The sequence below is a fragment of the Shewanella sp. SP1S2-4 genome (assembly GCF_031932075.1).
GTDB classification, from domain to species: domain Bacteria; phylum Pseudomonadota; class Gammaproteobacteria; order Enterobacterales; family Shewanellaceae; genus Shewanella; species Shewanella baltica.
The window spans coordinates 1-85,391 of the sequence record NZ_JAUOET010000019.1 but is presented as its reverse complement, the minus strand read 5'-3'; the positions used below and the strand labels follow the sequence as shown (position 1 = coordinate 85,391).

Annotated in this window: 71 protein-coding genes and 1 rRNA gene; 31 read left to right on the top strand and 41 right to left on the bottom strand. The window is 46.0% G+C overall.

The window, feature by feature from the left end; translation table 11 throughout:
* From Q4Q52_RS16180 to hemC, 5 genes are all read right to left on the bottom strand, one after another.
* The coding region (locus Q4Q52_RS16180; RefSeq protein ID WP_311991097.1) for a retention module-containing protein at window positions 1–2,387 on the bottom strand (2,387 nt) is incomplete at its 3' end.
* Window positions 2,388–2,820: 433 nt separating this feature from the next.
* Window positions 2,821–3,987: a heme biosynthesis HemY N-terminal domain-containing protein gene (locus tag Q4Q52_RS16175; RefSeq protein WP_311991096.1), complete on the bottom strand. Its 1,167-nt coding sequence runs from the start codon at window positions 3,985–3,987 to the stop codon at window positions 2,821–2,823.
* Complete coding sequence (locus tag Q4Q52_RS16170) at window positions 3,984–5,165, bottom strand: uroporphyrinogen-III C-methyltransferase (RefSeq protein ID WP_311991095.1); 1,182 nt, start codon at window positions 5,163–5,165, stop codon at window positions 3,984–3,986. Before Q4Q52_RS16170 ends, Q4Q52_RS16175 begins: the two co-directional genes overlap by 4 nt.
* Before the next feature lie 60 nt (window positions 5,166–5,225).
* Complete coding sequence (locus Q4Q52_RS16165; RefSeq protein ID WP_107946343.1) at window positions 5,226–5,966, bottom strand: uroporphyrinogen-III synthase; 741 nt, start codon at window positions 5,964–5,966, stop codon at window positions 5,226–5,228.
* Between the two features lie 4 nt (window positions 5,967–5,970).
* Window positions 5,971–6,903: a hydroxymethylbilane synthase gene (gene hemC / locus Q4Q52_RS16160; RefSeq protein WP_126492964.1), complete on the bottom strand. Its 933-nt coding sequence runs from the start codon at window positions 6,901–6,903 to the stop codon at window positions 5,971–5,973.
* Window positions 6,904–7,105: 202 nt separating this feature from the next.
* Between hemC and Q4Q52_RS16155 the strand changes: the two genes are divergently transcribed.
* Complete coding sequence (locus Q4Q52_RS16155) at window positions 7,106–9,517, top strand: class I adenylate cyclase (protein WP_311991094.1); 2,412 nt, start codon at window positions 7,106–7,108, stop codon at window positions 9,515–9,517.
* Between the two features lie 89 nt (window positions 9,518–9,606).
* On the opposite strand, the gene cyaY is transcribed toward Q4Q52_RS16155, so the two are convergent.
* Window positions 9,607–9,936, bottom strand: coding sequence for an iron donor protein CyaY (gene cyaY, locus Q4Q52_RS16150; RefSeq protein ID WP_107946345.1), 330 nt, complete (start codon window positions 9,934–9,936; stop codon window positions 9,607–9,609).
* 79 nt (window positions 9,937–10,015) lie between these two features.
* Here cyaY and lptM point away from each other — a divergent pair, with 79 nt between their 5' ends.
* The 7 genes from lptM to Q4Q52_RS16115 all read left to right on the top strand — a co-directional run bounded on the left by lptM (window position 10,016) and on the right by Q4Q52_RS16115 (window position 15,457).
* Window positions 10,016–10,207, top strand: coding sequence for an LPS translocon maturation chaperone LptM (gene lptM, locus Q4Q52_RS16145; RefSeq protein ID WP_311991093.1), 192 nt, complete (start codon window positions 10,016–10,018; stop codon window positions 10,205–10,207).
* A 63-nt stretch (window positions 10,208–10,270) separates the two neighbouring features.
* Entirely contained in the window at window positions 10,271–11,515 is a 1,245-nt protein-coding gene (gene lysA / locus Q4Q52_RS16140; RefSeq protein ID WP_012588731.1) for a diaminopimelate decarboxylase, read from the top strand.
* A 76-nt stretch (window positions 11,516–11,591) separates the two neighbouring features.
* Window positions 11,592–12,419, top strand: a complete 828-nt coding sequence (gene dapF / locus Q4Q52_RS16135) for a diaminopimelate epimerase (RefSeq protein WP_006083422.1) — start codon at window positions 11,592–11,594, stop codon at window positions 12,417–12,419.
* A complete protein-coding gene (locus Q4Q52_RS16130) occupies window positions 12,416–13,045 on the top strand; it encodes a DUF484 family protein (protein WP_311991092.1) in 630 nt (209 codons plus the stop codon). The genes dapF and Q4Q52_RS16130 overlap by 4 nt, the downstream gene beginning before the upstream one ends.
* A 57-nt stretch (window positions 13,046–13,102) precedes the next feature.
* Window positions 13,103–14,023 (top strand): tyrosine recombinase XerC, encoded by a 921-nt coding sequence (gene xerC, locus Q4Q52_RS16125; protein WP_311991091.1) that lies wholly within the window; start codon window positions 13,103–13,105, stop codon window positions 14,021–14,023.
* Window positions 14,023–14,772: an HAD-IA family hydrolase gene (locus Q4Q52_RS16120; RefSeq protein ID WP_311991090.1), complete on the top strand. Its 750-nt coding sequence runs from the start codon at window positions 14,023–14,025 to the stop codon at window positions 14,770–14,772. The genes xerC and Q4Q52_RS16120 overlap by 1 nt, the downstream gene beginning before the upstream one ends.
* 106 nt (window positions 14,773–14,878) lie before the next feature.
* Entirely contained in the window at window positions 14,879–15,457 is a 579-nt protein-coding gene (locus Q4Q52_RS16115) for a HupE/UreJ family protein (protein ID WP_311991089.1), read from the top strand.
* A gap of 17 nt (window positions 15,458–15,474) precedes the next feature.
* On the opposite strand, the gene Q4Q52_RS16110 is transcribed toward Q4Q52_RS16115, so the two are convergent.
* The 3 genes from Q4Q52_RS16110 to Q4Q52_RS16100 all read right to left on the bottom strand — a co-directional run bounded on the left by Q4Q52_RS16110 (window position 15,475) and on the right by Q4Q52_RS16100 (window position 20,140).
* Window positions 15,475–15,978 (bottom strand): helix-turn-helix domain-containing protein, encoded by a 504-nt coding sequence (locus tag Q4Q52_RS16110; protein ID WP_259214657.1) that lies wholly within the window; start codon window positions 15,976–15,978, stop codon window positions 15,475–15,477.
* 133 nt (window positions 15,979–16,111) lie between these two features.
* A complete protein-coding gene (ric, locus tag Q4Q52_RS16105; RefSeq protein ID WP_311991088.1) occupies window positions 16,112–16,921 on the bottom strand; it encodes an iron-sulfur cluster repair di-iron protein in 810 nt (269 codons plus the stop codon).
* Between the two features lie 228 nt (window positions 16,922–17,149).
* Window positions 17,150–20,140 (bottom strand): UvrD-helicase domain-containing protein, encoded by a 2,991-nt coding sequence (locus Q4Q52_RS16100; RefSeq protein ID WP_311991087.1) that lies wholly within the window; start codon window positions 20,138–20,140, stop codon window positions 17,150–17,152.
* 549 nt (window positions 20,141–20,689) lie between these two features.
* On the opposite strand from Q4Q52_RS16100, the gene Q4Q52_RS16095 reads away from it, so the two are divergent.
* The 3 genes from Q4Q52_RS16095 (at window position 20,690) to Q4Q52_RS16085 (ending at window position 22,494) form a co-directional block, all read left to right on the top strand.
* Entirely contained in the window at window positions 20,690–21,910 is a 1,221-nt protein-coding gene (locus Q4Q52_RS16095; RefSeq protein ID WP_107946354.1) for a site-specific integrase, read from the top strand.
* Window positions 21,911–21,948: 38 nt separating this feature from the next.
* Entirely contained in the window at window positions 21,949–22,173 is a 225-nt protein-coding gene (locus tag Q4Q52_RS16090) for a type II toxin-antitoxin system Phd/YefM family antitoxin (RefSeq protein ID WP_107946355.1), read from the top strand.
* A 66-nt stretch (window positions 22,174–22,239) separates the two neighbouring features.
* Window positions 22,240–22,494, top strand: coding sequence for a hypothetical protein (locus Q4Q52_RS16085; protein ID WP_107946356.1), 255 nt, complete (start codon window positions 22,240–22,242; stop codon window positions 22,492–22,494).
* Window positions 22,495–22,998: 504 nt separating this feature from the next.
* Here the strand turns inward: Q4Q52_RS16085 and Q4Q52_RS16080 are convergent.
* The 5 genes from Q4Q52_RS16080 to Q4Q52_RS16060 form a co-directional block, all read right to left on the bottom strand.
* Window positions 22,999–23,346, bottom strand: a complete 348-nt coding sequence (locus Q4Q52_RS16080) for a hypothetical protein (protein ID WP_107946358.1) — start codon at window positions 23,344–23,346, stop codon at window positions 22,999–23,001.
* Window positions 23,347–23,529: 183 nt separating this feature from the next.
* Entirely contained in the window at window positions 23,530–24,762 is a 1,233-nt protein-coding gene (locus Q4Q52_RS16075; protein WP_107946359.1) for a type II toxin-antitoxin system HipA family toxin, read from the bottom strand.
* On the bottom strand, window positions 24,762–25,019 hold the full coding sequence (locus Q4Q52_RS16070) for a helix-turn-helix domain-containing protein (RefSeq protein WP_107946360.1): 258 nt from the start codon (window positions 25,017–25,019) through the stop codon (window positions 24,762–24,764). The genes Q4Q52_RS16075 and Q4Q52_RS16070 overlap by 1 nt, the downstream gene beginning before the upstream one ends.
* A 131-nt stretch (window positions 25,020–25,150) precedes the next feature.
* Window positions 25,151–25,858 (bottom strand): SprT family zinc-dependent metalloprotease, encoded by a 708-nt coding sequence (locus tag Q4Q52_RS16065; protein ID WP_311891917.1) that lies wholly within the window; start codon window positions 25,856–25,858, stop codon window positions 25,151–25,153.
* 8 nt (window positions 25,859–25,866) lie between these two features.
* On the bottom strand, window positions 25,867–28,968 hold the full coding sequence (locus tag Q4Q52_RS16060) for an HsdR family type I site-specific deoxyribonuclease (protein WP_311991086.1): 3,102 nt from the start codon (window positions 28,966–28,968) through the stop codon (window positions 25,867–25,869).
* Between the two features lie 261 nt (window positions 28,969–29,229).
* Here Q4Q52_RS16060 and Q4Q52_RS16055 point away from each other — a divergent pair, with 261 nt between their 5' ends.
* Together Q4Q52_RS16055 and Q4Q52_RS16050 are read left to right on the top strand one after the other, a co-directional pair.
* A complete protein-coding gene (locus Q4Q52_RS16055; RefSeq protein ID WP_107946363.1) occupies window positions 29,230–29,388 on the top strand; it encodes a hypothetical protein in 159 nt (52 codons plus the stop codon).
* Window positions 29,389–29,390: 2 nt separating this feature from the next.
* Window positions 29,391–29,513 carry a hypothetical protein gene (locus tag Q4Q52_RS16050; RefSeq protein ID WP_311991085.1) on the top strand — a complete coding sequence of 41 codons (123 nt, stop codon included), beginning with the start codon at window positions 29,391–29,393 and terminating at the stop codon, window positions 29,511–29,513.
* A 116-nt stretch (window positions 29,514–29,629) separates the two neighbouring features.
* On the opposite strand, the gene Q4Q52_RS16045 is transcribed toward Q4Q52_RS16050, so the two are convergent.
* The 10 genes from Q4Q52_RS16045 to prmA form a co-directional block, all read right to left on the bottom strand.
* Complete coding sequence (locus tag Q4Q52_RS16045; RefSeq protein WP_311991084.1) at window positions 29,630–30,853, bottom strand: hypothetical protein; 1,224 nt, start codon at window positions 30,851–30,853, stop codon at window positions 29,630–29,632.
* A gap of 399 nt (window positions 30,854–31,252) precedes the next feature.
* On the bottom strand, window positions 31,253–32,542 hold the full coding sequence (locus Q4Q52_RS16040) for a restriction endonuclease subunit S (RefSeq protein WP_311991083.1): 1,290 nt from the start codon (window positions 32,540–32,542) through the stop codon (window positions 31,253–31,255).
* Complete coding sequence (locus tag Q4Q52_RS16035) at window positions 32,535–34,271, bottom strand: type I restriction-modification system subunit M (protein WP_311991082.1); 1,737 nt, start codon at window positions 34,269–34,271, stop codon at window positions 32,535–32,537. Before Q4Q52_RS16035 ends, Q4Q52_RS16040 begins: the two co-directional genes overlap by 8 nt.
* Window positions 34,272–34,701: 430 nt before the next feature.
* On the bottom strand, window positions 34,702–35,397 hold the full coding sequence (locus tag Q4Q52_RS16030; protein ID WP_311991081.1) for an inovirus-type Gp2 protein: 696 nt from the start codon (window positions 35,395–35,397) through the stop codon (window positions 34,702–34,704).
* A gap of 83 nt (window positions 35,398–35,480) precedes the next feature.
* Window positions 35,481–35,651: a helix-turn-helix transcriptional regulator gene (locus Q4Q52_RS22240; RefSeq protein WP_409373432.1), complete on the bottom strand. Its 171-nt coding sequence runs from the start codon at window positions 35,649–35,651 to the stop codon at window positions 35,481–35,483.
* 40 nt (window positions 35,652–35,691) lie between these two features.
* The gene (locus Q4Q52_RS16025; RefSeq protein ID WP_311991080.1) at window positions 35,692–35,937 is read right to left on the bottom strand and encodes an AlpA family transcriptional regulator; all 246 of its coding nucleotides are present in this window, start codon (window positions 35,935–35,937) and stop codon (window positions 35,692–35,694) included.
* 107 nt (window positions 35,938–36,044) lie between these two features.
* Entirely contained in the window at window positions 36,045–36,869 is an 825-nt protein-coding gene (locus tag Q4Q52_RS16020) for a DUF6387 family protein (protein WP_311991079.1), read from the bottom strand.
* 116 nt (window positions 36,870–36,985) lie between these two features.
* Window positions 36,986–37,291, bottom strand: a complete 306-nt coding sequence (gene fis / locus Q4Q52_RS16015; RefSeq protein ID WP_006083371.1) for a DNA-binding transcriptional regulator Fis — start codon at window positions 37,289–37,291, stop codon at window positions 36,986–36,988.
* Window positions 37,292–37,307: 16 nt separating this feature from the next.
* The gene (gene dusB, locus Q4Q52_RS16010) at window positions 37,308–38,276 is read right to left on the bottom strand and encodes a tRNA dihydrouridine synthase DusB (RefSeq protein ID WP_106649201.1); all 969 of its coding nucleotides are present in this window, start codon (window positions 38,274–38,276) and stop codon (window positions 37,308–37,310) included.
* Window positions 38,277–38,450: 174 nt separating this feature from the next.
* Window positions 38,451–39,332 (bottom strand): 50S ribosomal protein L11 methyltransferase, encoded by an 882-nt coding sequence (gene prmA, locus Q4Q52_RS16005; RefSeq protein ID WP_311991078.1) that lies wholly within the window; start codon window positions 39,330–39,332, stop codon window positions 38,451–38,453.
* A gap of 384 nt (window positions 39,333–39,716) precedes the next feature.
* On the opposite strand from prmA, the gene Q4Q52_RS16000 reads away from it, so the two are divergent.
* The 4 genes from Q4Q52_RS16000 (at window position 39,717) to Q4Q52_RS15985 (ending at window position 44,129) form a co-directional block, all read left to right on the top strand.
* A complete protein-coding gene (locus tag Q4Q52_RS16000; RefSeq protein ID WP_220591303.1) occupies window positions 39,717–40,439 on the top strand; it encodes a fumarate reductase cytochrome b subunit in 723 nt (240 codons plus the stop codon).
* Window positions 40,440–40,611: 172 nt separating this feature from the next.
* Window positions 40,612–41,283: a fumarate reductase cytochrome b subunit gene (locus Q4Q52_RS15995; protein WP_311906480.1), complete on the top strand. Its 672-nt coding sequence runs from the start codon at window positions 40,612–40,614 to the stop codon at window positions 41,281–41,283.
* 108 nt (window positions 41,284–41,391) lie between these two features.
* Window positions 41,392–43,398, top strand: a complete 2,007-nt coding sequence (locus Q4Q52_RS15990; protein ID WP_311991077.1) for a fumarate reductase flavoprotein subunit — start codon at window positions 41,392–41,394, stop codon at window positions 43,396–43,398.
* Window positions 43,398–44,129, top strand: coding sequence for a fumarate reductase iron-sulfur subunit (locus tag Q4Q52_RS15985; RefSeq protein ID WP_311991076.1), 732 nt, complete (start codon window positions 43,398–43,400; stop codon window positions 44,127–44,129). Before Q4Q52_RS15990 ends, Q4Q52_RS15985 begins: the two co-directional genes overlap by 1 nt.
* Before the next feature lie 48 nt (window positions 44,130–44,177).
* Here Q4Q52_RS15985 and Q4Q52_RS15980 read toward each other — a convergent pair whose 3' ends face one another.
* Window positions 44,178–44,462 carry a putative quinol monooxygenase gene (locus Q4Q52_RS15980; RefSeq protein WP_006084381.1) on the bottom strand — a complete coding sequence of 95 codons (285 nt, stop codon included), beginning with the start codon at window positions 44,460–44,462 and terminating at the stop codon, window positions 44,178–44,180.
* Window positions 44,459–45,481: a zinc-binding alcohol dehydrogenase family protein gene (locus tag Q4Q52_RS15975; protein WP_311991075.1), complete on the bottom strand. Its 1,023-nt coding sequence runs from the start codon at window positions 45,479–45,481 to the stop codon at window positions 44,459–44,461. Before Q4Q52_RS15975 ends, Q4Q52_RS15980 begins: the two co-directional genes overlap by 4 nt.
* Window positions 45,482–45,615: 134 nt before the next feature.
* On the opposite strand from Q4Q52_RS15975, the gene Q4Q52_RS15970 reads away from it, so the two are divergent.
* Window positions 45,616–46,542: a LysR family transcriptional regulator gene (locus tag Q4Q52_RS15970; RefSeq protein ID WP_311991074.1), complete on the top strand. Its 927-nt coding sequence runs from the start codon at window positions 45,616–45,618 to the stop codon at window positions 46,540–46,542.
* 54 nt (window positions 46,543–46,596) lie between these two features.
* Here Q4Q52_RS15970 and rho read toward each other — a convergent pair whose 3' ends face one another.
* Together rho and trxA are read right to left on the bottom strand one after the other, a co-directional pair.
* Entirely contained in the window at window positions 46,597–47,862 is a 1,266-nt protein-coding gene (rho, locus tag Q4Q52_RS15965; protein WP_006083361.1) for a transcription termination factor Rho, read from the bottom strand.
* 209 nt (window positions 47,863–48,071) lie between these two features.
* Window positions 48,072–48,398 (bottom strand): thioredoxin TrxA, encoded by a 327-nt coding sequence (trxA, locus tag Q4Q52_RS15960; protein ID WP_006083360.1) that lies wholly within the window; start codon window positions 48,396–48,398, stop codon window positions 48,072–48,074.
* Between the two features lie 152 nt (window positions 48,399–48,550).
* Between trxA and rhlB the strand changes: the two genes are divergently transcribed.
* Together rhlB and Q4Q52_RS15950 are read left to right on the top strand one after the other, a co-directional pair.
* The gene (gene rhlB / locus Q4Q52_RS15955; RefSeq protein ID WP_006084377.1) at window positions 48,551–49,867 is read left to right on the top strand and encodes an ATP-dependent RNA helicase RhlB; all 1,317 of its coding nucleotides are present in this window, start codon (window positions 48,551–48,553) and stop codon (window positions 49,865–49,867) included.
* Entirely contained in the window at window positions 49,868–50,794 is a 927-nt protein-coding gene (locus Q4Q52_RS15950; RefSeq protein ID WP_311991073.1) for an exopolyphosphatase, read from the top strand.
* Between the two features lie 39 nt (window positions 50,795–50,833).
* Here the strand turns inward: Q4Q52_RS15950 and Q4Q52_RS15945 are convergent.
* From Q4Q52_RS15945 to nadC, 11 genes are all read right to left on the bottom strand, one after another.
* Window positions 50,834–52,062 (bottom strand): IS3-like element ISShes2 family transposase gene (locus tag Q4Q52_RS15945; RefSeq protein ID WP_311991072.1). Its coding sequence is split into 2 segments (ribosomal slippage): window positions 50,834–51,711 and window positions 51,711–52,062, totalling 1,230 coding nucleotides; the frame shifts between segments, so codons are not numbered across the junction.
* 98 nt (window positions 52,063–52,160) lie between these two features.
* Window positions 52,161–52,697, bottom strand: a complete 537-nt coding sequence (locus Q4Q52_RS15940) for a thioredoxin family protein (protein ID WP_006084374.1) — start codon at window positions 52,695–52,697, stop codon at window positions 52,161–52,163.
* 230 nt (window positions 52,698–52,927) lie between these two features.
* A complete protein-coding gene (gene mutT / locus Q4Q52_RS15935; protein ID WP_311991071.1) occupies window positions 52,928–53,320 on the bottom strand; it encodes an 8-oxo-dGTP diphosphatase MutT in 393 nt (130 codons plus the stop codon).
* Window positions 53,321–53,396: 76 nt separating this feature from the next.
* Window positions 53,397–53,606, bottom strand: coding sequence for a DNA gyrase inhibitor YacG (yacG, locus tag Q4Q52_RS15930; protein WP_006083355.1), 210 nt, complete (start codon window positions 53,604–53,606; stop codon window positions 53,397–53,399).
* 73 nt (window positions 53,607–53,679) lie between these two features.
* On the bottom strand, window positions 53,680–54,414 hold the full coding sequence (zapD, locus tag Q4Q52_RS15925; protein ID WP_012090388.1) for a cell division protein ZapD: 735 nt from the start codon (window positions 54,412–54,414) through the stop codon (window positions 53,680–53,682).
* The gene (gene coaE, locus Q4Q52_RS15920) at window positions 54,407–55,024 is read right to left on the bottom strand and encodes a dephospho-CoA kinase (protein WP_311991070.1); all 618 of its coding nucleotides are present in this window, start codon (window positions 55,022–55,024) and stop codon (window positions 54,407–54,409) included. The genes zapD and coaE overlap by 8 nt, the downstream gene beginning before the upstream one ends.
* A gap of 39 nt (window positions 55,025–55,063) precedes the next feature.
* On the bottom strand, window positions 55,064–55,990 hold the full coding sequence (locus tag Q4Q52_RS15915) for an A24 family peptidase (protein WP_311991069.1): 927 nt from the start codon (window positions 55,988–55,990) through the stop codon (window positions 55,064–55,066).
* Window positions 55,991–56,031: 41 nt separating this feature from the next.
* Window positions 56,032–57,303, bottom strand: a complete 1,272-nt coding sequence (locus tag Q4Q52_RS15910; protein ID WP_311991068.1) for a type II secretion system F family protein — start codon at window positions 57,301–57,303, stop codon at window positions 56,032–56,034.
* Window positions 57,304–57,436: 133 nt separating this feature from the next.
* Window positions 57,437–59,149, bottom strand: coding sequence for a type IV-A pilus assembly ATPase PilB (gene pilB, locus Q4Q52_RS15905; protein WP_311991067.1), 1,713 nt, complete (start codon window positions 59,147–59,149; stop codon window positions 57,437–57,439).
* Between the two features lie 228 nt (window positions 59,150–59,377).
* Window positions 59,378–59,725 carry a prepilin-type N-terminal cleavage/methylation domain-containing protein gene (locus tag Q4Q52_RS15900; RefSeq protein ID WP_311991066.1) on the bottom strand — a complete coding sequence of 116 codons (348 nt, stop codon included), beginning with the start codon at window positions 59,723–59,725 and terminating at the stop codon, window positions 59,378–59,380.
* A 678-nt stretch (window positions 59,726–60,403) separates the two neighbouring features.
* On the bottom strand, window positions 60,404–61,285 hold the full coding sequence (nadC, locus tag Q4Q52_RS15895; protein WP_311991065.1) for a carboxylating nicotinate-nucleotide diphosphorylase: 882 nt from the start codon (window positions 61,283–61,285) through the stop codon (window positions 60,404–60,406).
* Window positions 61,286–61,549: 264 nt separating this feature from the next.
* Between nadC and ampD the strand changes: the two genes are divergently transcribed.
* From ampD to Q4Q52_RS15850, 9 genes are all read left to right on the top strand, one after another.
* Window positions 61,550–62,113, top strand: a complete 564-nt coding sequence (ampD, locus tag Q4Q52_RS15890) for a 1,6-anhydro-N-acetylmuramyl-L-alanine amidase AmpD (RefSeq protein WP_311991064.1) — start codon at window positions 61,550–61,552, stop codon at window positions 62,111–62,113.
* A 69-nt stretch (window positions 62,114–62,182) separates the two neighbouring features.
* Complete coding sequence (ampE, locus tag Q4Q52_RS15885; RefSeq protein ID WP_311991063.1) at window positions 62,183–63,034, top strand: beta-lactamase regulator AmpE; 852 nt, start codon at window positions 62,183–62,185, stop codon at window positions 63,032–63,034.
* A 290-nt stretch (window positions 63,035–63,324) separates the two neighbouring features.
* On the top strand, window positions 63,325–64,077 hold the full coding sequence (pdhR, locus tag Q4Q52_RS15880) for a pyruvate dehydrogenase complex transcriptional repressor PdhR (RefSeq protein WP_311991062.1): 753 nt from the start codon (window positions 63,325–63,327) through the stop codon (window positions 64,075–64,077).
* An 81-nt stretch (window positions 64,078–64,158) separates the two neighbouring features.
* Complete coding sequence (gene aceE / locus Q4Q52_RS15875; protein WP_311991061.1) at window positions 64,159–66,825, top strand: pyruvate dehydrogenase (acetyl-transferring), homodimeric type; 2,667 nt, start codon at window positions 64,159–64,161, stop codon at window positions 66,823–66,825.
* 12 nt (window positions 66,826–66,837) lie between these two features.
* Window positions 66,838–68,853, top strand: a complete 2,016-nt coding sequence (gene aceF, locus Q4Q52_RS15870) for a dihydrolipoyllysine-residue acetyltransferase (RefSeq protein ID WP_311991060.1) — start codon at window positions 66,838–66,840, stop codon at window positions 68,851–68,853.
* A gap of 147 nt (window positions 68,854–69,000) precedes the next feature.
* On the top strand, window positions 69,001–70,428 hold the full coding sequence (lpdA, locus tag Q4Q52_RS15865; RefSeq protein ID WP_006084361.1) for a dihydrolipoyl dehydrogenase: 1,428 nt from the start codon (window positions 69,001–69,003) through the stop codon (window positions 70,426–70,428).
* Window positions 70,429–70,884: 456 nt separating this feature from the next.
* Window positions 70,885–75,378, top strand: coding sequence for an EAL domain-containing protein (locus tag Q4Q52_RS15860; protein ID WP_311991059.1), 4,494 nt, complete (start codon window positions 70,885–70,887; stop codon window positions 75,376–75,378).
* A 297-nt stretch (window positions 75,379–75,675) separates the two neighbouring features.
* Window positions 75,676–77,892 (top strand): patatin-like phospholipase family protein, encoded by a 2,217-nt coding sequence (locus Q4Q52_RS15855; RefSeq protein ID WP_172599623.1) that lies wholly within the window; start codon window positions 75,676–75,678, stop codon window positions 77,890–77,892.
* A 219-nt stretch (window positions 77,893–78,111) separates the two neighbouring features.
* Window positions 78,112–80,154 carry a M13-type metalloendopeptidase gene (locus Q4Q52_RS15850; RefSeq protein WP_311991058.1) on the top strand — a complete coding sequence of 681 codons (2,043 nt, stop codon included), beginning with the start codon at window positions 78,112–78,114 and terminating at the stop codon, window positions 80,152–80,154.
* An 80-nt stretch (window positions 80,155–80,234) separates the two neighbouring features.
* Here the strand turns inward: Q4Q52_RS15850 and Q4Q52_RS15845 are convergent, their stop codons facing one another.
* Both Q4Q52_RS15845 and hxpB read right to left on the bottom strand, forming a co-directional pair.
* Entirely contained in the window at window positions 80,235–80,588 is a 354-nt protein-coding gene (locus Q4Q52_RS15845; RefSeq protein ID WP_311991057.1) for a DUF2845 domain-containing protein, read from the bottom strand.
* A 115-nt stretch (window positions 80,589–80,703) separates the two neighbouring features.
* On the bottom strand, window positions 80,704–81,363 hold the full coding sequence (gene hxpB, locus Q4Q52_RS15840; protein ID WP_259573609.1) for a hexitol phosphatase HxpB: 660 nt from the start codon (window positions 81,361–81,363) through the stop codon (window positions 80,704–80,706).
* Window positions 81,364–81,797: 434 nt separating this feature from the next.
* Between hxpB and acnB the strand changes: the two genes are divergently transcribed.
* Window positions 81,798–84,395, top strand: a complete 2,598-nt coding sequence (gene acnB, locus Q4Q52_RS15835; protein ID WP_107946394.1) for a bifunctional aconitate hydratase 2/2-methylisocitrate dehydratase — start codon at window positions 81,798–81,800, stop codon at window positions 84,393–84,395.
* A 910-nt stretch (window positions 84,396–85,305) separates the two neighbouring features.
* Window positions 85,306–85,391: ribosomal RNA gene (locus tag Q4Q52_RS15830) — 16S ribosomal RNA — on the top strand; the annotation flags it as partial.

Below are 85,391 nucleotides of genomic sequence, written 5' to 3'. Positions count from 1 at the left end.
ACCACGCCATTGATGGTGACGGCCAAGGTGCTGTTGTCACCCAAATCGACGGTACCGTTGAAGACTAAGGTGTTGTCATTGGTGATGAAGTCGCTGCCCGAGGCGCCGGTGTCATCGGTAATGCTGGTGATCGCCACGGTGTTGCCGTCGCCATCTTGGTCAATTTGGGTGTCTAAATTGCCATTATCAGTGGCTTTACCTGTATTACCAGCAGGATCTGTCACTGTTGCTACAGCGGTATAATCACCTTCAGCCAGAGGGGTTGTGACGTCCACTGCGTAGGTGCCATCTTCATTAACAGTCGTTGTTAATGTCTGTTCTGCACCTGTGCTATCTGTGACAACAATCGTAATTGTGCTACCTGGCGTTGCATCTGACGAACCAGTAATAGTAGGGGTGGTATCTTGTGTATTATCGGGTGCATCAACAGTGATGTTAGGTGCTGTGATATCCACGTTACCGTCATCTGTGGCTGTGCCGGTATTACCTGCAGGATCTGTAACTATCGCTGTTGCTGTAATAGGGCCTTCGGCGACAGGATTGGTAACATCCACAGTATAAGTACCGTCAGGGTTAACCGTGGTGGTTAGCGTCTGCTCAGTACCTGTGCTGTCGGTGACAACAATTGTTATGGTGCTACCTGGAGGGGCATCTGTAGTGCCCGTGATTGTCGGGGTTGTGTCATTGGTTGCATCGGGAACATCGACAGTAATATTTGGTGCTGTGTTATCAACATTACCATTATCAGTGGCTTCACCTGTATTACCTGCTGGATCTGTCACTGTTGCTACAGCGGTATAGCCGCCTTCAGCGAGTGGGTTAGAGACATCTACGGAATAGGTGCCATCAGGGTTTACTGTGGTGGTAAGAGTCTGCTCTGCACCTGTGCTATCGGTGACAACAATCGTAATAGTGCTACCTGGCGGTGCATCAGTCGAACCTGTGATCGTTGGTGTAGTATCTTGGGTATCATCAGGTGCATCAACAGTAATTGTTGGCGCAGTTGTATCGAGTAGTGCTGAATCACTACCTTCTGGAGATATGTTACCGGCACTGTCTGTGATAGTCGCCACAACTGTAATCGTTTCGCCTTCACCGGGAGCAGGAAGGTTGAGATTCACAAAGCCATTGTTGATATCTTCCTGAGTCAGTGTGTAGTCAACACCATTAACAGTCAGCGTATCGCCAACATTTGCACCTGTGCCATCTAAGCCAATAGTGACATTGACTTCAGTATTGCCAGCTAGCTCTTCGTTACTAATAAAACCATCATTGTTTGTATCTGTATTGATAGTGACACTAGGTCCCCCATCGGCGACTGGTGTGACATTGATGGTTAATGTTGCTGAAGCGCCAGTATTGGTTGTGTAAGTAATAACAGGTACTTGGCCATTCCAGTTTTCATTGGGTGTAAAGGTATATGAACCATCGGCGTTCAAGATTAAAGTGCCGCCTTCGAGCGTGACTTCAGTACCTGCTGCGTAAGTGGTACCGCCGACTTCGAAACTCACAACACTTAAGCTTGAGTCTACATCGCTGTCATTATCAAGTACGTTGCCCGTAGAAGCTGTATCTTCATCGACTGTATTTGAATCGTTGGCCAGAACAGATGGATCATCTATAGGCGAGATATTAATGGTAAGAGTTGCGCTTGAGCCTGTATTAGTTGTGTAGGTAATGACAGGAACTTGGCCATTCCAGTTTTCATTGGGTGTAAAGGTATATGAGCCATCGGCGTTTAACACTAAAGTGCCGCCTTCAAGCGTGACTTCGGTACCTGCTGCGTAAGTGGTACCGCCGACTTCGAAACTCACAACACTTAAGCTTGAGTCTACATCGCTGTCATTATCGAGCACATTGCCAGTGGCAATGTTATCTTCATCGGTCGTATTGCTGTCATTGGCGAGTGCCGAAGGAGAATCTGCAGCAATGGTCAGTTGTGGATCATTGACCGTTGTGCCTGTCAGTGCTTGACCAGTGGTTGAGTATCCTGATGTGGCTAAGACTTCGCTACCACTGCGAGCGAGAGTGACATAGCCAGAGTTACCATCACGGCCTGGAGTGTTCCCCGCTGCGGTTTCTGGAAGATTCTGAGTTGGGTCTTCACCGGATGCAATAAGATCTTGTAATGCTTGGATTTCATCTAAGGCGGCCGCGTCAGTGGCGTTGGTGGCTACTGCGGGTTCGTTGGGGGCAACTTCGTTCGATAGCTTAGTGCCATCGTCGAAGGTGATCTCATAGGTCGCGTTTTCGTCAATATGGAGCACAGCACCTTTTGGGAGTTGTTCGCCATCCTTAGCGGGTTGATTTGAACCATCAACTTCGACATTGATTTGCCCTTTTACTAACTTAAGCAAACCTTTCTTTGATGTAATTACCGATCCCATAATTAGCTCCCAACAGCCAAAGTGTGTTAATTCCACAGACGCACAAATCCAACATATGTGCTGGATTGTGATACAAGTGGTCGAATTTTAGCTAACAAAGTAACGCAAGTCAATTTTTTGACACGTCTGCATTGCTTGCTCTGACTGGGGTTTGCGGTATGTTGGCAGTAAAAAAGACAGGATTCAGATTTGTAACTAGATATAGTAGATATATTTAAAAAAAGGGCTGCATTTAGTATTTTTCAACTTTGTAGTTAAGTATATTTATAACAAATTAATTAGGATTGGAAGGTTAATTTTTTATGAAAACGACACAAACCGACCTAGTGAGTCTCGTTTTTGAGTTCGAATGAAGCAAGAACCTTCGTGAGTGGTAAACGCCGTGACTCACAACAGTGCAAATCACGGCGTTATCTTTATTGATGTCGTAGAGCTATAAGTTAACTGCTTGGCGATAGCTTTGATTGGCGTGACCTTGTTCGCCTAACTGTTCTTGAATCCGTGCGAGCGCCAGCCATGAGGCTTTTGTTGGTTCGAGTCGGCAAACATTCTGCAAGCAGCTTCTGGCTTCTTTCATATCCCGCGTTTGCTGATAAAGCTTAGCTAAGCACATCTGGTAGTCCGCATTATTCTCATGGGTGACTTCATGCTTGAGTAACTGTTTACGGATCTCTGTGTCTTGGGCTGTCGCGATTTCAGGAATTGCATGTAAAAGTACTGACTCGGGAGCGGTTCGTAACTTTTTCGCGATTAGTTTCAGCGCTTGGTCTTTACGATTAAAGCGGCATAAACCCATGGCATAAATCGCCAGAAACTCAGATTGATTGCGTTCACTGCGAGATAACCACTGCCAGCATTGCTCTAAGGCTTCTTCACCTTTGATGGCTGCGGCTTTAAGTAACGCGCAGTTAGTGGCGATATTGAGCTCATTCAGCTGAGCATCATCGAGGATCTGACGCTTCTTCAAAATAGGTATTAATAGCTTGAGCGCATCCCAATCCTCTTGGGTTCGGTATAACTCAAGGGCGAGTTTGAGTACAGGGGCTTTACTCTTGCTCGTCGGTGCTAATTTATCCAGCTCGGTGCGGGCTAGGGCTAATTCCCCTTGCTTTAAAAGGTATCGAGTGCGAGTGGTTGCGACGGCATTCGCGGCAAGAGGTTGCGCTGCAGCGCGATCAAGATATTGATCTCGCTCGCCTATTTTTTGTTGATACTGAGCTGCACGGGCCGCTGCCAGTAAGTTAAGCGCAGGGAGTTCGCCATTGTCAGCGCCTTTTATCATGGCGCGTTCTGCTGCAGGCCAATCTTCTTCAGCCAGAGCCAGTGCACCCATTAAGGTATGTTTTTTAGCCGAGCGGCGGCGCCAGTGATGGGGAATAAAACGGCTGCGCAGCATCAGATTGATGGCGCTAATCACTAGCCATTCGAGTGCTTGGAATACGGCATAAAATACAATTAACGCAATGATCCCAAAGACTAAGCTGGTCTCAATCTGGTAGTCACCGGCAGCGATATAGACATAACCTGTATTACCAACCAACCAAGGGCTGATACAGAGCCCTATTAGCACTATCCCTAAGAAAATTAATATCTTGATCATAGTGGCGTATCCTCTGATGAGGTCAGCTCGCCATAACTAGTCAGCTGTAATAACAGAGGTTTAGCTGCAAAGGATTTCAGGGTAATAGGATCAAGTTCTAAGGTTGCTAATTTATCGATTTCGGCGATGGCCTCAGCTGTCTTGTGATCTTGCGTATCAAAATAGGTTTGGATCCACTTGCGCGCCATCATCAATGATTGGTGATAAGCCGCTCTGTCATAGCGATATAACGCAAGTTGCGATTGCAGCAGTTTATGGCGAATGTTCTCCACCAGATACCATTGCTGTTCTGGTGCGAGTAAAGCGGGCGCATCGGCGGTTTTGTGGCGTATGGTAATAAAGTCTTGGGTTAACGCTTTCCACGTTTTACCCAGATTGCTCTGCCAATCATTCAAATCCCCAGTAATCGTTGTATCTTCTGGCGCATCGGTTTCTGCGTCGGTGCGATTCAGTGGCAGTTTATCGAGTTGTTCAATTAAGGCATCGAGCGCCAATACATTGCCATCAATATCTGTGGTTTTTATGCTGGCTGTGGCGGCGATGTCTTTTGCTAATGCCTTACGAATAGGCAGTAACGCCGGATTGTTCATGGCGGCGATGGTTTCATCCGCCGACTTTAATAGATCGGAGGCGGTGCGGGGATCTTTCTCTAACCAAAGTTTACGGCCCGCCATATTCACGAGATATTCGGCTTCAGAGGCCATCCAATGCGTTGGGCTGCGCTGGGCCAGTTTATTGATCCTGTCCTGCAGTTGATTTTGGTCTTCTGCTAATTTTGTTAATTCTTGATAAGTCTTAGCATCATTCAGTTGTTGCTGTTCAAGCTGGCCAATACGTTGATTTGGCTGCAACAGCGCTTGCTGTAATTGGTCCTGCAGGGCGATATTTTTCGCATCCTGCGCCAGCAGTTGCTGTTGCATTTGTTGGTACAGCATAAAACCGCCGCCAAGGGTGCAAGCGGTTAACCCCAGCGCTAATAAAACCCCAAAGCGAATCGCCCACGAGCTTCTACTGGATGCTGGCGTTTGGCTCGGCGCGGTTGAAGGGGTGGCTTTGGCTGTTTGGGATTCGGTGGATGACGCTGATGTTGCGGGCGTATCATCGGTTGTTTCCGGTGACACAATAATAGCGGTAGCCTCTGATTCTGGGCTCTTTGCGTCGTGCTTGTTGTTATCCATTTAACAGTCCTTGAAAACATGCTACTGCCGAAATTCGAGTAAAATCGGGCTAAATAGCGCTTAGAGTTTAAGGGCGTTTAGCACGGCTTTGCTGTTGGCGGCATTGGCATTGGTGACTTGGGTTATACCAAAGGCGTGAGCTTGAGCTTCTACTCGGTTACTTGGGACTATGATATGACATGAGCGCAGCCATGCAAATAACTCTTTTGGCACTAAATTAATCAGGTTATCCAGTACTTCACCGCTGGTCACCACAATAGTGTCTATCCCGAAGGCTTGCCATTGCAGAGCTAACTGTTGTCCATCGAGTGGCGGGCAAGCTCGTTGATACACTTCCCAATAGCGCAAATGTGCACCGCGCGCAGCCAGTTGTTCGGCTAAGGCTTCGCGGCCACCGACGCCACGTATAATAGTAATCTGCTTACCTTTAATCTCTTGCAGCGGCGCGAGCGTGAGTAGCCCTTCGGTCTGCTGACAGTCATCAGGGGCTTCTAGGGCCGAAATACCGAGCTGGTTTAATGCGTCCCAAGTCGCATGCCCTACTGCGAAGTACTGAGCTGGAGGCCAAGCTTTATGGGGTGGATTTGTAGTAGTTAAGGCGTTATCCGCAAAAGTCACAGCATTGGCGCTGATGCAGATAATCATATCGGCGTGTGCCAAAGGATGCGGGGTATTCGTTGCGATAGCGGGCGTTGCTTCGACACACAGCAGAGGTGTGACCCAGTGAGCAATGCCTCGTTCATTCAAGGCATCGACCATGGACTGATTGCGCCCCTCGGGGCGCGTCAGTAAGACTTTCATTGACTTAGGCTTTAGCGTAAACGGCGTCGAGAATGCTTTTGGCACCTTTGCTGAGTAACTCTTCAGCAAGGGCAACACCTAATTGCGTGGCTTCGGTTTTTGGACCTGTGATCACGCCTTCGATGATTTCACTGCCATCGGGGTTACCGACTAGGCCGCGTAGCGTCATCTTGTCACCATCGATTTCAGCAAATGCGCCAATCGGCACTTGGCATCCACCTTCAAGGCGAGTGTTCATCGCGCGCTCGGCAAGAACACGGTAGCGAGTTTCTAAATGCTCTAATGGCGCCAGTAGCGCTCTAACACGTTCGTCGTTGATGCGACATTCGATACCCACAGCGCCTTGGCCGTTGGCGGGTAAGGATTCTTCTGCAGAAATAAAGCTGGCAATACGCTCAGACAATTTCAGACGGATTAAGCCAGCAGCGGCAAGAATAATGGCATCGTATTCGCCGTTATCAAGCTTAGCTAAACGAGTTCCAACGTTACCGCGTAAATCTTTGATGATGAGGTCGGGACGTGATGCACGTATCTGACATTGACGACGTAGGCTCGAGGTGCCCACAGTTGCACCCAATGGTAATTCGCTGATCGATTTATATAAATTCGATACAAAGGCATCGCGGGGATCTTCGCGCTCGCAAATCACTTCAAGACCTAAGCCTTCAGGGAAGTCGACTGGCACGTCTTTCATTGAGTGCACGGCGATATCGGCAAGATCGTCTAACATAGCGACTTCAAGCTCTTTGACGAACAAACCTTTACCGCCTACTTTGGCTAGCGGCGTGTCTAAGATAACGTCGCCTTTGGTACTCATTGGCAGCAATTCCACCACAATACCTGGGTGAATGCGTTCTAATTCGGCTTTAACAAATTCAGCTTGCCACATGGCCAGCGGACTCTTGCGGGTTGCGATACGTATGCGGTTCTCAGACATGCCTAGTTTCCATCAAAGATCTTAGTTGCGCCAATGCTAACATTGGCAAATCGTTTATGTAAGGAAGCCGTATCGATTCTTTGAAGTCGGCGATGTTCTCAATAGTATAAAAGTGTGACGCGCTTCACATATAGTTGCTCGTGTTTGCAAAAGTGTTAACATGAGCACACTTCTCATAAGTGCTTAAGTGTTGTGTTTTTGAATGGATCGGCAAATACAGTTTCCTGATATAGCTGAAAGACTTAACAAGGTCCGCATTGCGCGCGCCTTGGCTTTACTATCGCCGCTGCAAAAACACTTATTCCATTTGATCCCCTTTTTAATTCACCAGAACAGCGTTCAGTCTCCTGGCTATCATGCCGCCAATACACCTTGTGGGATTAACGAGTATCAACAAGGTGAGATAGAGTCCCAAGCCTGTGATGTGTTCTCGCTGCCTTTTATTATCCAAGAAGCAGACATCAATGCCTTTGATGGCGTATATGCCATGGGCAGTACAGGCAGTTTTGGCCAAAATACCAAGAGTGATGTCGATGTTTGGTTAGTGCATAGAGCCGATTTAAGCCCTGAAGAGTTAGCGCTGATCAGGATTAAAACCGATAGATTGACGGCTTGGTTTGCCGAGTTTCAGTTTGAGGTGAACTTTTACTTAGTTCATCCGCAACAGTTTTGTGGTGATCAAACGCAGCGTGGTTGCCAGTCAACCATGGCCCATGAGCACAGTGGTAGTACTCAGCACTGGTTATTACTGGAAGAATTTTATCGTAGTCAAATTCGTCTGGCGGGTAAAACGATTGCATGGTGGCCAGACGCTAAACTTAATCCCGCACTCTTGTTTTTAGGCGATGTACATGAATTACCTGCGAGTGAGTACTTTGGCGCTTCGCTATGGCAGCTCTATAAAGGCTTAGAAAAGCCCCATAAGGCGCTGATTAAAGTATTGCTGCTCGAGGCTTATGCCAGCGATTATCCACATTCAACTGTGCTTTGTGATCGCCTCTGGCAGAAAACCTTAGCTGGCGATTTTTCGACATCGAATGATGCCTATTACTCTATCTACGAGATTATCGAAACCTATTTGCTTAAGCAGAATGATACCCGTCGACTTGAGATTGCGCGGCGCTGCTTTTATCTAAAATGTGGCGTGCACTTGAGCCGCACGCAAGAGGGCAAAGATTGGCGTTATCCTAAGCTGCAAAAATTGGTGCAGGATTGGCAATGGCCCGACAGTTTGATCAGCACCTTAGACGATTGCGAACATTGGCACAGTGGTCAGCTCAATTGGTTTAACGAGCAGCTGAATGAACTCTTGTTGGCGAGCTACCAAACTTTACTGCGCTTTGCATCGACCCATGAGCTTAATGAAGGCTTGCGGATTGAAGAGCTGGGCATGCTGACTCGTAAATTACACACTTATTTTAGCCAAGATGAAGACCAAATCGCTAAGCTGAATTTACTGTGGAGTGTCTCGGTCGCCGAGTCCGAAGTGACTATGGTATCAAGCTCTCGCGAGCGGAAATATTATCTTTATCGCCAAGGGCCGCAGCCACTAAATCTGTTGGGTGAGTCGGCGATATGTAAGGGTAAAACGCCATCCGCCTTAATGATCTGGGCATGTCTAAACGGAATTTCGACGCCTGATACGCAATGGCATGAATATGGTCAGAGTAAGGCAAAGTCGAAACGGCTTACCGAAGCTTCTAAGCGGTTACTGAATTTTATCGACCACGACTGGCGGGTATCTAAACGTGACTTATGCCAGCCATGGCATTTTCGTAAGCTGATTTTCGTGCTTAATCTGGATTGCGATCCCACGATTGAATGGCAAGGACAGGAAATGATGGTCGATGTGATGAATGCGAACGTGTTCTCACTCGGGCGTAAAAAAGCCAATATGCTTGGTGCGTTAGATGCGATTTGCTTGAATAGTTGGGGTGAATGGCAGTGTCATCGCTTCGAAGGGGATACTGCGGTATTGCAAGCCTTAGCTTTTGTGACGCCGGGACTAAGACGGGCCAGCTTACCCGTGGACATGGATGTGATCAGCTGTTCACAGAAGTTACGTCCACAGCTTAAATTAGCAGTGAAAAATCTATTAAAACAAACCATGCGTTTGTGCCAAAAAGTGCAGCAATCCAGCACTTTAGTGCAGCCGCTACAGATAAGTCATACTCGTTATGGGATCTTTTTTAATCCCTTAGGCATGGCCTATCAGGATTTGAGCGACGCTAAGTCTTTTTATCAGCAGTTATCCCGTAGTCATCTTGTGCTGCTGCCGCGGCCTGAATTGGGTGACGATCCCTTTTCGAGTATGCCTAAAGTGGTGCAGAACTATGCGGCGAAAGGGGCGATTCAATATTTCCTACGTCAACGAGTCGATAATTTGGATGTATTTATTCTCGATGAGGAAAATCAGCTGAGTCACTATGTGCAGGCGGGCTCGAACATGGCCGAATTAGTGAATAAAGTCAGTCACCATTATGTGTTCGATGAACATTATGCTTCACGGGCGCGGTTTAATATTCCGCAGTTTTTCCATCTAGTGCGAGTGGCGGGGGAGTTAACAGTAGCGCCGTTCGGTATCGATGTGAGCGATCAAGACACTGAGTTTTAAGCAGGATTTTGAACATAAATAATGGGAGCCAAGGCTCCCATTATTGTTTGGCACTGCACTATTATGGCTTTGCGCTTCGACTGATTAAATTAGAGGCTAAGCTCAATTCCGCCTTGGCGTGCGATAGACTCTTGCACGAATGGCATAAACTCGCCGCCATTACGTCCGTCCATCCATTTACCTTCAACAAAACCAAAGTGATATCCACCAAAGCGTGTGGCGACCCAAATCTCATGCAAAGGTTCTTGCTTGTTGATCACTATCTTAGAGCCATCAACAAATTCTAATTGCAATACGTTGCCACTGGCATCGATATCAACATCGGCATCTTGCTCATCAATCGCAGTTTCAATCGCATTTTCTATGGCTTGGAACATGTCATCGGCGAGCTGGTGAAATTCTGTATCTGTCATGGCCATGCATTTCTGTCCTTTGCTTTCGTCAAGATGGGTGCGATTATAAGGCCATTAGTCACCAGATGCACAGATGTTGAGAAAAATGAGACTGTTTTTATTGTTATTGCTTGGTAGCCTATTCATTACGGCATGCGGCCAAAAAGGCCCCCTCTATCGTTCGCCCGCCACAGAGGTAAATCAACCTAAAAAGGCTGATGAAGCTAAAACTGTGCCTGAAGTGGAAGAGATTAAAACCGAAATTAGAGCCATCGAAGCACAAAAAACACAACAATAACAATCGCTATAACTACAACGACCATCACTATCGCAGCGATAAAGCGCAGTAAGGAATCAGACATTGGATCACTTTCTCTACCAACAAAATGCCCTGCACGCCGAAGGCTGCCAGGTTGCCGATTTAGCTCAAACCTATGGCACACCCTTGTATATCTATTCCCGCGCCACGCTAGAGCGCCATTGGCATGCCTTTAATAATGCCGTGGCAGATCATCCACATTTGATTTGTTACGCGGTTAAAGCCAATGCGAACTTGGCTGTACTGAATGTGCTGGCACGTTTAGGCAGTGGTTTTGATATCGTGTCGGGCGGTGAGTTAGCAAGAGTGATGGAAGCGGGCGGCGATCCCGCCAAAGTGGTGTTCTCTGGCGTGGGTAAAACTGCGGCTGAAATGGAACAGGCACTTAATCTGGGCATTTATTGCTTTAACGTTGAATCGAGTGCTGAGCTTGAGCAGTTAAATCTGGTCGCTGGTCGTTTAGGTAAAGTGGCGCCTGTGTCCCTGCGGATTAATCCCGATGTGGATGCGGGAACCCATCCCTACATTTCGACTGGCCTTAAAGAAAACAAATTCGGTATTGCTATGGATGAGGCTGAAATCGTTTTCGCCCGTGCCCATGCGTTGCCACATTTAAAAGTGAAAGGTGTCGATTGCCATATCGGCTCACAACTGACTGAAATAAAACCATTCCTCGATGCGATGGATCGTATGCTCGCCTTGATCGACCGTCTGGCCGAGCAGGGTATCGTTATAGAGCATTTCGATGTGGGTGGTGGTTTAGGGGTGACCTATGATGCCGAAACGCCGCCGCATCCGGATGTGTATGCCGCTGCCATATTAGCGCGTTTGGGCGACCGTCAACTGAAGCTGATCTTCGAGCCGGGCCGTGCGATTGCCGCCAATGCGGGGATTTTTGTTACTCAAGTGCTGTATCTTAAAGAAAACAGCGACAAACGTTTTGCGATTGTCGATGGCGCGATGAATGACTTGATTCGTCCCGCACTCTACAGTGCATGGCAAAATATTATCCCAGTCGTGCCAAGGGACTCAGAGGCCTATGAGTTTGATATTGTTGGCCCAGTGTGCGAAACCGGTGACTTTTTAGGTAAAAATCGCCAGCTCGCGTTAGCCGCGGGTGATTTACTGGCGGTGCGTTCGAGTGGTGCCTATGGTTTTGCCATGGCCTCTAACTACAACACGCGTCCTCGTGCGGCTGAAGTGATGGTGGATGGTGAGCAGGCTTTCTTAGTGCGTGAGCGAGAAAAATTGTCTCAGCTCTGGCAAGGTGAGCAACTCCTGCCGTAAACTAGAAAAATTATATTGATTCAGGCGCTTGGTTTCATACTTTATGAGCGGCGCCTCGGCTTAAAGGATAAGTATCTTGATCCAATTCACTAAGATGCACGGACTGGGCAACGATTTTATGGTGGTCGATGGGGTCACGCAGAACGTGTTCTTTTCGCCTGAGCAAATCCGCCGTTTAGCCGACCGTAACTTTGGCATAGGTTTCGACCAACTACTCTTAGTTGAGCCGCCCTATGATCCCGATTTAGATTTTCATTATCGCATCTTCAATGCCGATGGCACTGAAGTCGAACAATGCGGTAATGGCGCCCGCTGTTTCGCCCGTTTTGTGCGTAATAAAGGCCTGACTAACAAGAGCAAAATCCGTGTTAGTACTTCGTCCGGCAAGATGACTCTGCGCTTAGAGCGAGACGGTACAGTTACCGTGAATATGGGCGTGCCGATCCTCGAACCGAGCCAGATCCCCTTCAAAGCCAAGAAACCTGAAAAAACCTATCTACTGCAAACACCGATGCAAACCTTTTTATGTGGCGCGGCTTCTATGGGTAATCCCCATTGCGTGCTCGACGTTGAAGATGTGGCGAGCGCTTCTGTTGCTGAAATTGGTGCCATGCTCACTAAGCATGAGCGTTTTCCGCGCGGCGTGAATGTAGGATTTATGCAGGTCGTAGACTCAGGTCACATTAAGCTGCGGGTGTATGAGCGCGGCGCGGCCGAAACCTTGGCCTGTGGCACAGGTGCATGTGCAGCTGTAGTTGTAGGTCAAGTGCAAGGAAAGCTCGGCCAGCAAGTGCGGGTGGATTTACCCGGCGGCACCTTAACCATCAACTGGGAAGGCGAGGGTAAACCTTTGTGGATGACGGGCCCTGCGCAGCACGTTTACGATGGACAAATTCAGTTATGACAGAGCCCTTGATGCCGCAGACGGATGTGCCTTTCGATGAGTTGATTATTCGCGAATATCTGCTGGATAATCCTGACTTTTTTAATCGCTATCCCGAGCTGCTGCTGGCGATGCGCTTGCCTCACATGGAACGTGGCGCTATCTCTTTGGTGGAACGTCGCCAGGAAATGCTGCGCCAGCGAGTGAGACAGTTGGAAGAAGAAATCACCAGTCTGTTAACCATGGCGGCGCGTAACGAGAAGATTTACCAATTCAATACCGAGTTATCCTTTCAGTTATTAAATTGTGCCGATCTAGTGTCACTCAAAGAAGTGTTGGCCGACAGTTTGAAATTACAGTTTAATTTCAGCCATGTGCGTTTAATCAGTGTGCTCGATACTGATATGAAGGCAATATGGGATCAAAGGCTGCATAAAGGTCACTACTTTGGTCGGCTCACGCAGCAAGAGGCTAAACGCCTATTTGGTAGCGAAGTGGGGTCAGTGGCACTGACGAAATTGTCGGAAGACAACCCAGTCATTTTTGCTATTGCCAGCCAAGATGTCACCCATTTTCATCCTGATATGGATAACATGCTGCTGGAACAACTGCGGCGTTTGCTGGCGCACATGCTCGCTAAGCTGTAACGGCCGTCGAGCGATTGTGCTCACCTAAGGCTTAGCAAAACCCATGAGGAAACCGATATGAGTACGCAAACAGCCGAAGTGTCGGCGCTTAATACTCAATGGTTACAAACCTTTGAACGCTATCTGAGTACCGAGCGGCAGTTGTCGGCCCATACAGTACGTAATTACCTTTACGAGCTTAATCGCGGAAGCGATCTCTTGCCCGAAGGCGTGCATCTACTCAATGTGAGCCGCGAGCATTGGCAGCAAGTATTGTCTAAATTGCACCGCAAAGGCTTAAGCCCGCGATCGCTTTCTCTGTGTTTATCTGCGGTAAAACAATGGGGTGAATTTTTGCTGCGCGAAGGCGTGATTGAGCTTAATCCCGCAAAAGGCTTAAGTGCTCCCAAACAAGCCAAACCGCTGCCGAAGAATATCGATGTCGATGCCATCAGTCACTTGCTCGACATTGAAGGTACAGATCCCCTAAGCCTACGGGATAAAGCCATGATGGAGTTGTTTTATTCCAGTGGCTTACGTTTAGCGGAACTCGCCGCGCTCAATTTATCCAGTGTGCAATACGATTTGAAAGAAGTGCGAGTCTTAGGTAAAGGTAATAAGGAACGTATCGTCCCCGTCGGTCGTTTGGCGATTGCTGCTTTGCTGAATTGGCTCAATTGCCGAAAGCAGATCCCCTGTGAAGATGACGCCTTATTTGTAACTGAAAAAGGCAAGCGACTCTCCCATCGTAGTATTCAAGCGCGGATGGCGAAATGGGGGCAAGAACAGGCATTATCGGTGCGCGTGCATCCACATAAACTGCGCCATTCCTTTGCCACTCACATGTTAGAAGCCAGCGCCGATCTGCGGGCGGTGCAAGAATTATTGGGCCATGCGAACCTAGCGACCACGCAAATTTATACCAGTTTGGATTTCCAACACTTAGCTAAGGTGTATGATAACGCCCATCCTAGAGCGAAGAAAACACAGGATAAATAATGCGTTGTTATCTAAGACCTCAAAATATTCAAGCGATCAGTTTCGATCTCGACGATACCCTGTACGACAATCTACCGCATATTTTAAATGCTGAAGCCGAGCTGGCAACGTTTCTGTTGCAGACTTATCCATTGTCGCAGGCGTGGCAAACCCATGATTGGCGCAGGCTAAAGCTGCAACTGTTGCAGCAAAATCGCGAGCTTGCCCACGATACCAGCGCCGCCCGTTTGGCAACGCTTCGCCAAGGGTTAATACAGCTAGGGTATTCGGCGACTGAAGCCGAACGCGGCGCCGAGCAAGGGTTAGCGTGTTTTTATTTTCATCGCAGCCATTTTCAAGTATCTGACGAAGTGCTCTTGTTACTTAAACGCTTATCGCAGCATTTTAGATTAATCGGCATCACCAATGGCAATGTGGATGCCGAGCGAATTGGTTTGGGCGATGCCTTTGAGTTTGTGTTGCATCCTGGCAATGGCGTGCATATGAAACCCGCTAAAGACATGTTCGAATTAGCTTGCTCGCGGTTAAAGATTGCACCGCAACACTTACTGCATGTTGGCGACAGCATGAATGCCGATGTGCGCGGGGCGCGGCTGGCGGGGTGTCAGTCTGTGTGGTTGAATCCGAGTTTTGGCCGAGTCGATTCCTTACCTATCGCTGCCTTGTTGCCCCATTTAGAAATTAATGCTCTCGACGCGTTAATCAAAGTGCTGGCTATCGACGCAAACGAATCCCGCGAGCATTGTTGAATCTGCATCTTTGCTAATCTAAGGGTGATTGAGATCAAGGTTTGCCTCCTAAATTTGCACTAGAGTTAAGCCTAATATTACTGAAGTCACTGACTAAGGCTGTGTTATGGCGCGTATCGGGTTGTTATTACTGCTCACTTTATGTTGGACAGCGCCGGTATCGGCCCATGAGATCCATTCGGGTGGCGGTTTCATGTCGGGTTTTAATCATCCGGTATTGGGCTTCGATCACTTGCTGGCTATGTTGAGCGTAGGCATGTTGAGCACCCAGCTCGGTGGCCGCGCAATTTGGACTGTCCCCTTAGCGTTTGTCACCTTTATGTTAGTGGGCGGGATTTTAGGCTTATACGCCATTGCCGTTCCCTTCGTTGAAATCGGCATTGCCCTCTCGGTATTGTTACTCGGTCTTGCCATCGCTTTTGATCGTCAAATCCCATTGCTATTTGCCATGGCCTTTGTGGGCATATTTGCGATTTTCCACGGACATGCCCACGGCGCCGAAATGCCAGCATTGGCAAGCCCGGTTTTGTATGCTCTAGGATTTTTATTTGGCACTGCGGTAATCCATTTAGGCGGCGTAATGATAGGCCTTGGAATGCAGCGGATGACAGGACAACGTAACCTAATGCGTGTCACGGGCGCAGCGATTGCGGCCATGGGCGGTTATTTGTTAGCTGGATTTTGACGTAATAACATGTCGGATTAACGCGCCTTGAGCTGCTTCATGCAAAGATGGGCGCGGCGTAACAGTAGATTGACCTGCCGACGGCTCGCATGCATGTCGGCATCTCCCACCCTAAAATAACTCCCAGTGTAAGGATCGCCGCCGACATAGATAGGTTTGAGCTGCTCTGGCGCCAGCGGTACACGGATGCGAATCAGCTTTTTATTCATAATTTCAATAATCTGCACATCTGAGATCGCCAAAATATTATGGCTAGTGCGGTTAGGATTATCGAGTATCTCCCAAAACTCTTGTAAAACAGGAAGCGGATTGGGAATGCCTTGAATGCTGAAATGGCCACGTTCTTCGCGCACCCCTAGGATGATCTCGCCGCCTAAAGTGTTGGCAAAGGAGCTATAGGTAGCCCAAATATCTTCGGGTAATTGACCTTGGCCGTCGCGGCCACCGGCGAGTTTAAACTCTACTTGAGCCGATTCGTGTAAATCGGCAATGTCATCGAGTGCAAATGATTGAAATGTCATGGCAGCTTATCCGTCAGCGACACATAACTTGTTGTAGCACGCCAACAATTGAAAGGCCAGACCTAGGTCCAGCCTCAAAATTCTGCGGATGATCCGAAATTTAAGGGGCATCACAGCAGCAACATTTAATCGATTATTGAGCGAGACCTAATGCCTTAGGAAATAGAATATTGTTTTCTAAGTGAATATGCTGATGTAAGTCTGCCTCAAACTCCGCTAGCGTGGCATAACACACACGCCACGTAGTGCAAGCATGTTCCGGTGGCGTGAAGTCGTTCGTGAGCTCGCGTAATTTTTGCAAGATCAAACCGACTTCTTCATGTTCGTGCTGCATCGCATTGATGGGATTGCCAATATGACCAAAGCAAGTTTCAATGTGCTCTGCTTGACTCAAGCCGCGGATCGCCGGAAACAGTATTTTTTCTTCCTTCATTAAGTGCGGCATCAAATCTTCAACTAAAGCACGTATCCAACCCGCAAAGGGAATAATTTCGGCATAGCGCTCACCGTGGGCGCGCACCATTTTCTCGGAGTATTCGACTAATAATGGGGCTTTTTCGCGCACGTATTGATGATGTGTCGACTCGATGTATTCGACAAGTTGATCTAAGGGTAATTGATTCAACTCATCTTCTTTGCTGCCGGTCAGTGTTGCGGCATTCAGCGCAGCAACAACTTTTGCGGGATCTATGTCTGCGCGTTCACAGGCAACCGCCAGCGGTTTACCGCCGCCACAACAAAAATCGATACCAAATTGGCTAAACACATGGGCGCGGCGAAAATCTTCGGCAACTAACTCACCGACTTTTTGTGCTAGCCAGTGGCTATCTTGAACGTTCTCACTGAGCTCTGAACCTTGACTAAGTTGTGCATCATGGCGAGGTTGAGAACTCACTCCATGAACTGAGGTTTGTATATCTTGCGGGATAGAAGTAGCAGACATGAATAGCTCCAAAGCAGCAATAAATTTACATTCATATTATTTGCAGCTTTAATTCGTAGCAACTAAACCCGACTAAAATACTCAGGATTTGCCGATGATGTCACAGTTAGTTGAGCGAAATATCTCTTAAGGAGTAGGTCGCCCGGCCTTAGTCTGGAGTTGCAAATTGGCTTTAGGAACTTTTAGATACTGAGTGACGATCACGCCAAAGCGTTTCGTTTATTTCACTTAATTTGGGATCGACAACTTGGCCTTGTTTAGTGTATTCGTACAACTGGGTAGGTTTTGCCCGCGGTAATTGCGACAGGCCCAAAAGGGGCCGAATCGACCATCTTTCAACAGCATATCGCCGCCGCAGAGGTTACAAAGCGGTGATATATGTCCACAAGCCTCATTTAGGCACACCTTAAAGCCTGCAAAACGGTTACGCGTCATTGGGCTAGCGCAGAGTTCGCAGCCTTGCTCCTTGTGATCGCACAAGGGAAAGTGTGAGCAAGAATAAAACGATTTAAAATTTCCCGTTCTAGGCTTAAGCGTTCCCGTGCTGCAACGCACGCATTTTACTTCTTTAAATAACCTTTGTACTAAAGAGGTGCTGAACTCATCTTGTTCAATTGGGTAGTCTTTTGTAAGCAGTTCAGTGACGAAAGGACTCACATCTGTCATATCGGCAATCACATAGGCGCGGTGTTTTGCCCGCGTTAATGCGACATAAAATAGTCGGCGTTCTTCTGCAAATTCAAACGCTTCAGTTTTAGATAAAAAAGCATCCAGTATCGGCGGCGTAATTTTCATCGACGGAAAGCCATGCATTCCCGTCTTCATCCCCATGATCACCACATAATCGGCTTCTTTCCCTTTCGAAGCATGAAAAGATTGGCACTCAATCTTCATGTTGGGGTACTTAGTTTTAAGTTGGTTAACTTGGGTTTTATCGGGTAACTGAAACCAGAAACGTGCCAACAAATAGACGCTCGGTACGCTGTTAAGTTTGTCACTTCCGGCGCTTATCCTTGCACTTATCGCCGTTAATGCTTGTTCTAATGCATTCGGGCTTGGTTCATCTTTACTGGGTGGTTCATTTTCTCCGCGGCGTAATATTGAAACCGCGGGGGAGGTGACCTGCGTGAGGGAGCGAATATCCTTGCTCAATTGTGTGGGATTTTGGGTGACAAACTGGGTAGCGACTTGCCCAATACTGCTGTTAAACCTAAAAGTCAGGTCTAAGTCGTTTCGGGCGGTTGGGCCAAAATAGTGAGTAAACTGCGTGGTTAAACTCACATCTGCGCCGCTAAAGCGATAAATCGCCTGCCAGTCATCCCCGACACAAAATAAAGACGCCTGCGCTTTAGAATGGGGCGCACAGGAATCCCTCAAGGCACGCACTAAGCGGGCACGTGGTTCTGAAATATCTTGGAACTCATCCACCATAATAAAACGCCACGGGCTAATAAATTGCCCGCGTTGTAGATACGTCAGCGCTTTGCCAATCATGTCCTCAAAATCAATGTCGCCATTTATTGCTAAATGTTGCTCATAGCGCGTGAGTATGGGCTCAAGCAGTTCGAATGCCTTACGGGTCTGCTGAGCATCGGCGGCGCGGGCAAATACCCCCTCAAGGCTATGTTCATCAAGGCAAGCTGCTTTATACAGCCCAATCAGCTGACTAAACATTTTTGCCAATTCAGTCACGCGGCCTAGTTCATGCAGGGTGGCGAGTATGGCTTCATCGGGTAAGTGGGCGTATTGCACTTTAAAGACTTGTAAAGCTTGCTCAAGCTTACCGATTAACGACCCGTTTTTATGTTGGTAATAAAATAGCTCAATACACTTAGTACCATGTTGTTGATGTAGCTGGCGTTTCCATGCCATCGATTCCAAGTACTTTTGGTTATCGATATAAGGGGCGGTATGCTGGTGTTCATCAATACCATAGTATTCAAGATAAACTTGGTATTCAGGCAGATAGAAATCGGGTTGATACTGACGAAAATCAATACTGCGCACATCATGCTCATACTTAGTTTCATAAACATATTCGATGCCATTGCTAAATAGCCAGTTGGCAATGTAGAGCTCACCAAAGCTTTTGACTCGCTCACCTTTAAGGGTGCGAATATCGTTATCATTCAGGTATTGAAAATACTCACCTTCCACCTCGAACTCGAACGGGCTTTTTTCAACATAATAGAAGCGGCTGAAGTACTCGAAAAGCTGCTTACGGTAAGCCTCATCTTCAATCAAAGTCTCAAGGGTATTGTGCACCCACAGCTCTTTGGCTTTGTCATCCTCTGCCCAAGGGGACAAACTGGGTTTAGCGCGCTCAACGTCGGCGATAATTTTTAAGCCTAAACTGTGGAAAGTGCTCGCCTTGATATCCTCCGTGCCAAGCTTGTTTTTAATCCGTTCATCCATCTCGTCAGCGGCTTTACGGCCATAGGCTAATAGCAATATTTCATCGGCTTTTGCTTGACCACTCTTCAGCAAATATCCGGCTCGCCCGACCATCACACTGGTTTTGCCCGTGCCAGCACCTGCCAATAACAAGTTATTGTTATCATCGATAATACAAGCTCGGCGCTGTTTTTCGGTTAAGGGATTAGATTCTACATGCTCAAAATAGTCTGCAAATTTAACGAGCTGCGACTGAATGTAATTTTCACGCAGCTGTTTTACATCGGCGCGGGTCCAGCGGTGGATTTGCTTAAGCCTCGCTAACACAGTGTGTAGATTTGCCGCCAAGGGCAGGTTTTCACACCAAGGGAACCAACGCGGATATTCGCGCGCGACTCTGGCTTGTATCATTTCTAAACGTGATTCACGTAAATAAGTGTGTGCCAGTATTTTATCGACTTTCGCCACTAACTCAGCAATGCGCGCCCCATTAGCATTCGCCCAAAGCAGTGCGATTTCGTTGCCAAATTGATGCTGCGCAAAATAGCTCAGAAACGGCAGTTGATAGGCTTTACCAGATACAGTGAAACTGAGCAAGTATCCGAGCGGACTTAAGGTAAAAACCGGCGGGGAGTCGAGCTGCTGCCAAGTAAAATGTTCGTCAGCGGCAACTTCATTAGCGCTGCGAGAGTGAGCAAAAAAGCCGCCTTTAGTGCGATTAATGCTAATACCACAGGCGCTGAGTTTTACCGCATCAGCTTTGCCAATAAAGAAATGGCCAAACCAACTGTGCTTGATATCTTGTTCAGAGTGAGTCAATGACAATGTAAAACCTACGGCTAAAAAGTTTTAGAATTAACAGGCTGATTTTTAAATGCATTATAACTTAAAACCTGATAGCTCGTGTCAAGGTTGTGCTATGGGTCGGTATGGATTGTCTATTGATTTTGGTCACCAGACGCAGCCAAGCTCATAGTGTTGGTGAATGATGTCTTAGTTGGCGTGTGAGGCGTGGCAAACCAAGCATGATGGTGACTGTGTAACTATGTGTATAAGAAGGACGCACATTAGAAAGGGGTACATTAGAAAACCGTGTATCAGAAAGCAAAAAAGCCTGAATCTCTTCAGGCCTTTTCTTTTCTCAATACAACAGCTTAATCCTTGCGGATTAGTTCATGCCGTACAATCGAAAGCGGTGTTTTTGGTTGTTTTTATACTTATTGGTTTGTCGATTTATTCCTTTGTTTATCAATGGTTAGTGAGTTTTCTTGTTCTTGTAGGTATTGGCTTGTTTTGGTTGCTATGGTTAAATGGGGGTACATATGGGGGTCATGGAATAGAGCCCAAATCTCACCATAAAAGAGCTCAAAACTTATGATTTATGAGACCACTTTACGTTCATATAACGGGAAGCCACAGACTGAAGCTTTTACCCTAACAGACGGTAAAGGATTGGGAGTTCGTGTTTCAGTACTTGGTAAATTAAGATTTCAGTTTCGCTATAAGATCAATGGACAAAATAAACGAATAGATTTAGGCGACTATCCAGACTTATCTCTCAGGCAAGCCAGAGATGCAATGGAAGAGTGTCGTACATGGTTAGCCCAAGGGCATGATCCAAAGCTAAAGCGAAGTATGACAAGGCAAGAGTCGTTACTACCCGTCACTGTTGAGCAAGCCCTAGAGTATTGGCTTAAAGAATATGCTGAAGAAAATAGAGTCAATGTTGATAAGAATAGAGCGCAGTTTGCAAAACATATTTATCCCTATATAGGGAATTATTCGCTTGTGGACACTGAAACTCGTCATTGGATAGAGTGCTTTGACCGTATAAGACGAGGCGTACCTAGTCTCAAACAAAGACCTGCACCTGTTGCTGCGGGTTACGTATTACAAAGTGCTAAGCAGGCTCTGAGGTTTTGTCGTGTGCGGCGTTATGCAATCACTCATGCACTTGACGACCTTATCGGTACGGACGTAGGCAAAAAGCAAAATAAAAAGGATAGAGTGCTGTCAGATATTGAGTTGACTGATCTGCTTACTTTGCTTGAGGGGCGTAAGGTTTCTTTCTACATGCGTCAATTATGTAAATTATTGATAGTTTTCGGTGCGCGTACTCAAGAGTTACGATTATCTCAGTTTGACGAGTGGGATTTAGATCGAGGAATTTGGACTGTGCCTAAAAGCCACAGTAAGACTAATACTCTCATTACTCGCCCAATACCTGAGCGAATTAAGCCCTTGATCGAGTTTTTATATAGGCGTCATGGTCAAACTGGCTATCTTTTAGGTGAGCTAAAAAGTGCTGAAACCGTAAGTGGTTCCGGTCGGAAAATATGTAGTTGGTTAAAGCATCAAGAATCTTGGACATTGCATGATTTACGTCGAAGCTTTGCGACTAAACTGAATGATTTGGGTGTTGCGCCATATGTGGTTGAACAGCTTCTTGGTCACGCTCTTGGTGGAGTTATGGCAATTTACAACCGCAGCCAATACCTTCCTGAAAAGAAAGCGGCATTAGATATGTGGGTAGAGCGTTTAGATCTTCTGACGGATAAGCCGGATAACGTTTCTATATTGAAGCGAATAGCATAAAATTTGAACACATTTTGTTCGGGCAGTGGATGTAACCTATGCAAGTCAGCATTAATAAGGCAAAAGCAAGCTTATCTAAGCTGGTGGGTCTTGCTGCTAACGGTGAAGAAGTCATTATCACTCAGGCTGGTGAGCCAGTTGCTAAATTGGTTCAATATGAGAAAACGATGCAACCACGGCCGCTAGGATTGCTAAAGGGACAGATAGTTATAAGCGATAGTTTTTATAATAATAGTGAAATTTATAAACTGTTTTATGAGTGAAATAATTAAAGCCTTTGTTTTTAGCACCTGTTATTTTGAGTGGTCAATCATATTTGGAGTTTGGTTGTGAATAGAACACTATTGAAAGGAAGCGACGATCCTTTGAAAGGTTTTGCCGAGCATACAGAACATGCATATGAGCTTGCACAGGCGACTAGTAAAGATTGGACATCTTTTTTCGTAAATACGGAATCAGTGGGCGATGATTTTATATTGAAACGAGGTGTTGATTATGAAGATGCTAATTCAGAGACAAGTTTTTTTGATGATGACGATGTAGAAGACCCTCTTCTCGTTATAATTCCAGAAAAGTACAAGTGATGTGTGCTGTGGTTGCGGGAATTGCTATATCTATATAAATAACAAGATGTTGTAGCAGATTGATACGCAGGAAGCCCTCTTACATAAAATTATATTTACGGACGTAAAGTATGGCATTTTCAGATAAATCTCGGCTCAGGCTGTGGTGGTCATTCGAAGGAGTGGCCACCCGAATAGTAAGTCCTGTTCGGGAGTATAAAAGTGAAAATTTCAAAACGTGCAATTCGTCGCCATCACAAAGCGCGACTCAAAAAATCTCGGGTTACCTATTGGGGTGGTAGCCCTAAAGGCTCTGCACAGTTTTTAGGTATATGTTTAAAAACGCCATGTACTTGTTCTTGTCCTATGTGTGGTAATCAACGTTATTACTGGGGGGCTAGTTTTCAGGAACTTCGGCAAAAATTGAAATCTATGTAAACGTTTAAAATAACAGAACGAAAGCGGCTCAAATGAGTGTTGGGTCGCTTTACTTGTTCTGGCAAATATTTCTTGAATGATTCAGTTTTAATACATCGTAATGTCAAGTGGGTGTCGACCATCTTCAACGCCTTCAGGCTCATCATCAATAATGTCCATTGATTCGTTATGAACTTGCAGTTGCTCCAGAAACTCATCATCAAACGTAACAACTTCGTAGCCACTAGCTATAAGCGCTTGATATATAGCAAATGGAGAGCCGCTGTCATCCATTATTGCGCCACCAAGGCCGTCATGTTTACCGACCAGAAGTGATTTTACTGCCGCCTTCATGCTTACTGGGGAAATCTCATAAGTAACAGCTTCATATATTGATTCAAAATCGGTGGTTCTTATATCAAAGAAATCCACCATACCATTTACGATAAATAGCATTTTCAGATCCTTAAGTTAGTTGTATGCTTTTGTCCGGCATTGATATGTTGTTTATTGTCTGGTGGCGCTGCCACTGATTGTGGATCGATAGGATCGACAATAGATTATTCTGGTGCAGACTTTCGGCTATCTAGCTCCTTGTTTTTATAGTGTAGGTATCAGCTGAGGTTTGAATTAACGGTTTTATTCAAACTTCTTTTTCCTATCATGGCGGTAATTTTTAGTTGAGTAAGTTGGTGTGAGAACACTCGATACTGAGCGTTCAATTGACTCACGTAATCCTCCAAAGAGCTGAACTTCATTAGAGTATTTTAGGTAGTCCATAATGCCATCGCAGATGGACTCAATAATTTCTTTTGCCTTTCTGATCCTAAACCGTTCACCTTCAGCCAATTTCAGCAAATGTGACTCATCAGGAAAAGCCTTACTATTCGACAGTTTGAGCGCCATTTTGTTATCGATAGCGTCATAAATAAGAGTGTGGGTGACATCAAACGGTGGCGATACAAAAATATGGGACATGTCAGAGGTGTATTGCAGCGCAAAGTTCTTCAAATGCGCATCACCATTACCAATTAAGCAGTTAAATACAATGTACTGATATATTTTCTCAACTTCCGCTTGGCTGTTGGTATACAAGTGTGTCGCCTTAAGCAGAGTTTCATAGCTACTACTGTATTTAGCGTCTGGGTCATTGGACTTCTTCAGTAAGGTGGTGAAATCCTCATAACCTAGCTTTGTGCCATCATCAGCCCTATCAAAGCGCTCTATCACAAATGTCTCTAAACTTTCTGATAGGTAGGTTCTAGGTGGCTCAAGTCCGCAATGGCGCGCAGCTTCCATACAAACAAATTCATTAACAGTCAGCAGCGGAAACTCGGCGTCGAATGATTTAACAATTAAATCTTTTTGCTCAATGGTTCGACTGGTTTTAATCGTGCCAGCACTCGGGATGCTAACCTTCGGCTGTACACCTGCGAGTGAGTTTCTGAGGTAATACTTTTCTAATAATTGAGGAAACAGTGGTTCTGCGCTGTTGTATGACAAGATATCACTAAGCGAAACGGACTCAGTCTCAGGCAAGGCTAGCTCACTTTGATAAGAAAGCATGCCAACGCTATGTTCGCCTTGCAGTGCAAGTAAATACATGTCGTTTACTTTTGCATATCGCGCTAGTTTCTCTGCGATGAAACGGCGGTTAAAGCCTTCAGGTAGGTTTTGCGCAAATATTGGATGCAATGCGCCAGAAGCATAACCATCCATACCTTTTTGGGTCATGGTAAGTGATACGTAACGCTTATCTTGCGTAGGCTGATAATGATGCACTGAGCCATGGGTTAAAACACCTAGCTCTGTATTGTCGGAACAAACCGTGATGTTGGTGATTTTAGTGGGTAAGCTCGATTCAGAGGTCATTATTTATCCTCCGAAAACAAACTATCAATTTCATCCCAATCTGGCAGTTTGTGTTGCTTTGGTATCACGTCAAACTGCAAACCAACGGCATCAAGCAAGCGTTCAAAGATATCGAACGAGCCAGTGAAGTGGCCATTTTCAATCTCAGAAATAGTCGTTTTATTGATACCAGTGAGTTCAGCTAAACGCTGCTGTGTATAACCTAGCGACTTTCTACTCTCACTTACTGCGTCACCAATCTCTTGTCTATCTGACATATATCCACCAGCAAAAGTTAGCTATATGGCTAACATCATAGTGTAAAAAGCAAAGGTTAGCTATATGGCTAACATTGGTCGTATAGAATAAGGTGATGAACCCAGAAGAATAACTGTGTTAGGTATTCCGCTCATACAACCAACAACTGGGAGTTCTCCCTCAGCCACTCTTTGCATTCTACGTAATCAGGCATTATCCGCTCTACTTCTTTCCAAAATAGTGGGGAGTGGTCTAGTTGCTTTAGATGGCACAATTCATGGACAACCACATAGTCGACGATGCGGTTAGGAGCCATAACAATAATCCAGTTAAAATCTAAATCACCTTTAGGATTGCAGCTACCCCAACGGCTTTTAAAGGTTTTGATATTGACTGATTTAGGCGCGACTCCCATTACTTTTGCATAACGGCGCACCTTTTCCTTAAGCTTGAGCAATGCACTGCGTTTATACCAGCCTATGAGTGCTTCTCTCACTAAGTTTGAACGGGCGGAACCTTCGGGCACAGTAACGACTAATCGTCCTTGCACCAGCTTTACTGGCTCAAAACTGCCTGCATGTACTTTTAAACGATAATTTCGGCCAAGGTATGACATTGCCTCACCAGAGACAAACTGCTTTTCTGATGAGGTAGTTAGTACCTTGTGCAGAGCAACCTTATCGATAATCCATTGGTGTTTTTCTTGTAATATTCGCTCGATTCGTTCTATCGGTAATGCCTTGGGCACGACCACGCTAACCATGCCTTCTTCAACTTTAATGGAGGCAGTTTTGGCTCTCGTGGTTCGGGTAATGCGTGCTTGATACCCTTTAGCTTGAATGAATTCGGCTTGTTTCATGCTGGTGGTCATTGCTTATTAAACTTGTGTTTTGCCAATTCCATAAATCTATCTTGCAGGTTGGAGATCAATTCTACGTTGCTAAATGATGCATCAATAACGGCGCGTTTGATCTCTTTTTTCAACCGTTTTATCTCATCTCCCTTATTGAAAAAGTCGACTATTTGAGTCGCTTCATCAAACATGGCTACAAGGTTTTGAGTGATCGTCTTTATCTCAATTAACTGGTGCTCGTCTATGACTTCAATGTCGCTTGTTTTGGTCACTTCAGCGGTAAGTATGTTGTAGAAGGCATACTCAGTTTCGGAAAGCCCTGCATCTTTTGCGGCTCTACGACGGTCAATCTCAATCGTGTCGACCATAGACAATAACAGTTCTAATTGCTGTTCCCATTGCCCTGCGGTCTTCTCGATAATGTCTCTGAGTCTTAGGCTGAGGGATTTGTAATACTCTGGGTCTTCCTCAAGCTTGACGGTAATATGGTGCTTAATCGCGCTTTCAATTTCTGAGGCTTTAGATTCAGTCGATTTTTCTGGTCGAATACTTTCTTTAAAATTTGCTGCCAGTAGGTCAATAGGCGGTATTTTGGGATCAACGCCTGTACTTAAAATATGCTCGTCCACCAGCTTACGCACTTTAGCGCCAATGTCCTTCATATCCAAACCTGCATCTCGGTACTGGTTTCGTGCAGCATTATGGACTTTACCTAGCAGTTTCATATCCGCTAAAAATGGCGCTGCGGCTACATCGGGCAGAATGATGTTCATTTGCTTTGCAAATCGCTTAAATGCCATATCAAACTGTGCTCGAATGGCTTCATCTTTTAGTGCAAGCACATAGCTATCAACGTCTTTATTCTTGATATGTCTAAAAAATGAAATGGCGAGGGTATGTGTTGCTTTTAGCTTGGGAATTTCATCTTTGAGGCTTTGATAAGTGCCGTCGACATCATCACTGCTGAACATTTCCATGGCTTCGATAAGATAGTTCGATAGACCAAAGTAGTCGACTACAAAGCCGCATTCTTTTTTTGCATAGGTGCGGTTTACTCGAGCGATAGCCTGCATCAGCGTATGGTCTTGCAGCTTACGATCGATATACATCACTTGTGCTATCGGCGCGTCAAACCCCGTCAGTAGCATGTCTTTCACGATTAAGAATGCGACTGGGTTTTCCGATAACGGCTTAGTAAAATCTTGGATTATCTTCTTTTGCTTTGTCTTGTCGGTATGAGCAGCAATATAGGCTTCATCGTTGTGATCACCCGAGATAATCACTTCACTAGGTGGAGCGTTTAACTCATCTAAGGTCTTTTTAAACACAGTGGCCGCATGGCGACTACCCACCACTATCATGGCTTTAAAACCGTCGGGTTGTATGTGCTTGCGGTAGTGTTCAAGTAAGTCCATGCAAACCCAGCGAATGCGGGCAGGCGCTTCGCGAACGGCGCGCTCAACCCCGTATTTTTGTTTAATCTCCCGCTGTTCTTCTTTGCTATAGCTACCAAAGTAAGCCTCAAACAGTTTGCCTAATGACTCTCCAGCGACTTCAGTCTTTACTTGGCGGCCTTCATACAAAATACGAACGGTTGCGCCATCATCCACCGCTTGATTGATCTTGTATTCATCAATATAACCACCAAAAGCTTTATCCATTTTCTGGGTTTTCAGTAGTGGTGTACCTGTAAACCCAATTTTAGGAGCGTTAGGTAGGGCAGCGTTGATGGTCATGGCAAGGCCACCAAACTGAGTTCTATGGGCTTCATCGGCAAGTACGATGATTTTGTCACTCGGGTTTAAGTTAGCAAAACCACCGTTTTCATTGTCGGCACTCAGTTCCTTCTCTAGCTCTAAAAATTTTTGCACCATAGCAGTCACAAGATCAGAACTGTCTTTTTTCAGTAGTGCTTTTAATTCTGTCACTGAGCCAGCGTTATAAATGGTTTCACCTTGGGCAGCGCGGAAGGTGCTAGATAACTGCTCATCCAACTGAGTACGATCAGTAATAAACACGAGTTTGTATTGCTTAAGCACAGGATCACGGCGCATTTTAACGGCAAGCATGACCATGGTCAGCGATTTGCCGCTGCCTTGGGTATGCCATACCACACCCGACTTCTCTTTGCGGTCTTGACCTGTTTTAAGGCGCTCAATGACTTTATTGACCGCTCTATATTGCTGGTAACGTGCGACCTTCTTGATCAGCTTGCCTTCAACTGGCTCAAATATAATGAAGTTTTGCAATATATCGAGGAAGCTAGCTGGGCTGAATATACCAGCAATCAATCGTTGTTGTGCTGTTACCGCAGTGATTGCATCGTAGTTTGAGCTGGTGGCGGTATAAAGTGCAGGGTTATCGTTAACCTGCATATCGTTGAGGCTGCTACGGCTAAAAGCCTGAGATAAATTCTGTTCGCTTAACGTGTCATCGGTAAAGGGATAGGCATCTTTCCAATCGGCATAGTGGGATGCATTGGAACTAATTGTGCCCACTTTGGCCTGATCGCGGCAGGTCGATACCATCAGTTGGTTGTACCAAAAAAGCCGCTGTGCGCCTTCATCATCGACGCTATTGCGCAGGTTTGCATATCTGCGTAATTGGCTAATTCCTTCGCTCATTGGTGCTGAAATGTAGGGGGATTTACATTCGATTACAGCCAGCGGTAAGCCATTAATAAAGCATACAATATCAGGGATAATACTTTGATTTACGCCTTCGACTTTAAACTGTGAAGTACAGATAAACTCATTGGCCTCAAGGTTATCAAAATCAATCAATTTAACGGTTTGGCCTTTACGCCCTTTACCAACGTCTTGCTCAACTGAAAGGTAATTCACTAAGGTTTGATAGATGGCCTGATTGTATTCCATCAAGCCGATAAAGTTTGGATGGGTGATATCACGGCAAACCTTGCGTAGGTTTTCATCGTTAATCCAAGGGTTAATTCTTTTAATGGCAGCTTCGAGCCGTCCCACCAGCACGACATCCCGTAGATAGGGTCTTTCTTGGTATTCAGGTGTGAGTTTAGTCCCCGCAATGTACTGCCAACCTAATAGCGATAATTGCGTAATAGCGGGTAATTCGACCTTATGTAGCTCGTCCTGATCCATATCTATCCCTTTACCAGATGATTAACGACATCTTTTGTATCTGATTTTTATACGATTGATTTTTTTATGCAATCTAACAGGCTTTTATATTACAGAGGCATTGCACGAATAGCAGCTGACAATATCAATGGAATACGGGGCTAATTCAAAAATATACCAATTTGGACGATTTCCCACCCACTGCAAGCTCAAAAAGCTCAGGCACAATCTCTCTCGTTGGAAGGGGCTCCTGCCAACGTAACCCTAAATTGGAGAAATAACATGAGCAATAAAACACCAATGACCCCACAAGCAGCCGCGCGTATTCAAAGCTCAACTGCAAATCAAAACGGGGGTACTGTAGCTAAGGGCAGTTTTGCTGCCAAAGCGCAGAGTGCGGCGGCAAAGAATTCTGGTAATGGTAAACAGGGAGGTAAGTAATTATGTCTCAACATGATGACGATAATCATAGCAACCAGCTTAATCCCAACAATGACGCTTACTGGCAGAGCCGTGGTGAAGATGAGCGTCCAGATGATTGGCAAGAGCAACTTGATGAAGAATGAAAGGATCAAGTTGTTGGCGCTAAATCACTACTAAAGTTAACGGCGTTACAGCGTTCAACCAAAAGATGGTGTCTCCAGCGGTATTAGGTAAAAGGCCATGGTGATGAAATGGCCTTTTATTTTTTGATAAGTGCGGCTCGATAGTGTTCAAAATAGGTAGGGTAGCGAGCCAGTACTTTTTCTCGTATCGAAGCGCTCTGAATATCGGGAGTCAGTTTCACACACTCATTTATTTTGATATCAATGGCGCGGGCAATACGGAAGTAAGTTAATACAGCTTGGACATCGTAGTTTCCATGCTGATTGAATAATGCTGTCAAAAATGCCTCTAGTTTAGCCTCCGAAGGTAGATTTTCTCCGTTACGCCAATACTTTAACTGGTTATATTGTCTATCAATTAAGCTTTCAGCTAATGGATAATTCTGTTGAGTGTCTGCACTATTTTTAATGGGAATAAAAGCTGCCATTGCTCTCCAGCTAAGTTCAGTATCATCCGAAGATAAAAAGCGTTTAAGTTCTATCAGCACCGCTTCATAGCAACAGCATTTGACGTCAGAGTGCGCAAATGTATGCATGACCTTAGAGAAAAAGCTGGTTTTCCCATATGGTTCAAAAGTGTCAAACTTTCGCTGATAGTATTGATATAACCCGACTTCATAATGGGCTATGGCTGTCAGGAAAAAATCAAAGATCATGTGATACACGGCTTCATATAAGCGTTGATTAGGCTCATCTGATGGCGATTTTAAAGCGTCGGAGGCATTTAGGTATGAGGTGTAATAAGCTAACTGCTCAGGAGGGACTAAGCTGTAATGTTGCCAAGTTGGCAGTAAGGCTTGCCATATTGTGATGTAGTCATTTTTGTCTATTTCACCAATCTTTATTTGTTTTTTTATGGTTTTCAGCATTAAATAATCAGCTTCACTTCGGGAAATAAGCCAATCTCCAAGCGTAAAAAGTTCATTATCGTTTTTAACAGTACTAATACCCAATCCTAAGGCGAACCAATCACCCGCATTAGAGCCAGCCTTTGCGGGGCGCAATAATTTCAATAGGTTTGCCGTGGTAAAAAATATTTTAAAAGAGACCGAGATATTTTCACCAAAATTATAGAGTTTGGTTAGCGTTCGAAGGCTAACCCCCTGAGTCAGTATGTTTGCCTTAGAACTTTTGGCTATTTTTGAGTCAATTTCGTGAACACGTTCGAAAAATGTGATTTGCTGCGGAATGTTTTCGGGCAGTAGTAATAGCCGTGCAACTTCTGCCGTAGATGGCAAAAAAATGCTTGTAAAGTGAGAGGGTGGAAAGAAATATTTACCATCCTTGTTCGGCTTAAACATACTCCTCCTTTAGTTGTGTATTGGTTGATGCTAGGGTTGAACGCGATAACTAATAGAGAAAGCTACATTTTTTTGTTTGGTTAAGGTATGTGTTTTACCATCATCCGCAGTACGTGCAAATATTGCACATACTGAATCCCGCTCAAGTTCGCCCTCTTTAAAGACGTTGTTGATATGCTTAGTGATCACCGAACGCTCACGGTCGAACAATACACAAATTTCTGCTTGGGTTAACCAAACTGTCTAGGTATCGACGGCCACAGTTAGCTGTAACTGACCGTCTTGGCTGATAAAAATATCATATTGTGATAGTTGGCGATCCACTGTTTATCCTCTTAACTCAAGGGGCTGTACTGCGCTTATGCTGCGTCGCGGTCAATGCCTTGCCGTCCATTGGGGTTAGACAACTAAATCGTTATCGACCCTAACCCGCACTTTACCCGTCAATAGATCCTGCATAAGGGCTTTTTTGAGATTTAGTAATTTAGCGAGTTTTTTTTCTTTCTGTAAAATTGAAAAGTCGACACTATTTAATGATCCTAGAATTTTATTTTGTTCATTAAGTGGCGGCGTCTTTATTTGTATTTTTCCGCAATCAGGTACGCGCATATGTGGAACAGTACTTCCCCCACTAAAATTCTCAAGCTGCTTTCTCCCATATTCACTCATCAAAGAGTACATTAAGAATCCAGACGAGGTCTTTTTTTCATTTGCTCGATACATCATGGTGCGTTGCCCCAGAAAAATACCTCTAGAGTCTTCAAGAATGCCGCATTCACCAACAGGTGCTTCTCGGGTAAAAATTAAATCACCATTTTCAGGTTTAATACGACGAGTCCAATTTTCATATGTTTCTTTCGATACACAGCGAACATTTTCTGTATCAACTCGCCCGTGACGGACGTTAGTTGTACGGATCATCTTATACGGTGTTTTAAAATCGACTACAGGAGCTGTTTTGTTCACACAGTCTACAACATGGGAGCAAAGATCTGCGATTGGTTGTACTTCCCAGCTTTTTGGGATTTTGCCAACGGGGGAGTCTTTAAATTCGGTGTGGGGCTCATATTTATCACCTTGCTTGATGCCAACCCCCTTGGTGAGTAGCTCTTGCATCATGCCGCTTTTTAAATCTTTGAGCTTGTCGATTTGTGCCTGTGTTTTTTCAATGACGTCATCCACAGAAGTCAAAATCGCCGCAATCTTTTGCTGTTCAGGAAGTGGTGGGAGGATTGCTTCAATATTCCTTAGTTTTTCCTTGTTTAAGGTTACTCCTTTAACTGCTTGATCGATATCACCTAACAAATCCCAAGAGTGTAAGCCTTGGTAGAAATATTGTAGATCAATAGCTTTTTCATTTATTGGCTGAAATGCTGCAATAGCCTCATTTGTGTAAAGATCTCTTCCCGCAAAAGCTACTCGACCGACGGATAGCTTAAAACTCATTATTACCGTTCCTTTAGGAACCAGCTTCACGTTTGACTTCTTGATGCCTAAATCAGTAATTTGCTCTGCTGTTTGTGAAATTATCCGTCCTTTCAAATCCCTAATTGACACCCAATAATTGCCAGTTTTACATTCAGCGTCCCAAAATAAAGGTTCATTTCTGCTAGGAGTACCACCGATTGCAATATTAAACAGGTTTTCAAATTTGTTTTTTTTCCAATCAGCTGGAATGGTATTACTCATAACCCAGCTCCTTCAAGTAACCTTGCATCATTTGCTCTGCTTCTGCCACCTCAGCATCGAGCTGGTAGAGCGAGACATGGTACTTATCCCACCAGCGTTCAAGTTGCGTGATGATGCTGGCTGCAACCTCTGTATCAGCATGGCTAACATGCTCACGGATCTGCTCTTTGGTTTCGATTTCCGCTCTGAATTGATAATAGCCTTCGACCTTGGGCTCAAATACGCAGCTCACATCAAAGCCTTGAAGGATTTCCTCTTGAATATAATCGTCTTGCACTTCACGCAGTGGAATACCGCCGTGGAGAATGGCGCGCACATCGAAGATTTCTGAGGGTGGCGAGGTATCGGCATAGCGGCGAATATTGAGGTTGTAGTCGTTATCGCGGATATCTTTTAGTGTGACTATGGCTGAGTAGCGTTTGATTTCGCTAAAGCTGTCGAAGGTTGCGACGATTTTATTGATATCTTGCAGACGTAAACTGTTTTGGTTTTTGCCTTCTTGATATTCCAGTTCGGCATTAATGAACAGTACTTTTCCTTGGCGCTCGCTCGGCTTTTGTTTATTGATAATCAGCAAACTGGCGGGGATACCTGTGCCATAGAATAGGCCTGAGGGTAGGCCGATCACCGCTTCTAATAAGTCGTCTTCGAGTATGCCTTTACGAATGTCTTTTTCGCTTGAGCCTCGGAACAACACGCCATGGGGCATGACTACGCCGACCATGCCATCATCATTCGTGCTGGCGATCATGTGCTGCACAAAGGCGAGGTCGCCTGAGTCTTTTGGTGGTGTGCCATAGGGGAAGCGGCCATATTTATCGTTATCGCAGTCTTCTTTGCCCCATTTCGATAACGAAAACGGTGGATTGGCAATCACGCGATCAAACGTCATTAGACTGCCTTCTTGAGTATGCTTTGGCTCGCGCAGGGTATCGCCTTTGCGAATGTCGGCACTTTGTACCCCGTGCAAAAACATGTTCATCTTACAGATTGCCCATGTATTGAGGTTCATCTCTTGACCGTATAACGATAGGTTCGCGGCGTTTTCATTATGGGTCGCAAGGTAATTACGCATTTGGATCAGCATACCGCCCGAGCCTGCGGTGGGGTCGTAAATTCGCATTCCCGCATGGGGTTTGAGCAGTGCCACCAGCAATTGTACCACTTCGCTTGGGGTATAGAATTCACCGCCTTTTTTACCAGCGCTGTCGGCAAACATTTTAATTAAATATTCGTAAGCTGTGCCAAGTAAGTCTGGACGTTCGAAATCGCTATTGCGCAGACGGTATTTGCTGAAGTGGCTGAGCAGGTCGCGCAGCTTATTATCGGAGAGCTTGTTTTTAATATTGAAGTCGATAGTGACCAACACGCCCTCAAGGTTTGAGTTGTGTTCTTCAATGGCTTCAGCGGCGGTATTGAGCGCCTCACCTATGTTGTGCTTTAAGTCTTTAAGCGCTGACCAGCGGGCAACTTCAGGAATATAGAAGGTGCTGTCGTATTCATCTTCATCACTGGCTAAGGCTTCGGCCTCAACTTGGGTTTTACCTTTGGCAAGATAATACTCGATCACCTGTTCACGGGCTTCATCAAATGAATCCGATAGACGCTTAAGGAACATCATGCCGAAGATGTAGTCTTTGAACTCTGACGCATCCATATTGCCGCGTAGAATATCCGCCGTTTCCCAGAGGAACGATTCTAACTGTTGAAGAGTGATTTGATTTGACACTGATTTTCTCTAATGAATTCGGTTAGCACATTGGGGTAAGTGGTTATGATAAAAGTCCCCTGTGCATTGATGCGCCAAAGTGTACTGATAAGGGGGAAAGGGTACAACGTTATGATGGGTAAATATGCGCTGTGCGGCAAAGTCGTGCCGTTGGTGCTTGATTGCTTCTACTTTTACTCTATGAATTTGATTTTACAAACTGTCAACATGCCTTGTTGTTAAAATGTTAACCGTGTCATTGTTTTGGATCTTATGCAGGTTTTGGTTGAGCTCTCCTCACTCTTTGCCAGTGTATGATTTTGTTTTATATGCATTTTTATGGATATCTGGTTTTAAGCTGGTGTTGTTGTGATCCACTCATGGCTGATCCACGTTTCAGCGTGAGATCCACTTCAGCCCAAGCCTAATTGTTTTAAACTTGTTAGTATTTTCATGCTCGGCTTGAACTCGTTTGAAAGCGTTTTACTTTATTTGGGGTGAGTTCTTTACTGTAATTCTTGGCAAGGTAGCTGATCCGGTGAATTGCAGAATCTAAACCTTTAAGTCCTTTGCGTTCAACTTTGTAGCTCGCGGATTTGGGTAGCCATGCTGAAGTATCTGGATGCATATAGCAGGCTTTTTGCACTTGTTGAAATGCACCCCAGCCAGACTTCGCTTTATGTCCATCGAGCAGAATGAAGCAGTGATAATGGGCTTTATCACTTCTTGGTGTTTGTTCTCGCACCCAAAACAACCACGTTTTAGATTGGTACTTCTTATCTAGGTATCTCAATAAGGTTTTTCGGTATTTGCTGATTAAGCTGTTATTGGGTGTTTCTGTATAGACGCGGAGATCGAATCTGACAAGCAGGATTTTAGAATAGTGACTCAGTGCTGCTAGTAGTTGATTAATAACAGCATTCATAATGCTGGAGTTGATGCCGTGTTCAAAGCTCATCACTTGAAATAAAGTCTCTTGGTATAGAAAACCTTCTAAGGTAAAGCGACGAGCGGAAATATTATTAATAACCTGCTCGTGATTCGGGTTGTAATCTGGCGTAAAGCCAGACCTGCCATAGTATTGCTGGTGTTCTGATTGCTTTTTTTTGCTGGTTAAACGTGGTTTTGAATTTGCATTTGTCAGCATTTAATCGCACTCGATTGAACTTTGTCGCAATTTGTTGCAATTACAGGCCAAAATAAGGCGGCCAATGCCGCCTTTCATGGGTGTTACTTAGTGCTGTTTAGCCAGTTAATGTAACTTGATTCTGACCAGCCAATGGTTCGGCATTGGCATTTTATAGGTTGAATGAAGGCCTTTCTTTTTACTCGTCGGTATAGGGTTGTTCTATCGATGCCGAGTAATTGGCTCATTTCTGTGATTCTTATTATTCGCTCCATCGGTCGTTGCTGGAGCAATTGAGCGTATTGGGCTCGTGCATTAACCTTCATATCCGGTTCCCTGAGTGAATTGTTCGGATAGTTCACCTCCTGAGTGAACCCATTGCATAAGCTCTGATAGACGCCAACCGACGGAGCGGTTTCCCAATTTGATTCGTTTAGGGAAACGGTTAAGTCTTTCTAATTGGAAAGCTTGCGAACGGCTGATTGAGGTGATGAGTTTACGCTCTGATTCACGCACGATACGGTCTTGAATAGCTGATGGATTGATACTAAAGATAGACATGAATGCTCCTGAAGATTGTCTCTGTTTGACCTAGGAGCATCTTGCCTGTTTGCAATTGTGATTTCGGGGTAAAAATGAAATTTGATTTTTACCCCAAATTTAATCCCTTAAATATCCTGCATCTTAGTGCCTAACGCCCAAGTATTGTGCCTGATATTGGCAAGCAGTTGCGTTAGATGAGATTCGTTGCCGAGAATCTTGCGATAAAACGGTGCATAGGTTTTTTTATATAGCTCGATTCGAAGCTCTTGTTTAGATTCTTCTCCAAGCAGTAATTCACTTAGCACATTTTGCGTAAATTCCAGCTTTTGCCAATTATCTTCATAAAAAGGGACATGGTTATAGCAATACATCATGAGATCAAGGTAGGGGATCAACTTATAAGTCAGCAGCTTTTTGAAGGTTTTCTCATTTGCTTGAAAATTATCAGGCGCTTTGGATTCGGGGATTGATAGGGTTTTGCGCAACTGATTAATCAGGAACTCACAGTCACCCAATATCGCTTTATTGGGTTTAGTTAAGTCTATGCCTACCACAGTTAAGTCTCGATTCTGCCCCAGCAAAGGCATTAGTAGTTGCGGCTCTAAGTCTAAGTAGTGATCACCACTGCGGAGTTTAATCTCTTCAGTTATCCCGAGAAGATCAACATGGTTCATTGCGATGACTGTCGGAAAGTCTGGCGGCGTAATCGGATTTGAATTGATGATGACATAGCCCTTCTGGATCAGTTGCCACTTTTTACTGTCAGTCAGCTTTCTACCATTAGGTAAAGTCGGTGAGTTGTGAAGGGTCAACCTGAACTCTAGCTCATTAAGAAATTGTGCAGCGGTGAGATCTGCTAGGCAATCATAGTTCTTAATTGAAAACCATTTAGGCCATTTCGGATGGTCTGATGTTTTAATTCGTATTGAGATAGGTATAGGCGTTTTCATTGATAAAGGTTCGACTAGGAATTCTCTCGGGGTACATATGGGGGTACATATAATGTGAAAAGGGGCTAACCCTTACAGGTTAACCCCTTTCCTAACAATCACTTAATCCTTGCGGATTAATTCATGCCGTATTTTTTCAATTTTTTACGCAGAGTACCACGGTTGATACCTAGCATGTTTGCTGCGCGGGTTTGGTTGCCACGAGTGTGTTGCATGATGATGTCAAGCAGAGGCGCTTCAACTTCGCTTAGCACCATTTCATAAACTTCTTGTGCTTCCTGACCGTCCAACTGTGCGAAGAAGTTAGTTACGGCACGCTTTACTGCGTCACGTAATAACTGGGGCTTGATAGTGCCGTTTGCGGTTTCGATTTTGCCAACGGTAAGCTGGTGAACTTCTGTGTTAGTTGTCTGATCAAACATTCTATTCTGCTCTTTATTAATTCTGTACTAATTCATCAAAATAACATTCCACGAGGGAATACTGTTCTGCAGCGGTTTCCAGCCGATTAAAGTCAGCCCTAAATTGGCGCTGAGCTTCTTGGTCTAGGTACCATCCCATATGCTTTCTGGCGAAGCGGATACCCTTGTATTCACCATATAAATCATACAGTTTGGTGAGGTGTTCCAGCATCACTTGACGCTGTTCGGCAACCTCAATGGGCGCTAGCTTATTACCCGTTTCCAAGTAGTGCTGGATTTCTCTGAAAATCCAAGGCCGTCCTTGAGCACCCCGTCCTATCATCAAGGCATCGGCACCGGTGTATTCCAGCACAAAGCGGGCTTTCTCCGGACTGTCGATATCCCCATTAGCGACGACAGGAATCGAGACATTCTGTTTGATTGCTTTGATCGTGTCGTACTCAGCATCGCCTCTGTACATACATTGTCTCGTACGGCCGTGAACGGCGAGCGAGGCTATGCCACAATCCTCTGCAATCTGGGCGATTTGAACACCATTCTTGTGTTCTGGCTCCCAGCCGGTGCGAATCTTTAACGTGACGGGCACATTCACTGCGGCGACCACGGCTTGTAAAATTTCTTTTACCAGCGGCGGGTTTTGCATCAGCGCTGAGCCAGCCAGCTTTTTATTCACTTTTTTCGCGGGGCAACCCATATTGATATCAATGATGTGAGCGCCTTGTTCAACATTGAACAACGCGGCTTGCGCCATTAAATCAGGATCGGCTCCTGCAATTTGCACTGAGCGGATGCCTTCCTCGCCAGAATGCGTCATGCGCTGGCGGCTTTTATCTGTATCCCAAACTTCAGGATTGGATGAAAGCATCTCGGAAACCGCTAGGGCTGCGCCATAACGAAGACAAAGATTACGGAAAGCTTGATCGGTGACACCTGCCATTGGTGCCACGATCAGCTGATTGTTCAGTTGATAGGGTCCAATCTGCATTTTATGTTTCACCTTAGCTCTTCAAAGGGGCGCTATAGTAGCCCTTTTTGTTGGCCGTGAAAAGGTCAATAAATGACCTAGAGGTAATTTTTTTTCTTGACTTTTAATCGGCGAGAAGTCAGAGGCTAAATAGTTGGAAGCCAGCGGTGGCGCATGTTGCGCCACCCTTTAGCGCTATTTACGCTTGCCTGTCAAGCGGCTCCAATCTTCTTTGTGAGCCGCTGCGTCCATATCGAACCATTGGCTATAAAAGTCAGAGATTTCTTGGGCTTGTTCTTTGAGGAGACCGGAAAGGGCAAGTTTGCCACCGGTTTTTACGCGTTCTGCGATCAAAGGCGCTAATTCACGCAGTGGGCCGGCAAGAATGTTGGCGACCAGTACGTCGGCTTTGAGATTGGCGGGTTGATCTTCTGGTAAGTACAAGGCTAGCTTGTCGGCGACATCATTGCGCTCGGCATTAGCACGTGAAGCGTCGATGGCTTGATAGTCGATATCGATACCTGTGACGTTTTTCGCGCCCAGTTTCAGTGCGGCTACGGCTAAGATGCCAGAGCCACAGCCAAAGTCGATCACTTCCTCATTGCTTAAATCTAAGCTGTCTAACCATTCTAAACACAGTGCAGTTGTAGGGTGGGTGCCTGTGCCGAAGGCAAGACCTGGATCGAGGATCACATTGACTGCAGTTGGATCGGGGATCTCGCGCCAGCTTGGGCAGATCCACAGACGCGTGCCGAATTGGATTGGGTGGAAGTTATCCATCCACTCACGCACCCAGTCTTTATCTTCAATTTGTTCTACTTTATGGCTGAAGTGCTCACCGAGGAAAGGCAAGGTTTTCAACATGGCGATGGTCGGTGTCAGATCGGTTTCTGCATCGAATAAGGCAACGACAACGGTATCGCGCCACAGTGGGGTTTCGCCCAGTTTAGGTTCAAAAATAGGGGTGTCTTTACCGTCTTCAAAGGTGATAGAGACTGAGCCTTCTTCCATGAGCAAGTCGCTGATGGTTTCAGCGTCGTCGCTATTGGTGTTGATTCGGAATTGGATCCAAGGCATGGGGGCATCCTGTGGCTGAGTGTGCAAACGCTAAGGGTTCAAAATATCGCGCTATTGTAAACCATGGCTTAAGGTTCTGCGACTGACTATCGCGGTGTAGCGTTTTTGTCTGCGTAGACAAAGTGTTAGCGAACACGCATCGATTGGTGCTGGAAAGCGAATTGTCAGTTTTAATTTTTTGTATAACACCATGAAATATATTGGTTAATTGGTTTTACCTTTGTTTGGTTTGGTGCGTTTTTTGTGATCTTGTTCTAAGAGTTGCACTCAATCAGGTGAGTTGGCTCACGCTTTAAATCTGTGATGCTGAAGCCGGATCTGCGTTACTGCTATGGTGTAGTTTGCCAAGAGGTGCCAACGACAAACGACATAGGTGAATCCAAGATGACAAGCATAACTCGAGTTCACAATAGGGTGAGTACATCGCAAGGTCATCCTTGGTCAGCAAAGGCTGACAGGCTACAGAGCGCGACAGGGATTATGCTCGGCGGCTTTTTATTGCTGCATATGCATTTTGAGTCGAGCATTTTGCTGGGTAAAGAGGCTTTTTACCATGTAGTGCAGTTGCTTGAAGGTGGCATGTTCAGCAGCACAGGACATGGTTTCCCTATAGTTACTAAAGTGTTTTCGGTGTTTATGTTATTGGTGGTGATAGTGCATGCGGCGGTGGCACTGCGGCGTTTTCCTGCGCAGCTCGGGCAATGGCGCGCCCTGCGCTTGCACATGGGTAGCATCAACCACAAGGATACCCATGCGTGGTTTTGGCAACTGATCACCGGCTTTATCTTATTTTTCCTCGTCCCAGTTCATCTCTTCACTATGATTTTGAATCCTGAAATTGGCCCGCATTTATCGGCTGAGCGGGTGTATCACGATAATGCTTGGTTGCTGTATGTGCTGTTGCTGCCTGCTGTGGTTGTGCACGCCATGATTGGCCTGTATCGCGTCGCGGTAAAGTGGGGCATAACCACCAAACGCTCAGGCCTGCGAAAATTCGCCAAGGTGCTGATTATTTACTTGCTATGCCTTGGTACTGCGAGCCTAGTTTCATATCTATTTATCGGCAGTGAGCTGGGTATTCCTGTGCAGCCCTTTGTGCCTGAGTAGGCTTTGAGCTGGCAGCAGGATTTTGTTTCACTGCTATTATTTAAGCATTAGGTTAATTATTCAGCACTCAATTGATCTGGCTCACGTTTTCATGTGGATATGTGAGCGATATTAATTTGCAGTAAGACTTAATGAGATTGGCTCGATACGGTCAACGGCGTGAGGCGAGAGGATGGCGATCAAACTAACTATTAAAAAATGGAGTGCTTGGCTGGATTTAAGTCAGAGCTTGTCTGGCGTCATCCTCGCGGTTTTTCTGTGGACCCACTTAGTCTTAGTCTCATCGATTTTACTGGGTAGCGATGCTATGAATTGGGTAGCGCGCACTATGGAGCTGAGTTTTCTTTCCGACGATGGCCACGGTTATCCCTGGGTGGTGACGGGTATTGCAATGGGCATCGCGGCTCTTGCGTTAGTGCATGTATTAGTTGCGCTGCAAAAGTTACCCATGAGTTTGCGCCAGCAAAGGGCATTGCAGCAGCAAATGCAAGTGATCAACCACAGTGATACGCGTCTATGGCGTTGGCAAGCTATTACCGGTGTGGTGATTTTACTGCTGTTGCCAGTACATCTGTGGCTTATTGGCTCGGCTCCCGAAACCATTGGCCCCCAAGGGAGCGCCGACCGTATTTGGAACCAAGGTGTGTGGATGGTTTACCTGCCTTTGCTACTTACTGTGGAGTTACATGCAGCAATTGGTATTTACCGTGTGGCTTTGAAATGGGGCGCGGCGCGGGATCTCAATAGCCGCAGTCGATTACGTAAGATCAAAACCATAGTGAGCGTGCTATTTATCACAGTAGGCATAGCTTCACTGCTGGCATTTTTACCCCATGCGAGTTAATTCCGCCGGCAATTAATGAATAAGTAAATCAATGAATAAGCTAATCGTGAATAGAATGTCGAACACCGCAAACTACATAAGAATAAATGACCCGATTAAGGAGCAGGCGTGAAACTGATTTATACCGATTCATTGGTGGTAGGTGCCGGACTTGCTGGCTTAAGGGTCGCCATCGCGTCCAAAGAACGTGGACTCGATACCTTAGTTCTGTCACTCATTCCTGCGAAACGCTCCCACTCAGCTGCCGCCCAAGGCGGTATGCAGGCGAGCTTAGGCAATGCCGTAAAAGGCATGGGCGATGATGAAGACGTGCATTTTCAAGATACGGTAAAAGGTTCCGATTGGGGCTGCGATCAAGATGTGGCGCGGATGTTTGCTCACTGTGCACCTAAGGCGGTGCGTGAATTGGCGACGTGGGGCGTGCCTTGGTCGAGGGTGAGTGCTGGCCCAAGAGATGTGATCGTTAACGCGCAAAAAGTGACCTTGCATGAGGCGCAGGAAGCCCATGGACTAATTAACGCCCGTGACTTTGGCGGCACAAAAAAATGGCGCACTTGCTACACGGCCGATGGTACGGGTCACTCGCTGTTGTATGCCATGGATAATAAAGCAATTTCTATGGATATTCCCGTCCATGAACGTATCGAAGCGTTGGCACTTATTCACGATGGTAAGCGCTGCCATGGGGTAATCGCTCGCTGTTTGATTACGGGTGAACTCAGGGCTTATGTGGCTAAGTCCACCACCATCGCCACTGGCGGATATGGCCGAATTTATGAAGTGTCGACCAATGCAATTATCTGCGAAGGTGTTGGCCAAGCGCTCGCGCTAGAAACCGGCGTTGCCACCCTTGGCAATATGGAAGCGGTGCAATTCCATCCCACCGCTATCGTGCCCGTGGGCATTTTAACTACAGAAGGTTGCCGTGGTGATGGCGGCTTATTGCGCGATAAAGACGGTTACCGTTTTATGCCAGACTATGAGCCCGATAAAAAAGAGTTGGCATCGCGGGATGTGGTATCGCGCCGCATGACAGAACATATACGTAAAGGTAAGGGGGTCGATAGCCCCTATGGGCCGCATTTGTGGCTGGATATTACCCTTCTAGGTCGCAAGCACATCGAAACTAACCTTAGGGAAGTGCAGGAAATTTGTGAGAATTTCCTCGGTATCGATCCCGCTAAGGATTGGATCCCAGTACGGCCAACGCAGCATTATTCCATGGGCGGCATTCGAACCAATGCCACGGGTGAAAGTCCGCAGCTTAAAGGCTTGTTCAGCGTCGGCGAAGCGGCGTGTTGGGACATGCATGGCTTTAACCGTTTAGGCGGTAACTCGTTGGCTGAAACCGTGGTTGGCGGCATGATTATCGGTAAATATGTCGCCGATTTTTGTGAGAACAATAGCCTAGAGATAGACACTCAGCTTGCTGAACGCTTTATGCAGCAGGTGCAGAGTGAGATTGATCTGCTGATCGAAGGTGATGGTCACGAGAGTGCCTTTGCCCTCAAACGCGAGATGCAGCGCATCATGATGGATTATGTGGGGATTTTCCGTAATGGCCCTGAGCTTGATAAAGCCGTCGCTGAACTTAAAGTGCTGCTCGAACGTTCGCGTAAACTTGGGCTTAAGTGTAAGAAACGTCACTCCAATCCTGAGCTGGTCGAAGCCCTGCGGGTCAAGCGTATGCTCAAAGTAGCGCTGACTGTGGCCTGCGGCGCAGCGGCACGAACAGAGAGCCGTGGTGCCCATGCTCGAGAAGATTATCCACAGCGCAATGATCGCGACTGGCTAAATCGTACCTTAGCCAGTTGGCCCGATCCAGAGGCGCTCGAACCTGTGCTTAATTACGAAGCGCTCGATGTGATGAAGATGGAACTTCCGCCGGGTTATCGTGGTTATGGCATTAACAACGCCATAGTGCATCCCGATACCGAAAAACGTGAGCAACAGATTGCCGAGATTTTAGCTGAGTTAGGTGATGATGCAGACCGTTATCAACGCCAGCGGGCGCTTATGCCCTTTGAATTACCCGAGAGCTTACAACCTAATAATGAACGTTTGAGTGATACCTTAAAAAGCCCGTCAGCCAATGCGTTAGGAGAAAAATCATAATGAGCCAAGGTCGAACGCTCACCTTTAATATCTTTCGTTATGATCCGCAGGAGCCAAACGATAAGCCCAAAATGGTGCGTTATCAGCTCACTGAAACGCCGGGTATGACGGTCTTTATCGCCCTCAATAAACTCAGGGAAGAACAAGATACCTCGATGCAGTTCGACTTTGTTTGTCGTGCGGGCATTTGTGGCAGTTGCGCTATGGTGATTAACGGTTTCCCGACGTTAGCGTGTCGTACCTTAACCGCCAAATATTCTAAGGGCGAAATTACTCTAATGCCGCTGCCAGGCTTTGAGTTGATTGGTGATCTCTCGGTTAACACTGGTAAGTTTATGCGGGAATTGGCCGAGCGCTTAAAGCTGTGGTTACACCCTAAGACCAATGATATCAGCGTACATCGCCTCGAAGATCCAATGGACCCAGACGAAGCTGCGCGCCTGTATGAGCTAGAGCGCTGCGTTGAATGCGGCGTGTGTGTTTCAGCTTGTGCGACCAAACAAATGCGTGAAACCTTTGTCGGCGCCGTAGGTATGATGAAAATTGCCCGTTTCGAGATGGATAGCCGTGATGCGCGCAGTGCCGAGGATTTTTACCATGTGATTGGTAATCAGGATGGGGTGTTTGGTTGTATGACTTTACTCGGCTGCCAAGACAACTGTCCTAAGGATTTGCCACACATGCAGCAAATCGCCTATTTACGCCGCAAGATGGCCATGACTTTGATTTAATTCATTATGAAAAATGAAAGCGCCAACTCGTTTGGCGCTTTTTATTGATTAACAGGCGTAGCTTTTATGGATGTCAGCTCGACTGATTAAGTCTGCCGTTTGGGCGACAAATGCTTGGAAATGCGCACTCGCCATATGTTCATCCAATGCCGCTTGGGATTGCCAAATTTCGTACATCCAAAAGATATTTTCATCATCCAATGAGTGATGCAGTTTGTATTCGATGCAGCCAGCCTCGGTATGCGTGTCTGTCACGAGTTGCTTGAGTATCTTAAATAGCGCGTCGCTTTGGCCTTGATTCGCTATGATTTGGGCAAATACTGTTATTTTCATTGGTTAAAACCTTCCAAAACAATTTTACCTATGGCTTTGCCTGACTCAATCTGAGTGTGGGCCTTGATTAAGTTCTGCGCATTAATTGTGCCGTAGTGCTCGCCGAACGTACTCTGTAACTCGCCTGTATCGATAAGTGTGCTTAAGCGATTGAGCAAGTGATGCTGGGCTACCATATCTTCGGTTTGATACAGGCTGCGCGTAAACATCAGCTCCCAATGCAATGACAGGCTCTTACGCTTGAGTTTCATCACATCTAATGGTCTCTTAGGATCATCGATTAACGCCAGTTTCCCTTGTGGCTTAAGCACTTGTACGATCTCATCGAAGTGTTGGTCGGTTTGGGTCAAGCTAATCACATGGGTCACATCAGTAATGCCAATATTGGCAAGTTCGCCCGAGAGCGATTTAGTGTGGTCTATGACCGCATCGGCGCCGAGTTTTTGCACCCAAGCGGCAGATTCAGGCCGAGAAGCAGTACCAATCACCTCTGCCCCTGTGAGTTTTACCGCCAGTTGAGTGATGATAGAGCCCACACCACCGGCCGCGCCGATAATTAAAATGCGGGCGTCAGTTGCCGAACCATCTAGGGGTAGACCTAGGCGGTCGAATAGAATCTCCCATGCTGTAATTCCGGTTAAGGGTAATGCCGCCGCTTGGGCATAGGTTAAACTCTTAGGTTTATGGCCGACAATTCGCTCATCAACCAATTGGTATTCGGCATAACTGCCGCTTCGGCTAATATCGCCCGCGTACCACACTTCATCACCGACCTTGAAAAGGCTGACGTTTTCGCCAACTGCTTTGACGACACCGACCGCATCCCAGCCGATGATCTTATATTCGCCCGCTGGTGCCGAGCTGGATGCGCGGATTTTAGTGTCGACCGGATTGACGGAAATGGCTTTAACTTCCACCAAGAGGTCAAACCCTGTCGCCGTCGGTTCGGCTAACGTGATGTCTTCTAATGCATTGGGTGCTGTGATTGCACCTGCAGTTTGGTAACCAATGGCTTTCATCTTTATTCCCCTGAGTGTACTGGTTGGAGTCGATCTGTTTGAGTGTACTTGTATCTTGTGGCCATTGTGTGGAATATTAGCTAAGAGATAAACAGGGTAAAGTTTGTAATTTTTTCAAAGGATTTTTGATAATCATGTTGATTAATGATTTAGCTTTGTTTGTGCGGGTCGCCGATTGTGGCAATATTTCTGCCGCTGCTGCCGAGATGGATATCTCCGCCGCTTCTGCCAGCGCAGCAATAAAACGGCTTGAAAAACAACTTGATACTAGTTTATTTATCCGCACGACCCGCAGCTTACGTTTGACTGTACAAGGTGAGCGTTATCTTATTCATTGTCGACGAGCCTTGAGCGATTTAGCGCTCGGCGAGCAGGCCATCGCCAGTGATAAAGGTAAGATATCCGGCACCTTGAGTCTGTCTGTGTCTTCGGATTTTGGCCGTAATCTGTTTGTGCCTTGGCTCGATGAGTTCTTGCTCGATTTCCCTCAACTGCAAGTGCGTTTGCACCTTGGCGACAACATCAGCAGTTTTTACCACGATAAAATTGATGTCGCAGTGCGTTACGGCAAACCGCAGGACTCAAACCAAGTGGCATTTCCGCTCTGCAGTGTTGATCGTGTTCTGTGCGCCTCGCCAGAATATCTGGCCGAGTTTGGTGTACCTGATTCACTAGAACAATTAGTTGAGCATAATTGCTTGTTTTATAAGTTAGATGAGCGAACGCACGATCAATGGCAATTTAGGCGCGACGGCCAAGAATTCAAAGTGCGTGTCACGGGCAATCGTAGTGCTAACGATGCCGAGATTGCCCGCCGTTGGGCTGTGGCAGGTAAAGGATTGGTATTTAAGTCGAGTCTAGATCTGGCCAATGACTTAATCTCAGGGCGATTAGTGCGTTTGTTGCCTGAGTATCAAGGGGAGCCAGTCGATTTGTACTTAGAGTGCCCAGGACGCGAGCATGTGACGCCTGTTGTCTTGTTGCTGCGGGAAATGCTGCGGCAGCGCACACAGGCTTTGAGTAAAAGCTTGGGTCAAATACTGGCAGTAAAAAAATCTTAGGATTTAAGAAACAAAAAAGCCGCATGATGCGGCTTTTTTAGCGACTCGCTGAGATTAAGACTTAGCGCGTTTCATGGCGGTAAAGAATTCTTCGTTAGTCTTGGTCATAGCCAATTTGTCGATTAAGAATTCCATTGCGCTGACTTCATCCATAGGATTTAAAATCTTACGCAGGATCCACATTTTTTGCAGTTCTTCTTGAGTCGTGAGTTTTTCTTCACGACGCGTACCACTACGGTTGAAATCAATGGCTGGGAACACACGCTTTTCTGCCGCTTTACGTGACAGATGCAGCTCTTGGTTACCTGTACCTTTAAATTCTTCGTAGATCACTTCGTCCATCTTAGAACCGGTATCAACCAAAGCAGTGGCGATAATGGTCAAGCTGCCGCCGTGTTCGATGTTACGTGCCGCACCGAAGAAGCGTTTTGGACGGTGCAGGGCGTTCGCATCCACACCACCGGTTAACACTTTGCCCGATGACGGGATAACAGTGTTATAGGCACGGGCTAGACGAGTAATAGAGTCGAGTAGGATAACTACGTCTTTTTTGTGCTCAACCAAGCGTTTTGCTTTTTCAATCACCATTTCGGCAACTTGAACGTGACGGCTGGCTGGCTCATCGAAGGTTGATGCAATTACTTCACCTTTAACGAGGCGTTGCATCTCGGTTACTTCTTCTGGACGTTCGTCGATCAACAATACCATCAACACCACTTCTGGGTTGTTGTAGCTGATACTCTGAGCAATACCTTGAAGTAATAGCGTTTTACCGGCTTTTGGTGGTGCAACGATCAAACCACGTTGACCTTTACCAATCGGTGAGCATAAATCCAGAATACGTGCGGTAATATCTTCAGTTGAGCCGTTGCCGCGCTCCATACGCATACGTTCTTCTGCGTGGAGTGGGGTTAAGTTTTCAAAGAGGATTTTATTACGGGAGTTTTCAGGTTTATCGAAGTTAACTTCGTTGACTTTCAATAGGGCAAAATAACGCTCGCCTTCTTTCGGTGGGCGAATTTTACCAAAAATGGTATCACCCGTTCGCATGTTAAAGCGGCGAATTTGGCTTGGTGAGACATAGATGTCATCTGGACCAGCTAAATAAGAACCGTCTGAGCTGCGTAAGAAGCCGAAACCGTCTTGGAGTATTTCTAATACCCCACCACCGAAAATGTCTTCTCCACTTTTTGCGTGGGCTTTAAGGATTGAGAAAATAATGTCCTGCTTGCGAGCGCGGGCCATATTTTCGAGCTTCATATTTTCAGCTAGCGAGACTAGGTCAGAAATCGGCGTGTCTTTTAATTCAGTTAAGTTCATTTTGGGGGTCTTGTGTTACGCGACAAAGCTTACCGCGATCAATCAGTAAGGATGTAATTCAGGATAGTGATTGACGAGCGAGAAGAGGTTATTAGAAAGAATCTGGTTATTAAAGTAGCACTAACAAAGCGGGGCGTCCAGAAATTTAGGGAAATTCCGGCACAATTAATTTATAGCTTGTGCCGGAGGTCACTCATTACCACATCAAATTAGATTTGCGCGTCGATAAACTCTTTTAATTGCGTTTTTGATAGTGCGCCAACTTTAGTTGCGGCTAATTCGCCGTTCTTGAATAACAGTAAAGTTGGGATGCCACGAACGCCATATTTCGCTGGAGAAACATTGTTTTGGTCAACGTTTAATTTAGCGATAGTCACGCGGCCTGCATATTCTTCAGACACATCGTCTAAAATTGGAGCGATCATTTTACAAGGACCACACCACTCGGCCCAGAAGTCTACCAATACTGGCAAATCAGACTTTAATACGTCGTTTTCGAAGCTGTCGTCACTCAGGTATATAATTTTATCGCTCATGATGTTCTCCAGTTTGGGTGCCATTGCTGGTTTGTTAATGGCTTACCATGTATATTGGGGCTGAAAAATAGCTTTTCAAGTTACCTTTTTACAATGTGGCTATTTCAAACGATCGAGTATCTTATTGCAACCTCAACAGGTAAGCTTGCGCTATGAGCGAAACACATCTATCTACCCAAAGGTTTGCCGACCTACCTCTACATCCTGAGGTTAAACAGGCCCTTGCCGAGAATGGCTTCGAATTTTGTACGCCGATCCAGGCGTTATCACTGCCTGTATTACTTCAATCAAAAGATATCGCTGGTCAAGCACAAACGGGCACTGGCAAGACAATGGCCTTTTTGGTCGCCACTTTTAATCACTTATTATCGACTCCCGTACCTGAAGGTCGACTGATTAATCAGCCCCGCGCCATCATTATGGCTCCGACTCGCGAACTGGCGATTCAGATTGCTAAAGATGCGATTTTACTCGCTAAACACACTCACTTAAAGGTGGGTATTGTTTATGGCGGCGAAAGTTACGATGTACAGCGTAAAGTATTAGATCAAGGTGTTGATATCTTGATTGGTACTACGGGTCGAATTATCGACTACGTTCGCCAAGGCATTATCGGTCTGAATTCGATTCAGGCTGTAGTATTAGATGAAGCCGATCGTATGTTCGATCTAGGTTTTATCAAAGATATCCGCTTCTTGTTTAGACGTATGCCTGAGGCAAATCAACGTCTTAATATGCTATTTTCGGCAACCTTGTCGATGAAAGTGCAAGAGCTGGCTTACGATCATATGAACGAGCCAGTTAAAGTCGAAATCGCCCCTGAAGAAAAAACCTCCAAAAACATCAAAGAAGAAATCTTCTATCCTTCGCAAGAAGAGAAGATGCGTTTGCTGTTGACCTTGATTGAAGAAGATTGGCCAGAAAAAGCCATCGTTTTCTCTAACACTAAGCACAGCTGTGAAACGCTTTGGTCTTGGCTTGAAGGGGATGGACATCGCGTAGGTTTGTTAACGGGTGATGTGCCACAGAAAAAACGTATTCGTATCCTTGAGCAGTTTACCAGTGGCCAATTAGATATATTGGTTGCTACCGATGTCGCGGCTCGCGGTTTACATATTTCTGACGTTTCACACGTGTATAACTATGATTTACCTGATGATTGTGAAGACTATGTGCACCGAATCGGTCGTACGGGTCGTGCGGGTAATAAGGGCATGTCGATAAGCTTTGCCTGTGAAGAGTACGCGTTAAACTTGCCAGCAATCGAAAGCTATATTAATCATTCGATTCCAGTGAGTAATTACGACAGTGAAGCTTTATTGGCCGATATTCCTACGCCAGCGAAGATCCACCGTAAACACCCGAGCGGCACTCGAAACCTGCGTGATCGTTCTGGGGCAAGTCGTCCTGGTGCGCAACGCAGCGGTGCTCGCCCTCCTCGTCATGATAGGACACGTAGACATTCGTAAATGCCAACACCCGCTTATGCCGCTATAACATTAGGCTCAAACAGTTTTAATATGCTGATCGCCAAAACGCGTGGTGGTCAGCCGCATATTATTGCGAAATATAAACGTAAGGTGAGGCTTGCCGAAGGCATAGGCGACGATGGCAACTTAAGCCATGACGTGATGCAGCGCGGCCTCGACTGTTTGAGTATGTTTGCCCAAATGTTGATGCAACATAAGATTGAAGCACATCATGTGGCTGTGATTGCTACCGCAACCCTTCGCAGCATCAGCAATGCCGATGAGTTTAATCGGCGTGCATTGCCACTCCTTGGTCATCCAATTGAAATCATCTCAGGCATGCGTGAAGCTGAGCTTATCTATCAAGGCATGGTGGCGACCACTTGTGGTCAAGGCCGGCGCTTAGTTATTGATATCGGTGGGGCGAGTACAGAGTTTATCATTGGCGATGGGCATCAAGTGCTGTTCAAAACCAGTTTGCCCTTTGGTAGCGTGACTTATAATCGCCAATTTTTCAGCAGTTTGCCGCTGCAGCAGTTAGATTTCGATGATGCTAAGCAGCAAGTGCTAACCGCATTAGCTGAGCATAGACAAACGCTACGCGATCTAGGCTGGCATTGTGTTGTTGGCGCATCTGGCGCTGTGCAATCTGTGGTTGAAGTCCTGCTACACCGTGGCTTATCTGAGACAATAACGCTCGATGTGCTCACTCAGTTGAAGGCTGAAATTCTCGCCCAAGAAGACATTAGCTTAACGGGGATTGCTGGGCTTTGTAGCGAGCGGGCGCCGACTTTTGCAGCGGGTGTCGCTATTTTATTGGCTTTGTTTGAGTTGCTGGGAATAGAGCATTTAGCCTTATCTGGTGGCGCATTACGTGAAGGTGTTTTAGTGATGCTCGCGCAGCGAATTATTGACGAAGCGAGCTAAGCTTTCTCTGTGTCCCGTCCTAAGATAGGTTGACAGTGTTTAGGCCAGCTCCAGTAGCTGGCCTTTTCTATTGTGCACCTGATTAGGGGTTGCCATATTCAAACTCAGATGCGGTCTCATTTCGTTGTATATCGCTATCGATTCTCTAACAAGTATCTTCAGCTCCGCAAATGTCCTACATCGGTGCAGTAAAAACTCCTGCTTCAGTATGCCATTCACTCTTTCTGCTAATGCATTTTGGTAGCAATCATAACCATCCGTCATTGACGGCTGGATTTGGCTCGCCTGAAGCGCATTCTGATAAACGGCTGAGCAGTATTGTAAGCCTCTGTCTGAGTGATGCACTGCGTTGCCGATATAGCGTTTATCTTTTATGGCCATTTTTAACGCTTTCACCACACTCTCGGCTTTCATGTCTTTACTCACGTGATGACCGACTATCTTACGAGAACTGGCATCGGTGACCAGTGACAGGTAGTGCACTCCTTGGTCTGACTCAAGATAGGTGATATCGCTGACCAGTACATGCCCTGCATCATGTAGCCCTTCCTCTTTCAGCAGATTAGGATGCTTCTTCATCCAGTGTTTGCTGAACGTGGTTTTTGTGTAGCTTTTCTTCGGTTTAACCAGTAAACCTTCACTTCTCAAATAGGTAAATAACCCATCTCGCCCGAGTTTAATATCGTGCTCAACCAGCTTGGATTTTATCAACGTGTAGAGCTTACGGGCCCCTAACCTTGGCATATATTTACGCCAGTACTGGACCCAGTCTTTGATGACCGATAGCTCAGCTCTACGACTTTCCATTCGAGCAACTGCCTGATAAATACCTTGCCTCGACATACCCGCAGCACGACATGCGGCTGCGAGGTTTATTTCTCCGTTGCCTTTTGCTTGCCAGACGTACCGGATAAGTACTTTTTTCTGAGGCCAGCTCCATATTCCTTGTCCATGATATCAACCATGCCATTGAGGATTTTGTTACGCAGTTTCTCTTCTGCTAACTCACGTTCAAGGCGCTTGATCGTTTCGGTAGGGGTTTCTTTTGACTTAGGCATAAGGGGATGCTGAAAAGGTTTCGACCAATCGAGTCTACCATGTTTTCTAAGCCAAACGAGTACAGTTGAACGGCCTTGAATACCAAAATGGGCTTGGGCTTGTTTGTACGTCATTTCGCCTTTTTCAACACGCTCTACAACGCCTAATTTAAAGGCTAAGGTGTAATCTCGTTGTGTGCGCTTACGGCTTGAGTTAATTGATGTTGTCATAAAGAAGTCCTCTTTATGTCAACGTATTTCAGGACGGGACACTGAATGGATAAAAACCAAAGGCCGCTATGCGGCCTTTATTGTTTGTACTGCGTCGCTTATTTCAATAAATCGGCGAGATCTTTTTCTAAGGAAACGGTTGGGCGCTCTACGATACGGCCAACTTCTTTACCTTGCTGCAGCACAATAAAGGTTGGAATACGGGTAAAGTCGTATTTGGCCGCTAAGCCTTCGGGATCTTTCTTCGTCCGGTCGACACCAATATAGGTCACTTTGATATTGGGATTGGCGACTTCTTCCATGATACGGATAAAGCGCGGTGTTTCACGGTGACAATCTGGACACCAAGTACCAATGATCACAATAATTTCAGTTGGTTCGGTGACGCTTTTAAGCGGAGTGATTGCCGCAGTGTCGACCTGGTAGCTTTTATACCCTTCGGCAAACTCATTGAGATCTGTGACTAAATGTTGTGCTTCGACTATTCCAGTTAAAATCACTTCTTGTTTCTCCTCGCTGCAGGTCGCAATTAAGCCCTGTTGTTGTTCTTCAAATCCACAGCCACCATTGGCTAGTACCTGACAACTAAAAAATAAGGCAGTAGTGGCTAGGAATGCCTTAACGTTATTGTGCATGATGCGCCCTTAAAATCGAAGAGAAAGAATGAAGCTTGATTCAAACATTATTCTCGATGCGATTAAAGCGGATCATTGATTTGCTGCAAGCTAGATCACGCATTGCTTATGTCTATAAGCTTAACGATCACAGGATTGCATGGTTTGCGGAGTTAAGGCATTGAAAAAGTTCATCCCCGAATTGCGATTCGGGGATAGAGCGCATTGAAATAATGAGGTAAATGGCTCGATTACTGAGCGAGAATTTTTTCTAAAATAGGCTTGTTAGCCTCGGGGAAGTCATAATTAATTAAATCGGCTTTAGTGACCCAATCGATAAGCTGACCTTCGAGGCCTTGGGCAGTGCCGTTAAACTCAGTGACCGAATGGATATCGAGTAGCACTTGTTTATCGGGATAATCGAAACTCAGCGCCATAAATGGCTGACTATCGGTGACATCGAGTGCAACTTCCTCTTTGAGTTCACGGATCAGTGCTTGAGTGACCGTTTCGCCCGCCTCAACTTTGCCGCCAGGAAATTCCCATTTCCCACCTTGATGTAAATGGTCTGGGCGTTTTGCTAATAGAATTTCACCGGCCGAGTTAGTAATAATGCCTACGGCAACATGGATGCGTTTAGTCATAATATTTATCTATTGAGTAGAGAGTTGGGCAAATTAATCGCTGTGATGGCGTAAGCTGAGCAGCTAGCGCTTCGCATTATTCTTTAAAAAAGTCGCCTTCATCGAGATCGAATTCATCAAATGCTTCGGGATCAAATTCGGCCTTCACAGGGATGACATGCTTTTCTGACGCCCAATCGCCGAGGTCGATGAGCTTACAGCGCTCGCTGCAAAAAGGTTTAAATGCAGATTGTGGCACCCACTCGACAGGGGCTTTGCAGATAGGGCAGTTAACGGTCAATGGCATAATTGTTCTCTTGGTTAACGGCGATACAGCGGCCGCCAATACTAATGTCTTTCAGGCCATTAGTGTAAAGACTTCATGCACAGGTAGCCAGTAAGAAATCAATCGAACGGTCGGAGTGGCGTTGTTGTTCAAACTGCACAAAATGGATTGCAAAACGGTTTTTATGGCCGCTAATCGTAGGATAACAACCGTGGGAGGCATCGACTTTGACTCGCACCAAAGCAAGTGCTTGAGCGCTGTCACCCTGATAAAAACCAGCATGGGCAACGGCATTGTCGTAATGGGCTGTACTGCGGGTGAGTTGGAGTAATAGTGTGATGGGGGTGAGCAAAGGTTCGAAGTGTGCTATCCAAGAGCGGTAGTCTTGTTGTTTTTCTTCCCAAGGTTTAGCTAGCCAATAATGCAGTTGCGGCAGATCGAAGTTACAGCAGGCGCCCGGCATGCCAAAGCGTTGTCGTAGCGCAGAAATAAATCTGTCTTGTTTTAGTTGGCTGCCGAAGCGTTCTGGCTTTTGCAACGGTTCGCGGGCTTGGGTGAGGGCATTGATATAAAGGTCGATTTGCTGGTGGTCGACGTGATCTAATTCTTGCCATTTGCTCAGTTGCAGCAAGTGCCGCTCAATATCTTTTAATACTTCATTACGATAATCACAGCGTTCGGACAATTCACAGAGGGAAAACAGCGGATAAAAACATCTATGTTGGTGGTCATGATTTAGATTACTTTGCAGCTGTTTATCGAGGTATTCGAGCCGCAAGTAGCTGCGAATTTTCTCGTTTAAGGGCTGTTCGTAAACTAATTCAGTCATGGGCGTTATCAGTACCAGAAAGTTGTAAATATCGCTGGTGCAATGCTAGCACCTCTTGTTTTAAGGTTGATATCTCTCCTTGATTATCAATAATGTCGTCGGCTCTAGCGAGTTTTTCGCTGCGACTACATTGGCTACTAATGATGTTATTAACTTGAGATGCATCAACATTGTCACGTTTTACGGTGCGATTTATTTGCAACTCAGGTGAAATATCCACCACTAAAGTCCGATTGACTAACCTATCTAACCCGTTCTCAAATAGCAAGGGCACGACCATAATTACATAGGCAGAGGTCGCTTTTTCTACCTGCGCGAGCATTTCTTGGCGGATCATAGGGTGTAATAGTTGGTTTAGCCATTCGCGCTCTTCAGGATGGCTAAATATCCGTTGCCGCAACTTGGCGCGATCGAGTTCACCCTCTGGTGTTAATATCTCAATGCCAAAATGAGTGACGATCGCTTCCAGTCCAGTTGAACCTGGAGCGACGACCTCGCGGGCAACGATATCTGCGTCGACTAAGCTAATCCCTTCTGCAGCGAATAAATTGGCAACAGTCGTTTTACCGCTGCCGATGCCTCCTGTAAGGCCAACAACAAACTTTGACATAAGATACTCCGGATCGCTTTCTGCTTAGTTTGCATGCTCTTACAGTGTCGATAGGTACCAATCGACAATCTGTTGCCCAAATAGCAAGGCTATCCAGCCAGCTGCGGCAATATAGGGGCCAAATGGGATTGGATTCCCTTGTTTCAGGCGTTTACTAACAATCATAGTGATGCCAACGACTGCGCCAACGAGGGACGAAAGTAAAATCACCAGCGGCAGCATTTGCCAGCCAAGCCAAGCACCGAACACGGCGAGTAATTTAAAGTCGCCATAGCCCATGCCTTCCTTGCCGGTGAGGATTTTAAACAACCAGAAAATGGACCATAGACTCAAATAGCCTGCAGCCGCGCCGATAATCGCATCGGTTGGGCTCGCAAAGGTATGATTTAGGTTGATTATCAAGCCTAGCCAAAGTAACGGTAACGTCATTTGGTCGGGGAGCAACATCTCATCAAGATCGATACCTGTCAGGGCGACAAGCACAAAGGTGAGTATACTCGCAAAAACAAACTGCCAGCTTGGACCAAAATGCCAAGCTAAAGTCGCGATAAGTAGCCCTGTGATGAATTCAATAATAGGGTAGCGGGCAGAAATAGGGGCGTGACAGGCGGCGCATTTACCTTTGAGCATTAACCAGCCTAATAGGGGTAAATTATGCCAAGGCTTGATCGACGTTTTACATTTAGGGCAGGCTGAGCCCGGCACAACAAGATTATACTTTTCAGGGAAGGCATCTATAGGTTTATTGAGTTGGTCTATACCGATTTTTTTGACTATGTCTTCATGGTATTCCTGTAAATACAGATTACATTCTTGCTGCCACTCCCGTTTCATCATCACAGGAAATCTGTGGATCACCACGTTTAAAAAACTACCAATGGTAGCGGCAAAAATAAAGCTTAATGCAATAAACAGCCAAGGATTCTGATCTAGAGACTGGCCCAAAAGCGATATGAATTCTGACATTTAATGTTCTTATATCTAGGTGTAAATATGAGGTGTGATAACTAGCCGCCAACAATATTACCCATTTGGAAAATAGGTAGATACATAGCAACGATTAACCCGCCGACGACAGTACCGATTACCACCATCATAATCGGTTCTATCAGGCTTGATAAGCCATCAACCGCATCATCTACTTGCATTTCGTAAATGGTTGAGACTTTATTGAGCATGTTATCCAGTGAGCCGGATTCTTCGCCTATCATCACCATTTGCACTAACATGTCGGGGAAAAGTCCTGTGGTCTGCATCGCCACATTCATCTGCATCCCCGCCATGACTTCTTGACGAATTTTTAAAATAGCTTTGCGGTATACCGCATTACCCGATGCGCCTGCGGCGGATTCTAGACCATCAATTAACGGCACGCCCGCAGCGAAAGTTGTTGCTAAAGTCCGGGCGAATCGAGCCATGGCTCCTTTGTGTAAAATCGGCCCAATGGCTGGGATTTTAAGTACAGCTTCATCGACTCTATCACGTAAAATTTGGGAGTTTCTGTGGGCTCGAACGAACAAAAATACTCCGCCTACAATGGCAGCTAAAAAGATATACCAAGAGGATTGTAACCCGCGGGAAATGTGAAGCACTAATTGGGTAAAGGCGGGCAGTTCAGCACCAAAGCCTTTAAATATATCTTCGAATTGAGGGACGACAAAGAGTAATAATAAGGTTGTTACTAATATCGCGACGATGACAACAGCGGCTGGATAGAACATGGCCTTCTTAATTTTAGACTTCAAGGCTTCCGTTTTTTCTCTGTAGGTAGCAACGCGATCAAAAACCAAATCTAGTGAACCTGAATGTTCACCTGCTGCAACTAGGTCAACATATAGCTCATCGAAGTAGCGTCTATGGGGGCGCATTGCATCGGATAAGGGGATACCCGATTGAATTTCGCTGAGAATATTTGCAAGTAATTCACGCATCTTAGCTTTTTCGTGACCGCGGCCGAGTAGTTCAATTGTGGTGACTAAAGGTACGCCCGCCGCTAGCATAGTCGCGATTTGGCGAGTCATCATAGCAATATCCATAGGGGTAATTTTCGGATCACCTAACTTAAATAGCGGAGAAGATTGCTTACGAACGCTCTTTGGATTCACTCCTTGGGATTTTAATTGACTACGAATTTCGGCGGCAGTTGCGCCTCTTAGCTCTCCCGCAGTCTTCTTGCCGTCGCGATTTAGGCCTTTCCATTCAAAGGTATAGATTTTTGGTTGGCTCTTTTGCTCGTTTTTCTTGCCGCGAGACTTTCTTACTGTCGTTGCCGTAGCCATAAATTATTCCTGTAAAATAATCCGCTTTTCAATAGCTAATTAGTAGAAAGCTGCATCTGCTAAATTATGCGAGCTTTAAAATTGAAGTTTGCACCGCTCTATATTTTTTAAGTTTAGATGAGAAATGCTAGATTTAGCCAAAACTGGTGACGCGATTGACTTCTGCAATGCTAGTGACGCCATGCATCACTTTCAATAACCCTGATTGCCGTAGATCTCGCATTCCTTGGGCTTTAGCTTGGGAGGCAATTTGCAAAGAATTACCGCCCTCCATGATAGTACGGGCTATTTCATCGGACATTTTCATGACTTCATAAATACCGACTCGGCCTTTGTAGCCCGCAGAGCAGTGCTCGCAGCCAACGGGTTTAAAGGTGGTAAAGCCTTGAGTAATTTGTGCTTGGGCAAAGCCTAAACGCAATAATTCATGCTCGGGGATCACTTCCGCTTGTTTACATTCGGGGCATAGACGACGCGCTAAGCGCTGGGCAATAATCAGGTTCACTGAGCTGGCTATGTTATAGCCAGGTACACCCATGTTGATTAAACGGGTTAAGGTTTCGGCAGCCGAGTTTGTGTGCAAGGTCGATAAGACTAAGTGACCCGTTTGCGCCGCTTTAATGGCAATTTCGGCGGTTTCCAGATCGCGGATTTCTCCTACCATCACCACATCGGGGTCTTGGCGTAGAAATGAACGTAAAGCGGATGCGAAGGTTAACCCTGCCTTTAAATTAATGTGAACTTGGTTCACGCCTTCAAGGTTAATCTCAACCGGATCTTCTGCGGTAGAAATATTACGCTCTTCGGTATTGAGAATATTTAACCCTGTATAGAGGGAAACTGTTTTACCTGAACCCGTTGGCCCCGTCACTAGAATCATCCCTTGGGGTTTTGCTAGCATCTCAAGGTAGAGCTTTTCTTGGTCTGGCTCGTAGCCGAGTTTTTCAATGCCTAATTGTGCGGAGGATGAGTCCAAAATCCGCATTACAATTTTTTCCCCCCACAGTGTCGGTAGGGTACTTACCCGAAAGTCGATGGACTTAGTACGGGAAAGCTTCATCTTAATTCGACCATCCTGAGGTACCCGCCGTTCGGCTATATCGAGTTTCGACATTACCTTTAGACGCGCCGATAAACGACCTGCGAGGCTAATAGGTGGCTCAGAGACTTCGTGGAGAATACCATCTATACGGAAACGAATACGGTAGCGTTTCTCATAGGGTTCAAAGTGTAAATCCGATGCACCCTTGCGGATGGCATCGGTTAAAATTTTATTGATATAAATAACGATGGGTGCATCGTCGCTACTCTCGCCAGTAGGCTCTTCATTACGTCTGTCGGTGTCGGTAATCTCTATCGCAGCCAGCGCTGCTTCATCCATGCCGCCTAAATCGAGACCGCTGATATCTTCTTCGAGGATTTTCTCCAGCGCTTTTGCAAGCTTATCTTCCTCTACTAGAATCGCTTCGGCATGCAGGCCTGCACTAAATTGGAAATCTTCGAGGGCGGCAATATTGGTTGGGTCGGATGTGCCTATATAGAGGCGATTCCCCCGTTTAAATAGCGGTAAGCAGCGGTGCTTCTCAATCAGCTTTTTATTCAGAAATTCTTCAGGAATGGAAGCAATATCAAATTCATTAAGATCGAGTAGTGGGGTGCCGTATTCTTCGTAGCACAATTCGGCAATTGCGCGAGCAGACACCAGCTTACTTTGAACTAACGTACTAACAAGGGCATGTTTATTTTGCCGAGATTTAGTGATGGCATTTGCCATTTGCTCTTCATTTAGCAGACCTTTACGGATAAATAGGGTCGATAAACCTAGATGTAGGCCTGTGGATGGCATTTGAACATTCCTTAGTCGAGCTCAATGTAGTACCTAATTACCCTAGAAGCTAAAAATGACAATATAATAAACTTGATTTAACGATAAATATAAATTTTCTTGTGTTCTATCGTTGGTTTTACGGTATGAAGTTTAATTTTTTGTAAGAAATTTTTAGTATTTTAAATTTATTCTTAGGCTGAATCAAAAGAGCCAATATTTTCTGGCTCTTTGTGTATGTATTAATTGTTATTTACAAGCTGCAGTTGCGGCAGTACAAACAATTTTTGTTGGTACAGAATCTCTAGCCGTATAATCTGTAGTGCCAGCAGTCGCACCCGCTGCAGAACTTGCACATGCTGAGGCGGTATAAGTTGGTGCAGTTAAGCCCCCAATTGTAGCTGCAGCTAATGCTTTTTCAAATGCAGAAGCTTCAGCCAAACATGAGTTAACTTTTCCTTTGTCAACATATTCTTTATATGCTGGTAATGCGATCGCGGCCAAAATACCGATAATGGCAACTACGATCATTAGTTCGATCAGAGTAAAACCCTGAGCTTTTTTATTTAATGCTTTGTTTAAATTCATGGCCTTCATTTTTCTCTCCAGCTAACTATTTAGTGACTTACTGTGGTTGAATAGAGTGTTTAACCTAAACGCTGTTTTACCCTATAAATTGTTTTATCTCATCAAACTTTATTACTCATTTATGTCAATAAAATCATTTATATGATCTATGTAACATTAACAGTACACCGATGATCTTGAATGACCCATGTGTAATGACTCATGCTGATTTATTCAAAGCCACTTACTGAGTGAATGTCTGTTTGAATAAATCCTTTCGGTAACCGCACCTTAGGCTAATGTCCCTCAAAATGTGCTCCTGAAACGCAAATTAGAGTATTTTGACAGGCATTCCAGTGCTGACCTTAGGTGAGGTTGACCAAACGGCCATCTCGCCTTTGTAAAAGTTAGTACAAAGTTGCATAAAATGAAACAACTTTTACTCATAAAGTACTAATAAAATGATTCATTTGTCTAAGAAATAGAAGATTAAACACATTGTGTTATAACAAAATTTTGACAATGTCAGTTTGGTTGACTGGTATTCGCGTTAGAGTCAAGGTGATGGCGGATTTTCGACTGGTTATTAAAGTCGTTTAGCCATTGCTGATATTCGTATCACAAGGGCAAAACGCTTTGCTTTTGGAGTTTGGTACATGCAAAGCGTTTTGTGATGTAACAAATGTTACGGTTTACTTTAAGTCGGTTTTAAGCTTTCAATCTAAGCGACAAGTCTAGGGCGCGAACATGCTTAGTGAGAGCACCAACTGAGATATAGTCGACACCGGTTTTAGCAAATTCGGCTAAAGTGTCTAAGGTGACATTGCCGGAGACTTCAAGCTTAGCGCCGGCGCCTTTCGCTTTATATTGATTGTTCATTTCAACCGCTTCGACCATCATAGTGATATCGAAGTTATCTAACATGATGATATCTGTGCCAGAGTCGAGTGCTAAGGCGAGTTCTTCGAGTGATTCCACTTCGACTTCAACGGGCTTGTTTGGGTACAAGCTGCGGGCGGTATCTACGGCTTGGCGAATACCGCCACAGGCCATAATGTGGTTTTCTTTAATCAAAAATGCATCATATAAGCCAATGCGGTGGTTTTTGCCGCCGCCGCAGGTGACGGCATATTTCTGGGCAGTGCGCAGACCTGGAATGGTTTTGCGAGTATCTAATAGGCGAGTGTGCGTGCCCACTAGTTTATCGACATAATGCTTAGTTAAGGTCGCAACGCCAGACAGGGTTTGGATGAAATTCATTGCTGTGCGTTCGCCAGTGAGAATAGCGCGCGCTGGCCCTGAGAGTTCACACAGTAACTGGTTGGGTAATACCAAATCGCCATCATCCACATGCCAATGCAGTGCGACTTCCCCACCGAGTTGATTAAAAACCTGCTCTGCCCATGCTTTTCCACAAAAAACGCCTTCTTCACGGGTAATAAGGGTGGCTTCAGCGTACTTATCAGCAGGGATCAACATTGCTGTGATATCACCATAAGCAATAGCCTTGGTTTGATCGTTGATTTCGGTGCCACCTAAGTCTTCACTTAGGGCGGATTTTACTGACTGGCGAATATCGTTTTCTAACATGAGCGGGGTCCTTGCATTCTTTAATTACTGACGACCTACTTGCATCTTAGGTTAAGATTACCACGGCCTTAGGTCTCACGGAACAACGTGGAGGAATGTGCGGCAGGACTTAGCCTCTGGCTTACTTAAGTTGGGAGTGAATGGTTTGCTTCATGAGCTCAACATTAAAAGATGATGAAGTCAGTTCCATGCGCAGGGTTTCTTCTTTGCTTGGCTGAATACTGTTAGAGTAACCGAGTTTGTGGCATAGAGGATAAGCTCATTATGCGGTTTGAATCAGGTTGGTGTGATAGTGCGAGGCGTTGTGAGTCGCCACATTTTAATCAACGTCCCTTAGGTGAAGTGAGTTTGTTGGTGATCCACAATATTAGTCTGCCAGCAGGTTGCTTTGGATTACCCTATATTGATCAATTATTTCAAGGGTGCTTAGATACCAATGCCGATGCCAGTTTTGAACAGCTGCAGGGCTTGGAAGTCTCGGCGCACTTTTTGATCCGCCGCAATGGCGAGCGTGTGCAGTACGTGAGTTGTAACGATAGGGCTTGGCATGCAGGGCTTTCTCGTTATGGTGAGAGAGAGAATTGTAATGATTTCTCCATTGGTATTGAGCTGGAAGGCACTGATACTGAGCCTTACACACCTGAGCAATATCAGTCACTGACAGCGTTGACGCAAGCTCTGTTGGCTGAGTATCCATCGCTGAGTACCGAACGAATTGTGGGTCATTGTGATATTGCGCCAATGCGCAAAACAGACCCTGGGCAAAGTTTTGATTGGGAAAGATATTTAGGGAAGCTAAAGGAATATACTCAGGCGTTGCGCTCTTAGGTTTTTGGATTTTAGACGTATTTCACACAAACCTAGACTATTTATGGACAAATTATAGAGGTACAGCCCATGGCATTATTTTCACTCTTGGTCGCCATTTTAGTGGAGCGACTTAAATGTCTTCCTTCATCATGGCAATTTGATCGTTTACTGCAATCCTACCAAACGACGTTTTTTGGTGATAAAGCTTCACTGACGAGCGTTATGATGGCGCTGGCGTTAGTGCTGCCAGCCCTGTTGGTGTATGTGTTGTCTTGGTTAGTGGCGGGGATGTTTTGGGGCTTATTAAGTTTAGCGCTATGGATTGTCGTAGCGGTGGTTTGTTTTAACCATCAGAAGCAGCGTGATATTTTCAAGAAATATATGCAAGCGGCTTGTCGTTCTGACGTCCAAGCTTGTTACCATTATGCCGCTGAGCTCGATTGTAGCGAGTGTTTGGATGCGGTATCCGAGAAAGACCTTGGCGCCAAAGTGGGTCAAAGTGTCGCTTGGATTAACTATCGATATTATGGCGCAGTTGCTTTGTTCTTCATTTTTCTGGGGCCTGTCGGCGCCGTGTTGTATTGCACTGTACGTTTTTATGCTGAAGAAAATGCCCGCAAATCCCTTGAGCTGCCATTAGTCAACGAAGTGATTAGCGTGTTGGATTGGTTACCTAGCCGCATCTTTGCCTTTGGTTATGCGTTAAGTGGCCAATTTAGCGAAGGGTTAGCCGCGTGGCGCCATCATGGTTTGACCATAAATACCAGTGCTCGCACTGTCGTTGTTGAGACGGCATTAGCAGCGCAACCTTTACCTGAGGTCGCGAGTGCACCTATATGTGTACAGTCAACCTTGGCATTATTAGTACTGAGTAAACGCAACTTTACACTTATCGTCGCGGTACTGTCACTGCTGACCATTTTTGGGTTGGTGAGTTAAAGGAAGGACGCTTCGCAGCGAGAACGCTTCGCTGCTAGGGCGTCGCTACGCTCCTTCTAGAATCTATCCGCTGCGCTTTTGCAGCGCCTAGTAGGGCGAAGCCCGTGCTTTTGTCAAATGGTCTGACCCCATAGACATTTTTTTCCGCTATGCTCTCTCTTCGTGAGTGCTTTCGATCGAGATCGCTTTTAAGGAGTGATCTTCAATCTGGACATCAAAACGCTGATTTGATAAAGTGCGCTCACTCAAAAAAATTGGTAAGACCAATTTACAACGGAGCTGAGCGCCTGATGGCCTATAGTAAAATTAATCAGCCAAAAATTTCTGATGTGATTATGGCTCAATTAGAGCAGATGATCTTAGAGGGCAGTTTGCAGCCCGGTCAGAAGTTACCGCCTGAACGCGAACTGGCGATCCAGTTTGAAGTGTCTCGACCTTCTTTGCGTGAAGCTATCCAAAAGCTTGAGGCAAAAGGACTGTTAATGCGCCGCCAAGGCGGTGGTACTTATGTCAAAGAGCAACTCTGGCAGAGTCTTGCCGATCCTATCGTTGAACTTATGAATTCTGATCCAGAGAGTCAATACGACTTGCTGGAGTTCCGTCATGCTACCGAAGGTATGATGGCTTATTTTGCGGCGCTGCGTGGTACTGACGCCGATATGCAAAATATCAAACGTATGATCCTCGAGGTGGAAGCCGCCACCGATATTGAACAACAAGCCGCCGCCATTGTGCGTTTTTATCGTGCCGTTGCCGAAGCGTCACATAACGTGGCTATGTTACACCTCGTTCTCAGTTTAACCCCTGTGCTGCATCAAAATGTGGCGCAAAACTTGGAGCTTTTAAGCCGCCGCGAAGAAGCTTCTACTATGGCTAACGATCACAGACGGGCCTTGCTCGCTGCCATCGTTCGTCGTGATCCCGAAGCCGCCAGAGAAGCCTCGAATGAACACTTAAGTTACATCGAAGAGGTGATGTTATCTGTGCGGGAAGAAGATAGCCGGTTGCAGCGAAGCTTGCGCCGTTTAAAGAGTGGCGCTTAAGTTCTGTAGTTTAGCTGCCTGCTAAATCGGAATATGCCGCAAACACCATTCATTATCATGTATATAGAGAAGGACAGTGTCATGTCTGAAGATATGCTACAAGACGTAGATCCATTAGAGACTCAGGAATGGGTTGATGCCCTGCAAGCCGTGTTGGAACAGGAAGGCCCAGAGCGCGCGCATTTTTTACTAGAGAAGCTGATCGATAAAGCGCGTCGTAATGGCACTCACTTGCCTTATAACGCCACAACGGCTTACTTGAACACTATCCCAGCGGGTCAAGAGCCTCACATGCCTGGCAACCAAGAGATGGAACGTCGCATTCGCGCCATCATCCGTTGGAACGCTTTAGCTATGGTGCTTCGTGGTTCTAAGAAAGATTTAGAATTAGGCGGCCATATTTCAAGCTTCGCCTCAAGCGCGACTATTTATGACGTATGTTTTAACCACTTCTTCCGCGCACCCAATGAAAAAGACGGTGGCGATTTAGTGTATTTCCAAGGCCATATCGCCCCTGGTATTTATGCGCGTTCATTCTTAGAAGGTCGCTTAAGCGAAGACCAACTGGCTAACTTCCGTCAAGAAGTGGATGGCAAGGGTCTGTCTTCATACCCACATCCAAAACTGATGCCGGATTACTGGCAATTCCCAACGGTTTCTATGGGCTTAGGTCCAATCCAAGCCATCTATCAAGCCCGTTTCCTGAAATATCTGACTGACCGTGGTCTGAAAGATTGTTCAGCACAAACTGTTTACTGTTTCTTAGGTGACGGTGAGTGTGACGAGCCAGAAGCCTTAGGCGCGATCGGTTTAGCAGCCCGTGAAGAATTAGATAACTTAGTCTTCATCGTTAACTGTAACTTACAGCGTCTTGATGGCCCTGTACGTGGTAACGGTAAGATCATCCAAGAACTTGAAGGCGAATTCCGCGGCGCAGGCTGGGAAGTTGTTAAAGTGATTTGGGGTCGTTACTGGGATCCATTATTGGCCCGTGACACCAGCGGTAAACTGCTGCAGTTGATGGAAGAAACCGTTGACGGTGAATACCAAAACTGTAAAGCCAAAGGTGGCGCTTATACGCGCGAACACTTCTTTGGTAAGTATCCTGAAACGGCCGAAATGGTTGCTAACATGTCAGATGATGACATTTGGCGCTTAAACCGCGGCGGTCATGATCCAGTTAAAGTTTACGCTGCACTGGAACATGCACAAAAAACCAAAGGCCGTCCAACAGTTATCCTAGCTAAAACCGTTAAAGGTTACGGCTTAGGTGATGCGGGTGAAGGTAAAAACATCGCTCACAACGTTAAGAAGATGGGCGTTGAGTCTATCCGTTACTTCCGCGATCGTTTCAATATCCCGATCCCTGATGACCAGTTAGAAGATCTGCCTTTCTATCACCCAGGTCCAGATTCTGAAGAAGTGAAGTACATGATGAGCCGTCGTGAAGCGCTGCATGGTAGCGTGCCACAACGTCGTCAAAAGTTCACTGAAGAGCTGGAAGTGCCGTCACTGAAGATTTTCGATTCGATTTTACAGGGCTCAAACGGCCGTGAAATTTCATCGACTATGGCGTTCGTTCGCGTGCTGACAGCTCTGCTGAAAGACAAGAAAATTGGCAAAAATATTGTGCCAATTATTCCTGACGAAGCTCGTACTTTCGGTATGGAAGGTTTGTTCCGTCAAGTGGGTATTTATGCTCACGAAGGCCAAAAATATATTCCGCAGGATTCTGACCAAGTTGCTTACTACCGTGAAGATAAAACCGGCCAAGTATTGCAAGAAGGGATTAACGAACTCGGCGCTATGTCTTCATGGGTATCAGCAGCGACGAGCTACTCAGTCAACGATACACCTATGATCCCGTTCTACATCTACTACTCAATGTTCGGTTTCCAACGTATTGGCGACATGGCTTGGGCAGCGGGTGACATGCGTGCTCGTGGTTTCTTAGTCGGTGGCACTTCAGGTCGTACAACGCTTAACGGCGAAGGTTTACAGCATCAAGACGGTCACAGCCACGTATTGGCGAACACTATCCCTAACTGTATTACTTACGATCCAACCTACGGTTACGAAATCGCTGTTGTGGTACAAGATGGTATCCGTCGTATGTACGGCGAAAATCAAGAAGATATCTTCTACTACTTGACCACAATGAACGAAAACTATGAGCAACCAGCCATGCCAGAAGGCGCGGAAGTGGGCATAGTTAAAGGTATCTATAAGTTAGAAACGGTTGCGGGCTCAGGTAAAGGCAAAGTTCAGTTAATGAGCTGTGGCACTATCCTTGAACAAACCCGTAAAGCGGCGCAAGCACTGGCGAAAGATTTCGGTATCACAGCCGACGTATTTAGCGTAACTAGCTTCAACGAATTGACTCGCGATGGTCAAGCCGCTGAACGTTGGAACATGCTGCACCCAACCGAAACGCCAAAACAAGCCTATATCAGCCAAGTGATTTCAAGTGATGCACCTGCAATCGTCGCGACTGACTATATGAAGATTTACGGCGAACAGTTACGTGCTTATATTCCTACCGATTACAAAGTGTTAGGTACTGACGGTTTCGGTCGTTCAGACAGCCGCGAGAATCTGCGTCACCACTTTGAAGTGGACGCTAAGTTCATCGTTATTGCGGCACTGAAATCACTGGTTGATCGCAAAGAGCTGCCTGTCGATGTGTTAGCAAAAGCCATTAAAGAATATGGTATCGACGCTGACAAGATCAATCCACAGTACGCGTAAGAGGCAATAAAAATGGCTGAATTAAAAGAAGTTTTTGTTCCTGATATCGGCGGCGATGAAGTGCAAGTGATCGAAATCTGTGTGGCTGTGGGTGATACCCTAGCGGCAGAAGAATCGATTCTTACCGTCGAAAGCGACAAGGCGACTATGGATATTCCAGCGCCTTTCGCCGGTGTTTTAGCCGAATTGAAAGTGGCTGTGGGCGATAAAGTATCTGAAGGTACTTTGATTGCTATGATGCAAGCAGCGGGCGCGGCAGCTGCTGCTCCGGCTCCAGTTGCTGCACCCGCTCAGGCGGCACCAGCATCTGCACCAGTTCAAGCGGCTCCTGCCCCTGTGGCTGCTGCTCCTGCGACGGGCGCAACCAAAGTGGTTGAAGTGACTGTGCCTGATATCGGTGGCGACACCGATGTATCAGTTATCGAAGTCCTGGTTGCTGTCGGTGACAAGATTGAAGTTGATAGCGGTTTAATTACCCTAGAAACAGACAAAGCGACCATGGACGTACCATCACCTTTCGCGGGTGTGGTTAAAGACGTTAAAGTCGCAGTTGGCGATAAAGTGTCGCAAGGCTCTTTAGTCATCATGCTTGAAGTGGGCGGCGCTGCACCTGCTGTGGCTCCAAGCGTTAGCGCGCCAGCTGCAACTGTGGCTCAGGCGGCTCCTGCCGCTACGGTGGCGCCAGTGGCCGCGGCACCTGCTGCACCAGCGGCAAGTGTGGTTGCGGTAAAAGAAATTCAAGTGCCGGATATTGGCGATGCCAGCAATGTCGATGTGATCGAAGTGCTCGTGTCTGTCGGTGATGAAATCACTGCTGACCAAGGTTTGATTACCCTTGAAACTGACAAAGCCACCATGGAAGTACCTGCGCCATTCGCCGGTAAACTGCTGTCTTTGACTGTTAAAGTGGGTGACAAGGTTTCTCAAGGTAGCGTTATTGCGACGATTGAAACTGTGACAGTGGGTGCAGCTCCTGCACCTGTTGCTCAAGCGGCAGCTCCTGCTCCAGTGAGCGCGGCGCCCGTTGCAGCCCCAACACCTGCAAGCCGTCCTCCAGTGCCACACCATCCAAGCGCAGGTACACCTGTGTCTACCGGTGCGGTACATGCGTCTCCTGCGGTACGTCGTTTAGCCCGTGAATTTGGTGTCGACTTGACCCAAGTGACAGGTTCTGGCCGTAAAGGTCGCATTATGAAAGAAGACGTTCAGGCGTATGTGAAATACGAACTGTCTCGTCCGAAAGCGACTGCGGCAACCTCTGTGGGTTCAGGTAACGGTGGCGGTCTGCAAGTGATTGCAGCACCTAAAGTTGATTTCAGTAAGTTTGGTGAAGTGGAAGAAATTCCATTAAGCCGTATCCAGAAGATTTCTGGCCCTAACTTACACCGCAACTGGGTAACTATCCCTCACGTGACTCAGTTCGATGAAGCTGATATCACTGAAATGGAAGAGTTCCGTAAGCAGCAAAACGATGTAGCGGCGAAGAAAAAAGCCGATTACAAGATCACGCCTTTAGTGTTTATGCTAAAAGCTGTGGCTAAAACGTTGCAACAGTTCCCAGTGTTCAACTCAAGCTTAAGTAGCGATGGCGAGTCACTGATCCAGAAGAAGTATTTCCACATCGGTGTGGCGGTTGATACGCCAAACGGTTTGGTTGTGCCAGTCGTGCGTGACGTGGATAAGAAAGGCATTATCGAGTTATCTCGTGAACTGGCTGATATCTCTATCCGTGCCCGTGATGGCAAGCTGAAATCTGCTGACATGCAAGGTAGCTGTTTTACTATTTCTAGTTTAGGTGGCATTGGCGGTACAGCGTTTACGCCTATCGTTAACTACCCAGACGTGGCGATTTTAGGTGTGTCTAAATCTGAAATTAAGCCTAAGTGGAATGGTAAAGAGTTCGAACCTAAATTGATGTTGCCACTGTCGCTGTCATACGATCACCGTGTGATTGATGGTGCTATGGCTGCACGCTTTAGTGTGACGCTGTCAGGAATTCTGTCCGATATTCGTACTTTGGTTCTGTAAGCATATAAGGCTGCTCATCTTGAGTGGCCTTTTGTTTATTGTGATCAGTATCAAACACAGGTTAAAATGCGCCCACCTTACGCGCTGGCGCATTTTCGGTTGGCAGGATAGCTCCTCCAACGGATTGAATGAGAATTAGAGGAAAACATGAGTAACGAAATCAAAACTCAGGTAGTGGTATTAGGTGCAGGTCCTGCAGGTTATTCTGCGGCTTTCCGTGCAGCGGACTTAGGTCTTGAAACCATTATCGTTGAACGTTTTAGCACTTTAGGCGGCGTGTGTCTTAACGTGGGTTGTATCCCATCTAAAGCCCTATTACATGTTGCTAAAGTTATCGAAGAAGCCAAAGCCGTTGCTGCTCACGGTGTAGTTTTCGGCGAGCCAACTATCGATTTAGATAAGTTACGTGGCTTTAAAGAAAAAGTCATTGGCCAATTAACTGGCGGATTGGGCGGTATGTCCAAAATGCGTAAAGTTAACGTGGTTAACGGTTTTGGTAAATTCACTGGCCCTAACACGCTAGAAGTGACTGCTGAAGATGGCACTGTCAAAGTGGTTCAATTCGAGCAAGCTATCATTGCTGCGGGTTCTCGCCCAATCAAACTGCCATTCATTCCGCATGAAGATCCACGTATTTGGGATTCGACTGACGCATTAGAACTGAAAGAAGTTCCAGGCAAGTTGTTAGTGATGGGCGGCGGTATTATCGGCCTAGAAATGGGAACTGTGTACGCTTCTTTAGGCAGTGAAATCGACGTGGTTGAAATGTTCGACCAAGTGATCCCAGCAGCTGATAAAGACGTTGTTCGCGTATTCACTAAGCAAATCAAGAAGAAATTCAACCTGATCCTTGAAACTAAAGTCACAGCGGTAGAAGCCCGTGAAGACGGTATTTATGTTTCTATGGAAGGTAAGAGCGCCCCTACTGAAGCAGTCCGTTACGATGCAGTATTAGTAGCAATTGGCCGTGCACCTAATGGCAAGTCGTTAGATGCTGAAAAAGCAGGTGTTAACGTTGATGAGCGTGGCTTTATCAAGGTTGATAAGCAACTGCGTACTAACGTACCGCACATCTATGCAATTGGTGATATCGTTGGTCAACCTATGTTGGCTCACAAAGGCGTGCACGAAGGCCACGTAGCGGCTGAAGTTATCGCTGGCATGAAGCACTACTTCGATCCAAAAGTGATCCCATCAATTGCTTACACTGACCCAGAAGTCGCTTGGGTTGGTTTAACTGAGAAAGAAGCGAAAGAGCAAGGTATTGCTTACGAAACCGCAACTTTCCCATGGGCAGCAAGCGGCCGCGCTATCGCATCTGATGCGAGTGAAGGCATGACTAAACTGATTTTCGACAAAGACACTCACCGCGTAATCGGTGGTGCGATTGTTGGCGTTAACGGCGGCGAGCTGTTAGGCGAAATCGGTTTAGCGATTGAAATGGGTTGTGATGCTGAAGATTTAGCATTAACCATTCACGCTCACCCAACACTGCACGAATCAGTAGGCTTAGCGGCTGAAATGTACGAAGGTTCTATTACTGATTTGCCAAACCCAAAGGCAAAGAAAAAGTAATTTAGCTGTCGATTAAAAAAGCGCTCATTTGAGCGCTTTTTTATTGCCTGTATTTTTTTGTAACTTTTATGTAAACAAGCGGATGAATTGATAGGATTGAGCTGCTACAGTACAGTTATACCCAAGCGACCTCAAAATACGAGTTTCAGAGCGCCCAGGGTGCTTCAATTCAAGGCGCATCAATGAAAAAATGTCGGCCACCTTTTGAATTGATGCAACACGGAAGTGGAGTGCCCTGGGTGCTCCGTCCCGGCGGCTGATGTTAACCACGGGGCAACGCACTTTATGCCGTGTTGGCTATTTTTGACTTAGCCCACTAGGCCTACAAATAGCCGCAATCGCCATATATGTCGTGAATGCCATTTATGCAGGAGCAATAAATAGCCTTGCTGAAAGTGCGTTATCATGCCGTTAACATCAGCCGCTGAATTCTGCATTTTGAGGTGGTTTGGGTATATGTATGAAGTAAGCCGTCACATGCAAACAAAAATAATTAGAACAATTCTGACATGTTTCATCCTTTTACTGACTGGCGTCCACTCGGCTTGGGCGGGTGGCTTTGTGCAGCGAGTGTTTACCGATAGGGACGGTTTAGCGGTCACCAGTATCCGCGGTTTGGCCTTAGATGATTACGGTTTTGTTTGGGCAGCGACTGAGCAGGGCTTGTATCGGGTGAGTAATTCTAAGGTGCGGCGTATCGATAAAATCGGCACCGAATCGCGACTGTCAGATGACTTTTTAACCTCAGTGGTGAACATAGAACGTGATAAGTTATTGGTCAGCACTAACGCAGCGATTTACCTTTACGACATAGCACAAAATCAATTTACCGCCTTTGGTTCACCCTATTTATTCCCGCAGTTTCCCGGTGGTGCGCTGGTCTCGGCAGCCCGAAAAAATAGTAAAACATGGCGATTATTAATTGATAATGGCCAGATATATGAATTCTCCCCTTCAAAGTCCGAGCTGCGCCTTATTACTCAGTTGCCGGTTAACCGCGATCTCCCTTGGCGTAAATTGCTGGTCATGCCGAATAGTCAAATGCTGGTCGCGGGAACCTTGCAATTAGAGTTGCTAGAGCAAAATGGCGAGCGGGTATTCCAATACTCTTGGACCGAATCTATGGGCAGTATTCTCGATATGTTAGAGGATTCTCAGCATAGGATCTGGATTGCGACTGGCCGCGGCGTTTATCAATTAGATCAAATTTCTAGGCAGATTATCCCCGTGCCAGAATTGCCCGATTGGAGCACAGCGATCGTTGAAGATGCGAAAGGATATTTATGGTTTTCCAGTCGTATCGGTTTATTGAAATGGTCGCCCGAAACACGCCAGATTGAAAACTATCAAAAGGAGTTGAAGGTTGAGGCCGACATGGAAACGCTAAAAGCCATGTTGTTTGATGATGCGGGTTTGATGTGGGTCGGAGGTTCAGGCGATGGATTGGCGTTATTGGCGTCGCAGCCTGATTTTATCCTCGACACTTATACTGGCGATGAACCCTATCAATTGAGTGATGCCATGACTTGGTCAGTGCATGCCAGTGATGAAGGCGTTTGGCTAGGTTCTTCCAATTTGGATTTTATTGCTAAAGGCAGTAGTAAGGCATTTAACGTGCCGATTGAGGGATTTAATCCCCATGAAAGTATCTATGATATCAGTGAGTTTGAGGGGCATTATTTACTATTATCGACAACTAGCGGTCTCTTTGTTGTCGATAAAGACACTTTGCAAGGCAGCAGCTTTTCTAAGTGGACCCATGGTAATGATGGCTTTAAAAATAAGCTCATTTATAAAACCTACCTCGACCCTAAACTGAAAGGACGCATTTGGATTGCGACCACATCAGGGCTGTATTTTTGGGAAATGGGACTGTACGAACCTCAGCCCTTTGATATTGATAAATCATCGGACAAATTTGATGGCCCCAAGCGACCCGTTATCCGCACGATTTATCGCACCTCCGACGGTCGTTTATGGGTGGGCGGTAAAAAAGTCTTTGGGTACATCGACGGCCAAAATGAGTTTCATGATCAGCGGCAGTTGTTTAATGCTTTTGCAGCACAACCCACGGTCAGTCACATTGAAGAAATGTTACCTGGGGTGATCTGGTTTGGCTCCTATGAAAAAGGTTTATTTGAATACCATCAGCAAACGGGATCGTTAATTTCATTGACCTCCGAGTGGCAATTAAATTGTAGTTCAGTGTTTTTTATTCAAAAAACGCCCAAGTCTAATCTTGTGGGCTGCTCGGATTCTTTGGTGCGACAGGATATCCAAACGGGCGAGATTGCTATGTTCAATCAGCTCGATGGTTTAATTTCCGATGAGATGAACGAAGGCGCCTATTTTTACTCACCTAAAACAGGCTTTTACTTAGGCACGCCCGAGGGCGTGATGCGACTCGATGTCGATAGGCTGGCCAATCGCATTACCGATGACCATGTGATGCTTGAATCTGTCTCTGTGTACTATAACAACACGACCGAAGTGTCCCTGTTGCCGCGCAACCTGATGACCATCAAACCCGAAGCCAATATGGTCAGTTTTCAAATCACTAACTTAGATTATCTCGATGATTCGCCCATCCAATTTAAATACCGATTACGTTATCAAGATGAAGAGAGTAATTATGTGCTGCTTCAGGGGGAGTCGCAGATTAACCTCGCAGGTTTAGCTTCGGGTGGTTATGTTTTAGATATTTTAAGTCAGGTCAATGGAATATGGTCCGATAAACCTTTTACCTATCCCTTTTATGTTGAGCAGCATTGGTGGTTATCCCAAGGTTTTAAAGGCATTTTACTGCTGTTATTTGCTATTATTGCCTTAAGTCTTGCTTGGTATCGGCAACGTCAGATCAATACCTTTAAGCAGATGAATCTGGCATTAACAGAGAGTGATGACAGGCTGAGGCAATCTTTGCGCGGTAGTGACTCAGATCTGTGGGAATGGCATAAAAATACTCAGGCATTTCATCTTGATAATCGTGGTGCAGTTCTCGGTACCCATGCCAATGAGATTGTTGTGAGCTTAGCAGAGTTGCCTGTGCATCCACAGGATAGGGAAAAAGCGCTCGCTCAGTGGGATAGTATGATATCGGGGGAGATAGATAGATTCGAAGCCGAATATCGCTATCAGCGCAAGGACGGTAATTGGGGCTGGTTAAGGGTAAGAGGGCGGCCCGTTGCCCGTAATAAGCACTCCAATGAGATTGAGCGGGTCGCAGGGATTTATAGTGATATTACCGTGCAACGTCAGTTAGAAGATGAAGTGAATTTACTGGCAAAAGCGTTTGGTAACACATCTGAAGGTGTACTGATTTTAGATGTCGAAGGCAGTATTCGCGTGGCGAATTACGCGGCACAGCAAATTATCGGCATCGATTCTGCTGACTTAGTTGGCCAATCTTTTACCCAATTTGTACAGATGAATGACGGTTTGGCATCGGAAATCAAGCAACTCCTCAGTGATAGCCAGTCTTGGACGGGCGAGCGTGAGTTAATCAACGCCAGTCAGCAACCTTGCCCTGTATGGCTAAACGTATCTGTGATGCAAAGTGCCAATGGGAAAGTGACCCATTATGTGGTGGTATTCTCGGATATTACCGAACGTAAACGAACCGAAGCCGATTTACGCCGCCTAGCCAATTACGATGTACTTACGGGATTGCCAAACCGCTCCTTATTTTCTAGTCGCCTATTACAGTCTATTCAGGCCGCGCAGCAAACGGGCGAGAAATTGGCGCTATTGTTCTTGGATCTCGATAGATTTAAGCATGTTAATGACTCCTATGGTCATAGCATGGGCGATGCCTTACTGGTCGAAGCCTCAAGCCGACTACAGTCCTGTGTTGCTAGCGAGCATATGCTCTGCCGTTTTGGCGGCGATGAATTTGTGATTTTACTCAGAAATGCCAACAGCATTGATGATATCAACCACATTGCCGAGCGGCTGCTGGAACAAATCGTGGCGCCTTTTAAGTTATATGGCCGTGAGTTTTATATTTCGACCAGCATTGGCATCAGTATTTGGCCCGATGATGCGGTGCAGCCCGAGGCCTTTATCAAGAATGCCGATCTTGCTATGTATCACGCCAAAGAAGAAGGACGGGGGAATTTCCAATATTATTCCTCTGAGCGTAATGCCCAAGCCCTCTATCATTTACGGCTTGAGGCCGATTTACGTAAAGCCATAGAGCGGCAAGAGTTCGAGCTTTATTACCAGCCGCAAATTGATATTTTGCGTAACGATAAGCTCATAGGAATGGAAGCATTAATTCGCTGGAAACATCCGCAGGATGGTTTTATTCGTCCCGATATTTTCATCAAAGTCGCCGAGGCCTGCGGTTTAATTGTCGATATTGACCGCTGGGTGTTAAGGCAAGCCTGTGTGCAGGGAGCATATTGGGTAAAGCGTTATGGCGCTACCTTTAAGTTGTCGGTTAATATTTCGGCGGTGCATTTCAGACAGCCAGATTTTATTGAAGACATACAAAGCATTCTGCATGAAACCCAAATGCCGACAGCGTCTTTAGGCTTAGAAATCACTGAAGGCGTATTGATGAAAGAGCTGCACGTCGCTAAAGATCATCTCTCGCGATTGAAATCCTTGGGGATTGAAGTTGCTATTGATGACTTTGGGACGGGTTATTCTTCTCTGGCTTATTTACGCCATTTTGAGGTGAATACCTTAAAAATCGATCGCTCCTTCTTGATTGATATCGCCACCAATAAGGCCGATCAGGCGATTGTGAGCAGTATTATTGAATTAGCCCGTAACCTTAAATTAAATGTGGTTGCCGAAGGGATTGAGACGGTTGAGCAGTTAGAGCAAGTATTTAGCCGCGGCTGTTATATTATTCAAGGGTATTATTTTGCTAAGCCTATGTGCGTGGCTGATTTTGAACGCTATTTAGAAACAGATAACAGAATCGTTGCTATTGAGCATTAAGTAAGATCATATAGCCTATTATCGGCTCGTTTATGTTTGATCATGCGTCCTTGATATTTGTATTGGCGATAGGCCATACGAGCAAGATATAAACCAGCGTCCTTAAAATTTAAATGACAAAATATTCAGCTATGATTGATATTTTGTTTCGTCATTTATTCAATTAAACTGCATCTGTTTGTGTAAATAGTACACAGTCTTATCACTAGTCGGTCCAGATAAAATATGACTGACGGTTAAATCGATAAGTTTGGTAATATAACTCGGATTTTTATCCCATAAAAAAGTAACCTCACCATGATGCGTCAACTACTCGCTTCTATTATTTTGTGTTTGTGCATGACTCCGTCGATGGCGGCAGAGCGCCTTAAAATTGGTGTCGTACTCAGTGGCGGCGGTGCTAAAGGCGCTGCCCATGTGGGGGTGCTCAAAATATTAGAAGAACATAACATCCCAGTCGATTACATCGCGGGCACCAGTATCGGTGCCTATGTCGCAGGCATGTACTCCTTGGGTTACAGCGCCAGCGAAGTCGAAGCGATCATGATGGGCGTTGATTGGGACAGTGGCTACTCGGATACTATCCCGCGCAATATTTTGAGTTATAGGGATAAACAGTTACGCGATCGATACAACATTCCGCTGAACATTGGTTATAACGAAGGCCAAGTAAGGGCGCCAAGTGGGTTGCTGCGTGGTCAGACTATGTCGCAGCTTCTACGTCAGTCTACCGATCTAGTACAGCAATTTGGTAATTTCGATGATTTAGCCATTCCCTACCGTGCAGTGGCGACCGATTTAGAAACTAGCTTACCTGTGGTGATCAGTCACGGCAGCATGGTCAAAGCCATGCAAGCCTCTGCGACGGTTCCCGGTGCGCTGCAGCCCGCTCAAATTGAAGGTAAGTTATTGGTCGATGGCGGTATTGCCAACAATATGCCTGTCGATGTCGTTAAGGCCATGGGCGCCGATATTATTATTGCCGTCGATATTGGTTCACCTCTGGTCAAAAAAGATAAATTAGACAGCACTATTGCCGTGCTCGATCAGCTCTCCAACTTTTTAACCAATGCCAGCACCGAAAAACAAAAACTGCTGCTGACTGATAAAGACGTGTTGATCCGTCCCGCGATCGACGCCCTCAGCACCACTGATTTCACTATCATGCCCTTGGCATTAACGCTCGGCAAAGAAGCCGCTAATGGACAGCTTGATAAGCTGAGCAGCATGAGCGTGAGCCCTGAGGAATATGCCGCCTATGTCGAGGCCAAAAAAGCCAAAGGTAAGTTGTTAATGGCGGATGTGCGTCATTCTGTTAATGAAATTGTCTTCGATAACCAATCTAAGGTGAGTCTGAATCTCTTAACGGAAACCTTGAACATTAAGCCTGGGCAAGCTGTGTCTAAGGACGAGCTCAATGAGGCGTTAAAGCGTATTTACTCCCTCAATAAGTTTGAGCGTGTCGATGCTGAGTTTGTCGAGGGTGAAGACGGCCGCGTACTGACTGTGACCACTAAAGCTAAGTCTTGGGGGCCAAATTATTTCCAATTGGGCTTTAACTGGGAGGATGATTTTAACTCTGAATCTGCCATCAGTTTTGACATGGCCTATACCATGACGGATTTGACCTTCAATGGCGGCGAGTGGCGCAATGAAATCAAACTCGGTATGGAAAAGTTGTTTGCGACTGAGTTCTATCAGCCATTAGACAGAGACCAACAATTCTTTAGCCGCGCCCGTTATCAATACGATACCCGTAATTGGGACTTATACGATAACAACAATCGCCTGCTCACCTTTGACAAGAAAACCCACACCATCGAACTCGGGATCGGCTACAACTACACCTCACAGGGCATGATTGAGCTGGGTTTAGTGGCGGAGAAGGGCGCGATAATTAATGATGCTTGGCTTTCAAGGGACTTGGATTTTAGCTCCTATGGAGCTTACTTTAGATTCGGCTACGACAGCTTAGACAGTATTAGTTTCCCGACGTCGGGTAATCGCGTGACCTTAAACGTTTATGTGCGCAATGAAGATTTCGATGACATTATCGACGATAACCAAAACGAATACAGTGTGCAGATAGAGGCCGACTGGAAGGGCGCCTTGAGTGTCGGCAATCATGCTTTTGTGGGTAAGGCATCGATTTCAACCAACGATAATGATGGGATGAACACGCTGCATCTATCTGAGCTGGGCGGATTTTTAAATCTATCTGGCTACCATAAAGACTCACTGACAGGCGCGCATAAAGTCTTTGGCGCCTTTGTTTATCAATATGATCTCGGGCGTGATGCGCTCGGAATGACAGATTATCCTTTGTATCTAGGTTGGAGTTTGGAGGCGGGCAATGTCTGGGATGAGCGCTCTGAAGTCACTCTTACCGATTTGATTTATGCATCGAGTCTCTACATTGGTACTGATACTTCCATGGGGCCTGCGGCAATCGGCTTTGGGATCACAGATCTTGGCGATAAGTCCTTCTATTTATTTGTGGGTAAAAACTTCTAGCGAGTGATGCGTGTGAAGATCTTAAGGGCATGACTGAGGTTGTGCCCTTACTTTTTGTGCGATGAAAATCCTAAACGACTTTGATGTCATCTTATCTAAATCAGTTCGCGCGTCGCAAAAGTGTCATATCCTTTTACAAAATCTTGCTACTGTGGGGCGTGGCAAGATGCTAAGGTTTTGCGGGAAAAATAATAACTCTTAAGGAAGCTGGGGAAAACAATGAAGAAGATAAGCACACTGGCACTGGGTATCGCCCTGAGTTTAGGTTTAGCCGCTTGTAGTACTGAGCCTAAAACTGAAGTCGCCGCGATTTCTGGCATTGAATTGCAAAACTTTGATGCCTCAGTTCGCCATCAAGACGATTTCTATTACAGCGTTAACGGTAAATGGTTGGCGAATACGCCTATTCCTGCCGACAAGTCTAACTACGGCGCATTTTCTGTGCTGTACGATCAAAGCCAAGATGCATTGAAAAAGATCATCGACGAAGCGGCCGCTAAAAAGAATCCCGCTGCTGGCTCGAATGAGCAAAAAATTGGTGATTTCAACGCTAGCTTTATGAATACCGATTTGCTTGAAACCTTAGGCGTTACTCCGCTTAAGCCATTGCTGGCCGATATTGCTGGCGCAAAAACACACGCTGATTTACCAGCCGTTATGGGTAAATTGTTGACGACCGGCTCTGGTATTCCCTTTGGTTTTTACGTCAATAATGACGCTAAAAACTCAACTCAGTACGCCGTATATCTAAGTCAGTCGGGCCTTACCCTCCCGGACCGTGATTATTACCTGAAAGATGACCCTAAGTTTGCCGCTAATCGCCAAGCCATGGCTAAGTATGTGACAGACATACTGACCGAAGCGGGATACAAGGACGCTAAACGCGCGGCTAAAAACGTTGCCGACATCGAAATGATGATCGCCAAAAGTCAGTGGAGCCGAGTGGAATCCCGCGACGCCAATAAGGCTTACAACAAGTTAGATCGCGCTGAACTGCAAAAGTTAACGGGTCAATTTGATTTCAATGCCTTCGCGACCAGCGCAGGTTTAGGCGACAAAGTCACTGACATCATAGTGCGCCAGCCCTCTTACTTCGAAAAACTCGGTGCAGACTTCGAGACCTTTCCTGTATCGGCTTGGCAGGATTATCTCGCGTTCCACTTAGTAGATAGCTACGCCGAGTTACTGAGCAAAAACTTTGTTGATTTGAACTTCGCCTTTAAGAGCAAAACCTTAATGGGTATCGAAGAGCAACAACCACGCTGGAAAAAGGCGGTTGATGGCGCCGACCAAGTGATTGGTGAGTTAGTGGGCGAAGAGTACGTTAAGCAATACTTCAAGCCAGAAGCTAAAGCGCGTATGGAAACTATGATCAAAAACTTGATCAAAGGTTTTGAGGTCAGCATTAATGAACTTGAGTGGATGACGCCAGAAACCAAAGTCGCCGCCCAAGAAAAACTGGCTAAGTTTACCTATAAAATCGGTTATCCAGATAAGTGGAAAGATTACTCAGGTTTAGATATCAAGGCTGACGAGTTAGTGGGTAACTACATGCGTTATGCTCAGTTTGAATATCAAGACATGATCAACAAGCTTGGCAAGCCAATCGATCGTACCGAATGGGGCATGACGCCACAAACGGTGAACGCTTATTACAGCCCAGTGAAAAACGAAATCGTATTCCCTGCGGCGATTCTGCAACCGCCATTCTTCAATATGGATGCCGATGATGCGGTGAACTACGGTGGTATTGGGGCTGTGATCGGCCATGAAATCAGCCATGGTTTCGATGACCAAGGTGCTAAGTACGATGGCGACGGTAACCTGCGTGATTGGTGGTCAGATAAAGACCGCGAAGAGTTCCAAAAACGCGGTAAACAACTGTCAGCGCAATACTCAGGTTATGAAGCACTGCCCGGCAAGTTTGTTAACGGTGATTTGACCTTAGGGGAAAACATCGGCGACTTAGGTGGTTTAACCGTAGCGGCACGCTCGTATCTAATGAGCCTCAACGGCAAACCCGCGCCAGTGCTTGATGGATTAACGGGTGAGCAACGCTTCTTTGTGGGTTGGTCGCAAGTATGGCGTCGTAACTACCGTGATGAAGAGCTGAGCCGTCGCTTGTTGACAGATCCGCATTCACCGAGTCACTACCGCGCTATGGGGACACCCCGTAACGTAGAAGCCTTCTATAAAGCTTTCGAGATGAAAGAAGGCGATGAAATGTATTTAACACCAGATGAGCGTGTAAAAATTTGGTAATACATGCAGTAGATTGAAATAAGAAAAGCCAGACAATGTTTGGCTTTTTTATTGATGACAATAATCAAGGATGCTGCTGATTAATGTCCGTAACCTAAGGATTCGATTTTTGTGACTTTATTATCAGTGGCATAAAGCCGGCGCATTAAGCGTGTCGGTCCAAAGTCATAGGTCCATTCTTGATACTCAGTCGGCAACTTGCTGGGATCGATCACTCGGTCGCCGTCTGAGTTGAGATAAGTCGCTGGCAGATTGTACTGGCGAATATCGCTGGGTGAGCCGCACTTCTCCTGCACAGTGGTTAAGGTATCGCCAGTGTTGACCACTTGTTGCTTGCAGTGCATAGCACCACCCGCATTAGCGGACAAGCTGACGGACATGAGTATTAAGCCCATGGGTAATAATACGGGTGATAATAAAGACAGGTACTTCATTGGCTCCCCTCTCGTACATACAGCATTCTGCTATTCATCCATATGGTAAAAACTCATTACCCATATGGCCAAAATTCAGCTTATCCGCCCAGTTAAGGCTAGGCGTGTTATGGCGTTATTGAGCTAAGAGTGTCGGCAAGGCCAATAAGTTCTCAGCCTGATGGTGGGCGATAACCCACTTAGCATCGCCTCTTTGCTCTGGCGCGGGGATCGCAAGCGTTTGCATATTGGCCGCTCGAGCGGCAATTAAGCCGTTAAAAGAATCTTCGATCGCAAGGCAATAGCGGGGATCGACATCGAGCGCCTTAGCGCAATTCAAATACACTTCAGGGTGCGGCTTGCCGTAGGTGAGGCCCTCGGCCGATTGCACCGCCATAAATTTATCGCTGAGTCCTAACTTAGAGAGCACCGCCTCGATAATGGTGTAAAACGAGGAGGTGGCTAAGCCGATTTTAAGACCCAGTGCTTGGCAGTGATCAATTGCTTCGTGAACGCCCAGCATAGCTTCGCCGCTAATCAGAATTTCACTCGCGACCTTATCAACAATCGCTTGGCTGACCTTGGCATTGTCGTAGTGAGGCCAAGGAGCCTTGTGGTACCAATAATCCACGCATTGGTCGATGCGTAAACCTGTGGTTTGTTGAATCGTTTCTATGGTCACGGGCACGCCAAGTGCGGATAACACTTCATACTCGACCTGCTGCCATAGGGGTTCTGAATCGATTAAAACGCCATCCATATCAAAAATAACGGCTTGAATGCTAAGGGATGTCATTGGTACTCCGATGGACTGGGGAAATAACTGAGATATGCAGTAAATTAAGCCTGAGTGTAAGTTCTCGCACTGCATCTTAAAAGCCAAAATGCCGCAAGATGAGAAAAATTTACACATATTTGATCTAGGGCGCTGAAAATTGCCTGTTCGATTTAAAATTAATGAAACATTGTTAACTATTTGTAGTGTATGGTTTTTTGTCTGTTTTCAAACTATTGTCTAATTTCACTTGTTTTAATATTCCCGTAAGTTGGCATTCGCCGCCGGATTTAGTCCTTATTTCGCTTTTTGCCGAGTGTGACCTGATTCATACTTTTGCAAAGCTGTAGTATACTGCAGGCCGGAAATACGGGTCGATCATGTCGGACTGTCAGCTTCAATTAAGAAGACGTGCAGTTTCGTTGTTAGAGCGCCAAACAAAGAGGAATGTTGCCGTGCTAGAAGCATATCGTAAACACGTCGCAGAACGTGCTGCAGAGGGCGTAGTCCCTAAGCCATTAGATGCACATCAAGTGGCTGAACTGGTTAAGTTAGTTCAAAACCCACCCGCAGGTGAAGAGGCTTTCGTTCTCGACCTGCTTGAAAATCGAATTCCCCCAGGTGTTGATGAAGCCGCTTATGTTAAGGCTGCTTTCTTAGATGCGGTTGCCAAAGGCACTGAAAAATCACCTATTTTGTCTGCTGAGCGTGCTACTGAGTTATTAGGCACTATGCAAGGCGGCTACAACATCGAACCTCTGATCGCGCAGCTGGATAACCCAGCGTTAGCACCTTTAGCCGTTAAAGCCTTATCTCACACTCTGTTGATGTTTGATTCTTTCCACGATGTGGTTGAGAAGATGGAAGCGGGCAATGAGTTTGCTAAGCAAGTGGTTGAAGCGTGGGCGAATGCAGATTGGTACTTAAACCGTCCAAAACTGGCCGACAAAGTCACTCTGACAGTATTTAAAGTCTCTGGTGAAACCAACACCGATGACTTGTCACCAGCACCAGATGCTTGGTCACGTCCTGATATTCCATTACACGCGTTAGCTATGCTGAAAAACGCCCGTGATGGTATCGAGCCTGACGTTGCTGGCGCCGTTGGCCCAGTGAAAAAAATCGAAGCGTTAAAAGCGCAAGGTTTCCCACTAGTCTATGTGGGCGATGTTGTGGGTACGGGTTCATCACGTAAATCAGCGACTAACTCAGTACTGTGGTTTATGGGCGATGATATTCCATTCGTACCCAATAAGCGCGCTGGCGGTTTCTGCCTTGGCGGTAAAATTGCACCGATTTTCTTCAACACTATGGAAGATGCGGGCGCACTGCCAATTGAACTTGACGTAAACAAAATGGAAATGGGCGATGTGATTGACATCTACCCATACGCCGGTGTGGTTAAGCGTCACGACAGCGACGAAGTGATTTCAGAATTCAGCTTAAAAACTGAAGTGCTGTTAGACGAAGTCCGTGCTGGTGGTCGTATTCCACTGATCATTGGTCGTGGTTTAACTGACAAAGCCCGTGAAGTATTAGGTTTAGGCGTATCTGACGTATTCGTGCGTTCACAAGACGTGGCTGATACGGGTAAAGGTTACACGCTAGCGCAGAAGATGGTTGGTAAAGCATGCGGCGTAGCTGGCGTGCGTCCTGGCCAATACTGCGAACCTAAGATGACTTCTGTCGGTTCACAAGATACCACAGGTCCTATGACCCGTGACGAGCTGAAAGATTTAGCTTGCTTAGGTTTCAGTGCTGATTTGACTATGCAGTCATTCTGTCACACTGCGGCTTATCCAAAGCCTGTTGATGTGAACACACATCATACTCTGCCAGATTTCATCATGAACCGCGGCGGTGTATCACTGCGTCCAGGCGATGGTGTTATCCACTCATGGTTAAACCGTATGCTGCTACCAGATACCGTTGGTACCGGTGGTGACTCACACACGCGTTTCCCAATTGGTATTTCATTCCCAGCAGGTTCTGGCTTAGTGGCGTTTGCTGCGGCGACTGGCGTTATGCCGCTCGACATGCCGGAATCAGTATTAGTGCGCTTCAAGGGCAAAATGCAACCCGGTATCACACTGCGTGATCTGGTCCATGCTATCCCATTAAAAGCCATTGAACTGGGCATGCTGACCGTTGAGAAGAAAGGTAAAGTCAATATCTTCTCTGGTCGCGTACTGGAAATCGAAGGTCTTGAAACCTTGAAAGTTGAACAAGCTTTCGAACTATCTGATGCTTCAGCTGAGCGCTCTGCTGCCGGTTGTACCATCAAGTTAGACAAAGAACCTATCATCGAATACCTGAACTCAAACATCATCATGCTGAAGTGGATGATCGCTGAAGGTTACGGCGATCGTCGTACCATTGAACGTCGTATCAAAGGTATGGAAGAGTGGTTAGCGAATCCTGAACTGATGAGCGCCGATAAAGATGCTGAGTACGCTGCAGTGATCGAAATCGATTTAAACGACATCAAAGAGCCAATCCTGTGTGCGCCAAACGATCCTGATGATGCAGTACTGCTGTCATCTGTTGCGCAAACTAAGATTGACGAAGTGTTCGTCGGTTCTTGTATGACCAACATTGGTCACTTCCGCGCAACCGGTAAGATGTTAGACAAGTTCGCTAAAACCCTGCCAACCCGTCTGTGGATTGCTCCACCGACTAAGATGGACAGAGATCAGCTGACTGAAGAAGGCTATTATGCGATTTTCGGTCGTGTAGGCGCGCGCATCGAGATCCCAGGCTGTTCACTGTGTATGGGTAACCAAGCACGTGTAGCTGAAGGTGCAACTGTGGTATCGACTTCTACCCGTAACTTCCCTAACCGTTTAGGTACAGGCGCTAATGTTTACTTAGCCTCTGCTGAACTGGCTGCGGTTGCTGCACTGTTAGGTCGCCTGCCGTCACCTGAAGAATATCAAGAATACGCCAAAGAGTTAGACGCCACAGCGGCTGACACTTACCGTTACTTGAACTTCGATCAAATCGAGTCTTACACTAAGAAAGCCTCTGAAGTGATCTTCCAGTCAGCCGTATAATCGATTACTGATAAGCTAACTTGATGTCAAAAGCCAGCGTAAGCTGGCTTTTTTGTGGGTAAGTTTCTCTCTGCGCATATATGTACAAATAACTTCTCTAATATAGTGATGCTTCGTCTCTTCCATATAACAGGCTAGGATTCCATAAATAACGAAGCATTAATAAATAAGCATCAATAGCCAAGTGCATCTGTCTTTAGGTTGTTCACTAAAGGCGCTATCCCAATCAGTGTCTGGCTTCACCTCACTGAATCTAGTTTTTGAAAGACCTGAACCTTCTATTTTCATATTTACCAACGGATCATCCCATGTGCTTTTGCTATGAATAATGTAGAGTAAAGGCATTATTTTGACTTAAATGTGGATAACTTTGGGGGTAAGTGGTGGGTATGGTGTGGTTAGATTAGATAATTAGAATTAACTGCAAATTTCCTTAAAAATAGGGGTTGCACAAAAAGTTTCACTCCCTATAATGCGCATCCACTGACACGGCAGACAGCGAAAGCCAGCTGACGAGTTAGGTTGAATTGAGTCGCTTTTAAGCATTTAATTCAAGCGCAGCAAGAAGTTGAAAAATACTCCTTGACGCGAAACGGGAAATGCGTAGAATACGCAGCCCTAGCCAACTGGAAGCGTTCGGCGCTCAGTGTGGTACTCAAGTCCTCTTACGGATATTGAATTGCTCTTTAACAAGATAAAACAAGAAATCTGTGTGGACACTCACAGGTGTTGAGTTAATCGAAACTGCTTAACCTTCGGGTTGGCAGTCAAAGAATTAAATCAATGATGAAGAGTGTTCATAGCAATATGTACATAATTTTGGTTTCGCTTTCTTCTCTTTATGAAAAGAATGCGGAAACAAATGACAGAATTCGTTGAGCCGTTTGACGTAAGTCAAACAACAAAACTTTAATTGAAGAGTTTGATCATGGCTCAGATTGAACGCTGGCGGCAGGCCTAACACATGCAAGTCGAGCGGCAGCGGGAAGATAGTTT

What these genes read in the sequence shown, in the direction of transcription:
- Q4Q52_RS16175 (WP_311991096.1), bottom strand. Translation starts at nt 3,987, where the DNA reads ATGATCAAGATATTAATTTTCTTAGGGATAGTGCTAATAGGGCTCTGT.
- Q4Q52_RS16170 (WP_311991095.1), bottom strand. Translation starts at nt 5,165, where the DNA reads ATGGATAACAACAAGCACGACGCAAAGAGCCCAGAATCAGAGGCTACC.
- Q4Q52_RS16165 (WP_107946343.1), bottom strand. Translation starts at nt 5,966, where the DNA reads ATGAAAGTCTTACTGACGCGCCCCGAGGGGCGCAATCAGTCCATGGTC.
- hemC (WP_126492964.1), bottom strand. Translation starts at nt 6,903, where the DNA reads ATGTCTGAGAACCGCATACGTATCGCAACCCGCAAGAGTCCGCTGGCC.
- Q4Q52_RS16155 (WP_311991094.1), top strand. Translation starts at nt 7,106, where the DNA reads ATGGATCGGCAAATACAGTTTCCTGATATAGCTGAAAGACTTAACAAG.
- cyaY (WP_107946345.1), bottom strand. Translation starts at nt 9,936, where the DNA reads ATGGCCATGACAGATACAGAATTTCACCAGCTCGCCGATGACATGTTC.
- lptM (WP_311991093.1), top strand. Translation starts at nt 10,016, where the DNA reads ATGAGACTGTTTTTATTGTTATTGCTTGGTAGCCTATTCATTACGGCA.
- Q4Q52_RS16130 (WP_311991092.1), top strand. Translation starts at nt 12,416, where the DNA reads ATGACAGAGCCCTTGATGCCGCAGACGGATGTGCCTTTCGATGAGTTG.
- xerC (WP_311991091.1), top strand. Translation starts at nt 13,103, where the DNA reads ATGAGTACGCAAACAGCCGAAGTGTCGGCGCTTAATACTCAATGGTTA.
- Q4Q52_RS16120 (WP_311991090.1), top strand. Translation starts at nt 14,023, where the DNA reads ATGCGTTGTTATCTAAGACCTCAAAATATTCAAGCGATCAGTTTCGAT.
- Q4Q52_RS16115 (WP_311991089.1), top strand. Translation starts at nt 14,879, where the DNA reads ATGGCGCGTATCGGGTTGTTATTACTGCTCACTTTATGTTGGACAGCG.
- Q4Q52_RS16110 (WP_259214657.1), bottom strand. Translation starts at nt 15,978, where the DNA reads ATGACATTTCAATCATTTGCACTCGATGACATTGCCGATTTACACGAA.
- ric (WP_311991088.1), bottom strand. Translation starts at nt 16,921, where the DNA reads ATGTCTGCTACTTCTATCCCGCAAGATATACAAACCTCAGTTCATGGA.
- Q4Q52_RS16095 (WP_107946354.1), top strand. Translation starts at nt 20,690, where the DNA reads ATGATTTATGAGACCACTTTACGTTCATATAACGGGAAGCCACAGACT.
- Q4Q52_RS16090 (WP_107946355.1), top strand. Translation starts at nt 21,949, where the DNA reads ATGCAAGTCAGCATTAATAAGGCAAAAGCAAGCTTATCTAAGCTGGTG.
- Q4Q52_RS16080 (WP_107946358.1), bottom strand. Translation starts at nt 23,346, where the DNA reads ATGCTATTTATCGTAAATGGTATGGTGGATTTCTTTGATATAAGAACC.
- Q4Q52_RS16075 (WP_107946359.1), bottom strand. Translation starts at nt 24,762, where the DNA reads ATGACCTCTGAATCGAGCTTACCCACTAAAATCACCAACATCACGGTT.
- Q4Q52_RS16070 (WP_107946360.1), bottom strand. Translation starts at nt 25,019, where the DNA reads ATGTCAGATAGACAAGAGATTGGTGACGCAGTAAGTGAGAGTAGAAAG.
- Q4Q52_RS16065 (WP_311891917.1), bottom strand. Translation starts at nt 25,858, where the DNA reads ATGAAACAAGCCGAATTCATTCAAGCTAAAGGGTATCAAGCACGCATT.
- Q4Q52_RS16060 (WP_311991086.1), bottom strand. Translation starts at nt 28,968, where the DNA reads ATGGATCAGGACGAGCTACATAAGGTCGAATTACCCGCTATTACGCAA.
- Q4Q52_RS16055 (WP_107946363.1), top strand. Translation starts at nt 29,230, where the DNA reads ATGAGCAATAAAACACCAATGACCCCACAAGCAGCCGCGCGTATTCAA.
- Q4Q52_RS16050 (WP_311991085.1), top strand. Translation starts at nt 29,391, where the DNA reads ATGTCTCAACATGATGACGATAATCATAGCAACCAGCTTAATCCCAAC.
- Q4Q52_RS16045 (WP_311991084.1), bottom strand. Translation starts at nt 30,853, where the DNA reads ATGTTTAAGCCGAACAAGGATGGTAAATATTTCTTTCCACCCTCTCAC.
- Q4Q52_RS16040 (WP_311991083.1), bottom strand. Translation starts at nt 32,542, where the DNA reads ATGAGTAATACCATTCCAGCTGATTGGAAAAAAAACAAATTTGAAAAC.
- Q4Q52_RS16030 (WP_311991081.1), bottom strand. Translation starts at nt 35,397, where the DNA reads ATGCTGACAAATGCAAATTCAAAACCACGTTTAACCAGCAAAAAAAAG.
- Q4Q52_RS22240 (WP_409373432.1), bottom strand. Translation starts at nt 35,651, where the DNA reads ATGGAGCGAATAATAAGAATCACAGAAATGAGCCAATTACTCGGCATC.
- Q4Q52_RS16025 (WP_311991080.1), bottom strand. Translation starts at nt 35,937, where the DNA reads ATGTCTATCTTTAGTATCAATCCATCAGCTATTCAAGACCGTATCGTG.
- Q4Q52_RS16020 (WP_311991079.1), bottom strand. Translation starts at nt 36,869, where the DNA reads ATGAAAACGCCTATACCTATCTCAATACGAATTAAAACATCAGACCAT.
- fis (WP_006083371.1), bottom strand. Translation starts at nt 37,291, where the DNA reads ATGTTTGATCAGACAACTAACACAGAAGTTCACCAGCTTACCGTTGGC.
- dusB (WP_106649201.1), bottom strand. Translation starts at nt 38,276, where the DNA reads ATGCAGATTGGACCCTATCAACTGAACAATCAGCTGATCGTGGCACCA.
- prmA (WP_311991078.1), bottom strand. Translation starts at nt 39,332, where the DNA reads ATGCCTTGGATCCAATTCCGAATCAACACCAATAGCGACGACGCTGAA.
- Q4Q52_RS16000 (WP_220591303.1), top strand. Translation starts at nt 39,717, where the DNA reads ATGACAAGCATAACTCGAGTTCACAATAGGGTGAGTACATCGCAAGGT.
- Q4Q52_RS15995 (WP_311906480.1), top strand. Translation starts at nt 40,612, where the DNA reads ATGGCGATCAAACTAACTATTAAAAAATGGAGTGCTTGGCTGGATTTA.
- Q4Q52_RS15985 (WP_311991076.1), top strand. Translation starts at nt 43,398, where the DNA reads ATGAGCCAAGGTCGAACGCTCACCTTTAATATCTTTCGTTATGATCCG.
- Q4Q52_RS15980 (WP_006084381.1), bottom strand. Translation starts at nt 44,462, where the DNA reads ATGAAAATAACAGTATTTGCCCAAATCATAGCGAATCAAGGCCAAAGC.
- Q4Q52_RS15975 (WP_311991075.1), bottom strand. Translation starts at nt 45,481, where the DNA reads ATGAAAGCCATTGGTTACCAAACTGCAGGTGCAATCACAGCACCCAAT.
- Q4Q52_RS15970 (WP_311991074.1), top strand. Translation starts at nt 45,616, where the DNA reads ATGTTGATTAATGATTTAGCTTTGTTTGTGCGGGTCGCCGATTGTGGC.
- rho (WP_006083361.1), bottom strand. Translation starts at nt 47,862, where the DNA reads ATGAACTTAACTGAATTAAAAGACACGCCGATTTCTGACCTAGTCTCG.
- trxA (WP_006083360.1), bottom strand. Translation starts at nt 48,398, where the DNA reads ATGAGCGATAAAATTATATACCTGAGTGACGACAGCTTCGAAAACGAC.
- rhlB (WP_006084377.1), top strand. Translation starts at nt 48,551, where the DNA reads ATGAGCGAAACACATCTATCTACCCAAAGGTTTGCCGACCTACCTCTA.
- Q4Q52_RS15950 (WP_311991073.1), top strand. Translation starts at nt 49,868, where the DNA reads ATGCCAACACCCGCTTATGCCGCTATAACATTAGGCTCAAACAGTTTT.
- Q4Q52_RS15940 (WP_006084374.1), bottom strand. Translation starts at nt 52,697, where the DNA reads ATGCACAATAACGTTAAGGCATTCCTAGCCACTACTGCCTTATTTTTT.
- mutT (WP_311991071.1), bottom strand. Translation starts at nt 53,320, where the DNA reads ATGACTAAACGCATCCATGTTGCCGTAGGCATTATTACTAACTCGGCC.
- yacG (WP_006083355.1), bottom strand. Translation starts at nt 53,606, where the DNA reads ATGCCATTGACCGTTAACTGCCCTATCTGCAAAGCCCCTGTCGAGTGG.
- zapD (WP_012090388.1), bottom strand. Translation starts at nt 54,414, where the DNA reads ATGACTGAATTAGTTTACGAACAGCCCTTAAACGAGAAAATTCGCAGC.
- coaE (WP_311991070.1), bottom strand. Translation starts at nt 55,024, where the DNA reads ATGTCAAAGTTTGTTGTTGGCCTTACAGGAGGCATCGGCAGCGGTAAA.
- Q4Q52_RS15915 (WP_311991069.1), bottom strand. Translation starts at nt 55,990, where the DNA reads ATGTCAGAATTCATATCGCTTTTGGGCCAGTCTCTAGATCAGAATCCT.
- Q4Q52_RS15910 (WP_311991068.1), bottom strand. Translation starts at nt 57,303, where the DNA reads ATGGCTACGGCAACGACAGTAAGAAAGTCTCGCGGCAAGAAAAACGAG.
- pilB (WP_311991067.1), bottom strand. Translation starts at nt 59,149, where the DNA reads ATGCCATCCACAGGCCTACATCTAGGTTTATCGACCCTATTTATCCGT.
- Q4Q52_RS15900 (WP_311991066.1), bottom strand. Translation starts at nt 59,725, where the DNA reads ATGAAGGCCATGAATTTAAACAAAGCATTAAATAAAAAAGCTCAGGGT.
- nadC (WP_311991065.1), bottom strand. Translation starts at nt 61,285, where the DNA reads ATGTTAGAAAACGATATTCGCCAGTCAGTAAAATCCGCCCTAAGTGAA.
- ampD (WP_311991064.1), top strand. Translation starts at nt 61,550, where the DNA reads ATGCGGTTTGAATCAGGTTGGTGTGATAGTGCGAGGCGTTGTGAGTCG.
- ampE (WP_311991063.1), top strand. Translation starts at nt 62,183, where the DNA reads ATGGCATTATTTTCACTCTTGGTCGCCATTTTAGTGGAGCGACTTAAA.
- pdhR (WP_311991062.1), top strand. Translation starts at nt 63,325, where the DNA reads ATGGCCTATAGTAAAATTAATCAGCCAAAAATTTCTGATGTGATTATG.
- aceE (WP_311991061.1), top strand. Translation starts at nt 64,159, where the DNA reads ATGTCTGAAGATATGCTACAAGACGTAGATCCATTAGAGACTCAGGAA.
- aceF (WP_311991060.1), top strand. Translation starts at nt 66,838, where the DNA reads ATGGCTGAATTAAAAGAAGTTTTTGTTCCTGATATCGGCGGCGATGAA.
- lpdA (WP_006084361.1), top strand. Translation starts at nt 69,001, where the DNA reads ATGAGTAACGAAATCAAAACTCAGGTAGTGGTATTAGGTGCAGGTCCT.
- Q4Q52_RS15860 (WP_311991059.1), top strand. Translation starts at nt 70,885, where the DNA reads ATGTATGAAGTAAGCCGTCACATGCAAACAAAAATAATTAGAACAATT.
- Q4Q52_RS15855 (WP_172599623.1), top strand. Translation starts at nt 75,676, where the DNA reads ATGATGCGTCAACTACTCGCTTCTATTATTTTGTGTTTGTGCATGACT.
- Q4Q52_RS15850 (WP_311991058.1), top strand. Translation starts at nt 78,112, where the DNA reads ATGAAGAAGATAAGCACACTGGCACTGGGTATCGCCCTGAGTTTAGGT.
- Q4Q52_RS15845 (WP_311991057.1), bottom strand. Translation starts at nt 80,588, where the DNA reads ATGAAGTACCTGTCTTTATTATCACCCGTATTATTACCCATGGGCTTA.
- hxpB (WP_259573609.1), bottom strand. Translation starts at nt 81,363, where the DNA reads ATGACATCCCTTAGCATTCAAGCCGTTATTTTTGATATGGATGGCGTT.